Consider the following 109,871-nt stretch of genomic DNA (forward strand, 5'->3'; position numbering starts at 1 on the left):
CTATCGCCTAAGCGATGGAAGAGTAGGGCGCCGCCAGGCTTTACGATACGTGCTGCCTAAACTGTGATAAATAGAACCCATTCACAAAGTAAAAAGGCTCCACTTCCAAATGGAAGTGGGGCCTTTTTGCCGTTCGGCGCCGCCGGAGCTTTACCAGCGCACGTCAAACTCACCCAATGGCTTCCAGGTAATGCGATAGCCCTTCGGAACGTCCATCCAGCGCGAGCTTTCACCGGACTTGATCAATTCGGCGCCGCACCGCGGACAGCGCGAAAAGAAATAGCCGTTGTTCCATATGCCGCTGGGCGGGCGCGGATGGCCCAGGACCTGGCAGATCGGTCGCATATCGTGTCCCCCGACGAATCGCATGCAAGCGCTGGCGTTAAGCTTGGTTAAAATCCTGGCCATGCCAATTGAAAAACGAGCAATTGTCCAGCGCCGAGACAAGCTGTCGACAATCCGCTAGAGTGCCGAATTCGCCGGAAGGTTTCGGAGCATGGCCCATCCCCGCATCCTGTTCGTGTGCATGGGTAACATCTGTCGCTCCCCGCTTGCCGAGGCGGCATTTCGTCACGCGGCGGAAGAGGCCGGATTTGTCGTCTCGGTCGATTCGGCGGGAACCGGCGGGTGGCATGCCGGCGACCCGCCCGATCGGCGCGCCCAAGACGAGGCGTTGCGCCACGGCATCGATATTTCCGGCTATCGCGCGCGGCAGGTGGCACGGAAAGACTTCCGCGATTTCGATCTCGTTCTCGCGCTCGATGCCGACAATCTCGCCGACCTAAAGCGCATGGCGCCGGCGGACGGCACGGCCGAATTGGGCCTGTTGCTGGACTACGCGCCGGGGCGCGAGGGCGAAAGCGTTCTCGATCCTTATTACGGCAGCCGCGCGGGCTTCGCGCGGACCTGGGCCGATGTGGAGGCTGCGGCCGGAGGTCTCGTCGGACGCCTCCAGGCGAAAGCCTCTCAGTCCGGGAGCTGAACTCCGGCTGCGTGGGCGAAACGCTCCATCAGCCAGGTCGCGGCGGGGCCGGGCGGCGCATCCGCGCGGTAGAGGCCATCGAAGCTGTAGCGGGTGTCGGCCCGATCCGGCATGTCGAGCCTGACGAGCGTGCCGGCGATCAGATCAGCCTCGATCAGCGGGACTGGCATTCCGCCCCAGCCGATCCCCTCGCGCAGCAGTTGGTGCTTGGCGCCGAGATCGGCAAGCCGCCATGTGCGATCCGAAAGCACCGCGAAATCGCGACCGGCGGTCAGCGGCGAGCGGTCGGTGAGGACGAGCTGGATATGATCCCGCCCGGCGCCAGGGCGCAGCTTGCCCCTCGCCAGCGGGTGATCGGGCGCGGCCACCGGTACGATCTGCACGGTGCCGAGCCCGACACGCTCGATTCCCTCCAGCTCCTGAAACAGCGGCCCGCTCACCCCGATTGAGGCACGGCCATCAAGCACCAACGAAGCGATGCCGCCCAGCGCCTCGACATGGAGGCGCAGCGTCACCGTCGGGAATTCCTGCGCGAAAGCCTTGAGGACCGATCCCAGCCACGCACTCGGCCACATCACGTCGACCGCCACGCTGACCTCGGGCTCCAGCCCCTGCATCAGCCCCTTCACCTTGGCGCGCAGGCCGTCCATGCCGTGCGCGATCGCATGGGCCTCGGCGAGCACCGACTTGCCGGCCGGAGTCAGCACCGGCTTGCGCGTGCCCTCTCTGTTGAACAGCAGGATGCCGAGCTGTGCCTCCAGATTGGCGATGCCGTAGCTGATTACCGAAGTGGCGCGATTGAGCTTGCGCCCGGCCGCCGCGAAGCTGCCTGTCTCGACGACCGTCAGGAAGATGCGAAGCTGGTCGTAGGTCGGCGTGCCCGGGTTCGACATTTCAAATCCCTCGAACGTTTTGAAAGAGACTATCCGGATGCCGCACTAAGGGGAACAGCGCTAATCGATCGTTCATCACGAAGGAACCAGACAATGCTGATGGTCGATGTCGCAGCCCAGCCCCGCCTCACCACCGCCGAATGGCAGGCCGTCACCGTCGCGCTTCGCGATGTCGAGCGCTTCGCCTGCGCCGCGCCGACGAGTCAGCGAGAAGGCCGTCTTGCGCGATTGTTCCGTGCCGTGACCGGCATCGAGAAGCCGACCGCGCTCGCCGATCCGCGCCTCGATGCGATCCGTCGCTTCGTCTGCGCCAGTCGCCGCAACGTGGCGCGCGCGCGAGAAATTGCGGGAGAGCTGATCGCTTTCGGTTACAGCCGCGATCAGATCGAGGCGCTGCGGATGGTCGCGGTCTGATCCGTCAAGGAATGACATATCGGGATTGTCATGATATGACACTTTCATGGTCACCTCCGCCGATCGCAAGCTTTACCTAGGTCCTCGCCTGCGCGTCCTGAGGCGCGAGTTGGGGCTGAACCAGACGCAGATGGCCGAGGAGCTTGGCGTCTCGCCCTCCTACCTCAATCATCTCGAGCGCAACCAGCGGCCGCTGACCGCGCAGATGCTGCTGCGGCTGGCCAGCACCTACGATATCGACATGCGCGATTTCGTCGCGGGCGCGAACGAGGCCGCGGCGAGCGATCTGCACGAGATCTTCGCCGACGGGCTGGTGCGCGACATCGGCATCCCGCGGCATGAGATCATGGAGGTAGCCGAGAATTATCCCAGCGTCGCCGAGGCGGTGACTCGGCTGTATCGCGCGCTGACCGATCTCCGGCGGATGCCGGACCGGATGGAGCAACTCGGCGCCGCCCCCTCCACGATGGCGTCGCCGCTCGACTGGCTGCGCGAATATCTGGATGGCAAGCGCAACCATTTCGACGAGCTCGATCAGGCGGCGGAGGCTCTGTCCCGCGAACTGGGGCAGGGGCCGGAGGCGTTGCGCGAGGGCATGCTGAAGCGGCTCGACCAGCCCTATGGCGTCAGCGTGCGGGTGATGCCGGAGGACGTACTCTCAGGATCGCTGCGGCATTACGACTTTCATCGCCGACGCCTGATGCTCTCCGAGCGCCTGCCCGCCGAGAGCCGCCTGTTCGGCATCGCCTACCAGCTTGCGCTCCAGGCGTTGCAGAAGCCGATCGTCGCGGCGATCGAGCGCGCCGCGCCGCCCGACGAGGAAGCGGCGTCGCTCGCCAAGGTGGCCTTCGCCAATTATGCGGCGGCGGCGATGCTGATGCCCTATGCGCGCTTCCTCGAAGCGGCGACCGGCTCGCGCTACGATCTCGATTTGCTGGCGGCGCGGTTCGGCGTGTCGTTCGAGCAGGCGGCGCACCGGCTGACCACGCTGGGGCGGCAGGGCGATCGCGGTGTCCCCTTCTTCCTGCTCAAGATCGACGCGGCGGGGAACGTCTCCAAGCGCTTCTCGGGCGAGGCGATGCCGATCGCGCGTTTCGGCGGCGGTTGCCCGCGCTGGGGCATCCAGCGGGCGTTCCGCCTGCCCGGCGAGACGATCACCGCATCGGTCGAGGCGCCGGACGGGACGCGCTACGTCACCTTCGCCCGTGCCGTGCCGCGCACAGCCGCGCCCGGGCTGGTGACGATCGTGCTCGGCTGCGAGGCCAAGCATGCCGACGCGATCGCCTATGCCGATGGGCTGGGCGACGCGCCGATCCCGATCGGCCCGGCCTGCCATCTGTGCGAGCGGCCGGACTGCCACGAACGCGCCTTGCCGCCGGTGACCCGCGCGCTCGATCTCAATCAGTATCAGCGGCCGGCCGCGCCCTATCCGTTCCGGGCGACGTGATGGATTGCGATCTCCTCATCATCGGGGGCGGGGTGAACGGTTGCGGCATCGCGCGCGATGCGGCGGGGCGAGGGCTGAAGGTGCTGTTGGTCGAACAGGACGACCTTGCCGGCCATACCTCGTCCGCCTCCACCAAGCTGATCCACGGCGGACTGCGCTATCTCGAATATTACGAGTTCCGGCTGGTGCGCGAGGCGCTGATCGAGCGTGAGAAGCTGCTTCACATCGCGCCGCATATCATCTGGCCGCTGCGCTTCGTGATGCCGATGCCGCCGACCGGACGGCCCGGGTGGATGATCCGGCTGGGATTGTTCCTCTACGATCATCTCGGCGGGCGCGGATCGCTGCCAGGATCGCGGGGCGTGCCGTTGAACGGGCCGTTCGGTGCCGGGATCAAACCGGACATCGCCAGGGGTTTCGCCTATTCGGATTGCTGGGTGGAGGACTCGCGATTGGTCGTCCTCAACGCGCTCGATGCTCGGGAGCGGGGCGCCGACATCCGCACGCGGACGCGGTTCACGGGGGCTGCACGCGATGCCGAGGGATGGATCGCCACGATTGCGGGTGAAGACGGCGAGCGGACCGTGCGGGCGCGGGCGATCGTCAATGCGGCCGGCCCTTGGGTCGATCATGTCGTCGGCGCGGCGCGGGGCGCGCATCCGGAGCGCCCGCCCCGACTGGTCAAGGGCAGCCACATCATCGTGCCGCGTCTGTTCGACGGCGAGCATGCCTACATCCTTCAGAATCTGGACAAAAGGATCGCCTTCGCCATCCCCTACGAGCGGGATTTCACGTTGATCGGCACTACCGACGTGCCCTGGCATGACGATCCCGCTGCGCCCGCGATCAGCGTGGAGGAGACGGCCTATCTGTGCGCCAGCGTCAGCCGCTATTTCGCCAAGCCCGTGAATCCCGAAGACGTCGTCCATAGCTATTCCGGCGTGCGGCCACTGTTCGACGATGGCAGCACCAGCGCCTCGGCCGTTACGCGCGACTATGTGCTGAAGCTGGGCGAGGAGAATGGGCCGCAAATCCTCTCCGTGTTCGGCGGCAAGATCACGACCTATCGCCGGCTTGCCGAGCACGCGCTGGAGAAACTCGCCCCCTTTCTGCCGCCGATGGGGGAGCCGTGGACGGATCGGGAGCCTCTGCCGGGCGGAGACGTCGGCGATTTCGAGCTCCTCCTTAGCGAGATCCGGCGGCGCTGGCCGTTCCTCTCCGAAAGGACGTCGTGGCGCCTGGCGCGAGCCTACGGCTCGCGCGTCAACCGCGTGCTGCGCGATGCCACGAGCCTCGCCGAACTGGGCGAGGATCTGGGCGGCGGGCTGCACACCCGCGAGGTCGATTATCTGGTCACGCAAGAATGGGCGCGCACGGCCGACGACATTCTCTGGCGGCGTTCCAAGCTGCTGCTGCACGTGCCGCCTGGAACGAGGGAGCGGCTGGAAAGGTATCTCGCGCGATGACCCGCCATATCCTCGCGATCGATCAGGGCACCACCTCGACCCGCGCCATCGTCTTCGACGACCGCACGCGGGTGGCGGCGAGCGCGCAGGCCGAGTTCGCCCAGCATTATCCGCAGGCCGGCTGGGTCGAACATGATCCCGAGGATATCTGGCGCGACACACTGGCGACGATGAAGGGAGCGATCGGCAAGGCGGGCCTGCAACCGGCCGACATCGCCGCGATCGGCATCACCAACCAGCGCGAAACGGCGGTGCTGTGGGATCGCGCCACCGGCAGGCCGGTGCACAACGCTATCGTCTGGCAGGACCGGCGCGGCGCCCCGCTCTGCGCGCGATTGAAGGAGGAGGGCAAGGAGGCTCTGGTCCGCGCCAAGACCGGTCTGCTGCTCGATCCCTATTTCTCCGCCTCCAAGCTCGCCTGGCTGTTCGACGAGGTGGAGGGGCTGCGCGAACGCGCCGAGGCGGGCGAGCTCGCTTTCGGAACGATCGACTGCTTCCTGCTTTGGCGGCTGACGGGCGGCAAGGTCCACGCTACCGACGCGACCAACGCCTCGCGCACCCTGCTCTTCGATATCCACGCGCAGGATTGGGACGACGAGCTGCTGGCGCTGTTCGGCTTGCCCCGCGCGATCCTGCCCGACGTGCGCGACAATGCCGGGCTGTTCGGCGAGACCGATCCCGATTTGCTCGGCGTCGCAATCCCCATCGCCGGCATGGCGGGGGATCAGCAGGCGGCGGTGGTCGGGCAGGCCTGCTTCGAGGTCGGATCGGCCAAGTCGACGTACGGCACCGGTTGCTTCCTGTTGCTCAACACCGGCGCGGAGGCGATCACGTCCGATCATCGCCTGCTGACCACCGTCGCTTACCGGCTCGATGGCCGGCCGACCTACGCACTGGAAGGATCGATCTTCGTCGCTGGCGCGGCAGTGAAATGGCTGCGCGACGGGCTCGGCCTGATCACCCACGCCTCGCAGACCGACGACATGGCGACGCGCACCGGGGACAATGGCGGCGTCTATATGGTGCCGGCCTTCGTCGGCCTCGGCGCGCCGCACTGGGAGCCTGATGCGCGCGGCCTGATCACCGGGCTGACGCTCGGCACGACGGCGGCGCACATCGCGCGCGCGGCCCTGGAGGCGGTGGCCTACCAGACCCACGATCTCGCCGAGGCTATGGAGCAGGATGGTGCGGCCAAGCTCACCGCTTTGCGTGTCGACGGCGGCATGGCGGCGAACGACTGGCTCTGCCAGTTCCTCGCCGATCTGCTGGACCTGCCGGTCGAGCGGCCCGCCATGCTGGAGACGACGGCGCTGGGCGCAGCCTGCCTCGCCGGCATCGGCATCGGGCTGTGGGACGGGCCGGAGGCGGTGGCGGCGCTCGATCGCGCGCTCGATCGCTTCGAGCCGCACGAGGTCGCCGCCGACCGGCGTGCCTTGTTGGACGGGTGGCGGAAGGCGCTGAGGCAGGCGCTGACGGATTAGGCCGCGCGCAAGTGCGTGACGAAGGTGTCGGTGGCGCTCTGCAGCGTCTCGGCGTGGCGCAGCAGCGCGCCGGCGGCGCTCTTCACTTCGCCCGACAGGCGCTCGGCGGCGCTGGCGGTGGTCGAGACCTCGGCGATGCGGTGTGCCATGGCGTCCATGCCGGCGGCGGCCTCGTCGGCATTGTGCTCGATCACGGTCGCGGCCTCGCGCTGCTCGTCCACGGCGGCGCGGATCGCGGCGGCCGCCGAGATCAGCTCGCCGATTGCGTCGGTGACCTGCGCGAAGCTCTGCTCCGCTTCATGGGCGCCGGAGTGCATGCCGGTCACGAGGCCGGTAATCTCTCCGGTGGCATGCGCCGCCTGCCCTGCCAGCGCCTTCACCTCCTGTGCCACCACTGCGAAGCCGCGCCCCGCCTCGCCGGCGCGCGCCGCCTCGATCGTGGCGTTGAGCGAGAGCAGGTTGGTCTGCGCCGCGATGGTGGAGATCAGGTTGGCGAACTCGCCCACATTCTGCGTGCGGTCGGCCAGCTTGCGCACCGCGCGATCACCTTGGGTCGAGCGGAGGCGGGCGTGATCGGTCAGCTCCGCCTGCTGGGTGACGTTGATGGCGATGCTGCCGATCGAACGCGACAGCGTGCTGACGCCGCCTGCAACCGAACGCGCCGCGTCGGATGCCTGAAGCGCGGTGCCCGCAGCATCGGCCGCCTGCCGCCCGGTATCCTGCGCCAACGTGTTGAGCGAACGGGCGGATTCCTCGAGCGATGTCGCGGCGATACCGACGGCCGAAGCCACGGCGGCGACCGACCGCTCGAACTCGCCGGCCAGCCGGAGCAACTCTGCGCGGCGCATCTGGTTGACGGTGGCTTCCGCCTGCTCGCGCTGGTTGCGCTCCGCAGCGGCATCGCGCTGCGAGGTTTCGGCGGCGGCGAGCGCTTCCTCGGCGCGATGCTGGGCGGCTCTGGCGTCCTCGGCCAGGCGTTCGCTGTCGTGCCGTGCGAAGCCCTGCTTCAGGATCATGCCGCGCAGCTTGGTGGCGATATAGCCCAACACGCCGCACTGAAGCGCCACGGCGACCGCGTGGATCAGCACCCGGAAGATGTTGGTGCCCCCGCCGAACACCCAGCTCGATGCAACGGCGTCCAGCAGCAGGTGATGGATCGCGATCGCGGCGCCGGCGATCACCAGCGGGCGCCAGTCGCACAGGATCGTCAGCATCGCCAGCGACACGAAGAAATACATGTGCATGTCGAGCTGCCAGGCGGCGCCCCGCATAACGAAGACCAGCAACGCCGGCTGCACGGCCAGCATCACCGCGACGACATTGCGGGCGGCGATGTCGATGCGGCTGCGGATTGCGCACAGCGTCGGGATCAGGTTGACGGCGATGCCGACGCCGAGCGCCTCCCAGCCCGACGTCCCGAAGAACAGGGCCATGCCGAACAACGCGATGGTGCTGATCCAGCCCGCGCAGACCAGCAGGCGGATACCGGCGCGGCGCAGATCGTTGAGTTCTTCGATGATCATGCGGCTGCTCCCGAACGACAGCCTCCCGGCGGCACGGCCAGGATGAGCGTGGAGTGACGCAGCAGGCCAGCGAGATCGGAACGGCGGCCCTCGACCACCAGCGATCCGGGGAGGGGGCCGGCGGCGATCAGGCGGGTCTCGCCATGGAATGCAAGACGGGGCAACTGGGCGGAGGCCGTCGGAGTGAGTGGCACCAGCAGCATCTGTCCCTGCGCCGGTGGCGCCAGCAGAAGCCATCCGAGCGCCGATGCAGCAACAGCCGCCTGCAACCCGATCAGGCTGTTGGTATGGGGCCGGCGATTTGTATCCGAAACGGAGTCCATTCCGGTCGGTTATCGCCGGGATGGTTATGAACCGCTTAACCTCGATCGATTTCTTGGCCGAAAGTCTAGGGAATCCGGGATCCTAGCCGTGTCGCGCGGACATAGCTGAACCACAGTAGGCCCGCAAAAAGGATCGAGCCCACGATCATCGCGATCGGGTCAAAGCTGTCGCCGACGATCGCCAGCGGGGTCGGGTTGAGCGTGATCGAGATCGGCACGGCGAGCGCGACTCCGAACAGGCTCTCGCCGACGATCAAGCCCGACGCCATCAGCACGCCGATGCGCTGGGTGGCTGGCGAGGGGTTCTTCTTCTCCCACCAATGGCCGATGAACGCGCCGACGATCACCGGCAGCGTCGCCGACATCGGCAGGTAGATGCCGATGCCGACGCCGAGCGGCGGCAGGCGCAGCTTGCCCAATCGGCCCATCAGCCCGTCGAGCGCGATCAGCCCCAGCCCCAGCGCCGCGCCGATACCGATCAGGCTCCAATCGAGATCATGCGTCAGCACGCCTTTCGCCAGATCGGAGATCAGCACCGCCTGCGGCGCCGGCAGCGGCTTGGGGTGCGCGGCGCTGATCTCGCCGAAGCCATAGGCCTTGGCGAGCAGGTTGAGCACCAGCGGGATGGTGATCGATCCGGCGACCACGCCGACCATCAGCGCCACCTGCTGCTTCCACGGCGTCGCGCCGACGAGTTGGCCGGTCTTGAGGTCCTGGAGGTTGTCGTTGGCGATGGTGGCGGCGGAGAAGATGATCGCGGTTGCGAACAGCGCGAAGGCCACCATCTGCGCCGAGGCGCTGGCCGGCACGAACGGCTCCACCACCAGCGCGAGCAGGATCGCCGCGCCGAGGATGGCGAGGATGCCGACGCCGGAGAGCGGGCTGTTCGACGCGCCGATCAGTCCGGCCATGTAACCGCATACCGAGGCGACGATCACCGAGGCGATGTAGATGTAAAGTGTTCCGCCTATCGCCAGCGGCCAGCTCAGCGCCGCTAGTGGGCCGGTGCCGGTGAAGTGCAGCAGCAGCCCGGCGGTCGGCACCAGCAGCGCGCCGGTGATCGCGCCGACGATCGGCACCGGCATGTCGCGCTCCTCGATCGGCAGCGTCGTGCCGCCGCCCTTGCGCGCCTTGGACGAGGCGATCGCCTCCCGAAGCCCGCGTGCGATCGGCAGCACCAGCTGGCCGAGCGTCCACAGCGCGGCCACGCCGATCACCCCAGCACCGATGAAGCGGACCTCGTGCGCCCAGGTCGCCTCGGCGATCGCGGCCGGATCGGCGGCGTGATGCAACCAGACGAGGATCGGCGTCGCCGCGCCGAAGCCGACGAACAGGCCGAGCAGCATCGCCGCGCCCACCGAAAGCCCGACGAGGTGGCCCACACCCATCAGCGCGAAGGACAGGCCGTAATCGATCCCCGTCGCGGTCGGTCCGACGCGGAACCAGCCGGCGGCATCGGCGGCGGCGACGCGCATCGCCGTCAGCAGCGCGTAGAAGCCCGAGACGGCGCTGCCGGTCAGCAGCGCGATCAGGCCCGCCTTGCTCTCTTGCGCGCTGCCCTCTGCGCCGTCGTCGCTGCCCTCTGCGCCGTCGTCGCTGCCCTCTGCGCCGTCGTCGCTGCCGACCTTGAGCACCTCGGCGGCGGCGCAGCCCTCGGGGAAGGGCAGGTCCGACCCCGTCACCAGCGCGCGACGCAGCGGGATCGAGAACATCACGCCGAGCAGGCCGCCGGTCATGCAGATCAGCGCGCTCTGCCAGAAGGGGAAGTCCGCCCACCAGCCCACCATGATCAGGCCGGGCAGCACGAAAATGATCGAGGAGAGCGTGCCGGCGGCCGACGCCACCGTCTGCACGATGTTGTTCTGGAGGATGCCGGACTGTTTCAGCGCCTTGAGCGCCACCATCGAGATCACCGCCGCCGGGATCGAGGTGGAGAAGGTGAGGCCCACCTTGAGGCCGAGGAACACGTTGGCGGCGGTGAAGATCAGCGTCAGCGCCGATCCGAGCACCAGCGCACCGATAGTGAGCTCCTTTTCCTGTCCCGCCTGCGCCATGCTCGTCCTTCTTGTACAGGGCGCCCTTGTCGGCGAGCGGACCCGAACCGGCAATGGCTTTTTGCCGGTTGACCGCGCCCGGTCCTGCCTTCTTTATACGATCGAGCAACAAAGGGATCTGTCATGCGTCGTTTTGCCCGGATCGCGGCCGTTCTGGCCGCCTGCACCGCGCTCGTGCCCGCGTCGGCCGAGACGGTGGTCGTCACCGCCGCGCGGATGGTGGACGTGTTGAGCGGCAAGGAGGTCGATCGGCCGCAGGTGACGGTCACCGACGGGCGGATCACGGCGGTGGGCCATCAGGGCGATGCCGTGCCGCAGGGGGCAAAGACGATCGATCTCGGCAGTCGCACGCTGCTGCCCGGCCTGATCGACATGCATGTCCACCTCACCGCTGACCCGACGCTTTCGGGCTACAAGGCCTACGAATATACCGACAGCTTCTGGATGGTGGTCGGCGTCGTCAACGCGAGGAAGACGCTGGACGCGGGCTTCACCACGGTGCGCAACGTCGGCTCCGATCATTATGACGACGTCGCGCTGAAGGAAGGGATCGAGCACGGCTATATCCCCGGCCCGCGCATCGTGCCGGCCACCTACATCCTCGGCGCGACCGGCGGCCATGCCGACGCCACCGAATTCCCGCCGTCGATCGAGACGCCCAGCGACAACATCGCCAACTCGCCCGACGAATATCGCGCGCTGGTCCGCAAGGTGCACAAATATGGCGCCGAGGTGATCAAGGTGGCGATGACCGGCGGCGTGCTCTCCAAGGGCGACAGCGTCGGCGCACAGCAGCTGTCCTACGACGAGATCAAGGCGGTAGTGGACGAGGCGCACATGCTCGGCATGAAGGTCGCCGTCCACGCGCACGGGACGGACGGCATCAACACCGCGCTGCGCGCCGGCGTCGACACGATCGAGCATGCCAGCCTCGCCGACGAGGAGAGCTTCAGGCTGGCCAAGGAGCACGGCGCCTGGTTCGACATGGACATCTACAATGACGACTATATCCGCGCGGAAGGCGCCAAGAACGGCGTGTTCGCGGAAAGCATGGCCAAGGAGGCGATGATCGGCCTCAAGCAGCGCCAGACCTTCAGGGCGGCGCATGCGGCGGGCGTGAAGATGCTCTTCGGCACCGATGGCGGCGTCTATCCCAACGGCGACAACGCGAAGCAATTCGCCACGATGGTGCAATGGGGCATGACCCCGATCGAGGCGATCCAGGCGGCGACAAGAAGTGCTGCCGAGGCGCTGGACAAGACGCAGGATGTCGGTGCGATCGCGGTCGGCCGCTACGGCGACATGATCGCTGTGAATGGCGATCCACTGCAGGACGTCCGCCTGCTTGAGCATCCGAGCTTCGTGATGAAGGGCGGCGAGGTGGTGCGGGGGCAATAACCCCCGCGGGAACTGCTAGGCGATCACTTCGCCGGCCGACCAGCGCGCCTCGATTGGCTCCCCCAGATCCTCGGGCGACACCTGCGCGTCGCGGATCAGCGGATTGGGGCGGCGCTCCTCCGGGATGAGGAAATAGCGGTGGCGGGCCGACGCGCGGCCGATCGAGGCGCGCGAGGTCCACGCCACCAGCAGTGGCGAGGCGAGCAGGCCGGCGAAGATCGGGCTCATCCAGATCGCCGCCTGCCAGCCGAGGATCGCCGCGATCGCCATCGCCGTGCCGAGGACGAGATGCGGCTTGCTGGCGCGCGCGGCGTCCGACAGGGATATGCCGTCCGACACGCGGTTCTGCACCGCCCAGCCGCTCTTGCGGCCGCGCAGGATATCGATCACCGCGAGCGTCTGCGTCATCATCATCATCGGCGCGACCAGCGCGGAGAGCGGGATGTCCGCGAACACGCTCTTGGTCAGCGCCCGGCCGCCGCCGAAACCCTGCCGACGCACCGGGTCGGCGAGCATCCAGCCGAGCGCCATGAATTTCGGGCCGAACAACAGCACGATCGTCAATGCCAGCAGCCAGCCCGATGGCGCGATGATCTGAATCTCGCCCTCCGAATGCGCCGCGACGATCGCGCTGGCCCCGAGCAGCAGCAGCCACAGCGGCGAGGTGAGATAGGCCGATGCGCCCATCAGCAACTGCAGCCGGCTCACCCAATGGACTCCAGCGGTATCGAGCACGCGCAGATGCTGGAGGTTGCCCTGGCACCAGCGGCGATCGCGCTGGGCATGCTCCACGAAGGTCGGCGGATATTCCTCGTAGGTGCCGTCCTGCATCGCCACCATGTGACAACCCCAGCCGCGCCGGCGCAGCAGGGCCGCCTCGAACATGTCGTGGCTCATGATGTGGCCACCGAACGGCTCGGGGCCGGAGAGCTTGGGCAGGCCGCAGGCCTCGGCGAAGGCGGCGGTGCGGATGATCGCATTGTGGCCCCAGAAGCTCGCCTCCGCGCCCGACCACCAGAGCAGGCCCGCCGAGAAGACCGGGCCGTAGAGCCGTGCGCAGAATTGCTGCCAGCGCGCGAACAGGGTCTCGCCGCCGATCACCATCGGAATGGTCTGGAGCAGGCCGACCTGCGGGTGCCGGTCCATCGCGGCGGCGAGGCGCATGACGGCAGCGCCGGACATCAGCGAGTCCGCATCCAGCACCATCATGTAGTCGAAGCCGCCACCGTGGCGCCGCACCCAATCGGCGATGTTGCCGGGCTTGCGGGCCTCGTTGATCATGCGGCGGCGATACCAGACCGGCAGCGGCGAGAGCATGCGCAGGCGGCGGAAGGCCTTGTGCTCCAGCACCTCCCGCTCGGGCTTGGAGTCGGAGAGGATGAAGAATTCGAAGAGCTGCGTGCCACCCGCCGCCGCGATCGATCGCGACATCGCGCGCAGGCGGGCGAAGACCGGCTCCACCTCCTCGTTATGGATCGGCAGCAGGATGGCGGTGCGGCCCACCGGGCGTGCCGAGGGCGCGGCGGCCGGCGTCGGCACCGAGCGGCCCGAGACGAGCAGCAGGAAGCCCGCGAAGGCGTTGAGGAAGCCGAAGGCGATCCACGCGAACAGGGCGAAGAACAGCCCCATCAGGACGACGTCGATCGCCTGGATGCCGTCGCTGGAGAGACTGCGGGTAATCTCGCCCGCGCCAAACGTGCCGATGATCAGCGTACCGAGTACCAGCAGCAGCCGCCGTTCGGTCATGCCGGGCGGGGAGGTGCGCGGCGGGCGCATGGGAGCAGGTGCCTCGTCCAGCACCTGCGCCGGCATCATCGTCGGCGTCTCGGCGGGCATGTCTCCAAGCACGGTGGACGCGCCCCATGGGCTCGTTTCCGCCATGCCGCCTGCCTCGCTGCTCAAGTCCGTACCCTCGTACACCGGATGATGCGCCCCATGACCCCATAGTCGGCGCATTGCCGCCATGCGACAAGGCCTCCTGCGCCACAACACAAGGGCGCCGGGCTGGTTCCCTGTTGGGACCGGAAGGTCAGGCGCCGTCGACCTGCGCGAGGCACACTTCGGTGAGCGGCGCACCGCTGCGGCGCAGCGCGGCGCGGATGTTGACCGGTGCCTTGCCGGCGGGCGTCACGTCCATCATCAGCCGCCAGCGATCCTGCTGGCCGACCACGGGATAGGCGGCAATGGCGTTGGCCTTGCCGCCGGAGACGGTGACGTCGGGCGTCACGCCGCTGGAGCGGCCGAGGCCGGAGAGGCTTGGCCCCTCATAGTCGATCACCACCTTCACGGCGCCCGCCACCACCGGCTGGCCGGGGCGACCGGCGGCGCCCTTCCACCAGTCGACGACGAGGGCAGGGCCTTCCGGCAGCGGCTCGCCGGCGATCCAGTTCAGGCGATAAGAGAGATCGTAATGCATGCCGGCCTTAACGGGCGCGGCCGGGGTCCAGAAGGCGACGATATTGTCGTTGGTTTCGTCGGTGGTGACGAGTTGGACGAGCATCACCGATCCCTGGCCCCAATCGCCCTTGGGCTCGACCCACAGCGACGGGCGCTTCTCGTAGAAGACGCCATCATCCTGGTAGTGATCGTGGTTACGGTCGCGCTGCATCAGGCCGAAGCCCTTGGGCGCCTTGTCGGCGAAACTGTCGAAGGTCGGCGCCTTGGGGTTGTTGAGTGGGCGCCACAGCCGCTCGCCCGCGCCGTTGTGGATCAGCAGGCCGTCGGAATCGTGGACCTCCGGCCGCCAGTCGGTGGCGCGTCCACGCTCGGCCTGGTCGTACCAGAACATCGAGGTGAGGGGCGCGATGCCGAGATGATCGATATCCTTGCGGATGTGGAGCGAGGCCTCGATGTCCTGGATCACGCCGGCATCGGTCTTGCGGTTGGTGAAGCGGTAGGCGCCGGTGAGGCTCGGCCCCTCCATCAGGGCATCGACGAGCAGCGCGCCGTCGTCGCCGCGCCCGATCCAGAACTTAGTGAAGTCGGGAAATTCTTCCTGCCCGCCCGGGTTGATCGCGATGCCCCGCGCGGACAGGCCATATTGGTCGAGCGCGCCGGACGATCGGAAATAGGAAGCGCCGGCGAAGGCCAGCCAGTCGCTGGTGCCGGCGGCGTTCATCGCGCGGAAGCCCGAGAAGCCGGCGTTGGTGCCCATCGCGGCGAGCGGGCCGTCGGCGGGCATGTCGAACAGCGTAGGATCGTAGTGGAACGGCCGCGCCATATTGCCGTCGACCAGCCAGATCTCGACCGGCTGCGGCTGGAAATGGTTGATCGGGAAGAAGCGCACCCCGCCCGATCCGCCGCCTTTCATCTGCGTGGCCGTCGCTTTGTACTGGACGGAATTGAGCGCGTCATACGTGACGGCCGCCACCCCGGCGGGCGGCGGCGGCGGCGCCCTATACGGCTGGCGCGCCATCTGCGCGGCCAGCGCCTTGAGCTTGGGCCAGGAGAAAGGCTGGGCCTCGCCCTTGCCGGCAGCGGCCAGCAGGTGACCGGGGGGCAGTGCTGCGGCAGCGGCCATCGCGGCGAGGAGAGTGCGCCTGCTCGGCAAGATGGTGGGCGTCGTTGTCGTCATGGAACGACAAATACGGATGGGCACGAAAAGGTTGCAAGGGGCGTTCGCCCCTTACAGGTCACACCTTGTCGGCGTAGATCATCCGGCCCGGCCCGAGCGCGTTCAGCGTATCCTCGAGATCGGCGTTGGAAAGCGCGAAGCAGCCCTCCGATCGGCCGAGCTTGCCGTGCTGGGCGATCATGTCCGGGCTGACGTACCAGGCAGCGTGCACCACCACGGCGCGCTGCTCGACGTTCGAGTTGGTGGCGTCGAGGCCCATCAGCCGGCGCGAACGGCCGTGCTGGCCGACATAGATGTCGCCGGTCAGGTAGGCTCCCTGCGAGGAGCAGGCCGAATTGATTTCGTTCGAGAAGCGGGTGAGGTAGCCGATATGATCGGGGTCCGATCCGCGTCCGTGCGCGACCAGCAGGCTCCTGGAGCGGCCCGAGGCGAGATCGACGATGTGGAATCGCGGCTGCGAAGAGGAGAGGTCGAAATCGACCAGCGCCATCTTGTCGCGAAACTGGATCTGGCTGTCGTGGCGCTGAAGCGCGGCGAGCGCCCTGCGGAACAGGTCCGGCCGGATCGTCATCGGGCTGGCCGACATCGTGGTGGCGGTCGGCTTGGCGACGCCGGGCAGGCCCGCGTTGATCTGCGCGAGGGCCGGCCCCGCCACGATACCGGCCGCGACCATGGTGCCGGTCTTCAGAAGGTCACGGCGCGAAAACGCCCCCCGTGCAGAGTCCACTCAAATCACCCTAGCTATGAATGCCCAAGCTCAGATGCCCTTATATCAGAGGACAGCTGCCCGCTTCGCTAAGATATAGGTAGAGTTCCCTATGGTTGGGCACGTTCCGGCTCATCGACCGCACGATTCACCGTGACGGACTCGGCTTCCGCCTTCGGCAGGGGCGGTTTCGGCTTGGCCGGCGGGTGGTATTTCACCCCGTCGAGCGCGGCGATCATCCGCGCGTCGCGATCGTAGGGATCGCCATAGGTGACGACCTTGCTGTCCGCGTCGGGCGCGGCCGTGAAATAGACGATATAGACCGGCAGCGTGGCCTGCATCGGCAGCGACTTCATCGTGTAGGTTTCGAGCGCCGTGTCGATCGCGGCCGGATCGTAGAGCTCCGAGGCAAGCGAGGGGATGTTCTGCACGCGGATACAGCCGTGGCTGAGCGCGCGCATCGGCTGGGCGAAGCCGCTCTTGGCGGGTGTGTCGTGGAGATAGATCGCCCAGGCGTTGGGCATGTCGATCTTCATCCGGCCGAGCGCGTTCATCGGGCCGGGCTTCTGGCGGATGAACATCTTGCCGCCGATCTTCTGCCAGACATAACCCCTGGCCGGCGAATATTTCTTGCCCTCGCGCAGCACGGTGGGCGGCAGCGTCCACCACGGATTGACGATAATATGGCCGACATTGGCGGAAAGCTGCGGCGTCGGCGTCTTGGGCGCGCCGACCACCACGACATGCTCGGCTTTCACCTGTCCGCCGCGATAGAGCTGGAGCTTGTAGGTCGGGATATTCACCCAGATATAATCGTCGCCCAGTACGCGCGGCATCCACCGCCAGCGCTCCATCGAGGCGCGGATCGCATCGCGGCGGAGATGCTCGGTCGCAGGCGTGTCGGCATAGGCCTGGCGCAGCGCGGCATAGCGCGGGTCGGTCGGCAGCAGACCCTTGATATAATCCGTCAGCCGGCCGCCGTTGACGGCATTGGCGATATCGACGTCGAGCGTCACCAGCTGCGCGGGGCTGTGCTCTATATGCCAGTCGAACCGCGCCGGGTTCTTGATGCGGCCATCGATATAATCGTGGGCCAATGCCTTGGCGGCCGTATCGGCGGTCTGCTCGATCGCGGAGACGGCGCCCCCCTGCTTCAGGAAACCGGCCAGCACCCCGCGCTGATAGTCCTTCGGCCGAAGGCCTTCGTCCGCTGAGGCATCGACTGCGGCGAGCAGCTGGTGCAGCGTATCGGCGTTCCAGTGCGGCTGGGGCGGCGGCGGCGGAGCGGGTGGCGCCTCGGCGGCGGCCGGCGTCGCGCTGCCGCTCTGTCCGCGCACGAGCACCGTGCCGGCGACGACCAGCAGCAGCGCGGAGCAGGCCAGGAAGGCCCCGACGGGGGCACGTGGCGAATACATGCGGACCTCTGTCGGCGGTGCCCCCGCCACCGGCGCACGGCACCGATTCTCCGCGCCGCACCATTCTAGGCGGATCAGTGCCGATGTCGATGCGAGGCCTTGGCCGCAGTCTTTTTGGCCGACGATTTGCCTGATCTGTGTCCCGCGCGCGACGATTTCTTCTTTTCTTCGTGATGCCTGCGTGTGGGAGTGGCCGCTTTCATGCGCGCATGGGCGCGTGCCTTTGGGGCAGGAGCGGCCGGCCGCACGGCGGGCCCATCGTCGCCATCGTCCGATCCCTGCTCGGTCGCAGGCTCGACGCGCAATGCCGGGTGGTCGACGCCCGGCAGCACCGAGGCAACCGTTACCGCCTGACCCAGCCCACGCCGGTCCAGCACCGAGAAGCCGGCTTCCAGCAGCGCGGTGGAATCGCGATTGCGCGCGATCAGGCTCGGCTCGCCCATCACCACCGCGATCAGCCGGCGGTTGCCGCGCTGGGCCGAGGCGGCGACGGTGAAGCCGCTGTCCACGGTGTAGCCGGTCTTGATCCCGTCGACGCCGATCACCTTGCCGAGCAGGTGGTTGTGGTTGATCATCGTCGAGCGCATCCACACGAAATCGCGCTCGCCGAAATAGCTGTAGAAGCGCGGATGATCGTGCAGCAGAGCGAGGCTGAGGATGGCGAGGTCGCGCGCCGTCGTCACGTTGGCGGGATCGGTCAGGCCGCAGGCGTTGGCGAAGTGGGTGTTGCGCATCCCCAGCATCTGCGCCTTGGCGTTCATCATGGTGACGAAGTTCGCCTCGGTGCCGCCCAGCTTCTCGGCGAGCGCGACGGCGATGTCGTTGGCCGACTTCACCGCTACCACCGAGATGGCGTTGTCGACGCTGATGCTCTGCCCGACCGCGAGGCCGAGCCGCGACGGCTTCATCGAGGCAGCGTGACGGGAAACCGGCACCGGATCGGTGATCTTCAGCCGACCCGATTCCAGTGCATCGAACACCAGATAGAGCGTCATCATCTTGGTGAGCGAAGCGGGATGCCTGAGCTCGTCCGGCGCGTTGGCGTAGAGCACCTCGCGCGTGTTCGCATCCACCAGGAAGGCGGCGTAGCGGGGCGGCTCGGCGCTCGCGGCAGTGACGGTCAGGGCCGAGGCGACGGCAAGCCCCAGAGCCAGAAAGCGCCGGATCGATGGAATCAGCCTGATCACCGCGCGCTTGCCCATGCGCGGCGTGGAAGAAGAGTGTGCAAGCATCCCGCCCTGAACAATGAGGCAGAACGCCTCGTTGGGAATCATAGGCTTGCTCCGGACTCGCGCCAAGCTTTCGCAGACTCGCTCGGGCGCTCGGCCTCAACGGACTGGCGCAGCGTATGGTTCACCGGCCGTCGCTCGATTCGCACGCTTCCCGGATGGAACGGCCGCAAGCCGATGCATGCGTTAATCCGTGAATCGCGTAAATCCTTGGGTTTCGACGGGGCACATGACAGGGAGTTCATGTCTGTCACATACCCGTAACACGGGTTACCTAGAGGCGGTTCCAGCCGGAGGGGCAACACCGGCGTTGGAGACATGCATCATGTTCAAGACTTTCGTCGCGGCCGCCGGCGTGGCTGGCCTGCTCGCGTCTGCGTCCTACGCGGCCGACATTTCGGGTGCGGGCGCGACCTTCCCGGCGCCTGTCTACGCCAAGTGGGCCGAGACCTATAAGGCCTCGACCGGCACCGGCCTGAACTATCAGGCGATCGGTTCCGGCGGCGGCATCAAGCAGATCAAGGCGAAGACCGTCGATTTCGGCGCGTCCGACAAGCCGCTGAAGCCCGAGGATCTGGCGTCGGCCGGCCTCTACCAGTTCCCGACCGTGGTGGGCGGCGTCGTCCCCGTCGTGAACATCCCCGGCATCAACGCCGGCCAGATCAAGCTGACCGGCCCGCTGCTGGCGGCGATCTTCTACGGCCAGGTCAAGACCTGGGACGATCCGGTGATCGCCAAGGCGAACCCGGGCGTGAAGCTCCCCTCCATGCCGATCACCGTCGTGCACCGTTCGGACGGTTCGGGCACGTCGTTCCTGTTCACCTCCTACCTGTCGATGAAGAGCCCGGCTTGGGCCTCCAAGGTCGGCGCGTCGGACTCGGTGAACTGGCCGACCGGCCTCGGCGGCAAGGGCAATGACGGCGTCTCGGCGTTCGTGAAGCAGACCCCGGGCTCGATCGGCTACGTCGAGTATGCCTACGCCAAACAGAACAAGATGGCGTACGTGCTGGTGCAGAACAAGAACGGCAAGTATCCGGCGCCGACCGCCGAGGACTTCGCCGCCGCCGCCGCCGGCGCCAAGTGGGCGCAGGCGCCGGGCAACTACCTGCTCCTGCTCGATCAGCCGGGCGCGAACAGCTGGCCGATCACCGGCGCGACCTTCATCCTGGTCTACAAGAACCAGGACAACGCCGCCACCGGCCAGTCGGTCCTGAAGTTCTTCGACTGGGCCTACAAGAATGGTGACGGCGCCGCCGCGCAGCTGGATTACGTGCCGCTGCCGCTGCCGGTGAAGAACCTGATCCGCAAGCAGTGGTCGCAGAACGTGATGTCGGGCGGCAAGCCGGTCTATACGGGCAAGTAATCCACGACTGAGTGACGAAGGCGGGGGTACCCAAAAGGGTGCCCCCGCCGACGTGCGACAACTACCTCTGATAGGGCGCGGCATGAACGCCACCACCATGGACAGCGACACCGCGCCTCCGCGCGAGACGGCCCCCGGCCAGAGCGAGCTCAGCGAGACGATCTTCCGGTACCTTTGCTTCGGCGCGGCGACGCTGCTGCTGGCGGCGCTCGCCGGTGTGGTGATCAGCCTTGCCATCGGCGGCTGGCCCGCCTTCAGGCAGTTCGGCTTCGGCTTCTTCACCTCCTCCGCCTGGGATCCGGTGCAGGAGAATTATGGCGCTGCCGGCCCGATCGTCGGCACGATCGTCACTTCGGTGCTGGCGCTGATCATCGCGCTGCCGCTGGCGACCGGCGTTTCGGTGTTTCTCGTCGAATTCTGCCCGCGCAACATCGCCAAGCCGATCGCGGTGGCGGTGGAACTGCTCGCGGGCATTCCCTCGATCGTCTACGGCATGTGGGGCCTGTTCGTGCTGGCGCCGTGGTTCGCCATCCACGTCCAACTGCCGCTGATGACCGACAGCGCGAACCTTCCCGGCTGGCTCTCCGGGCTGGTCGCCGGCATTCCCAACGGCGCCAATATCTTCACCGCCTCGCTGATCCTCGCGATCATGATCCTGCCGTATATGTCGGCGGTGTTCCGCGAACTGCTGCTGACCATCCCGTCGCAGGTGCGCGAGGCAGCCTACGGCCTCGGATCGACCAATTTCGAGGTCGTCTCGAAGGTGATGATCCCCTACGTCCGCCGCGGCGCCGTCGGCGTCGTGATGCTCGGCCTCGGCCGCGCGCTCGGCGAGACGATGGCGGTCACCTTCATCATCGGCAACTCGCACGGCTTCCCGCACTCGCTGTTCGACAGCGGATCGACCATCGCGTCGACCATCGCCAACGAGTTCGCCGAGGCCACGTCGGACATGCACACCGCCGCGCTGCTTGCGCTCGGCATGGTGCTGTTCATCCTGACCTTCGCGGTGCTGGCGGTGGCCCGCCTGCTGCTCGCCAGCGAAAAGCATTGAGGAGGGACTGATGGACCGCGCTCTCCGCCGCAAGATCACCAACAGCGTCTTCATCGGCCTGTGCGGTGGCGCCACCCTGGTGGCACTCGCCTTCCTCGTCATGATCCTGTGGACCTTGCTGTCCAAGGGCGTCGGCGGGATCGACCTCAAGATCTTCACCATGACACAGCCGGCGCCCGGCTCGCCCGGCGGACTGCTCAACGGCATCATCGGCTCGATCATGATGTGCGGGCTCGGCATGATCATCGCGGTCGTGCTGGGCATTCTCGCCGGCACCTGGCTCGCCGAATATGGCGGCAAGACCACCTACGGGCAGATCGTCCGCTTTTTCAACGACGTGCTGCTGTCGGCGCCGTCGATCCTGGTCGGCCTGTTCGTGTACTGGCTGATGGTGGCGCACATCATCGGCCACTTCTCGGGCTATGCCGGCGCGGTGGCGCTGGCCCTGCTGGCGCTGCCGATCGTGACGCGCACCACCGAGGACATGCTGACGCTCCAGCCCAACACGCTGCGCGAGGCCGGCATGGCGCTGGGCGCGGGCCGCGGCTTCGTGATCCGATCGATCATCTGGAAGGCGGCGGGCGCGGGCCTGTTCACCGGCGGCCTGCTCGGCTTCGCCCGCATCTCGGGCGAGACGGCGCCGCTGCTCTTCACGTCGCTCGGCAACCAGTTCGTCAACCTGAACATGTCGAAGCCGATGGGCAGCCTGCCGGCCACCATTTTCCAGTTCGCGCTTTCGGCCTATGACGACTGGCAGCGCCTTGCTTGGGTGGGCGCCCTGCTGATCGCCGTCGCCGTGCTTGCCGTCAACATCATTGGGCGGATGATCGCCCGGGAGACTCACCGCCCATGAACGACGTGGCCACCCCCATCGTCAGCCGCGATCCGGAAGCGCCGATCATGGTCCGCCCCAATGGCGACCTGGTCTTGGAAGCGCGCCAGCTGGATTTCTTCTACGGCAAGAATCAGTCGCTCTACGGCGTCGACCTGCCGATCGAGCGCAACAAGATCACCGCGCTGATCGGCCCGTCGGGCTGCGGCAAGTCGACCCTGCTGCGCACGCTCAACAAGATCTACGATCTCTATCCGGGCCAGAACGCCACGGGGCGCATCCTGCTCGACGGCAAGGACCTGCTGACCGATCGCGCCTCGATGTCCCGCCTCAAGGAGCGCGACGGCGACGTGGCGCTGGAGCCGGCGAACCTCGACACCTCGGCGCTGCGCGCGCGCATCGGCATGGTGTTCCAGAAGCCGACGCCGTTCCCGATGTCGATCTACGACAACGTCGCCTTCGGTGTCCGCCTCTACTTCAAGAAGTCCAAGGCGGAGATGGACCAGATCGTCGAGCGCTCGCTGCGCCGCGCCGCGCTGTGGGAAGAGGTGAAGGACAAGCTCAACACTTCCGGCCTCGGCCTGTCGGGCGGCCAGCAGCAGCGCCTGTGCGTCGCGCGCGGCATCGCGGTGGAGCCCGAGGTGCTGCTGCTCGACGAGCCGGCCTCGGCGCTCGATCCGGTCTCGACCGCCAAGCTCGAAGAGACGCTGATGGAGCTGCGCGAAGATTTCTCGATCGTCATCGTCACGCACAACCTGCAGCAGGCGGCACGCATCTCGGACTATACCGGCTTCATGTTCCTCGGCCGGATGATCGAGTTCCGTCCGACCGCCGAGCTGTTCGAGCGCCCGCAGAGCACGCGTACGCGCGATTATGTGACCGGCCGCTTCGGCTGATCACGCGCCGCGCGGCTGTCGCTCGACGATCCGGCGCGGGGCGTTTGCGGCGCGATTAGACTCCCAGCGCCTGCTCCACCGCCTCGACATAGCTGGGGCCGACCTGCACGGCGGTGCCGTCGCCGAGGATCAGCGACATGGTACGTCCCTCGTGGCGGATTTCCGTCACGCGCGCGGGGCGGACGAAGGCGGAGCGGTGGACGCGGATCAGCGCGGTGCCCGCCAGCTTGTCCTCCAGCATGCTCATCGTCGCGCGCAGCATATAGCTGCGCAGCTCGGTATGGAGCAGTACATAGTCGCGCGCCGCCTCGATCCAGTCGATCGACTCGATCGGCACACGGCGCTGGCCGTGGCGCTCCGGCACCCAGAGTTCGGGATCGGACCGAGCCGCGCTTGCATGGCCGTCACGCAGCCCCTGCACCTCCGCCTCCAGCCGGTCGGCGCGGGCGGCGACGTCGTGGAGCAGGCGCCGCCGGCGCGCTCGCTCGGTGGCGACGCGCAGGCGATCGAAGCGCACGGGCTTCAGGATATAGTCGGCCGCCTCCAGATCGAAGGCGTCGGGCGCGTAATGTTCGTGCGCGGTGACGAAGATCAGCTCGGGGCGCGGATCGACGGCGATGTCGGAGGCGGTGCGCAGGCCGTTGCGGCCGGGCATCTGGATGTCGAGGATGACGAGATCGGGGCGCAACTCTTCGATCTGGCGGATCGCGCTGTCGCCGTCGCGCGCCTCGCCGACCACCTCGACATTCTCGATGTCGCCGAAGAAGACGCGCAGGCGATCGAGCGCCAGCTGCTCGTCGTCGACCAGCAGCACGCGCATCACACCATCTCCTTGCGCAGCGCTTCGAGCGGCAGGCGCATCGTGGCGACGAAGCCCTCCTCGTCGGCGCGGACGTGGAGCGAGGCGCGCGATCCGAACAGGGCGCCGAGCCGCTGATGGATGGTGGCGAGCGCCGGTTCGTTGGCGTCGATCGTCCGATCGGTCACGTGCGCGTCGTCGCTGACCTCCAGCCGCAGCCAGATTTCGTCCTCAATGCCCACGTCGGCCGTTACGGTGACGGGCTCCACCACCGGATCGACGCCGTCGCGGATCGCGATGTCGATCAGCGGCTGGAGCAGCAGCTTGGGCATCGGCACGTCGGCGGCGTCGGGCTGGCAGCGGACGTGCGGCACCAGCCGCTCGCCGAAGCGCGCGCTCTCGATCTCCAGATAATCCTCGACCAGCGACAATTCGCTGTCGACCGCGCCGAAGCGATGCGCGTCCTGCCCCAGCGAGGCGCGCAGGAAGGTGGAGAGGCGGCCGAGCAGATCGTCCGCTTCGTCGTTGCGACGGGTGACGACGAGGCCGGAGATTACGTTCAACGTGTTGAACAGGAAATGCGGGCTGAGCTTGGCGAGCAGCGCGTCGATCTCGGCCTGGCGGCTGGCGGCGACGAGGCTGGCGAGCTGGCGTTCCTGCCGGCGCGAGCGGCGTCGCGAATAGGAAAGCTGGAACAGGCCGAGGTTGATCGAGAAGACCGCGCCGTAGCGGAACGCGCGATCATAGCTGTGCGCGAGATCGTGCGGGACCGCCGACCAGGCGACGCTGGCATGGGTGATCACGAAATGGGTGTAGATGAGGTCGAACGCCAATTGGCAGATGACGACCAGTATCAGCTCGGCGATCATCAACGTGCCGCGCAGCAGGGGCGGCAGCCCCAGCGTCGCGCGGAACACCACGAAGACCGGCACGGCGAGCGCCATCGAGACGAGGATGGTGGCGGCGTCCAGCACCACGCTCACCGCGCCTTCGCCGCTGTGATTGTTGATGATGATCGGCAGGTAAACGACCAGGACGATCAGCCACAGCCCCACGATGGCGCGGATACCGTCACTCCAGCGCGCGTCATTGCGATCGTTCGCGACGGCCGGCGACAACGTGGCCGGCTCGATTCCATCCCAGTGTTTCAGATCACCCCCGGTACCAAAACGCATCGGGATATTTGAAGACGGAGTGCAGGCCGCGCGCAATGGGGCGATGACCAACCTGCGCTTTGGTGCGACGAAGATGTGGCTCGCTTGCAGAGGTGCCGCGATTCGCATATTTTGCGAACGGTTTTCAGGGATCGGTCGATGACCGCAGAGGGGCCCATTACCGCTACCGGCATCGGCCGGCAGCGACCGTCCGCATTGTGGACGGCGTTCCTTACCTTGTGCGCGATCGAGGGCATGGTCCTCCTCGTCTATTGCGGCTCCCAGATCATGCTCGGTCAGTTCCATGCCGGCACGCTGGTGACCACCGGCATCATCATGGTGCTTGGCGACACGCTGTGCGATCTGCCGCTGCTCGTCGCGCTGATCGCCAGCGACCGGCTGCAGCCGCGTCTGCGCTGGGCCCTGATGATCCTGGGCGTGCTGGTCGTCACGATCGCTCAATCCGTGTTCGATACGCAGGCCCGGACGTGGACGGGAGTCCGCAATCCGGCCGTCCAGCCGTTCGACAACGGCGTGATCCACGCTTTCCCGATCAACTTCTACGCCAATATGATGTGGGTGGCGCTGATCGCCGTGCAGCAGGCCTATTTCTCGCTCCGCGCCCGCACCGACGAGCTCGTCCTCGCCCGCGCCAGCGAGCGGGCGACGCAGCTCGCCTCGCTCCGCTTCCAGCTCAATCCGCACTTCCTGTTCAACGCGCTCAATGCGCTGTCCAGCCTTGTCGTGGTCGGTCGCGCCGCGCAGGCCGAGGAGATGATCGGCCGCCTCTCCGGCTTCCTGCGCGCCACTCTCGACGCGCGCGAGGGCGGGATGGTCCGGCTGGAGGACGAGATCGAGACGGTCGAGGCCTATCTCGACGTCGAGCGCGTCCGTTTCGACGACCGGCTGGAGACCAGCATCGTGCTGCCTGCCGAGCTCCGGGGCGCGCAGGTGCCGCCCTTCCTGATCCAGCCGCTGGTCGAGAATGCGATGAAGTATGGCGTCGCGCCGGCCCGCCGGATGGTGACGGTCGAGATCGTCGCCTCGCTCGTAGGGGGCGATGTGGTGATCGCTGTGCGCGACGACGGCGAGGGCGCCGGGGATGTTGCCGGTGGGGCCGGCGTCGGCCTCACCAACGTCCGCGAGCGGCTGACGCTGAGCTATGGCGCCTCCGCCGGGCTCGAGGCCGGGCCGCAGCCGCAAGGCGGATATTGCGCGCTGGTGCGCCTTCCGGCGATCGGCGTGGCGGACGCGGCCCATCGCGCGGCGGCGCTCGCGGCCTGATCAGCGCGGCGCAGGGGTGGGGCCCCGACGCAGGAAGCCGATCAGCGGCGAGCCGGCGACCGCCGTGGTGAGCGCGAAGGCGAAGCCGACCAGCCCATCCGAGAAATAGGCCGAGGCCAGGCGGAAGATCACCGCCTCCAGCGCGAAGGCCAGCGCGACCAGCGCCAGATAGCGGCGCTTCCAACGGGCCTTGCGGGGTGCACGCTCGGCCTCGACCAGCCGCCGGACCTCGGCGATCTGCAGCGGCAAGAAACCCGCGGCGACGAGCCGGGCCTGCTCGGCCGCGGGCAGGCGTTCGCCCCTGCGACGGAACAGCACGACGAAGCGGCGCAACGCCTCCAGCCGGGGATCGGCGAGGCGATTGGCGACCTCGAAGCCGAACAGGCGGCAGATCCAGCGGCGAAGCGGAGTTCGGCCTTCGAGGCTGGAAACCCGGTCATGGCGCGATGCCAGCAGCACGTCGCGCTCCACCCGCTGAAGCAGCGGCCGGGCGGCGATCGGAAGGCGCACGGCGAAGCGTGGGCTCCAGACCAGTTCGTGCGGGCGGGTATCGACGTAGGCCATGATCGGTTCCGGTTGCGGGCGGCGCGGAATGCGTGGCCCTGTTCACCGATCCCCTCTGCATCGCCGCCGCCGTCCTGTCGGGCGCTTCGCGATCAAGCCGCCATGGCGTTCGGCGATTCGGCGAACGGAGCAGACGGTACGACGAAGGCCGTGCTTCGCGTCCCGGTCGCGCGCGATGCCGGGTTCGTCGCGCAAAAAATGGCCACCCGACCCGTGAAGGTCGGATGGCCATTTCCCCCGGTGACGAAAGGATGAGGTCAGCGTGCGATCGGCGCCGCCGCGGCTGCGTTGGAGGGCAGGCCGCCGAGCTGGGTGACGAGCTTGGTATAGGCATCCAGATAGGCGAGCACGATGACCTGGCCGATCGCGGTATCCTGGTAGCCGCCGCCGCCCGCCGCCGCGAAGCCGCCCCACCAGCCGCCACCGCCGCCGGCGCCGAAGGACAGGTCGGACTTGCGGTAATAGCCCTCGGTCATTGCCTGCTCCTCGGTGGTGCGGGCGTTGACGAGGCTGAGCGTGACGTTGGCTTCCTTCTTGTTGACGCTGATGCCGCCCAGCACCGCGCCGAAGCCGTGGCCCATCAGGCCGCCGAGCGCGCCGCCGATATTGTTGCCGCCGCTATGGTTGTTGCTGGAGACGATGTCGGGTTGGAGGAAATAGTCGGCTGCCTTCACCTGGCCGCGGCCGAGGTTCGATCCGGCCTGCAACTCGCCCGAATCCGCCATGGCGCGTTCCATGTTGCGGCTCGCCATCGCCGCGCCGCGGTTCACCATGGTGAAGCAGCCGGACTGGTTGATGAAGACCTTGAGGATCGCCTCGGGGCTGCCGAGATTGAGCTCTCGCCACCACTGGTTGTCGGGCTCGACGATCGCGACCGTGCCGAGGCTGCGCGTGCAGCGCGGAATGTCCTGCGTGCCGCCGGCCTGCGCCTTGCGCGCCGAGGACGGATCGGCGGCGGCGGGCGAGGCGGTGATCAGGGCGGCGACGCTCGCCATGGCGGCGACGACGCGGATCGACTTGGACGGCATGACGGACGGACCCCTTGTTGGTGCCGCGCTCCCGGCCGCGGCGCTCGTCATGTCCCACGCACGGACCGTCCGAGCGCGCGTCCGTCGACGGAAGTGCAGCGCGCTGCGACGAAGACCCTGTGTCCTGAGGAACCTTGCGGCGCGCGCGGAGGACGGGCGGAGATTGCCGCTGTCCCGATGTGCGCGTAAGGTCCGGACAATACGGGATTTCCGGGGGATGAGGGAGGATATTCGATGGGCAAGGTGTTCAAGGCGCTGATCTGTGCCGGAGTGATGGCGATCGCAGGGGCGCCCGCGCACGCGGCCTCCGCCGGCCCCAGCGTGCTGGTGGTCGATTTCGACCAGCTGCTCACACGTTCCGCCGCCGCGCAGAGCGGCACCGCGCAGCTGCACGCCAAGTTCGACGCGCAGTCCGCCTCGGTGCAGACGTCCTATACATCCGCGGCGCAGGCCTATCGGACGCAGCTCAGCGCGGCGCGGGCGGCCAAGCCCGGCACGCCGCCCTCGCCAGCGCTCCAGCAGGCGGCGCAGCGGGTAGAACAGATCCAGCAGCAGGTGCAGGTGCTCAACCAGCAGCTCCAGCAGGCGGCCGCCTACGTCCGCCAGCAGATCGTCGAGCATGCGCGTCCGATCGCCGAGCAGATCCGCGCCGATCGCCGGGCCTCGGTGGTGATCGCCAAGGGATCGGTGCTGGCGAGCGATCCTGCTGCCGACGTGACCGGCACCGTCCTCCAGCAGCTCAACAGCAGCTTCCCGCAGCCAAGCATCACCCCGCCGCAGCAGCCGGCCCCGGCGAAGTAGGGCGCGCGCACCCGTTCATTCCCCGATCATGCGCGGGCGCCAAGGTGCGGCGCGCCTGGCTCCCGCGCGTCCGGACTCCCTGAACCGGCGGCTTGCTGCTAGGTCGGAGCCTGTCATGCGATCGTCATCGGAGTTTCGGGATTGATGGGCCAGGCGTCGGGCCGGCATTATGGGATGGACTGGCTGCGGATCGGCGCCTTCCAGCTGTTGATCCTCTATCATGTCGGCATGGCTTTCGTGCCGTGGGATTTCCAGGTGAAGGTGGCGAACCCGCCGATCGGCTGGGCGACCGCGCTGATGATGCTGACGAGCCCTTGGCGGCTGTCCCTCCTGTTCGCGGTCTCGGGCTATGCCAGCGCGGCTCTGTTCGCGCGCGAGAAGGGCGGCATCGGCGCCTTTCTGACCTCGCGGCTCGCGCGGCTCGGCATCCCCCTGCTGTTCGGCATGGCCGTGCTGGTGACGCCGCAGCCGTGGATCTGGCTGATCACCCATTACGGCTATCGTGACGACTTCGCGACCTTCCTCGTGCGCGACTATTACAGCTTCAGCGCGATCGACGGCGTCATCGTGCCGACCTGGATGCACCTGTGGTTCGTCGCCTATCTGATCGGCTATACCCTGCTGCTCTGCGCCGTGCTGGCACTGCCGGAGCGGATGCGCGCGCTGGGGCGGCGCGGGGCGGAGCTGCTGTTCGGCGGGCCTCTGCTGGTGCCGGCGGGCATCGCCTTCGTCTATTATGCGCGCGCGTCGTTCGAGGCCGGGTGGGAGGACAACCACCTGCTCATCACGGACTGGAGCGCGCACGCCCATTATCTGCCGATGTTCCTGTTCGGCTTCCTGTTGCGCGGCTCCGAGCCGATCCGCGCCGCGATCGCGCGCTGGTGGCCGCTGGCGGCCGTGCTGTCGGTGGCGGGCTATGCGGTGCTGGCGTGGTTCGAGCTACGCTACGGCTCGACGATCGCGCCGCAATCGCTGTGGGCGATGCACGGTTGGGCGCAGTCGGCCGAGGCGTGGGGCGCGATGATCGCGCTGATCGGCGTCGCCGATCGCTGGTGGAACGTCGATCACCGCTGGCGGCCGATGCTGGCAGAGGCGGTGTTTCCCTTCTACCTGATCCACCAGACGATCATCATCGTCGTCGGCTACTGGATGATGGGATCGGGGATCGCGCCGCTGCCCGCCTTCCTGTTGCTGGTCGCGGCGACCATCGGGGGCTGCTGGGCCTTCTACCTGGCCGGACGCGAGGTGCGCTGGCTGAGGCCGCTGATCGGATTGAAGGCCGGGCCGGCGAAGGGCGCGGTCCCGGCCGTCGTCGCCCCGGAGACCGTTCCTCCGGTCTGACGGGGCGACGGAACGGACGGATCAGACCCGGCCGAGCAGCACCAGGATGATCAGGATGATCAGGATCAGGCCGAGGCCGCCCGAGGGGCCGTAGCCCCAGCTGCGGCTATAGCCCCAGCTCGGCAGCGCGCCGAGCAGCATGAGGATCAGGATGATGATCAGGATCGTGCCGAGCATGATGTCCAACTCCCAATAACTTGTATCGGCGGGGAAACAGACGGGGTGACGATCCGGTTCCTGAACGCGATTTCGGGAAAGAGCTTGCCGATCGGCGCGACGGCTATCATCGAGGCGGCATGACCCGGCGCTTCCTCCCGCTTCTTGCCCTGTTCCTGCTCGCGGCCGCGCCGCCGAAACCGGTGCGCGTGGCGATCGATACGGACATCGGACCGGTCGTGGTGGAGGTCGACGCACGCCACGCGCCCGTCACGGCGGCGAACTTCCTCGCTTATGTCGATCAGCACCGCTTCGACCAGATGAGCTTCTACCGCGCCGCGCGCGCCGATGGCCGGCCGAAGGAAGGCTTCGTGCAGGGCGGTACCAACAACATGATGACCCGCGTGCTCAAGCCGATCCGGCACGAGCCGACGAGCCTCACCGGCCTGCACCATGTCGACGGCACGCTATCGATGGCGCGGGACGATCCGGGCACCGCGACCGGCGACTTCTTCATCGTGGTGGGCGACGGCCGCTATCTCGACGCGACGCGCAAGGACCCGGGCTATGCCGCCTTCGGGCATGTCGTCAGCGGGATGCCGCTGGTCCGCAGGATGCTGGCCGCGAAGACCTATCCGGGCGGCTGGTCCAAGGAGACGGCCGGGCAGCAGATGGTGAAGCCGGTCCGCATCATTTCGGCGCGGCGGCTGCCCTAGGCGGCTTCGTCCCGCAGCAGGCTGTGCACGCGCTCGGCGAGGTCGGCGGCGCGGAAGGGTTTGGCGAGGCGCGGGAGATCGGCCGCAATGCCCTCGTCGGCATAGCCCGAGACGAGCAGGATCTTCGCGTTGGGCACCCGGCCCCGGATGGTCTGCGCGAGTTCGGCGCCGGTGATGCCGGGCATCAGGTGATCTGTGACGACGATGTCGAAGATGGCGCCCTCGCCGATGAGGCGCAGCGCCTCCTCGCCCGATCGCGCGTGGATGATGCCGAAGCCCAGTTCCTCGAGCATATGCGCGGTGGTCGCGCGGACGAGATCCTGGTCGTCGACCAACAGGACGGTACCTGCCGCGGGCATTTCGGGCTCCTCCGCGATCCTGAGCTCGACGACCAGCGGGCGAGCCGACACGGGGAGCCACAGATCGACCTGCGTGCCGACGCCCGGCGCGCTCGTCAGCGCCATCGCGCCGCCCAGCTGGCTCATCAGGCCGTGCACCATCGACAGGCCGAGGCCGGTGCCCTCGCCGGTACGCTTGGTGGAATAGAAGGGCTCGACCGCGCGGGTGCGGGTCTCCTCGTCCATGCCGATGCCGGTGTCCGATACGGTGAGCCGCACGTAGCGGCCTTCCGCCAGATCCGCCGCATGACCCGCAGCGGCGTCTTCGGTCACTGCCGCGACGGTCAGACGCCCGCCATCGGGCATGGCGTCGCGCGCGTTCACCGCGAGGTTGAGCAGGGCCATCTCGATCTGGTTGCGGTCGGCGAAGGCGGGCGGCAGCGGCGTCGGCGCATCGATGGTGAGCGCGATGCGCGGCCCCAGTGTGGTGCCGATCAGCGGGCCGATCTCGACGAGCAGCGCCGAGACGTCGATCGGCTGGGGCGTCAGCGGCTGGCGGCGCGCGAAGGCGAGCAGACGCTGGACGAGCATCCGCGCCCGCTCGGCGGATTCGAGCGCGCCGCCGACCAGCCTCTTCTCGCGATCGGTGCCGAGGCCCTTGCGGTGGAGCATGTCGAGACTGCCCATGATGGGCGTCAGCAGATTGTTGAAATCATGCGCGACGCCGCCGGTCAGCTGGCCCATCGCCTCCAGCTTCTGCGACCGACACAATTGTTCCTGCGCCTGGACCAGTTCGGCGGTGCGATGTTCGACGCGCTGCTCCAGCGTGGTGGCCCAGCCGCGCAACTCGTCTTCCATCCGTTTGCGGGCGGTGATGTCCATCGACACCCCGATCAGCGAAAGCGGCGAGCCATCCGCCGCGAAGACGGGGCGGGCGCGGTTCGCGATCCACCGTGTCTCGCCGGCAGGTGTAAGGACTCGATGCTCGATATCGTAGTCCGTGCCTTCCGCCATGCTGCGAGATGCCGCCGCGTCCACCGCCGCATAATCCTCCGGGGGGATGGCGGCGACCAGCTCGTCGCGGCTCAGAGGCTCGGCCGGATCGCGGCCGATGCTGGCGCGGAATGCCTCGCTGGTGGTCAGTTCGCCCGTGCGGACGTCGTATGACCAGACGCCCATGCCGCCCGCCGCCAGCGCCAGCGCGCGCAGCCGGTCGCTCTCCTGCACCGATTCGAGCAGGCGGATGTTCTCGAGCGCGATCGCGGCGGACCGGGCCAGCGCCTCGAGCCGCTCGACAGTCTCCTGCGCATGGTCGCGCACATCCGACCAATAGGCGCCGATCGCGGCGACCGGGCGGGGGTTGCCCACCGGCACCATCACCAGACTGCGCACGAAGGTGGGCCGGTAGGCCGCCTGGGGGATACGCTCGTCCAGCCGGATATCGGGGATGGCGACCGTCTGGCGGTTCATCATCGCCCAGCCGGAGATGCAGTTGACCATCGGGAAGCGCTGGCCGGTCCACAGCGCGCCGACCGCATCCTCGGCAGCGTAATGGCAGAACTCGCCGTCGCGCAGCACCACCGCGATGCCGTCGGCCCCGGCGATGTCGCGGGCGGTGGCGCGCAGGATGTCGACGACCGCCTTCATCGAGCGCGCCGTCGCCAGCCGCTCGCCGGCCGCGATCAGCCGCGACCATGCCGCATGATGCGAAACCGGACCTTGCTCGACGCCGTCCATCAACAAGCTGCCTCGTGCGCTCCCCCTAGTTCGGGGGCGGTAGCATGGCAGATATTAGCAGACTCTTAGCCATTCGTCGCAAGGCCTGATCAACGGACGACGACATCTTTCTTCATCGGCGCCAGCTTCGCCAGGAAGCGGTTCTGCGCGAAGAAGGGCACGCCTTCCGCCGCCATCGCCTTCTGCAGGTTCACGACGAGGACGTTCATGTCCTTGATCTGGATGCCCAGATTCTTGTGGGCCTCCTTCATCGTGCGGCCCGAATAGGCGCAGCCGCCGTTCAGGATATAACAGAACTGCTCCTTGAGCGTGCGGCGCAGGCGGACGATGTCCTGCCCCTTGAAGATCTCGCCGATCACCGGGTCGGCGATGTCGCGATCGACGAAGCCGTCGACGATGCGCTGGACGCCGGCCTGCTCGTGGAAGGCGTGCCACATGCTTTGGCCCTGGAACCGCATGGCGCCGGCATTGGCATCGCTCTGTGCATAGGGATCGACCGGCTGCTCGCCGGGCGGGACGGGCATGGCGGAGGCGGCGAGGGCGAGGAGGACGGGAAGCATGGTCTGATCCTTCAGAAGCTGGTCTGGAGGGAGAGGAAGGCGCCGCGCTGGCCCTTCACGGTCGCGATCGAGCCGAGATCGACATAGGCAGCGGTGAGCGAGACGTTCTTGGTGACCGCATAGGCCGCGAAGGCATCCCACGCCGCATCCTCGCGCGCGAAGCCGAGATTGTCGGGCTTGGTGCGCGCTTCGCCGCCGACCGCGAGCTTGCGGGTGAGCAGCACGGCGGCCGAGCCCTCGAACTGGGCCGAATAACTGTCATGCCTGTCGCCGCCGAAGCCGAGCAGCCCGAACTGGTTGGCCTTGGTGGCGCGCACCGTGCCGTCCAGCACGAGGCTCTGGCCGAGCAGGATCTTGGTGGCGGATACGAAGAAGTCGGTGCCGCTGTCGTGCGCGCCGCCCACCGCATGGATGATCGTGCCGCGGTTCGCATGCTTGTACTGCGCGCCGACCGAGACCTGCGGGAGCCAGCTATCCTGATCGTAGACGGCATCGCCGAGCAGACGGAGCTTGGCACCGAGCACGTCCTGATCGAAGGTGAAGCCCTTGCCCAGGCCCAGCGCGGCGCCGACCTCGTGGGTGTCGAACACCTGGCGGGTGTAGCTCAGCTCCACCCGGTCCATGATGCCGATCGCGGCGCCGTAGCTGGTCAGGCTGTAGTCGGCGAGCGGAACATAGGTGACGTGCGCGCTGCCGCCGATGCCGTCCCTGGTCTCGTTGCCGCCGATCAGCGCCCAAGTCGCAAGGCCGCCGCCGGCCGCGCCCTCGACCGAGGAGACGCCGTCGGTCAGCACCAGCTTGCCGCCGGCCCGCATCTCCTGGCCCGCTTGCGCCGGAGTGGCGAGCGCCAGTCCGGCCAGCAGGGCTAGCAAGGGCAGGCGAGGCGGCATGCGGGTTTTCCTCCGAAACGGATCGTCCGGGCGGCTCATGCCCCACGCATGGTTACGGTGGCGTAAAGCGGCTTTGCCTTAAGAAACCCGCAACCCGTTGCCATTATTTGCGTAATTTATGTTGAGGACGATTGCGCTTCTGGGAGGCTTCCTGCTGGCCGGCACCGCGGCGGCGGGCACCGTCACCGTGCAGGTGAGGGGCGCGAACGGTGCGCCGATCGCCGATGCGGTGGTGATGGTGGTCAGTCCGCACGCACCCGCCGGGCCGATCCATTTTCCGTGGCCGAACGTGGTGAAGCAGCAGAATATCAGCTTCCAGCCGCATGTGCTGATCGCGCCCGTGGGCGCGGACGTGACATTTCCGAACATGGATAACGTCCGCCACCACGTTTACTCCTTCTCCAAGCCCAAGAAGTTCGAACTGAAGCTCTACGGGCACGAGGACAAGCGCACCGTCACCTTCGACAAGCCCGGCGTGGTGGCGATCGGCTGCAACATCCATGACCAGATGTCCGGCTTCATCGTGGTGGTCGACACGCCCTATGCGGCGAAGACCGACGCGAGCGGGCGGGCAGTGATCTCCAACGTGCCGGACGGGGCGGCGACGCTGAAGGTGTGGTCGCCGGCCATACGCGCGCCCGACAACCAGACTGCTCAGTCGCTGAACGTCGCGGGCAGCGTCTCGCAGGTGGTGACGACGCCGTGATCGCGCGCCTCGCCCGCGCGTTCGAAACCTTGCACCGGCTGCGCTTCGGTCACATCCGCACGCGCCTCGCAGTGCTCTACACCGGGCTGTTCGCGATCGCGATGCTGGCGGTGGGCATCGTCGGCCAGGTGATGATCGAGCGGCACGCGCAAAGCTCGGTGCGCGCCGAGCTGGTCACCTCGGGCAGCGTGTTCGATCGCATCCGGGCGCTGCGCGCCTCATCGCTGGCCGATTCCGCCGATGTGCTGGCGCGCGACTTCGGCTTTCGCGCTGCGGTGGCGAGCGGCGACCAGGCGACCATCCTCTCCGCGCTCGCCAACCTCCGTCAGCGCGTCGGCGTGCCCTATGCCTTCGTCGTGACGCAGGACGGCGATGTGATCGGTGGCGCCTCCGAAACGCTGCGCCGGACCGTCGGAACCATCCCCTACAAGCTTGCCGCGGGACGCCACGACGCCACCGTGACGAGCGGCCGGGCTGTCTATCGCGTGGTCGTCTCGCCGATCCTGGCGCCGACCGAGATCGGCTGGGTGGTGTTCGCCGTGCCGCTCGACGAAGGCGAGATGCAGGCGCTGGAAAAGCTCTCCGCCATCCCGCTCACTGCCACCATCCTGCGCCACGACGGGACGGGCTGGGTGCCGGCGACGGGCGGGCTTCGACTTCCCGCCGGTGCGGTCGATCGCTTCATGGGCGCCGATGGCTCGCACCAGGATCGGCCGGCGCTGATCCGCACGTCGGAGGGCAGCGCCATCGCGCTCGCCCGCCCGCTCGCCTCGACCTCGGACAGGCCCGAGGCGATGTTGCTGCTCACCTATCCGCTGGCCAAGGCGCTGGCACCCTATCGCTCGCTGCAGATCGGCATCGTGCTGTCCGGTCTGATCGGTCTGATCCTCGTGCTGTGGGGCAGCGACCGCCTCGCCGGCAGCATCGCGCGACCGATCGTCGCGCTCGACGATGCGGCGCGCGCGCTGGAGGAGGGGAGCCGCGCCGAGGTCACCGTCATCGGGCATGACGAGATCGGCCGCCTCGCCGTCAGCTTCAACCGCATGTCGGCGGGCATCGTCGAGCGCGAGAACCGCATCGCGCACCTCGCCTTCCACGACACTCTCACCGGGCTGCCCAACCGCGTGCTGTTCCGCCAGCAGCTCGACGCCGCGCTCGGCCGCGCCGTCCGGCTCGGCGAGCAGGTCGCGGTGCTGTGCCTCGATCTCGATGGCTTCAAGATCGTCAACGACAGTTTCGGCCATCCGACCGGAGATGCCTTGCTGCGCGTGGTCGGCGAGATCGTCTCGGCACGTGCCACCGACGGCATTGTCGCGCGCCTCTCAGGCGACGAGTTCGCCATCGTGCTGCCGCGCTTCGAGGGTGACAGGCCGCGCGCGCTCGCCCAGTCGATCATCGACGCGTTCCGTGAGCCGGTAATGGTAAGCGGTCACTCGATCCTCACCGGCTGCAGCATCGGCATCGCGGTGGCGCCCGGCGACGGCGACGATCCCAGCGGCCTGCTCAAGAATGCCGACCTCGCGCTCTACCGTGCCAAGCAGGATGGGCGTGGCGTGTTCCGCTTCTTCGAGCCTGGCCTCGATGCCGCCGCGCGCAGGCGGCGCCAGATCGAGCTCGATCTGCGCGAGGCGCTTCACAAGGGACAGTTCCGGCTCGACTATCAGCCGATCTTCGATCTGAAGGCCGATCGCATCTGCGGCTTCGAGGCGCTGATGCGATGGGATCATCCGACTCGTGGGCTGGTCTCGCCGGTCGAGTTCATTCCCGTCGCCGAGGAGAGCGGGCTGATCGTCGCGATGGGCGAATGGGCGCTGCACGAAGCCTGCCGCGAAGCGCAGCGCTGGCCCGAGGATATGCGCATCGCGGTCAACGTCTCGGCGATCCAGTTCCGCAACTCCGGTTTCGCCAATATCGTGGTGCAGGCGCTGTCGCGTTCCGGCCTCGATCCGCGACGGCTGGAGATCGAGATCACGGAGTCGGTCTTCCTCGAGGGCAGCGGCCCGACGCTCGACCTGCTGCATCGCCTGCGCGCGCTCGGCATCCGCATCGCGCTCGACGATTTCGGTACCGGCTACTCGTCGCTCAGCTACCTGCGCAGCTTCCCCTTCGACAAGATCAAGATCGACCGCAGCTTCGTGGCGCCGATCGCCGGCGACGCCTCGGCCGCGGCCATCGTGCGGGCGATCGTCGATCTCGCCGGCGCCTTTCACATGGAGACGACCGCTGAGGGCGTCGAGGACCCCGAGCAGCTCGCCGCACTGCGCAGCCAGGGGTGCAGCAGCATCCAGGGCTATCTGTTCAGCCGGCCGCTGACCGTCGAGGGCGTGCGGAAATTGCTGCAGGATCAAGGCATGAAGCGGACACCGGAGCTCGATCCGGTGCCCATCGAACGTGTGTTTGCGGAGCCCCCCAAGCCTCTTTCGGCGCCGCTCCAGGCGGCTGGACGTTGATAAATCCGCGCAATAAATCTGATAAATAACGGGCAAATCGGCACTTTTGTCTCGAAACCGTGACTCATTACCATCGTTGTCATAAGGCGGGCGGGCTTCCGTCCCGCTACATTATGCTCAGTTCTGTGGGGAATCGCGCATCCCGATGCCGATCCCCGCGTGGAGAGACGGTGCCGCGATGATGTGCGCCGCAACAGGAGCAGTGCATGGCGACCTTGATCAAGACTCCCGAAACCGAGACTGCGGCGCCGACCAGCCATCGCGCGCTGCTCGCCTGGGTGGAGGAAATCGCTGCTCTGACCAAGCCGGAGGCAATCCGCTGGTGCGACGGCTCCGATGCGGAGTGGACCGAGCTGACCGCCGAGATGGTGGCGGCCGGAACGCTCGTTCCGCTCGATCCGGCGAAGCGTCCCAACAGCTTCTACGCCCGCTCCGATCCGCGCGACGTCGCCCGCGTCGAGAGCCGCACCTTCATCTGCTCGGAAGATGAGGCGGACGCCGGCGCCACCAACAACTGGGCCGACCCAAAGGAGATGCGTGACACGCTCGATCCGCTGTTCGACGGCTGCATGAAGGGCCGCACCATGTACGTGGTGCCTTACTGCATGGGGCCGATCGGATCGGACAAGTCGGCGATCGGCGTCGAGCTGAGCGACAGCCCCTATGTCGTCGTGTCGATGAAGATCATGACGCGCATGGGCAAGGCCGCGCTCGACATGCTGGGCGACGACGGCTTCTTCGTGAAGTGCGTCCACACCGTCGGCATGCCGCTGATCGACGGCGCCAAGGACGTCGCCTGGCCGTGCAACGAGACCAAGTATATCGTCCATTATCCCGAGACGCGCGAGATCTGGTCCTACGGATCGGGCTATGGCGGCAATGCGCTGCTCGGCAAGAAATGCTTCGCGCTGCGCATCGCCAGCGTGATGGCGCGCGACAACGGCTGGCTCGCCGAGCACATGCTGATCCTCAAGCTCACCTCGCCCGAGCAGAAGGTCCATTACGTCGCCGCCGCCTTCCCCAGCGCCTGCGGCAAGACCAACATGGCGATGCTGGAGCCGACCATCCCCGGCTGGAAGGCCGAGACGATCGGCGACGACATCGCCTGGATGCGCTTCGGCAAGGACGGGCGGCTCTATGCGGTGAATCCGGAGGCCGGCTTCTTCGGCGTGGCGCCGGGCACTGGCGTCAAGACCAACAAGAACGCCATCGACACGCTGACCGGCAACTGCATCTTCACCAACACCGCGCTGACCGACGACGGCGACATCTGGTGGGAAGGCATGACCGATGCGCCCCCGGCCGTCGGCATGACCGATTGGCAGGGCAACCGCTGGGACCCGGCCTCGGGCAAGCCCGCCGCGCACCCCAATGCCCGCTTCACCGCGCCGGCCGATCAGTGCCCGTCGATTGCCGGCGAGTGGGAGGATCCGGCCGGCGTGCCGATATCGGCGATCCTGTTCGGCGGCCGCCGCGCTACGGCGGTGCCGCTCGTCACCGAGGCGTTCGACTGGCAGCACGGCGTCTATCTCGCCGCCAACATCGCGTCGGAAGGCACGGCGGCGGCCGAGAACAAGGTGGGCGAACTGCGCCGCGATCCCTTCGCGATGCTGCCCTTCTGCGGCTACAACATGGCGGATTACCTGCGCCATTGGCTGCGCATCGGCAAGGAAGCTGCGTCCGATCCGGCGCAGCTGCCCCGCATCTATCTGGTCAACTGGTTCCGCAAGGGCGCCGACGGCAAGTTCCTGTGGCCGGGCTTCGGCGACAACAGCCGCGTCCTCAAGTGGATCGTCGAGCGGATCGAGGGCACGGCCGAGGCGGTCGATACGCCGATCGGCCATGTGCCGACGCCGGGCTCGCTCGATCTCTCGGGCCTTGATCTGGCGCCGGAAAAGCTCGCCGAGCTGCTCCGCGTTGACGCCGAGATCTGGCGCGAGGAAGCCAGCCTCGCAGCGCGCGATCTCGCCAAGCTCGGCGATCGCGTGCCGGGCGCGATGAAGGACGAGCAGGCGGCGCTGGAAGGGCGGCTGGCCGCGGCTTGAGTTCGTAGCCTCCTCCCTATCTCTTAGTCCCCTCCCTTCCAGGGAGGGGAACTCTGGCTCTATCCTCAACCAAATCTCGCGCAACACGGTAAATACGCCCGAGAAAGCTCCATTTCCGACCATCGTCGATCTGTCATCGGAGCAGCGGGAGGCGCAGACCTCGTCGTCACCGCAACGATGAAGTGCTCGCTATGTCCCCAGTCCGCGTCTTCGTGATCGACGATTCCTCCGTCGTCCGCCACATCCTCTGCCGGGTCATCGAGCGGAGCTTCTCCTGCACGCTCGTCGGCTCGGCCAGCAGCGTGGAGAGCGCGCGCGGACAGATCGCCGTGACCCTGCCCGATGTGATCACGCTCGATCTCGTCATGCCGGGCTGCGACGGCCTCGGCTATCTGGACGAGACGCGCGAGCGGCGCCCCGCCATCGTGGTGGTCTCCGCCGCGACCCAGACCGGATCGCCCGAGACTCTGCGCGCGCTCGCCCACGGCGCCGATGCCTGCTTCGACAAAGGGCGGATCGTCAGCCATGCCGGCCTGTTCATCCGCACCCTGGCGGTCGCGGCGCGCAGCCATGTCGATCGCGTGCCAGTGCGACTGCGGGCGTGAAGAACTGCTCCCCCTTTCAGGGACGGGGGACTGCCGGCTCTAGCTGTTCACCGACAGCACCAGCTTTGGATCGGGAATATCGTCCGCCTCGTGGCCCGGGATCGGCAGCACGGCCGTGCCGATCGCGAAGAATTCGATGACGTGCGGGGACCAATTGTGGCTGCCCTCGTGCAGGTCCGCGCCGACGACGCCCTCGGCGCCCGCCTGGCTGGCCTCGGTCTGCATCCTCTCCATCGCGATCTCGCGCGCTTCGTAGAGGGCGAGGGAGAAGTTCGTCAGCTCGACATTCTGGCCGATGCTGGAGATCGCCGCCAGCGGCCCGCGCCGCGCCACATGATAGACGCAACTGCCCATCACCATCTCCAGCGGGCGATAGCCGGCCGCCAGCAGCGTCCAGAAATCCTGGCCGGTCAGCGCCGAGGTGAAGGGCTGGCCGTTCGGCCCCTTGAAGCCCGGATGCCCCTTGGCGTGCACCACGCCGGTGCCGATCGCCACGAACTCGAGGATCTTGTCGTCCCATTCGAGGCGTTTCACCGTCAGGCGCACGCCGACGATGCCGTCCGCGCCCATCTGCTGGGCCTCCTCGCGCATCCGCTCCATGGCGAGCGCGCGCGCCTCGTACATGGCGGTGGAGAGCACATCCAGCTCCATGTTCGATCCCCAGGAGGCGAACTGGAAGCCGAGATGATAGATGCACGAGCCCACGCACAGGCCGACCGGCTCGAACCCGGCCTTGCGCACCAGCAGGAACTCGTTGACCGAGAAATCCGAGGTGAAGATGCCGTCGGGATGGCCCTGGCTGCGCAGGCCGGCGAGGCGCTGCAGCGCGTGCTCGGGAATGGACTGGCCGTGCGCGTCGGTCATCAGATGCTGCCTTCCTCTTCGGATGTGTCGGTGTCGTAGACGGCGTGGCGCACCTCGCCGGTGCGCTTGAGCGGGGTCGCGCCGTCGCGCATGTCGATCACCGGATCGATGTCGTGCGGCACGTCGGCGCCGCGCGGCGTGTCGACCACGGTGCCGACGACGATGTGGCGGCCGAGATAGGCGGGCGGCTGCTTGTCGCCCTGCTCGCGCTTGAGGATCTGGCCGAAATGGGTGTGGGCGAGCACGCCGTTGCCCATCTGGCGGGCGTTGGCGCGCAGCGCGGCGTGCGCGTCGCGGCGGATGCCCTCCCAGAAACCGCCGAGCTCGGTGAGCGGCTGGTTGCCGGCGAAGACGCTGGTCTGCCACTGGGTCTGCCGGCCCTGCCAGCCATTGCCCCAGCCGCCGCCGTTGAAATTGTTGAGCCCCAGCCAGTCGTAGCGCGCGCCGACCGCGATGCCGACCGGCACGATCCCCATCTCCAGCAGCCGTACGAACTCCAGCGCGGGGACGGTGGCGACGATCGGCTCGGGGCTGGGGGGCAGGCGCTCGATGCGGATGGCGGTGCCGATCAGGGTGAAATCCATGCTCGGGCCGAAGCTGTGGCGCAGCGTGCGCATGCGGACGTCCACCACCGCATTGGCGCCGGCGGCCCGCGCCTCGCAGCGGATGCGGTTGAGCGCGTGGTGCCAGCCTTCCTCGTGCCCCTCGGTCCAGCTCCAGCCGTAATGGAACCAGCAGGTGCCCGACACGGTGGCGATGGGGCGGACGCCGTGGCTCTTGGCGAGCAGCAGCTCGGCGGGCGTCATCGTCGCGACCCAGGGCTGCTTGCCGATCGCGGCCTGCTGGAGCCGTTCGGCGACGAAGCCTGGCAGCGTCTGGTGCTGGAGCGCGGCTTCCCATTCGCGGGCGCGGCGCTCATGCTCCTCGGTGGAACGCGGCGTCACGGGGTTACGCGGGAACAACGCCATGGGTCTGGACTCCGGACCGGTCGCGTCATGCTAGCGGCCGCGCGGGCCGAAGCAAGCGCGGAGGCGTCGAGACGGGCGGGGCGATTTGAAAGGGGGACGTGCCCGCTTATTCCGTTCTGGATTTCTCCAGTCTGGAGAAAAACATGAACATCGCGACCGCACATGGCAGGGCCAACAGGCCGATCGGAAGAGATATATGGAGATAGTTCAGTATGTGCCCCAGCGTGAGCATGATCAGTGCCCATGAAAGAACCAGGCAGAACACGGATTTCAGGGCGATAGCCAACACGAGTTTTATGGTTTTCAAAGATGATCTCCGCTGCCACATCAAGACGTCTGCCCCATATCGCTGCGTCTGGTAAGATGAACAGCCAGAGACGGCAACGGGCGCTATTCCGAGCTGTGGCTATACCGGTTTCGGATTCGGGAGACGCAAGGGGGTGCGGCGAATTTCGGGCACACCTCACCCGTAGAATCAGGACAGGGGGAGGTTACGGCCGGCGCGTCCTTTGCCAATGGCACCCGGTTGCTGGACGGCTTGGGGTAAGCAAGTGCGGATCGTAACCTGAGCCGCGTCCAGACTTTTGGTTCGGGACCGGAAGCTCCTGCCCACGGTTGGCCTGGCAGGGTGTCACGACAGTCCCGGGGTTACTCTGTTTCAGCGAAGCTTCGGCTTTGAACCGGATGACTCCGCGCCGGCCGCCCGGGGCTGCGATGCGAGCATCGCGGACCCGGTTCCCGTCCTTCGCCCCCGTGCGCTTCGGGTTTGGCGAACGCCGCGGTTTATAACCCAAATGGTTCATAATGTCAAGCTTCTTCTCTCCCTGAAAGGGAGGAGGCTTCGGGCTAGAGCCCCACCAGCCTCGTGACATCCAGCCGCAGCGCCATCACCACGGCGTTGCGATAGGCGGGGTTCCAGCCCGGATGGACGATATACTGCACGTCGGGCTGGATCTCGACGCCGGTCGCCAGCCGCCAGCGCGCCGTCGCCTCGATCGCCGTCTCGGCGCGATCGGGGTGGGCGTTCTCGATGGGAATGCGATGCGCCGGATCGCCGAGCCGGGCATGGGCGAAGGCGATGCCGTAGGCCGCATGGGCTGTTGTCCAGGTCAGGCCGCCGCCGAGATAGATCTGGACCGGCTCGGTCACGTCGGTCGCACCACCGCCGCGCAGCCAGACGCGCAGCGCGCGTCCGTCCTGATGGCCGATCAGGCGCGCCTCGATCATGGCGTAGCCGCCGGCACTGGTGCCCGCCCCGTGGCCGTCGAGCCGGGGCTGGCTGCTGGTATAGCCCCAGCCGCCAGCCTGCACCGCGACGAGCGGGCCGATCTGGCGGTGCGCCTCGCCGATCACCAGCGCGCCGTCGGCGCCGAAGCTGTCCGGCCAGAAGCGATGCGGATGCGCGACATCGCCCGAGCGCGCATCGAACAGTCCGATCCGCGCCGTCCAGCCGGGCGGCTGGTAGGCGACGACCATGCCCGGCGCGGTGATCGGGAAGATGGAGGGCCCGTTCGGGCCGGATTGCGACAGGTCCGGCCCGATCCCGAACGAGCTGTTGAGGAACAGCGCGCCGACATATTGCTGATCGAACTCATTGTTCAGGTCGATCAGCCCGGCCTTGGCGCGGATTCTCGAGCCGAAGGGCATTTCCAGCCAGATCTCGTAAGGGCGGATGGCGTGCGGCGCATCGATATTGTCGACCACCTGATAGTCGCCCGAATGCACCGCCGAGAAACCGCCTCCGCGCAGCAGCATGATATCCGCCTGGGCATGGGCGCCGTCGATGCCGAACAGCCGGTCGCTGGTGGAATAAGCGACGTCGAGACGGCTGACCCATTTCGTGCCCGTATCGCGCCCGCCGGAGGCGTCGGTGCTGAGGTCGCCGATATAGTGGATGACGAGGGGTGGCGTCTCCGCCCGCGCGGCGGCCGGCGCGAACGTCAGAAGCGCCAGCGCGCACGCCGATCGCCATCCCGTCTTGAACCGTCCCCCGCGCATCCGGCCAGGTTAGCGAGAGAAAAAGGCAGTCCTGTGAAAACGGTGCCGGGTCAGGTTCCGAGACGGGGCACCTCCCACACGCCTCCCGGCGCCATCGTGCGGAACCGATCCGCTGCGAAACCCGCCGACCCGATTTCTTCCGCCAATATCGCGGCGGGTGCCTCGATCCCCTCTTCCGAAAGCTGGAAGGTGCCCCAGTGGATGCCCAGCGCCCGCTCCGCACCGATCGCGCGGAAGATCGCGACCGCCTCGTCCGGACCGACATGGCTGCCGCGCATCAGCTCGCGCGGCAGATAGGCGCCGATCGGGATGAGCGCGAGCCGATGCGGGCCGTTCGCCGCGACGCCCAGCGTCCAGCTGCCGTCGCCCCAGCCGGTGTCGCCCGCGAAGAAGAGGTTGCCGCCCGGCAGCGTGACGGTGAGGCCGCCCCACAAGGCGCGGTCGCGGTCCGCCCCCCAGCGCGATCCCCAGTGGTGGACGCGCTCGACGATCACCTCGATGCCGGGGCGGATCGCCACTCGCTCGCCCCAGTCCCTGGCGACAGCCTCGATTCCACGCGTGCGCAGGATCGTGTCGTTGCCGAGCGGGGTGACGATCAGCGGCCGGTCGCGCTTCCAGAGCCGCTCCAGCGTCGCGAGATCGAGATGGTCGTAGTGATTGTGGCTGAGCAGCACGACATCGATCTTGGGAAGATCGCCGAAGGCGACGCCGGCGTCTGCCACCCGCTTCGGGCCCATGAAGCCGAAGGGCGAGGCGCGCTCCGACCAGACGGGATCGGTCAGGATGTTGAGCCCCTGCGTCTGGACCAGCACCGTCGCGTGGCCGATCCAGGTCGCCCGCATATCCTGGCCCTCGACGCGCGACGGCGGCACCGCCTGCGCGACCGGCACGCGCTTCGGCCACGGCGCGCGGTCCATCCCGAAGGCGAAGCGCAGGAAGCGGAAGAAGGAGAAGCCGCGCCGATCGCCCGATGGCCGTTCGCCCGGATTGAAGAAGCGCTCCCCGTCGAAATGATCGGAGGCGGGGCCGCGATAATAGATGCGATCGAGGAAGCGCGGCGCCAAAGCCATCGCCAGCACCGCGAGCAGCACCAGCACGAGCAAGCCGGCGCCGAGGCGCCCGATCCATATCAGCATTCGACGGACGTGGGCATCGCTGCGCCGCCGTTCAAGGCAGTATCCGACAAGCACGCAAGTCATAATGACAAGTCTGCTTGACTATATCGCGACTCGATGGTAAAGCGTCCTTGTCATCAAGACATGGAGACTTGACCATGATCTGTTCCCCCGCCCAGAAGCGCTACAACAAGCGCGTGATCGGGCTGAGCCTGATCTATGCCGGCCTGCTGATCGGTGCCGTCTGGCTGTTCAAGCATCACGCCGTTTCCGGCCCGCTCGCCTGGATCGTCGCGATCCTGCCGGCGCTGCCGATCATCGGCATCTTCGCCGCGATCGGCGGCTATATCGTCGAAGAGAGCGACGAATATCTGCGCATGCTGCTGATCCGCCAGACGCTCTACGGCAGCGGTTTCTCGCTCAGCATCGCCACCGGCTGGGGCTTCCTCGAAAGTTTCGGGATGGTCCACCATGTCGAAACCTATTGGGTCTCGATCCTCTGGTTCGCCGGGCTCGGCATCGGCCAGTTGGTCAACCGCATCACCGAAGGGAGCTGGTCGTGAACAACCGCCTCAAGGTGCTGCGCGCCGAGCGCAACTGGAGCCAGGCCGATCTCGCCGAGCGGCTGGAGGTATCGCGCCAGAGCGTCAACGCGATCGAGACGGGGAAATACGATCCCTCGCTCCCGCTCGCCTTCCGCATCGCCGCGCTGTTCGAGCTGCCGATCGAGGCGATCTTCTCGGCCGATTGAGACCGCCCCAATTTTCAGGAGACCCATCATGCCTATCCCATTGATCGCCCGCATCGCCTGCCTTGTGATGGTGCCATACCTGCTCACCCACGGCGCCCCGGCCCACAAGGCCATCCCCGCCGAGCACCTCTCCTTCAGCATCTCGGCACACGGACTGGCTCTCGTTCTCGCTCGCGGCGAAATCGATGCTCAGACGGAATGATGTGTGAATTTTCGGTAAAATGGTCGGGCGGCGACGGCGACGTCAGCGTATTTCACCCGCGACCAGTGTCTCGGCGAGCATGGTGGAAATGGCGCTGCGATCGTCGCGCGCCATCCACATCCCGATCCGCACCAGGGCGATCCCAAAGCCGAGCATGCCAAGGGGAACGATGGTCATCCATGACGCGGACTGCCGGGCGATCGAGGTGCCAGCGAAGGCCAGCCCGAACAGCGTGACGCCGCCGAACCAGCAGGCCATGAAGACCTTAACGGGTTGAGCCACCCTGAAATGCCCGGCGATCAGAGATCCGGAGCCGTTCGGCTCGATCCGTCCGACATACCATGTTTGCCACGAATTCCGCCATGCGATGCGTCGGGGCGTGATCGTCACGCACAATCGCCTGATCGTCCCGGCGAAATCACCGCCGCCGAAAGGCTTCCACAGTGATACGACCCGCGCCCGAAGTCTGTCGGCGCATTCCTCGGGTGAGAGAGGCGACTGGAAACGCGCCTCTTCGCCCGACCACCAGCGCATCACGCCGTTTCCAGCAGGCCTTCCTTGCGGATCTTCTCGCGCCAGACCAGCGGGCCGGTGTTGTGGACGCTGGTGCCCTCGGCATCGACCGCGACCGTCACCGGCATGTCCTGCACGGAGAATTCGTAGATCGCCTCCATGCCGAGATCCTCGAAGCCGACGACCTTGCTCGCCTTGATCGCGCGCGAGACGAGATAGGCAGCACCACCGACCGCCATCAGGTACGCGGACTTGGCTTCCTTGATCGCCTCGATCGCCGCCGGGCCGCGCTCGGCCTTGCCGACCATCGCCAGCAGGCCCTGGTCCAGCATCATCCTGGTGAACTTGTCCATGCGGGTGGCGGTCGTCGGGCCGGCGGGGCCGACCACCTCGTCGCCGACCGGATCGACCGGGCCGACATAATAGATCACGCGACCCCGGAAATCGACGGGCAGTTCCTCGCCCTTGGCCAGCATGTCGGCGATGCGCTTGTGCGCGGCGTCGCGGCCGGTCAGCATCTTGCCGTTGAGCAGCAGCCGGTCGCCCGGCTTCCAGCTCGCCACCACCTCGGGCGTCAGCGTGTCGAGATCGACGCGGATCGACTCCTTCGACGGCGCCCATTCCACCTTGGGCCATTCATCGAGGTTCGGCGTCGGCAGATAGGCCGGACCGGAGCCGTCGAGATGGAAATGCGCGTGGCGGGTCGCCGCGCAATTGGGGATCATCGCCACCGGCTTGGAGGCCGCATGGGTCGGATAGTCCATGATCTTCACGTCGAGGATGGTGGCGAGGCCGCCCAGCCCCTGCGCGCCGACGCCGAGCGCATTGACCTTGTCGAAGATCTCGATGCGCAGTTCCTCGATTTTGTTCTGGGGGCCGCGCGCCTTCAGCTGCGCCATGTCGATATCGCCCATCAGCGATTCCTTGGCGAGCGTCATCGCCTTCTCGGCAGTGCCGCCGATGCCGATGCCGAGCATGCCCGGCGGGCACCAGCCGGCGCCCATCTGCGGGATCATCTCCAGCACCCAGTCAACGATCGAGTCCGACGGGTTCATCATCTTGAACTTGGACTTGTTCTCGGAGCCGCCGCCCTTGGCCGCCACCGCCACCTCGACATAGCGGCCGGGCACCATCTCGACGTTCAGGACACAGGGCGTGTTGTCCTTGGTGTTGACCCGCCCGAACGCCGGATCGCGCAGGATCGAGGCGCGCAGCCGGTTTTCCGGGTGGAGGTAGGCGCGGCGCACGCCCTCGTCGATCACGTCCTGCAGCGACTTGTCGATGTCGAGTTGGCACTGCATGCCCCACTTCACGAAGACGGTGACGATGCCGGTATCCTGGCAGATCGGGCGATGCCCCTCCGCGCACATCCGCGAATTGGTGAGGATCTGCGCGATCGCGTCCTTGGCGGCCGGCCCCTGCTCCGCCTCATAGGCCTCGCCCAGCGCGCGGATATAATCCATCGGGTGATAGTAGGAGATGTACTGCAGCGCGTCGGCGACGCTCTCGATCAGGTCGGCTTCGCGGATGATGGTCGTCATGGGATGTCCCGCCCGGTGAAGATTCGGACAAGGCCTTACGCGCGCGGGCGCGAGCCGCCAAGGAATTCGGTGGCGAACAGCAACGTGACAACGCTGCCGATCGCAGCCCCGGCGCCCATCGCGCCCCACCAGCCGGCGGCGTGGTAGGCGAGCGTCGCGATCGCCGATCCGGACGCGCCCAGCACGAACAGGATCGTCATGTAGACGGCGTTGACCCGGCCCCGGTCCTCACCGGGCAGCGAGAAGATCACGCGCTGGCCGAGCACCTGATTGAGCTGGGTCGCGCCGTCCAGGGTGAGCGCGAAAACGACGATCAAGGCCACCGAATGAAGCGCGCCCGATACGCCGGCCAGCAGGCAGGAGACGGTGATCGTCCCCAGCGCGATGGCGGTGCCGAGCTTGATATGGCCCTTGTCGCCCAGCCGCCCGGCGATCGGTGCGGTCAAAGCACCCGCCGCACCCGCCAGCGCGAAAAGCGCGATGCCGGTCTGTGAAAAGCCGAAGCGGTCCGCCAGCAGCAGCGGCGCGGAGGTCCAGAAGATGTTGAAGATCGCGAAGACAAGCCCCTGATACACCGCGCGACGCTGCAGCCGCCGTTCCGTGATCAGCAGATGGCCCATCGATCGGAGGATCTCGCCATAACCGTGCCCGCTGGCCGGCCGCCGTTCGGGCAGCGCGCGGGCGAGCCACAGGCCCAGCACCACCATCAGCGCCGCCGAGACGCCGAACACCGCGCGCCACCCGGCGACCTCGGCGATCAGGCTCGCCACCGGCCGCGCCAGCATGATCCCGGCGAGCAGGCCCGACATCACGTTGCCGATCGTGGCGCCCCGCGTCTCGTGCGGCGCGAGACTGGCGGCGAACGGCACCACCACCTGCACGCCCGACGCGGCGAAGCCCGTCACCACCGCCGCGATCAGGAACGTCCCGGCCGAAGGTGCTGCCGCCAGCGCCGCCAGCGACAGTGCGGTTCCGGCGATGGTCGCGAGGATCAGTCGCCGGTTCTCCAGCCGGTCGGCGAGCGGCACCACCGTCACCAGCCCGGCCGCATAGCCCAGCATGGTCAGCGTCACGATCGATCCGGCGATGCCCGGCCCAATGTGCAGCGCTGGCGCGATCAGTGCGATCAGGGGCTGTGCGTAATAGAGGTTCGCCACCATCACCCCGCACGCCACCGCGCAGGCGAAGGTGATGCCGGGGGTGAGGCCCTGGCCGCCGGTCGTCGGGGTCTCGGTCATGATGGCAGGCGCATCCATGCGCGTCCTTTCCGATTGCTGCGGCGCACATAGGACGATGGGTTGCGAATTGCGACCCTCCGAAACCTTGGCTCGCGGGCGCCGATCGACGCGAAAAGGCCAGCATCATCCGTGCCATGGCCGCATCCGCGCCCCAATTCGTTCACCGGAGCGACAGAAACCGTGCCCCTTGGGCCACAGTCGTGCCGGTCGGTCGCCCATGACCATTCGTTCATGGGAACGATCGCCTCGCTGGCGGCATGTACCCCCCGCAACGCCCCCCGGCGACGCATGTACGAGTAGCTTTTGTAGCTTTGCGGAGTTTATGTTTATGAAGACGATCCTGCTCGCGACGAGCGCTTTCCTTGTCGCGGCCGCCGCGCCCGCCTTCGCGCAGGACGCCACGCCGGCCCCGGCCGACACCACCGCGACAACGATGACCGCCCCGTCCGAAGGTGCGACCTTCACCGGCCCGCGCGCGGAAATCTTCGGCGGCTGGGATCGCGTCGGCGCCCGTCAGCGCTATGACGACGGCACCACGCGCGTGACCGACCACAGCCGCAAGACCGGCTGGACCGGCGGTGGCCTGCTCGGCTACGACATGCCGATCGGCGACAAGCTGACCGCCGGCGTGTTCGGCAGCTACGCCATCTCCACCGCGAAGACCTGCGGCGACAACGGCTTCGCCATCGCCTGCCTCAAATCCGGTCGCCAGATCGAGGGCGGCGCGCGCATCGGCTACAAGCTAGGCGGCAAGGCGCTGCTCTACGCCAAGGGCGCCTATGTGAACGGCCAGATCCGCGAGACCGCGGCCGACGACGCCGGCGACTATTTCCGCGGCCGTGCCGATCGCGACGGCTGGCGCGCGGGTGCGGGCGTGGAATATGCCGTCACCAACCACGCTTATGTGAAGGCGGAGTATGACTATACCCGCTTCAAGAGCTTCAACGCCGATGAGCTGGGCCTGACCGACACCAGCCTGCGTTATGATCGCAACCAGGTGCTGGCCGGCTTCGGCGTGCATTTCTGACGCTCATGACGGCCTAGGCCGGACTGGTCGTCGGCCGGAGCGCCCCGTCGGTGAGAACCGGCGGGGCGTTCTCGTTTCAGAAGGCCGTGCATACCCCGATGCGCCGCCCGCTGTCGCGGCCACGAAATATCAGGGCGAGCTTGCCGACCTGTCCGGTGCCGGTAAAGGTGAAGTCGTAACCCGTCGGCGTGTAGCTGCCGCCGCCCTCGACGTGCATGGCCTGCCCGCGCCCGTCGGAACAGTCGCCCGCGGCATCGATCTTCCCGTCTGCCATGGTGAAGCGCCGGAAGCGGCAGCTCTGCTCGGCCCCGGCGAGGAAGAGGCCCTGCGGGTTCTGCAGGTCGCGCGCGGTCAGGCAGGACTGGCGCGGCTGCGGTGTCGGCAGCGCCTTGCCCATGCGCGCCGCGAGGTCGGCCGATCCGTTCACGCTGTCGAGTGCGAAGACCACGGTTTCCTCCCACGCGCCCGGCGTGAGCGGCGGCGCGGGCGCGGCGGCGAGGAGGAGCGGCAAGGCGGCGGCGAGGCGGCGGGGGAGGGGCATCGCCCCTCGATAGCCGCTCGCGTCGCCCTTGTCGAAACGGCTCAGCCGGCGAAGTTGGCAACCGCCGGCGGCTAATCCGCACCCGCCGTGCATTCGCCGACGCGCTTGGCCGTCATCTTCGTGTGGGAACTGCTGCTCATCCCACCGGGCAGGCCGGTGACGCTGCTCGTGCTGTCCGAGCTGATCTCGGTGGCGGAGAAGGTGCCGCTGTTGGTCGCCTCGATCTTCATGCCGTTGGGCATCTGGCAATGCATCTTCGCGTCGATCTTGCCGCCGGCCATCGAGAAGCTGTCATAGGTGCAATTCTTCTTGAGGCCGTCCATGCCGCCCGAGAACATGCCTTCGGGGCGGTTGACCTGCTCGGGCGTGATGCAGGTCTTCATCGTCTGCGGCGGCAGCTTGGGCGGGGTGGGCATATCGGGCGGGCCGCCGGTGATTGTCTGGTCGACCATCTCCACCGTAACCTCCCACTCGCCGGGCTGGATCTTCGCCGACTGGGTCTTGGCGATCTCGTCGATCGAGGCGTTCTTCATCGAGACGCTGTCGCCCGACTTGCTGCAGGCGGCGAGCGCCATCAGCGCGACGATGGTGATCGGTGCAATGGACCGCATGAACTCTCCCTCGGACCCGGACCGGCAGAGCATAGTGGGAGAGGGTCGGCCCGCCACCCTTCGTTTCGATTATGCCGCGGATTGCGACGTTCGCGTTTCGTCCCCATATTCGCTCCCATGCCGATCGAGATTCGCACCAGCCTCGCCGAGCCCGAGGCCATGCCGATGTTCATGCCGCACCGCCCGGAGCGGCCGGCGAAGAGCGAAGGCGGCAAGCCGTTCAGGCTGGTCAGCGAATATGCGCCGTCCGGCGACCAGCCCGGCGCAATCGCGGAGCTGACGCAGGCCGCGCGAGACGGCGAGCGCACGCAGGTTCTGCTGGGCGTGACGGGTTCGGGCAAGACCTTCACCATGGCCAAGGTGGTGGAGGAATTGCAGCGCCCGGCGCTGGTGCTGGCGCCCAACAAGATCCTGGCCGCGCAGCTCTACGGCGAGTTCAAGCAGTTCTTTCCGGAGAATGCGGTCGAGTTCTTCGTCAGCTATTACGATTATTACCAGCCCGAGGCCTACGTTCCCCGGTCGGACACGTACATCGAGAAGGAAAGCTCGGTGAACGAGGCGATCGACCGGATGCGGCATTCCGCCACCCGGTCACTGCTGGAGCGCGACGACGTGCTGATCGTCGCTTCGGTTTCCTGCCTGTACGGCATCGGATCGGTCGAGACCTATTCGGCGATGACCTTCGCGCTCAAGAAGGGCGAGACGGTCGACCAGCGGGAATTGATCCGCAAGCTGGTGGCGCTGCAATACAAGCGCAACGACGCCGCCTTCCAGCGCGGTGCCTTCCGCGTGCGCGGCGACAATCTGGAGCTGTTCCCCTCGCATTACGAGGACACCGCCTGGCGCTTCAGCTTCTTCGGCGACGAGATCGAGGAGATCACCGAGTTCGATCCGCTCACCGGCAAGAAGGTGGCGAACCTCGATTATGTGAAGGTCTATGCCAACTCGCACTATGTGACGCCCGGGCCGACGCTCAAGCAGGCGAGCGAGGCGATCAAGCACGAGCTGGCCGAGCGGCTGAAGGAGCTGGTGGCGGAAGGGCGGCTGCTGGAGGCGCAGCGGCTGGAGCAGCGCACGCAGTTCGATCTGGAGATGATCGCGGCGACCGGCTCCTGCGCGGGCATCGAGAATTACAGCCGCTTCCTTACCGGCCGCCTGCCCGGCGAGCCGCCGCCGACCCTGTTCGAATATCTTCCCGAGAACGCGCTGCTGTTCGTCGACGAGAGCCACCAGACGGTGCCGCAGGTCGGCGGCATGGCGCGGGGCGACCACCGGCGGAAGATCACGCTGGCGGAATACGGCTTCCGCCTGCCATCGTGCATCGACAATCGCCCCTTGCGCTTCAACGAATGGGACGCGATGCGCCCGCAGACCATCGCCGTCTCTGCGACGCCCGGCACCTGGGAGATGGAGCAGTCCGGCGGCGTCTTCGCCGAGCAAGTGATCCGCCCGACCGGCCTGATCGATCCGCCGGTGGAGATCAGACCCGTAGAGCATCAGGTCGACGATCTGGTGCAGGAATGCCGCGAGGTGGCGGCGAAGGGCTATCGCACGCTGGTCACCACGCTCACCAAGCGCATGGCCGAGGACCTCACCGAATATCTCCACGAGGCGGGGCTCAAGGTCCGCTACATGCACTCCGACGTCGAGACGCTGGAGCGGATCGAGCTGATCCGCGACCTCCGGCTCGGCGTGTACGACATCCTCGTCGGCATCAACCTGCTGCGCGAGGGGCTCGACATTCCGGAATGCGGGCTGGTCGCGATCCTTGATGCCGACAAGGAGGGCTTCCTGCGCTCCGAAACCTCGCTGATCCAGACGATCGGCCGCGCCGCGCGCAACGTCGAGGGCCGGGTGATCCTCTATGCCGACCGCATCACCGGATCGATGGAGCGCGCCATGGCCGAGACCTCGCGCCGCCGCGAGAAGCAGGAGGCCTACAATCTGGAGCACGGCATCACGCCGGCGACGATCAAGCGCAACATCACCGACATCGTCGGCCATCTGGCGAGCCGCGATCAGGTGACGGTGGATACCGGGATCGAGGAGGTGCCGCACCTCGTCGGCCACAATCTGCGCGCCTATATCGAGGATCTGGAAAAGCAGATGCGCAAGGCCGCCGCCGACCTGGAGTTCGAGGAAGCCGGCCGCCTGCGCGACGAGATCCGCAAGCTGGAGCAGGACGAGCTCGGCATCGCCACCGAGCCCAGCCGCGCGCCGGTGCGCGGCGGATCGACGCTGGGCAAGCCGGGGACGCGGCAGGGGAAATACGGGCGGGTGCAGAAGAAGTTCGGCAGCAAGAATCGGTAACGGTTCGGGCTGAGCTTGTCGAAGCCCTGTCCTGCCTTTTGCACGGTGCAAACAAGGGCTGCACTTCGACAGGCTCAGTGCGAACGGGGGTGGATTGAGGCATCTCCCCTTGCCCCCGTCACCATCCCCCGCCATGCAGTGCCCATGACCATGCGGCGGACCATCCGAACGGCCCGGCAGGGCGCAGTCACCCTCCTGATGGTGGCGCTCGCCTCCTGCGTCGCGCCCGAGCAGAAGCCTGCGCCTGCGCCGCGCCCGGCCCCGCCTCCGCCGCCTGCGGCACTGCCCGCCGCGCCGCCGCAGCAGGACTGGCGCGACGTGCCGGTGACGCCGGGCGACTGGTCGTGGCGGGGGACGGCGGGGCAGAGCTCGATCGCGCAATATGGCACGCCCGGCCAGACCGCCGTCTTCGCGCTGCGCTGCGACCTTTCCACCCGCAACATCGTCTTCTCGCGCGGTGGCCTCGCGCCGACACCGAACGCGGCGATGAGCTTCACCACCTCCTACGGCAGCTTCGCCTATACCGGTGCGAACGGAGGTGGCCAGCCGCCCGCGATCGTCGCGCAGGCGAGCGCGCGCGACCCGCACATGGACCAGATCGCCTTCAGCCGCGGCCGCTTCCTGGTGGACGTGGCGGGTCAGCCGCGCCTCGTCCTGCCGGCCTGGCCCGAGGTCGCGCGGGTGATCCAGGATTGCCGGAGCTAGTTTGATCCGCTCACGCGGATGCCGCACCGGCCCGCTCCCCCACCCGGCCTCCCATCTAGGATACGCTGTTTGGGAGGCCGGGTGGGGGAGCGGGCCGGTGCGGGACCAGACAGAGGCACCATTGGCGGGCTGATGCGTTTGCTCTCCTGAAAGGAGAGCAACCATGGTTCGCAAGCTGGAAGACGGCGGCTTCATCGCCGATCGTGATCGCGAGGTGGCGCCAACCAACCGTATCCGTCCCGCCGATCCCAAGGGCGACGAGCGGCACGAGCTTAACAAGAAGGCGCTGTTCAGGAAGATGTGATCGCGCTGCCCCAGTTTTCCACAGGACTTATGTCCTGCAGGTGCGAACGGGGCTTGCATCGCGGATTCGTTTGAATCAGACTGCTTACACCATCAACATGGCGAAAGGAGGTGATCCGATGTCTCATGGTTCAGCAGAGAGGTCGGTTCTGTCCGTTCGGGAGATGCTCCGCTAAGCCTTCGGGCCTGTTAGCGGGGCTGGTCTCCCGGGCCGGACCCTCCGGCCGCTGACCATGCGAGACCACCGGGGCAAGCTCCGCCCCGGTGGTCTTTCTCTTTTTTGCGGTGCTCGAAGCGGTTACGCTATCGATCCTTCGGCGATTTGTTCGCCCACCACGCCAAACCAGCCGCCATCGACAATCCCATAATCCCAATCGACCATACAATCCGGTCGAGAAGTCTTTCCGAGCTTGCATGGCAATTGGGAGTTTCAGAGCCGCAGTCGCCTAAGGTCAGGGCCAAGACACAAAAACCGAAAATGATGAATGCGACCGCGCCGATCATGATGCATCCACATCCGGCGATGCGCCTGCGACCGGCGCGCCGCTCATGATCCTCGACGAAGCTCACCGTGTGACGCTCAATGGCCCCCCGCGTCCACAATCCCGCCCGCACCCGTCGCCTTGCCACTTGTCTTGTACACCGTCCCGCCCTTCATCACGAACTGCACGCGGGTCAGCTCGGTCACGTCCCTGAGCGGATCGCCCGTCACCGCGACGATGTCGGCGAAGCGGCCGGGCTGGACGGAGCCGATGTCCTTGCTGTCGCCGATCAGGTCGGCGGCGTTGCGGGTGGCGGCGAGGATCGCGTCCATCGGCGTCATGCCGGCCTGCACCATCAGCGCGAACTCGCCGGCATTCTCGCCGTGCGGCACCAGCCCCTGATCGGTGCCGAAGGCGATCTTCACGCCGGCGCGATAGGCGTTCCCGAGATTCTCGCGCAGGCGCGGCGCCACCGCCAGCGCCTTGGCTGCCGAGGATGGCGGCAGTTGCTCGGGATGGGCCTTCGCGATCTCGTACACCCGTTGCGCGATCAGTAGGGTGGGAACGAGGTAGGTGCCGTGCGCCTTGAACAGCGGATAGCTTTCCGGCCCGGCATAGCTGCCATGCTCAACGCTATCGACGCCGAGAGCGATGGCATGGTCGATCGCCTCGCGCCCGTGGATGTGGGCCGCCACCTTCAGTCCGAGCGCGTGCGCGGTGTCGACCACCGCCTTGATCTCGGCATCGCTCATCAGCTGGAGGTTGGGATCGTCGCCCACCGAGAGCACGCCGCCCGACGGCATGATCTTGATGAGGTCGACACCCTCGCGGCGATGCTGGCGGACGGCGCGGATGGCAGCGTCCGCGCCGTCGATGATCGCCTCGTTCCAGCCCGGATTCTCGAGCGCGGGGTCGAGGCCCGAATGGCTGTCGCTGTGGCCGCCGGTCGGCCCGAGCGGCGCGCCCGCCACCCACATGCGCGGGCCGGCGATGGTCCCGTCCGCGATCGCTTTCTTCATCGCGACGACCACGGCCGTGGTGGCGCCGACGTCGCGCACGCTGGTGAAGCCCGCCTCCAGCGTGGCGCGGGCATAAGCCGGCGTCTTGTAGATGCCGTCATAGTCCGTCTCGGTGACCATCTCGCGGATCGGATCGCCGCCGTCGAACTGGCCGGTGATGTGGACGTGGCAGTCGATCAGGCCGGGCAGCACCGTGGCGTTCGACAGGTCGATCACGCTCGCGCCCGCCGGCTGGGTGAAGCCCGGCGTCACCGAGACGATGCGGTCGTCGTGGACGAGGATGGTGACCTGCGATTTCGGCGCGCCGCCGGTGCCGTCGATCAGATGCCCCGCATGGATCGCGACGTCCGCCGCCTGCGCCGTCGTCGCCAGCGCACAGGCGAGCGCCAGGCCCGCCACCCCGTTCGATATCCGCATTGTCCATCCCCTGTTGATGCGGGGGAGACTAAGCAGAGGAGGCTTGGATCGGAACCGTTTTCTTCCGTTCGGGCTGAGCCTGTCGAAGCCTTGTCCTTCCTTCTTGCACGCTTGAAGAGGAGGGCAGCACTTCGACAAGCTCAGTGCGAACGATTTAGGTGCTTACTCCCGCTCCAGCAGCTCGTTGCGGATGCGGATCGCGCGGCTGGCGAGGCGGACCTCGTAGAGGAACGCGCCCAGCGCCGCGATCAGCAGCAGCATCGCGACGATGAACAGGCTCGCCACCGTCCGCCCGAAGCGGGTATCGAGCAGCCCTGCCACGAACAGCATCACCACCAGCAGGCACACCGCGATCGCGCTCGCCGTGGCCAGCGCGATCGCGGTGTTGATGATCCGCATCCGCCGGTCGAGCAGCCGCAACTCCGGCACCGAGAGCGAGCGGGGCAGGGTGGCGAACTGCTCCTCCAGCCAGCGCGCCCGGTCCACCACGCGGGCGAGCCGGGTCGCGAACAGGTTGATCAGCAGCCCCAGCGCAGAGAGCAGGAAGGCCGGCGCCACCGCCAGCGAGATGGCATGGCCGATCGTCTCGGGAGCGGTGGGCTGCAGGGCGTCAGTCCTTTTCGGGAAGGGGCACGTTGAACCCGTTCAACGTCATCGAGACGAGCGCGTAAAGCCCCACCAGATAGATCAGTTCGTTGGTGCCATGCTGGCCGAAGGTGGAGACCGCGAGCGCATAGACCGGCTGGGGCAGCACGCCGCCGTTCACCAGCGCGTAGGCAACGTCGTAGCCGATCCCCTCCTCGGCGGAGAGGCCAGCCGGGCGCGAGCCGGAGACGAGCGTCGCCAGCGTGGCGTCGTCCATCTCGTCCTTCTCGGCGACGGCGATGTGGGCGTAGATCTCGTAGGCCGCGTCGAAATGCGCGCCGGTCACCAGGATCGCGACCTGCCGCACCCGATCGGGCAGCGTCGCCTCCATGGTCATCGCCTTGGTGAGTTCCCAGATCGCGCCGCCGATGCGCGGTTCGTGGAGCCAAGGGTTCCACGGCCCCATCAGCGCCCCGGCCTCGGTGGTGCCCTCGGGCGCGATGGTGATGAAGGCGTTGAAGTCGGATCCGATGCCCTTCTTCATGTCGGCGTAGAGGGGCTTCTGCTCCTCGGTCAGGTCGGCGGGCGCGATGAGGGGGAGGCGCATGGGTACATCCTTCGCTTGAGGTTACTCCCGTCCTCTCCTTCGGACCTGCGCCCGCCATTCAGGCGGTACGCAATCTTTTCGACGGAATGCGCGGAAGAGCGCATTCCGAGGCGGCACCGGCCCGCTCCCCCACCCGGCCTCCCATCTAGGATACGCTGTTTGGGAGGCCGGGTGGGGGAGCGGGCCGGTGCGGTCTTCAACTCTCCAAAGTCGCTTCCAGCGTGATCTCGGCCTTGAGCAGCTTGGAGATCGGGCAGCCGGCCTTGGCCTCGGCCGCGATGCGATCGAACTCGCTCTGCGCGATGCCGGGGATGCGCGCGGTCAGCGTCAGCGCGGATTTGGTCACGGCGAAGCCGTCGCCATCCTTGTCGAGCGTCACCGCCGCCTTGGTGTCGAGCGTGCCGTCCTCGTGGCCCGCCTTCGCCAGCGCGAAGCTCAGCGCCATGGTGAAGCACGATGCGTGGGCGGCCGCCACCAGCTCTTCCGGATTGGTGCCCGCCTCGTTCTCGAAGCGGGTGTTGAAATCGTAGCGGGCGTCGGACAGCACGCCGGACTGCGTGGAGACGCGGCCCTTGCCGGCCTTGCCGAGGCCTTCGTAATGGGCGGAACCGGTGCGGATCATGGCTGTCTCCTGGTGTGTGGTCAGGCCCCAACGTGCGAGCGCCGGGAGGGTTCGATGCGCCCGTCCCGGCATCCGGTGCGTTGATCCTACAGCGACCCTAGCCACAGGAGAAGGCACCGCGATGACGGACGCCAAGCCCGCCCATCATGAGGGCGATCCCGACACCCACAAGGTCGAGCATGACGAGCACAGCGCCGGCAAGCCGCAGGCGAGCCCCAAGCTCAACGCCGTCGGCCTGCCCGAGCCGGAGACGGAGCAGCCGGTCGACCTGCCGCACCCCGATCGCCCCCATGGCGAGCGGCAGGACGGGCCGGGCGCCGGCCCGCGCCGGGCGGATCGCCACGATGCGGTGCCCGCCGGTTCCACGCATGCGACCCGCAAGGGCGCCGACCAGGGCAAGCCCGAGGAGCCCGACGCCGCGCATCGCGGCCAGCCGGCGCTGTTGCGCACCGGCGAGGCGAGCGGATCGGGCGCCAGCGCGGGCGGCACCCGCCACGGGGCGCCGGAGGAACCCGCCACCGACAGCGCCGGCGGGGCGGGGCGGGATCGAGCCTCCTGAAATCCTCCCCCGCCAAGGAGGAGGATCAGGGTGCTGGCGAATGCGCCTCGCGCAACCGCCATTGCTCCGTTTTCATTTGAAACGCTGCGTTGCAGCAATACATCCGGGCCATCAAGCCGACATCATGTCGGGCCCGGAGATCCATCATGCGTCACGCGCTTCTCGCCCTGATCGCCGCCGCCATCGCCACCCCCGCAGTCGCGGGTGACTTCGTGGCCGGCGGCGAGCATTACAGCTACACCGCCGCGCGCGACGCGCATGGCGACGTCGTGCTCAATGGCCAGGCTGGCCACGATCCCTTTGCGCTGCGCGTGCACGGCAACCACGTGTCGGGATCGATGGGCTATTCGGCCATCTCGTTCAAGGTGTCGGACGAGGCGCTCGCCCGCCTGAACGACGAGGTGCCCGGCGCCGCCCGGCAGGCCTCGGCCGCCCCGGCGACGCTCGCCGCCAACTGACCTGCCCCGCCCGGCCCGCCGAGGGTCGGGACGGAGCCTGTACCCGCGTAGCAGAGCCCCGTGACGGTCCGCCGTCGCGGGGCTTTTTCGCAGGTGCGGCATCGGATCAGCGCAGCTCGCGGGTGCGGACGCGGCCGAGCAGGAAGCGCTCCAGCACCGCGAGCTGCGCGCGGTTGTGCGCCTCGGCCGGAGTCGGCGGGCCATGGCGCGCCGCATTCGCCGCATCGCGCCGCGCGGCCCAGGCGGCATGCTCGGGATGGCCGTCGGTCGCCGCCTCGGTGCGGGTCTGGAAGCAGGGGCGTTCGGGCGTGGGGATGAAGGGAGGCATGGTCGGCCTTTCGGGCGAAGTTGACGAAGTTGACAGCGGCGGGGCCGCTCGGAAGACATATCTAGTCGACTAACACACCCGTCCGCGCGACTTGCCCGGCCTGCGCCGACCGTCGCCGGGGCGGTGCGCGGACGCGCCGTCGGCCTCCGCCTGCAAAGCCGCGAGCGCCTCGTCGAGCCGGGGCCGGTGGGCGTAGCTGTGCGCGCCGGCCCAGTGGCGCAGATCCGATTGCGGGGCGAAGCCGAACGGATCGCGCACGCGCAGCAGCGTCATCAGCAGATTGTCGTTGAAGCGCCGCCGGGTGCCGACCTGCTCGCCCTTCCAGAAGACCGGCTCCTCCACCCCCTCGATCGCGCGATCATAGGCGATGTCGCCCAGCAGGTTGATCGCGCAGGTCATCGCGACATCCCAGGCCTCCCGGAAGGCGTCGGCGTCGGCGCGGTTGCGCTGCGCGTAGAGCGCCTGCCGCGACAACCCGCACGCCTTCGCCGCGCGGGAGACGCTGGCGGTGGCGGCGAGAGTCTCGAAGAAGATGCGCTGGCGCTCGGGGGTGAGGCCGTCGTGGCGCGGCGCGGGGGAGGGGGTATCGGCGGAGTGGGCGACGGCAGGCGGCCGCTCCGCGTCCGTCACGCCCTCCGCCTGGGCGTCGTCGGCCGGGGTGGCCGCCGGAGCGCCCGGTGCCGGATCCCGGAGCGGCGCCCCCGGGCCGGGCCGCAGGCCTGCGGGCGGCTCCAGCCCCTCCTCGTCGATCTCCTGCGGAGAGTGGACAGCCGGGATGAAGCCCTGCGCGTCGCGCGGCAGCGCCTCGATCGGCCCGTGCGCGGGATGGGGGAGCTGCGTACCTCCCATCTCCGTCTCGCCGAGTTCGCCGAGCCGCGCGAGGGCTTCGGCGGGGACCAGCGGACGAGGCTCGGGCTGCACGAGACGGACGGGACGGCGACGGGGCATGAGTCGGCTCCTTTGTACAACGGAGCTAACCCATATGGCACTATTTTGGCGTGTAGGAAAAGGGTATTTGATCTGTTATGCCGCCCTCGGCGGTCTTGCCTCGATAGCCGCCTCAGCCGGAGCGAAACGAAAGATGGGCTGCTGTCCGCGGGGTTGGCGGTCATCCTGACACCCGAGAACCGCCATTGACCCCTTGTTCCGATTCTCTCTTTGTTCCAGGATAGGCCGTGGTTACGACTCATCTCATCCCGGCCGATGTTGCCGAGCTATACGAAGTGCATGAATGGCGTAACGCGACGGGAATTTTGTCGACCGCACATCCTGCTGAGTGGGACGAGATCATCGCAGCACTTCGCGAATTTCGTTTTCTACGGAGCGAGGTGTTGAAGGGCGGCGGTCGCAAAAGCGTGATCGCTTCGCGTTTTGATGGTTTTCTCACTGAGCGGGGCTGGGAGGAGCGAAAGTTCGCGACGAGTATCCGCGTTGATCGAGAAGAGCGGGATTCGCCGACCCACAAGGTCGATTGTTTCAAGGGGCGCGTCGGCCTTGAGATTGAGTGGAACAACAAGGATCCATTCTTCGATCGCGACCTCAACAATTTTCGCCTGCTATTCGATTTGCGTGTGATCGATGTCGGGGTGATCTTGACGCGATCCAGTCACCTTCAGACGATCTTCAAATCGTTGGGTAAGAAGGTTGCGGACAAATACGGCGCTTCGACGACGCACATGGACAAGCTTTTGCCACGCTTAGAGGGCGGGGGTGGTGGTGGCTGTCCGATCCTCGCTTTCGGGATCACGCGAAATCTCTATGTCGAAGATGAGGCGCCGATCGAGATGGCTATAGACGAGGGGGCAGACGATGACGCCGAGTGACGATTTTGCGCAGGCGACGCGCGGGCGGAAGTTTTCGACCATCCTCGCCGATCCGCCGTGGCGGTTCACCAACCGCACCGGCAAGATGGCGCCGGAGCATCGCCGCCTGTCGCGCTATGGCACGATGAGCCTCGATGAGATTTGCGCGTTGCCGGTGGAGGGCGTCGCGGCCGATCCGGCGCACCTCTATCTATGGGTGCCGAACGCGCTGCTGCCCGATGGCCTGCAGGTGATGAAGGCATGGGGGTTCGAATACAAATCGAACCTCGTCTGGCACAAGATACGCAAGGACGGCGGATCGGACGGGCGCGGCGTCGGCTTTTACTTCCGCAACGTGACCGAGCTATGCCTGTTCGGCGTGCGTGGCAAGAATGCACGCACGCTGGCACCTGGGCGCCGGCAGGTGAACCTACTCGGCACCCGCAAGCGTGAGCACAGCCGCAAGCCTGACGAGTTCTATGACATCATCGAAGCCTGCTCGCCTAAGTCGCGGCTAGAGATGTTTGCGCGCGGTACGCGCAAGGGCTGGGATACGTGGGGCAACCAGGCCGAGGAATATGAAATCGGCTGGGATACCTACGCCCATAACTCACGTCGGGATGGCGAGGTGGTTTGGGTTGAAGCGGCCGAGTAAGGTTGTAGTTGATAATACTTAGGTCCTGCCCCATGTTGGAAGTGGGAGGGGCGTATGATCGACTTTTCGATGGAAGTCTTGGCTGGGTTGACCGGAACGGGGATTATCGGGTCTACGAATTACCTCGGGAGAGGCCTGCTTTGGCCGCTGTTCAAAACCCGAGTTCAGGACAATCCCAATTATTCAGGTCGTTGGATTGCTAGCCTCCCTGGGGCGAGTGGAGAGTCATTTCGGCTCTATCTTGCAATAAACCACTACGCTCCATACGTTCGGGGTGGGATGGAAATCGAAAAAACTAAAGACGGAAAAATTACCAGCACATCGAAGCTAAAGATCACGGGTTACATATGTGATAATCACATTTCTATTGCTTGTAGAACCAAGATCAAAGACCGAAGATCTATTAGTACTTTGTTCTTAAGGATATGCGATCAAAGTGTTTCTCTTAATGGACAGTATTCTTTTAAGGCGTTGGATACGGGGGCTCTGGTTACCCGTGAGGTGAAGTTTGACCGAACGAAAGAGAGAACGGGATAAGCGACAAGTGCCATAATAATTGGAAGATCACTCCGCCGCCGCCTTCACCCGCTTAGCCGCCACCTTCCGCTTCCCCGCCGCCTTTACCGGCGCCGCGCTCACCACGCTCGCCCCCTCCAGCAGCGGCTTCAGATAACGCCCCGTATAGCTGCGCTCCACCTGCACCACCTCTTCCGGCGTGCCGGTGGCGACGATCTCGCCGCCCTTGTCGCCGCCTTCGGGGCCGAGGTCGATGATCCAGTCGGCGGTCTTGATGACCTCCAGATTGTGCTCGATCACCACCACCGTATTGCCCTGCTCGACCAGCGCGTGCAGCACCTCGAGCAGCTTGCGGACGTCCTCGAAATGCAGGCCGGTGGTCGGCTCGTCGAGGATGTAGAGCGTGTTGCCGGTGGCGCGCCGCGATAGCTCCTTGGCGAGCTTCACGCGCTGCGCCTCGCCGCCCGACAGCGTCGTCGCCTGCTGGCCGACCTTGACGTAGCCCAGCCCCACCTCGACCAGCATCGCCATCTTGTCGCGGATGCCGGGCACCGCCTTGAAGAATTCGACCGCATCCTCGCAGGTCATGTCCAGCACGTCGGCGATCGACTTGCCCTTGAACGTCACCTCCAGCGTCTCGCGGTTGTAGCGCTTGCCGTGGCACACGTCGCAGGTGACGTAGACGTCGGGCAGGAAGTGCATCTCGATCTTGATCAGGCCGTCGCCGCTGCACGCCTCGCAGCGGCCGCCCTTGACATTGAAGCTGAAGCGGCCGGGCTTGTAGCCGCGCGCCTGGCTTTCCGGCAGGCCGGCGAACCAGTCGCGGATCTGGGTGAAGGCGCCGGTGTAGGTCGCCGGGTTGGAGCGCGGGGTGCGGCCGATCGGCGACTGGTCGATGTCGATCACCTTGTCGAGATGCTGGAGGCCCTCGATCTTCTCGTGATGCCCGGCCTGGATGCGCGCGCCGTTGAGCGTGCGGCTGGCCGAGGCGAACAGGGTGTCGATCGTGAAGGTCGACTTGCCCGATCCCGAGACGCCGGTGATGCAGGTGAAGGTGCCGAGCGGGATCGAGGCGCTGACGTCCTTCAGGTTGTTGGCGCGCGCGCCCTTCACGGTGAGCTGCTTGCCCGATCCCTTGCGGCGCTGCGCGGGGAGGGGGACGGCGCGGCGGCCGGAGAGATAGTCGCCGGTCAGGCTCGTCTCGCAGGCGAGGATGTCGGCGAGGTCACCCTCGCACACCACCTGCCCGCCATGCACGCCCGCGCCCGGCCCCATGTCGACGACATGGTCGGCGGTGCGGATCGCATCCTCGTCATGCTCGACGACGATCACGGTGTTGCCGAGATCGCGCAGGCGCCGCAGCGTGACGAGCAGCCGGTCGTTGTCGCGCTGGTGGAGGCCGATCGACGGTTCGTCCAGCACGTAGAGCACGCCGGAGAGGCCGGACCCGATCTGGCTGGCGAGGCGGATGCGCTGGCTCTCGCCGCCCGATAGCGTGCCCGATGTGCGATCGAGGTTGAGATAGTCGAGGCCGACATTGTCGAGAAAGCCCAGCCGCTCGACGATCTCCTTGAGGATGCGCTCGGCGATCTGGTTCTGCTGCTCGTTGAGGTGCTGCGGCATCTCGCGGAAGAACTTCAGCGCGGGGCCGACGGCGCGGCGGGTGGACATGCTGATGTCCTCCCCGGCGATCTTCACCGCGCGCGCCTCGGGCTTCAGGCGGGCGCCCTCGCACACCTCGCAGGGGCGGGCCGACTGGTACTTGGCCAGCTCCTCGCGCATCCAGGCGCTCTCGGTCTGCAGCATGCGGCGCTCGAGATTGCCGATCACGCCCTCGAAGGCCTTCTTGACCTCGTAGCTCTTGCGCCCGTCCATGAAGCGCAAGGTGACGGCGCGGCCGCGCGTGCCGTGGAGGATGGTGTCGCGATCCTCCTCGGAGAGCTGGTTCCACGGCGTCGTCAGCTCGAAATCATATTCGCGCGCGAGGCTGGAGAGCACCTGCATGTAATAGGGGCTGGGCGGGTTGGACTTCGCCCACGGCACCACGGCGCCCTGCTTGATCGAGAGATTTTCGTTGGGGACGACCAGCTCCGGGTTGAAATAGAGCTTCTCGCCGAGCCCGTCGCAGGCCGGGCAGGCGCCCTGCGGCGCGTTGAACGAGAAGAGGCGCGGCTCGATCTCGGCGATGGTGAAGCCCGAGACGGGGCAGGCGAACTTTTCGGAGAAGGTGATGCGATCCGAGATGCCGTCCGGCAACTGAAGCGCCATAATTCCCCCCGTTCGCACTGAGCCTGTCGAAGTGCGTGCTTCAGGCGCATCGCCCGCGTCACGTCCTTCGACAGGCTCAGGACGAACGGTGTCCGGGGTTCCGAGCACGTCGACATAGGCCAGCCCCTCGGCCAGCTTGAGCGCGGTCTCGAAGCTCTGCGCGAGGCGCGTCTCGATCTCGGGGCGCACCACCAGGCGGTCCACCACGATGTCGATGTCGTGCTTGTATTTCTTGTCGAGGGCGGGGGCCTCCTCGATCTCGTAGATCGTGCCGTCGATGCGGACGCGCTGGAAGCCCTCCTTCTGCCACAGCGCCAGCTCCTTGCGATACTCGCCCTTGCGGCCGCGCACGACCGGGGCGAGCAGCAGGAAGCGCGTGCCCTCGGGCAGCGCCATGACGCGATCGACCATCTGGCTGACCGTCTGCGCGCTGATCGGCAGGCCGGTGGCGGGCGAATAGGGAATGCCGACGCGCGCCCACAGCAGGCGCATGTAATCGTAGATCTCGGTGACGGTGGCGACCGTCGAGCGCGGGTTGCGGCTGGTCGTCTTCTGCTCGATCGAGATGGCGGGCGAGAGGCCCTCGATATGATCGACGTCGGGCTTCTGCATCAGCTCGAGGAACTGGCGCGCATAGGCCGACAGCGATTCCACGTAGCGCCGCTGCCCCTCGGCATAGATGGTGTCGAAGGCGAGGCTAGACTTGCCCGATCCGGAGAGCCCGGTGATCACGATCAGCTTGTCGCGCGGGAGATCGACGTCGACCCCCTTCAGATTATGCTCGCGGGCGCCACGGACGGAGATATGGGTCAGCATCAGAGTGTTCTACATCCGTTCCGGAGGAGTCGCCAGCCCCGAAATGGGATCGGCATCGGCGGGGCCCAGGCCGAAAGGGATATGGGCAGGCATTCCGGAGAGTCCAAGAGGGCGCGTGTGATCGATCGTGTCAGCCGGTCCGCGCGTCGAAATCGGCGCGGTGGCCCTCGATCCGTTCGAGATGGGCGCCCGCCCATAAGCCGAGCGCGTGCACCGGCTCGGACAGCGAGCGGCCGAGATCGGTCAGCGCATATTCCACCTGCGGCGGCAGCGTCGGATAGACGGTGCGGTTCACCATGCCGTCGCGCTCCAGCGCGCGCAGCGTGCGCGTCAGCATCTGCTGGCTGATGCCGCCGATCGTGCGCTTGATGTCGTTGAAGCGGCGCGGACCCTCGCGCAGCACCATCACGATCATAACCGTCCACTTGTCGCCGACGAGCGAGAGCACGGAGCTCAGCTTGCGGCACTGGTCGCTGATCTGGTGCGGCGGGGGCGGGGCAGGCATATCCATGTGACCTGGTCCTAAAAATATGCGTTCTTGGCGCGTCCGATGCCGTCACATAACTGGCCCTGGTCAATTTTCCAGACCGGAGACCCTCTGTGAAGCTTCTGCATCTCGATTCCAGCATCCTCGGCGACAATTCGGCGAGCCGCACCATCTCCGCCGCGATCGTCGAGCGGCTGACAACGGCCGATCCGGCGATTGAGGTCGAATATCGCGATCTCGTCGCCGATCCGGTGGACCATCTGACGATCGGCAGCTTCATGGCGCTGGCCGAGGGCGAGGAGCTGAAGCAGTTCCTCGCCGCCGACATCGTCGTGATCGGTGCCGGCTTCTACAATTTCACCATCCCGAGCCAGCTCAAGGCATGGGTCGATCGCATCACCGTGAAGGGCCACACCTTCAGCTATGGCGAGAGCGGGCCGGTCGGCCTCGCGACCGGCAAGCGGGTGATCGTCGCGCTCGCTCGCGGCGGCATCTACAGCGCCGACAGCCCGCGCGCCGGCTTCGAGCATGCCGAGACGCTGCTGCGGAATGTGTTCGGTCTGACTGGCTGCGACGTCGAGTTCGTCGTCGCCGAGGGTATCGCGATGGGCGACGAGGCCCGCCGCGTGGCGATCGAGGGTGCCGTGGCGCAGGCGAAGCGGATTGCGCCGGCGGCGGTCGGCGTGGCGGCCTGATCGCTTTCGTTGCTGGAGGGCGTTCAGGCCGGGTGTGGGCGCCTGTTCCTTTTTTCTCGGCTCTGGATCAGCTTCCCACCTCTGTCGTTGCCGTAATGGAGAGATCTCCGCTTAGGGCAGAATCCCATTTTCCCTAGCCTCCCGCCATTCACGGCGGGGGTGTCGGGTGGGCAACAGGCTATATTACGGCGATAATCTGGATATTCTTCGCGAGCATGTCCGCGACGAGAGCGTCGATCTCGTCTATCTGGACCCGCCGTTCAATTCCAACACCGGTTACAATCTCTTGTTCGCCTCGGCGGCATCCAGCCGCGTGGAGGCCAGCATCGAGGCGTTCGATGATACCTGGACGTGGGGCGAAGCCTCCCGGAACGCATTGTTGGACATAGACGGCGGCACCAACCGGCAGCTGCAGGTGATGATGCGCGCGATGCACGACGCGCTCGGCGACAGCCCGCTGATGGCCTATCTGGCGATGATGGCGGTGCGGCTGGTCGAGCTGCATCGCGTGCTGAAGGAGACGGGATCGCTCTATCTCCACTGCGATCCGACCGCGAGCCATTATCTCAAGCTGGTGCTGGATGCGGTTTTCGGGGCCGATCGCTTCGTGAACGAGATTACGTGGAAGCGGTCCTATGCGCATAGCGACTCGAAACAGGGCGCAAGGCACTTCGGTCGGCAGACCGATATCATCTTCTTCTATTCGAAAACTGCCGATCGCACCTGGAATCCTTTGTTTACTTCCTACGATCAGAAATATCTGGATCGAGACTATCGTCGTATCGATCCCGATGGCCGACGGTTCAGGCTCGATAATATCCAGGGGCCGGGCGGGGCAGATAAAGGCAATCCCTTTTACGAGGTAATGGGAGTCTCGCGCCATTGGCGCTACTCAAAGTTGCGTATGCAGGAACTGATCGATGCGGGACGCATCATTCAGACAAGGCCGGGTTCGGTGCCTCAATATAAGCGTTATCTGGACGAGATGCCGGGAGTTCCGGTGCAGAATTTGTGGGATGATATCCCCGTCCTCAACAACCGCGACAAGGAACGCCTCGGCTACCCCACCCAGAAGCCGCGCGCGCTCCTCGAGCGCATCATCGCCGCCTCGTCCAATCCCGGCGACGTGGTGCTCGATCCCTTCTGCGGGTGCGGGACGGCGGTCGATGCCGCGCAGAAGCTCGGGCGGCGGTGGATCGGGATAGACGTCACCCACATCGCGATCGGGATGATCGAGAACCGGATGCGGGAGGGGTATCCCGGCATCCAGTTCGAAACCATCGGCGTGCCGCGCGATCTCGCCTCGGCCGAGCGGCTCGCCGCCGACGATCCGCACCAGTTCCAGCAATGGGTGAGCTGGCAGGTCGGTGGCTATCCGCGCGACAAGAAGGGCGGGGACAGGGGCATCGACGGCTGGTTCAACTATCTCTCGGGTGGCGGGAAGGTCGAGAGCGGCGTGATTTCCGTCAAGGCGGGCGACATCGTCAATCCGAACATGGTGCGCGATCTCGGGCGCGTGATGGAGCGCGACAAGTTCCGCTTCGGGTTGTTCGTCATGAAGTCGCTGCCGACCCGGGGGATGCGCGAGGAGGCCGCGTCGCATCCGACGATCGAGACCGAGTTCGGCCGCTTCCCGGCGCTCCAGATCGTCACCTTGGCCGAGCTGATGCACGGCCAGCGACCCAGGCTGCCGCCGCTGATCAGCCCTGTGAAGAGAGCGGCGCGGGTGGAGACGCGGACATCGCACCAGCCGGGATCGCAGGGGAACCTGCTCTAGCGCCCGCCAGCGCATCGAACAGCGCCAGATAGAGCTCCGCCTTGCCCTCCGCCGTGAAGCGCGCGGCGCCCTCCGCCAGCAATGCGGGATCAGGCGGGGCGTCGAGCGTCGCGATCATCGCGCGAGCCATCGCCGCCGGATCGCGGACCGGCACCAGCGGGCCGAGGCGGCCGTCCTGCAGCGTCTCGCGGGCACCGCCGGGGCAATCGGTCGCGACCACCGGGCAGCCGGCGGCGAGCGCCTCGATCGGCACCGCCTGCATCCCCTCCCAGAGCGACGAGGAGACCAGCAGATCGGCGTGCAGCAGCCGATCGGCGACATCGCGCACCTCGCCGGGCATCTCCACGTCGCGCGCGATGCCGAGCCGTGTGGCAAGCGCCCGCAGGCGCCGGCGCTCCGGACCTTCGCCGAGCAGGTGCAGGCGTGCCGGGCGATCGGCCCGCACCAGCGCGAAGGCACGCAGCAGGGTGGTGAAGTCCTTCTGCGCCGTCAGCCGGCCGACGCCGAGGACCAGCGGCATGTTCGCGCACGGGCCGCGCGGCGCGGCGCGGATGCGGTCGACCACCGGGTTGGGGATCGTCTCGATCCGTGCCGGGCGGCGGCCGAGCAGGCGGCGCAGCGCGTCGGCACCATCGTCCGACAGCGCGACGATCGCGTCGGCCTGCGCGTAGAGGCGCGCCGTGCGGCGCAGCTTGAACGGCTCGGCGAGGCGCTTCGGCAGGTTCCAGCGCGGCAGCTTGCGATACGGATGGCGGCTGGCGCGCAACACCAGCGGGACCGAGGTGTCGCGCGCCGCAGCCACGGCGGCGCGGTGCGTGTCGGTGACGCAGGACATCAGCACCGCCGGCCGCGCCTGCTCGCAATAAGCGGCGAGACCGCCCGCCTCGATCGGCGCCACCCGCACCGCCGGGGACAGTATGGCGCGCATCGGTCCATCGGCCTCGTAGCTCACCAACTCGACCGTGCGGCCCAGCTCGGCGAAGCGGTTGGCAAGGCTCGCGACGCGGCGCTGCGCCCCGCCGCCGCTCAGGATGTTGACGAGAAGCGCGATCGGCCGATCCGAGGCCGGAATCTCGTCGCCGCGCCACATCACCGTAACATCCTGCCTGCAATCCCGTGACGATCGGAAGGCACGAATGGCACGCTTTGATGACAGTGCGGCGAAGGGGGCGGGCGGCGAGGCCGCGACCGCCGGGCTGCGCCGCGTCGGCGTCAACGCCGGCTGGCTGCTCGGCGCGCGCGGCTTCCAGGCGGTGCTGTCGATCGCCTATCTCGCCATGGCGACGCGCACGCTCGGCCTCGCGGATTTCGGCCGCTTCACTTTGATCGTCGCGATCGGACAGGGGATTTCGGCGGTGGTCGGCTTCCAGACCTGGCAATTCGTGGTGCGCTACGGCACCCGCGCGCAGGTGGAGGGGGATGCGCCGGGCGTCGACCGGATCATCGCATTCGCCGCCTTGCTCGATCTGGCGGCAGCGCTGGTGGGGAGCCTGCTGGCGCTGTTCGCGATCTGGCTGCTCGGGCCGGCGCTCAAGGTGCCGCGCGATCTCTACGGCGCGGCGTTCGGCTTCTGCTTCGCCATCCTGATCGCGGTGCGGTCGACCCCGATCGGGGTGCTCAGGCTCGACCAGCGCTTCCGCGATGCGGCGCTGGCGGATTCGGTGTCGCCCGCCGTGCGCGCGGCGGGAGCGGCGCTGGCGGCGGTGCTGTTGCCGTCGGTGACAGGCTTCCTGCTGGCATGGGCGGTGGCCGAGCTGGCGACGGCGGCGGCTTACTGGTGGGCGGCGCTGCGCAAGCGGGGGCTGGCGCTCGCCCCGGCGGGCCTGAGACGGCTGGCGCGCGAGGAGCCGTCGCTGTGGCGCTTCGTGTTCCTCACCAACCTCTCCTCGACGCTGACGCTGACCGCCAAGCAATTCACCCTGATCGTGGTCGGCGCGTTCGGCGGGCCGGCGGCGGCGGGCATGTTCCGGGTCGCGGCGCAGCTCGCGCAGGCGATGGTGAAGGCGACCCAGACCTTCTCGCGCGCCGCTTATGCCGAGCTGGTGCTGGCGATCACGACCGGATCGGATCGTGCCCTGCTGGCGCGGCTGACCCTGATCGCGGGCGCGGTGGCGGTGGCGATGGTGGGGGTGGCGGCCTTGTTCGGCGAACCGCTGCTGCGGCTGATCGCGACGCGGCAATTCTCCGGCGCCTACTGGCCGATCGTGATCCTGGTGGGTGCGGCGGGGCTCGACCTGCTGGGCTTCGCCTTCGAGCCGGCGATGACCGCGCGGGGGCAGGCGGGCGCCGCCTTCCGCCTGCGCGTGGTGGCGACGGGGGTGCAGGCCGGGCTGCTCTTCCTGCTGCTGCCGCCCTTCGGGACGATCGGGGGCGCCTGGGCGACCTTCTGCGGCAGCCTTGTAGCGGTGCTGCTGACCGGCTGGGGCGTGCTCAGGCCCGCGCCGCCCGAGCCCGCGCGCCGGCCGCAGCCTTTGTGAGCATCGCATGATAGGCGCGCATCATCACCGGGGCGTCATAGGCCTGCGCGCGGTCTCCGGGCATTACGGGATCGTCGATCTGGCGGAGCAGGGCAGCGGCGAAGGCTTGCGGGTTCTCCGCGTCGGCGATCAGCCCGTAACGGCCGTCGTCCAGCACGTCGGCGGCGTCGCCGGCGGTGCGGCTGGCGACGATCGGCGTGCCCGCCGCCATCGCCTCAAGCAAGGCGATCGACGAGCCCTCCCAGCGCGAGGCGAGCGCGAAGACGCGCGCGGCGCGCAGCCACGGATAGACATTGTCGGTGGTGCCGGCGAACAGGACATGCCCCGCGATGCCGCGCGCCTCGGCACGGGCGATCAGGGCGGCGCGATAGTCGTCGGTGCCGGCGCCGAGCACCACCAGCCGCACGGCGTGCGTCTTCCGCACCACCGCGACCGCATCGATCAGCGCCTCGAAATTCTTCTGCGGCTGGAGGCGGCCGATCGAGAGGATCACCGGCTCCGGCCCGGCCATCGCTGCCGGCACCGTCCCGTCCGCCTGCGGAACGGTGACGAGATCGATCCCATTGGGGATCAGAACTGCCTTGCCGCTCGCGATGTGCGGCGCAAACACGCCGCTGCGCGCGAGGTTGGCGCCGACCACGATCGCGCCGCCCGATCCGCGCACCAGCAGCCCGCTCCAGAAACGGCGCCAGCGATTACGCCACGGCTGGCCTTCGCGCTCCATCGCGTTGCTGAACACGTACACGACGGGCACACCGAGCCCGCGCGTCGCCGCCCACAGGCTGAAATGGCCGAAATTGCCGCCGGAGAGGATCACGCCGGGGCGCAGCTCGCGCAGCGTCCGGCGCAGGGGCGGGACGGCGCCCAGACGGGGAACCTTGCCCTTCGGCCGCTCCGCCGCCGCCACGAAGCCGGCCGGCGCCACGTCCGCCGCGCCGAAGATGCCCGAGGCGTAGCCCGCCACCAGCATCGCCTCGTCGGTCTCCTCGAACGCCCGCGCCATCGCGATCATCGTGCGCACGACGCCGCTGGCGCGCATGTCCTGGACGTAGATGGCTATTCTCATGATCGCCTGTCGGAGGATGCGCGATGCTGTCCCTGACCGAGCTTTGGTATCGCGCGAAGAAACTCTATTCGATCTATCCCGGCATCGTCACGCCGGTCTCGGGTCGGTTCCTCGCCGATCATTATGACAGGCGCAAGCGCGGCCGGAGCCTGCCGCGCGCCGCGCTCGATGCGGCGGTGGGGGCGGCTTTCCTCGCCTGGGTGCCGCATCGGGCGCGCGCCGTGCAGCGCAGGTTCGGGCTGGATGATGCGTGGCAGGCGAAGGCGATCGCGATCGCCCGCGCGCGCTTTGCCGATCCCAACGATCTCGCGCTGTTCCGGATCGAGGATGCCTCGCAGCTCGATGCCTACATCCGCCGCTTCGAGGATGCCGGCCTCAACAAGCTGATCAACCCGAAGGGCTGGACGCCCGGCTGCGTGCTGGCCGACAAGATCCGCTTCTATGAGCGCTGCGCCGCGCATGGGTTGCGCCATCCGGCCGTCGTCGCGACGATCGAGCGCGGCCGGCTGCGGTTGCTCTCCCCGATTCCCCACGCCCCATTGCTGCTCAAGCCGGCGCGCGGCGAGGGCGGGCGCGGCGTCCGCTTCCTCGATCCTCCGCCCGAGGGTGCCGAGGGGTGGCTGCAGGAGGAATGCCGCGGCCTGCGCGGCGCCTGGCTGGTCCAGCACCGCATCGTGCCGCATCCGGCGCTGCGCGATATCGCGCTCGGTGCGCTGCCCACCGCGCGGATCACCACCATCGTCAACGAGCGCGACGCGCCCGAGGTGGCGAATGCGGTGCTGCGCATCCCCTCCGATCCCGCCGCGCAGGTCGACAACATGAAGGCGGGCGGGCTGCTCTGCCCGATCGATCTCGAGGACGGCACGCTCGGCCTCGCCTGCAAGGGCTATGGCGGCGGCGATTACCCGACGCATCCCGTCACCGGCGCAACCATCCCCGGCCGCGCGCTGCCCGATTGGGATGCCGCCAGGGCGCTCGCCATCGATGCGCACGCCCGCGCCTTCCCGGATTACGCGCTGATCGGCTGGGACGTCGGCTTCGCGCCCGACGGGCCGATCCTGATCGAGGGCAACGGCAAGCCCGGCGTGCTGATGCCGCAGCGCGCGGGGCGTCGGGGGCTGGGCGGCCAACGCTACGGCGAGTTAATCCGCGCGCAACTCGCCCGCAAGACTGACACGCAGCCGCCACAAAAGCTTCGCCGAATTTAATTAGACGTAGCCGCATGCAGGAACCCTCAGCACGCGGCGAAATAAATCTTGCAACGGCGATCGAGCCGCTGGCGGTGCCCGAGGCGGTGAAGGAGCGGATGCGGCTCCTCTACGTCGCCAAGCATGCCCGCTCCGGCGGCCGCGCCGACGCCGAGGACGGAACCCACGCGGTCTACCATGCCGAGATCCGCGAAGTGCTGGAGGATATCGGCTTCAACCTCCAGATCGCCGACGATTACCGTGTGCTGTTCGAGCGGCCCGACGTCGACTTCGTCTTCCCGCTGCTGAACCGGGCCGGCTTCCTCAATTCCGAGATGATGCTGCCCTTGCTCTGCAACCGGCTGGGCATCCCCTATCTCGGCGGATCGCCGATCATTCGCGGCACGTCGGACGACAAGCACCTCACCAAGCTGCTGGCGCGATCGCGCGGCATCCCGACCGCCGACTGGGCGGTCTATCGGCGCGGCAACGCCGCCGATCCGGCCCGCTGCCCCAAGGCCGAGCGCTACGTGATCAAGCCCAACGCCTCCTCGGCGAGCTGGGGCGTCCGCTCCGCCGACGACTGGGCCGGCGTGCGCGAGGCGGTCGAGGCGATCCATGCCGAGGGGCACGACGCGATCGTCGAGCCCTTCATCACCGGCCACGACATCGAGGTGTCGATCATCACGATGCACGGCCGTCCGCTGATCCTGCCGACGATGCTCGTCGAGCAGCACGATCCGATCGAGCTGCGCAGCTATACCGAGAAGCGCGATCTCGACGGCGGCGTGAAGACCTACGCGATCAAGCCCTTCCACGATGCCGCGAGGATTCGCGAGATCGAGGCCGCCGCGCTCAACCTGATGGAGGAATTCGCGCCCTTCGATTACGGTCGCTTCGAATGCCGGCTGGATGTCGCGACCGGGCGCTTCCAGTTCCTCGAGGTCAATCTCAACTGCAACCTGTGGTCGCGCAAGACGATCAGCATGGCGGCGCGGCTGGCCGGCTGGACGCACGAGCAATTGATCGAGACGATCCTGTGCGAGAGCCTGGCGCGGCACGGCCTGATCGATCGCTTCGCCCGGCGCGCGCCGAGCTATCGCCCCGCGCAGCACCAGCCGGTCGCGGCCGCACTCTGATGGCGGCGACCGCGATCGTCATGGCGGGGCGGCGCGAGGGCAGCGTCGATCCGCTCGCGGCGGCCGCCGGGCTGGAGGACAAGTGCGTGCTGCCGGTCGCGGGCAGGCCGATGATCGGCCACGTGCTGGCGACGCTGCGCGATACGCCGGAGATCGGGCGGATCGTCGTGTCGGTGAACGATCCCGCGGTGCTGGATACAGTGCCGGAAGCCCGCGCGCTGATTGCCGAAGGGCGGCTGGTCGTCTCCCCATCGCGCACCAACCTCGTCGACAGCCTGATGGCGGCGGTGGACGAGTCGGCTTTCCCGATCTTCATCACCACCGCCGACAACGTGCTGCTGACCCCAGAGGCGGTGAGCGAGTTCCTCGCCGGATCGGCCGGCGCCGACGTCGCGGTGGCGTTCGCGCGGCGGCAGTCGGTGCTGGATGTGCATCCCGACGGGCAGCGTCGCTTCTACCGCTTCTCGGACGACGGCTATTCCAACTGCAACAGCTACTGGATCGGCAGCACGAAGGCGCTCAAGACGGCCGAGGTGTTCCGCAGCGGCGGCCAGTTCGCCAAGCATCCGCTGCGCATCGTGCAGGCGTTCGGGATCGTGAACCTGATCCGCTTCCGCTACGGCATCGGCACGCTGGACGAGGCGTTCCGCCGCTTCTCGCGCCGTTTCAGGCTCACCATCCGTCCGGTGATCCTGAGCGACGGCGCCGTCGCGATCGACGTCGACAATGCCCGCACGCTCGGCGTCGCGGAGACGATCCTCGCCGCTCGGGCGGCCTCAGAGCAGGTCCGCGCGGATCTCGCGGACGCCGCGGCCTAGCCGCGCGCGCAGCAGTGTGCGCAAGGTCGCGCCGTCCTCGTAGCCGACCTCGGCGGCGATCGCGTCGAGGCTGAGATCGCCGGCGCGCACGAGGGATTGCGCGCGCTCCACCCGCAGATCCTGGAAGTATCCGAGCGGGGACCGGCCCAGCACCGCCTGGCACTTGCGCTGGAGCGAGCGCGGGCTGGTCGCCAGCGCGCCTGCCGCCTCCTGCAGCGAGAAGCCCCGCTGGAGGTGACCGCGCGCCCAGCGCTCGAACCGTGCGATCAGCGGATCGGCCTGCGCCAGATGGTTGGGGATGATGTAGGCGGCCTGCGAGGAGCGGATGTCGGCGAGCAGATAGCGCGAGACGAGCATCGCCAGCTCCGGGCTCGCCTGCCGGATCAGCCACAGAGCGAGATCGAGATGCCCCATCGCCGATCCGGCGGTAACGCCGATGTCGGACGGTACCAGCATGCGCGTCTCGTCGAGCATCACCTTCGGGTAACGCTGGCGGAACAGGGGCGCGAGCGACCAGGTGGAGGTCACCTCGCGCCCGTCGAGCAGGCCCGCTTCGGCGAGCACGAAGGTGCCGATGCAGGCCGCGGCGACGCGCGCGCCTCCGGCTTGCCACTCGCGCAACTGCATCACTGCATCGCGCACGTCGGGCCGGGCGAGGGCGGGGAGCAGGGTGTCGGGCGTCACCGTCTTGAGCGCGGGTACGATCACCCAGTCGGGCTTCAGCTCCGGCGTGACGGGCCGGACGGGGATCGACAGGCCCTGACCCGAACGGACCGTCCGCCGCATGCCCACCACCGTCACCTCGAAGAGGGTCGCGCCGCCGAGCAGAGCGGCCGACAGCGAATTGGCGGTGGAGAAGGCTTCCAGCGTCGCGGCGAAGCCGGTGTCGAACAATCCCCCGAGCGCGAGTACGACGATCTGCATTTGGCGTGAATGACCTTGAAGTTGTCATTTACGCCGATATCCGATCAGGTCGGGCATGGCTAGACCGATCGCGCCGGCCACCCCGCCGGCACCCCCACAAGGAGATTTCCCATGAAGGTGTTTGCCATCGGATCGATCGTGAAGCCGCTGTCGGAGGAGGAACGCGAGCGCGTGCTGGGCAAGGAGGTGCCCCACACGCTCCAGCTCTATCTCGACGGCGCGATCGACCAGTTCTGGTTCCGCGGCGACCGCCCCGGCCCGATCTTCCTGATGAACGCGGAGTCGGTGGAGGCGGCCAAAGCGGTCATCGACAAGATGCCGATCGTGGCGGAAGGCTTCGCCGAATACGATTACTACCCGGTCGGCCCGCTGGCCCCGCTGGGGAGGTTGATCCAGGGGTTGTGATGTGACGAACGGGCCGCCGGCGGGCGGCCCGTTTTCGCGCACCGTTCAAAGCGGCGGATAGACGACCCGCTTGTTGCCGTAGCGTTGTTGCAGGATGCGATCACGGCGTTCTCTCACGCTCTCCTCGGGATCAAATTCCTCGGGATAGGTGAAGGAAGCTGTGAATTTACCACCCGCTATCCAGTATTGCATCGCGGCCCAGCGCCGATCGGTCGGAGCAGCGTCCCAAAGGTCGAGAATGAGATCGTCCACCATATTGGTGCTTATGCGGAACAGCAGATGATCGCCGAGATCTTTAAAAATCGATGTGCTAACCATCGCAGGCGCTGCTTCTGCATATACGAACGTCCCATCCAAGGGATATTCCTTGTCATGAGCAAGCCCGTTGCCGATCTCATTGAGAAGTAACCCGATTTCATCATTTGCCATGACGCTTGCCCTTCGCGCTGTTTGAAAAACGCTGTCGGAAGAAATCTCCGTTGATAGAGTATGTGACGTTGATGGCACTAGGACGCTTCGATCCCCCACTATATTCGGGGACGATCTTAACATTAATCCGATCTCCCGCTCGGATGTCCTTCGCCCATTGGTTTTCGAGCGCCTTGTAGCCGCCGCGATTGAAGTTGGCGTCCTGCGCGAAATGGTTGAAGGCATCCGTCGGGCCGTTGAAGCGACGGGCAATGTAGTGGCCACCGTCATCCGTCGAGAGGCGGTCGTCACCGCCGGCACCAGCCTGAGCGCTTCGCGACCGCGTCTGATCGGGATTGAGCGTCAGCGTGCCGGTCACCTGTCGCGTCCGATCGGTCGCATCGAGTTGGTAGGTGTAGCCGTTGCTCTCGACACTATGCCATTGCGATGCATCCTGGCCTGACGGAGCGGTTGGACGAATTGCCTGAACGCCTGATCGAGCCGTCTGCAAAATCGTCGATATACCCGCCGCTGCGGCCACCGCGGAGGCGCCAACTCCGCCGCTTGAACCGCCACCGCCGCCCGTGAATCCACCGCCTTCCCACGAACCGCTTGCGCCGCCGCCTCCAAAAGAACCGCCGCCGCCACCCGTGAATCCACCACCCTCCCAAGATCCGCTGGCGCCGCCGCCCTTGAACGTGAACCGTCCGGTGGCGGGATCATGGTTGGGATTGAACTTGACCTCGACGGTGGCGGCCGACCGCGACCATGAGCCGGTGCGCAGATAGTCTCCGAATACCTCTCGCGGAATGCGGACATGCGCCAACGCCGAACCGGTCTGTCCCATGCTCACTCCTCTCGATGCCAGAGGCTATGTACCAGATTGGTTAGAACAAATCAAGAACGATATTGAGCAAGATCGACTGTGCGTCGAATGTCGCGGCGCGGTTTCATCGATCGAAAAGGATTGGCGCGCCCGGCAGGACTTGAACCTGCGACCATCCGCTTAGAAGGCGGATGCTCTATCCAGCTGAGCTACGGGCGCCCGCCGAGCCGCATAGCCCGGATTGCGCCGCCGCGAAACCGCGATACTGTGCCGCCTCATGACGGACACGCAACAGACGGCCCCATCGCCCAACCTCCGCGCGGTCGAGGCGGACGAGGTTGGGAAGGGCGGCTTCCGCTATTTCGATGTCATGATGACGGCGTTCGTCGCCATCCTGCTGCTCTCCAACGTGATCGGCGCGGACAAGGCGGCGACGCTCTTCGGGCTGAAGTTCGGCGCGGGCATCCTGTTCTTCCCGCTCTCCTATCTGCTCGGCGACATCCTGACCGAGGTGTACGGCTATTCGCGCGCGCGGCGCTGCGTGTGGGCGGGGTTCGCCGCCATGATCTTCCTCGCGGTGATGACCTTCGTGGTGGTGAAGCTGCCGCCGGCGCCGGGCTGGTCCAACCAGGCCGCCTACGAGCTGGTGTTCGGGCAGACCGGCCGGATCGTCTTCGCCAGCATCTGCGCCTTCTGGGCGGGCGAGTTCGTCAACGCCTTCGTGCTGGCGCGGATGAAGGTGTGGACCGGCGGCAGGCACCTGTGGACGCGCACCGTCAGCTCCACGGTGTTCGGGCAGGGGGTGGACAGCCTGATCTTCTACCCGCTCGCCTTCTGGGACGCGCCGGGCTTCACCCATGGCCTGGTGATCACGATCATGGTGACCAACTGGGCGATGAAGGTGGGCTGGGAGGTGCTGCTGACCCCGCTCACCTATCTGGTGGTCGGCTTCCTCAAGCGCGCCGAGGGGGTGGAGGTGTTCGACACCCGCACCAACTTCTCGCCGTTCGGGGGACGGGAATAAGGATCAGGCGACCGGCGGCGGCTGCTTGGCGTGCTTCGGCAAATCCGGGTTCATCGATGCCCAGTGCGGCGCCATGTCCGTCCAGATCGTCGCCTGCGGGCCCATCAGGTTCGGATCGTCGAGCGTGCCGGTGCGGATCACGCGCAGGTGGCCGGTCTCGGCGGCGGCGCTGGTCACATGGGTGCCGCAGTCCGGGCAGAAGCCGCGGGTCATGTGGTTGCCGCTGTCGGCGATGCGGTCGAACGTCTTGAGCGGGCCGGTGATGGTCACGGCATCGGCCGGCACGATCAGGTTCACCGTCGCCGATCCGCTGGCGAGATACTGGCACAGGCGGCACCAGCAGGTGCGGCTGCCGAGCGGCGGCTTCGAGATTGCGTAGCGGATCGCGCCGCACAGGCAGCCGCCGGTGATCGGCAGTTGCACCGCGTCGCTCACGACAAGGCGCCGACGAGGCCCTCGAAGATACGGCGGCCATCGGTGCGGCCGTGGGCGCTCTCGATCATGCGCTCGGGGTGGGGCATCATGCCGAGCACGTTGCCCGCATCGTTGACGATGCCGGCGATGCCACGCGCCGATCCGTTGACGTTGCCGGCATAGCGGAACGCCACGCGGCCCTCGCCCTCGAGCCGGTCGAGCGTGGCGTCGTCGGCGAAGTAATTGCCGTCATGATGGGCCACCGGGATCACGATCTCCTCGCCATCCTCGTAGCGGCTGGTGAACATGGTCTGCGAGGTGCCGACGGTCAGGCCCACGTCGCGGCAGACGAAGTTGAGGCCGGCGTTGCGCATCAGCGCGCCGGGCAGCAGGCCGGTCTCGGTCAGCACCTGGAAGCCGTTGCACACGCCCAGCACCGCGACGCCCTTGGAGGCCGCGTCCGCCACCGCGCGCATGATCGGCGATCGCGCCGCCATCGCGCCGGAGCGCAGGTAATCGCCATAGGAGAAGCCGCCCGGCACGCCGATGATGTCGAGACCTTCGGGCAGCGTCGTGTCGCCGTGCCAGACCATGGTCGTCTCGTGCCCGGTCAGTTCGCGGAAGGCGACGGCGAGATCTCGGTCGCAATTGGAGCCGGGGAAGACGATGACGGCGGCTTTCATGGCGCGGCGCTCCTGTGTCAGGCCTGCTCGATGCGGAAATTCTCGATCACCGTGTTGGCGAGCAGCTTGCGGCACATATCCTCGATGTCGGCGGTGGCGGTGCCGTCCGCAAGATCGAGCTCGACGATCTTGCCGACGCGCACGTCGTTGACGCCGCCGAAGCCGAGGCCGGTGAGCGCATGGTGCACCGCCTTGCCCTGCGGATCGAGCACGCCGGGCTTGAGGGTCACGACGACACGGGTTTTCATGGGCTCGCTCCGGGTGCGGTTTCGGCCCCTTTGGCGGAAGGGCTGCGGGAGAGCAACCCCGCAGCCCGCCTCCCCCCGGAGAAGTCGCGCCGCGCCTATTGGCGCATCGGCTTGTCGAGGCGAGCGAAGGGCGGGGCCTGCTCGTCCTCGCCGCTCCGATAGAGAAGCCAGTGGCCCGAAATCGCGTCTTTCACCATCGGCTTGCGGCAGCGCCTGCAGCTCGTTCGCCATTCGACGCCATCGTGCCAGGCCCGCCCCTGAACCCGGTTGTGGCCGAACGCCGCGCAGATGAGCCCCATGTCCGTTCCCCCCGTCCGAATCGATGCCTCCTCGATTCGGGCTGATTGTCGCGCGCAGGGGGACCGGCGGCATCATCCATATGGTGTATCGCCACCGCCTGCGAACCTCGTCAGCAGGTTCACCAGTTCGACCTGCCGCGAGGTTCCCGTCTTCCGATAGACGCTGGCGAGTTGCGTGCGGACCGTCGCGGTCGACAGCCGGTTTTCGGAGGCGATTTCGGCCGGCGTGGCGCCATCGATCATGCGCCGTGCCACCCGCGCTTCGGCAGGACTGAGGTCGAACAGGGCCTGCAGGAGATCGGAGGCGGGGACAGACCTGTTGCCGGCGCCCGATGCGAGCAGCATGAACGCACCGCCGTCGAACAGATCGCGAGCATCGCCGTGGATCGGCACGACGTGGAGCGCGCACGGGCCGGACGGCAGATCGGGCAGGGCGATCGAGCGACCGCGTCGATCCGGCGAGGCGATCGTCTCGGCAAGGAGCCTGTCCGTTGCGGGTGAGGTGAGATGCAGACGGTTTCGCCCATCGAGGAAGCCGTGGTCGAGCGTTGCCTCGAAGGTGGCATTGGCGGCCATCAGGCGGCCCCGGTGATCGAGCAGCGCGGCGGCGGCACCGATCGCCTGAAGCGCGGCCACGGTGGAACGGGCCTCCTGCAGCCGAAGCTGTGCGCTCAGCGTGGCCGCGCGCGCGAAATGCGGCCTCAGGCGATCGAGCTGCGGAACGGCCGCCCAGGCCGCATCTGCATCCGCAAAAGCCTCCAGCGAAATGAGGAGGCCGTCATCCCCGGCACCCTGGATGATCGTCGCCGCGCCGAAGGCGGTTCCAGTGGGCATCAGGAAATCGCGGTACAGCGGCAATGTGCGCATCTCCCATTCGCTGTGGAGATCGCGATCGGTAAGAAAGCCGGGATAAGGTGATCGCGCGACCAGACGGTCGATCCGCGAGTTCTCGTTCTGGAAACCGGCTGCCTCGAAGGCGCGCGTGATAGCCTCCACGCCGGGCGAGGCGATCGCGCGGCGGTTGCCGGGCGATATGGCGATCAGATTGCCGCCCTTTGCGCCCAGGTGACTCGCGACGTCATCCAATACATGCGGCCAGCGACCCGGCATCGCCGCAGCCTCGTAGATATATGCAAGCAAAGCATCCATGATGACCCCCGTTCCGGGGTTAACAAGGCGATAACTGCTTTTCCAAGTGCGAAAAATGCGATCCTGTTCGAATCATTGCTTCGACAGTCGTCCGCCGCTCAGCAGTTTTGCGGTCGATCCCGATGCTCGCAGCAGGGCTCGGCCCACCAGCACCGTCCCGCCCAGCGCCAGCAGCGGCTGGAGCAGCAGGAAGGGCGCGTAGCCCGGCGACCCCATCGGACCCGTCAGACGCCCGATCAATGGGCCGATCAGCCAGATCAGCACCAGGTGACAGCAGAAGAGCAGGAAGGCGTAGCGCTCGGCGACCATGATCCGCTTGCCCAATCGCGTCGGCACCAGCGCCAGTGCGCAACGCCACACCGCGAGCGCGGCGGCGAAGCGGAGCGGCTGGTCGATCGCGTTGGCGGCGACGACATGCGTCTGCAGCCATGTGTCGTCCTGCACCGCGAGCATCACCTTGGCGGGCAGCAGGAAGAGGTAAGGCAGCACGCAGCCGATCAGCGGCCAGCGCGCGATCCGCTCGGCGGTGGCGTGGCGGCGCGCCAGCATGCCCGACAGGAAGAACAGCAGGATCTGCGGGCGGAGCAGCACGTACAGGTTGAGGTTGCTGATCGACCACGCCGCCACCAGCAGCCACAATGCCCAAAGCCAGCGATCGGGTAGCCTTGTGAGCAGCGGCGCCGCGCACATGCACAGGAACAGATCGCGCAGGAAGCTGATCTGGACGTTGATCGGGTTGGGCTGGGTGACGCAGCCGATCCAGTCGAGCGCCTCGTGCCAGTTGGCCGGCACCGGGGCGGGGAGCGCGAAGGCGAGGGCGGACCCGCTCACCAGCGCCAGCGCGATGACATTCCACAGGATCATCGGCGCCAGCACGGTGCGCGCCTTTACCTTCACGAAGGCGCCGTAGCTGCGCTTGGCGGCGGAAGGCCCGGAGAGCCAGCCCGAGATCGCGCCCAGCAGCGGCACCGCGCTGCGCCCGACCAGCTCGATCAGCACCCAGCGCAATATGCCCTGCGGCGCATGGTCCAGCGTGGCGAGCTGCTCGGCGGTCAGCCCCGTCCAGGCATGGACATAGACGATCCCCAGGATGCACAGCACCCGCGCGATCTGGATCGCCTCGCGGGTGGGGACATCGTCGGGAGGGCTAGGCGGCAACCATCAACTCCGTTCGGGCCGGAAACCAACCCGTTCGTGCTGAGGAGCCGCTGAGCCTGTCGAAGCGGCGTCTCGAAGCACCTGCACAGGCCCTTCGAGACGGGCCTTCGCCTCCGCTACGCTCCGCTCAGTCCCTCCTCAGGGCGAACGGGGCGGAGGGGAATGCTTTACTGCCCCCGCTTCTTGCGGTGGCTCTCCATGTCGAGCACGGCATTCTCCGGCCCCTCGGGGAGCAGGCCGAGCCGGCGCGCGACCTCCTGATAGGCCTCGACCTCGCCGCCGAGATCGCGGCGGAAGCGATCCTTGTCGAGCTTCTCGTTGGTGGTCATGTCCCACAGGCGGCAACCGTCGGGCGAGATTTCGTCGGCGAGGATCACGCGGCTGAAGTCGTTTTCCCAGATCCGGCCGAACTCCAGCTTGAAATCGACCAGGCGGATGTTGATGCCGGCGAACAGGCCCGTGAGGAAGTCGTTCACCCGGATCGCCATGTCGGAGATGTCGTGCATCTCGTCCTGGCTGGCCCAGCCGAAGCAGGCGATATGCTCGTCGGTGACCATCGGGTCGCCCAGCGCATCGTCCTTGTAATAATATTCGATGATCGTGCGGGGGAGCTGCGTGCCCTCCTCGATGCCCAGGCGCTTCGCCAGCGATCCGGCGACGACGTTGCGCACCACCACCTCGATCGGCACGATCTCGACCTGGCGGATCAGCTGCTCGCGCATGTTGAGGCGGCGGATGAAGTGGGTCGGCACGCCGATATTGCCGAGCATCGTGAAGACATGCTCGGAAATGCGGTTGTTGAGCACGCCCTTGCCGTTGATCGTGCCCTTCTTCTGGGCGTTGAAGGCGGTGGCATCGTCCTTGAAATACTGGATGAGCGTGCCCGGCTCCGGACCCTCGTAGAGGATCTTCGCCTTGCCTTCGTAGATCTGCCGGCGGCGTGCCATTCGCGATTCCCGTACCAGAAAGACTTACGCCCCGGCGCGTGAAGGGAATCCGACACGACCGGGGCGTTGACGCCCTCTAACGGAATGGGCGCGCCTTTTCAATGACGCGCGCGGCCCCTCGCGATGGTCTCCCACGGCGCCTGATACTGGATGCGGTTGAGCGCGCGGAAGGCGTTGCCGATACCGCTGGCGGCGATGTCCACCCAGCGGCCGAACGCCTCGTGATGATCGGCCCACAGGCGGGCCGTGTCCTGATCGATCATAAGAACCTCCTCGGTCGGGCTCCTCCGTCCCGACGCCCTTCAAATGCACATTTCCGTTGCGCGCCGCCAACGAAAGGCTGGACGCAGTTGATAAGCGGTGCTTATGATCGGGGCCATGCGCCGCCTGCCGCCCCTCGCCGCCGTCCGGGTGTTCGAGGCGGCCGCGCGCCACGAGAATTTCACCGCCGCCGCCGCCGAGCTCGGCATGACGCAGGCGGCGGTCTCCTATCAGGTGAAGCTGCTCGAGGATCGCGTCGGCGTGGCCCTGTTCCGCCGCGAGAAGCGCCGCGTGGTGTTGACCGAAGCGGGGCGCCGCGCCGCAGCCCCCGTCAGCCGCGCCTTCGATGCGATCGACGGTGCCTTCGCGGAACTCCGCGCCGAGGACGAGGGGATGCTGACCATCTCCACCTCGCAGACCTTCGCCAACACATGGCTCGCCTGGAAGATCGGCGGCTTTCAGATGAATCACCCCGAGATGGCGGTGCGCCTCCTGGTGAGCGACACTCTGGTCGATTTCGCCACGGATGAGGTGGACGTCGCGATCCGCGCCGGGCGCGGGCAGTGGGAGGGGCTGACGGCCGACCTGCTGCTCGACATCGAGTTCACGCCGATGTGCAGCCCGTCTTTCCTCGCGCGGCATGGCGGGACGATCGCGGCGGCCGACATGCCCAACCTGACCATGATCTCCCCACAGGACCCGTGGTGGCCTTGGTGGCTGCGCGAAGCGGGCGTGAACGCTCCGGAGGGGCGGCTGCGCTCCGGTGTCCGCATGGATAGCCAGGCGAACGAGGGCGCCGCCGCGATGGCGGGGCAGGGGGTGGCGATGCTCACCCCCTTCTTCTGGCGCAACGACATCGTGGAGGGGCGGCTGGTGCGGCTGTCCGATCAGGTCTCGACGCGCGGCTACGCTTACTGGCTGGTGACGCCCGAGCACCGCCGCATGACGCCCAAGATCAAGCGCTTCCGCGAATGGCTGCTGGAGGAGGTGGGACGGGAATTGCGGGAGGGCGGCAAACCCTGACGGGGCGTCATTGCCAGCCGTCCGGCAGATCCGGCCCGGGATCGTCGAGCGAGCCGGTCGGAAGGCCGCGCTGCTTGCGGGAGTCCGCGATCCCGGCCGCATCCACATCCTGCAACTGTTTCAGCTGGTCGCGATAAGTGGCGCGCGCGCGGTCGACGGTGGCGAGCCAGTCGTGTTGCGTCATCGCTTCCGGGCGCCTCGCGTAGAGCGGAAACTTCGCCTCGTAGGAGACGGCGCGTGCGGCGATGCGTTTCCAGGCGGAGACATCGCTCGCCACCCAGGGGTTGATCGCCTGGCCGAGCTGGTCGTTCATCGCGGTGCGCAGCGCCGCCGCGCCCGATCCGCGCCCCTCGTCGTCGGCGAGCGCCCAGGCGGCCGATCGCTCCTGGAAGACGTAGAACCAGAAGGTCGCCTGCGTTCGCCGCCCGTCGGCCCATAGCGCTCCGACCAGCGGCGGGTAGCCGGTGAGCGGGTGCAGCGCATAGGGTGCGGCCAATGCCGCCTCGATCGCGCGCTCGCGCACGGCGCGGTCGTCGCTCCTGAGCTGCGCGACCAGCGTCTCCTCCCAAGAGGGCAAAACGGGCGCGGGTGGCGAGAGGGTGAGCATCGGCGGCGCGGTGACGACGATCGGCGGGGAGGGCGGCGCGGCCTTCGGCAGCACCGGGGCGGGCGGGGAGAGTGTCACGATGTTCGCGCTCGCGGTCTGGACGAGGAGCAGCAGCGCGAAGGTCATCGGAGCCTCTCAGCGGAACGCGGCCTTCCGCCTCGCACAGGACGGAAACATTGCCAAGCCGGGCATGGCGCGGCGCGGGATCGGTTGCTAGGTGCAACGATCATGTTGAAGCGCCTCTCAGCCCTGTTCGATCCCTTTCTACTCGCACTGATCGCCACCGTCACGGCTGCGAGCCTGTTGCCGGCGCGCGGCTGGGGCGCTACCGTCGCCGGATGGGCGGCGGACGGGGCTATCCTGCTGCTGTTCTTCCTGCACGGCGCCAAGCTGAGCCGGCAGGCGATCGTGGCGGGGGCGGCGAAGTGGAAGCTGCACCTCGTCGTGCTGGCGACGAGCTTCCTCTTCTATCCGCTGCTGGGGCTGGGTGCGCGGGAAGTGGCCTTGCATGTCGCGCCGGCGATGGCGGCGGGGCTGCTCTATCTCTCGCTGCTGCCGTCGACCGTGCAGAGCTCGATCGCCTTCGTCTCGATCGCGGGTGGCGACGTGCCGGCGGCGATCGGCGCGGCCTCGCTGTCCAGCATCGTCGGTATCGTGGCCACCCCGCTGCTGGCGCAGATCCTGATGGGGGCGGGGGGCACCAGCGGTGCGCAGGCGCTCGATTCGATCCTGAAGGTCGGCGGGCAGTTGCTCGTGCCGTTCGTCGCCGGGCATCTGGCGCGGCCGTGGATCGGCGGCTTCGTCGATCGCCACAAGACGCTGGTCGGCCGCGTCGATCGCGGGTCGATCCTGTTCCTCGTTTACACCGTCTTCTCCGCTGCCGTGGTGGAGGGGCTGTGGCATCGCACCGACGTGCACGATCTGGTCGCGGCGCTCGTCATCGGCCTCGTCATGCTGGCCATCGTGCTGGGCGTCACCCTGTGGCTGCCGCGCGCGATGGGCTGGGCCCGCGAGGACGAGATCGTCTGGCGCTTCTGCGGATCGAAGAAGAGCCTCGTCTCGGGCGTGCCGCTTGCCGCCGCGATCTTCCCGGCGGCGCAGGTGGGCATGCTGCTGCTGCCGGTGATGCTGTTCCACCAGGCGCAGCTGATGGTCTGTTCGGTGCTGGCGAAGAAATATGCCACACAGGCAAAACAGGGGTAGCAACGGGGGCGGCATGGATCTCGAGAAGCACAGCATAGGCTTCATTCCCGAGACCGAGCGCTACGGCCATCCGCGCCGGCTCTTCACCGTCTGGTTCGGCACCAACCTCTCGATCGTGTGCATGACGGTGGGGATGCTGGGCGTGTTCGCTGGCCTCTCCTTCGGCTGGGCGCTGCTGGCGCTGGTGATCGGCAATGCGATCGGCACGGTGTTCATGGCCGCGCATTCGGCGCAGGGGCCGCATCTCGGCGTGCCGCAGATGATCCAGAGCCGCGCGCAGTTCGGCGTGCTGGGCGCGGCTCTGCCGCTGTTGGCGGTGGTGGTGACGTACACGCTCTACAATGCCGCCAACGGCGCGGTGGTGGGGCCGGCGCTGGCCGCGACCTTCGGGCTCGGCTCGGTGGCCGCGCCGGTCATATTCGGCATCGCGACGGTGCTGGTGGCGTTCGTCGGCTACGAGCTGATCCACCGCATCGGCGCGGCGATGTCGGTGCTGAGCGGGCTCGCGCTGGCCGCCACGGCGCTGATCCTGTGGACGGGGACGGGCGGGGCGCCGGCACCGGTGGCGGTGCAGAGCGGCTTCGCGCCCGCCATATTCCTCGCGACGATCACGCAGGCGACCGCCTGGGGGCTCACCTACGGTCCTTATGTGGCGGATTATTCGCGCTATCTGCCGTCCAATGTCTCCACCGCTCGGACCTTCTGGGCGACGGCGCTTGGCTGCTTCCTGGGCTCGACGCTGACGATGGTGCTGGGGGCGTGGCTCGCCTCCTTCTTCGCCGCGATCGCGGGAGATCCCGGCGTCGGCATCCCGGCGCTGTTCGGGCCGCTGGCGCTGCCGGTGCGGCTGCTGCTGATCCTCGGCCTGCTGCTCGGCAACGTGATGACGCTCTACAGCGCCTACATGGCATCCGCCGGGGTGCTGAGCGGCTTCCATCGGCGCGAGACGATCGGGCTCGGCACCAAGCTCGCGCTGATGGCGGCGCTGATCGCGGTCGCCACCGTGATCGCCATCGCGACCGCCGGCAATTTCGAGCATGTCTTCGGCGATATGCTCTCGCTGATGGTCTATCTGCTGGTGCCGTGGAGCGCGATCAACCTCGCGGATTACTACTGGGTCCGCCGGGGGCGCTACGAAGTGCCGGCGCTGTTCGATCTGGACGGGCAATATGGCCGCTTCAACGCCGCGACACTGGCGATCTACGCGGCGACGATCCTGATCGAGCTGCCTTTCCTGCAGGTCGCCGCGTGGACGGGGCCGATGGCGCGGTGGATCGGCGCGGATATCGGCTGGCTGCCCGGGCTGGTGGTGCCGGGCCTGCTCTACACGCTGATCGAGCGGCGCCGACTGGCACGCCAATAGAAAAGGGCGGCGCGCAGCGTATCGCCGCGCGCACGCCCTTTCCGAAAGATTCGTCCTTACGCGGCCAGCTTGCGCAGCACGTACTGCAGGATGCCGCCGTTGAGGAAATATTCCAGCTCGTTGACGGTGTCGATCCGGCAGCGGGTCTCGAACGTCTCCTTGGAGCCGTCGGCGCGGGTGAGTTCCACCGTCACGCTCTGGCGCGGGCGCAGGTCCGCGACGCCGGTGATCGTGAAGGTCTCGCTGCCGTCGAGCTTCAGCGTCTTGCGGTCCACGCCGTCGGCGAACTGCAACGGCAGCACGCCCATGCCGACCAGGTTCGAACGGTGGATGCGCTCGAAGCTCTCGACGATCACGGCGCGCACGCCGAGCAGCGTGGTACCCTTCGCCGCCCAGTCGCGCGACGATCCGGTGCCGTATTCCTTGCCGCCGATCACGACGAGCGGGGTGCCGTCGGCCTTGTACTTCATCGCAGCGTCGTAGATCGCCTCGACGTCACCGGTCGGCACGTACCTGGTCACGCCGCCCTCGATGCCGGGCGTCATCTCGTTCTTGATGCGGATGTTGGCGAAGGTGCCGCGCATCATCACTTCATGGTTGCCCCGGCGCGAGCCGTAGCTGTTGAAGTCCGCCTTCGAGACCTGATGCTCGGAGAGGTAGCGGCCACCCGGGCTGTCCGCCTTGATCGAACCGGCCGGCGAGATGTGGTCGGTGGTGATCGAGTCGGCGAAGATCGCCAGCGGGCGCGCGTCGACGATATCGGTGACGGGCGCCGGCGTCATGCTCATGCCCTCGAAATAGGGCGGGTTGGCGACGTAGGTGCTGCTCGGGTTCCAGCTGTAGGTGTCCGAGCCCGTCACGTCGATCGCCTGCCATTTCTCGTCGCCGGTGAAGACGTGCGCGTAGCGGCTGGTGAACATGCCGCGATCGATATTGGCGTCGATCGCCGCGCGGACCTCGGCGTTGGTCGGCCAGATGTCCCTGAGATAGACGTCGGTGCCGTCGGTCGCCTGTCCGATCGGGGTGGTGGTGAAATCCTCGGTCACCGTGCCCTTGAGCGCATAGGCGACGACCAGCGGCGGCGAGGCGAGGAAGTTGGCGCGCACGTCCGGCGAGACGCGGCCCTCGAAGTTGCGGTTGCCCGAGATCACCGAGGCGGCGACGATGTCGTTACCGTTGATCGCCTTGCTGATCGGCTCGGCGAGCGGGCCGGAATTGCCGATGCAGGTGGTGCAGCCGTAGCCGACGAGGTTGAAACCGATCGCGTCGAGATCGGTCTGCAGGCCGGACTTCACGAGATAGTCGGTGACGACCTGCGAGCCCGGCGCCAGCGAGGTCTTGACCCAAGGCTTGGGCTTCAGGCCGAAGGCGTTGGCCTTCTTCGCCACCAGACCGGCGGCGACCAGCACCGACGGATTGGACGTGTTGGTGCAGCTGGTGATCGCGGCGATCACCACGTCGCCGTCGCCGATGTCGTGGCTCTTGCCCTCGACGGCGACGCGCTTGGCGCCGTCATGCTTGTAGGTCGCCGCAAGATCGGCGTTGAACACGTCGTCCACCTCTTCGAGCACCACCTTGTCCTGCGGGCGCTTGGGGCCGGCGAGCGACGGGGTGACGGTGCCGAGATCCAGCTCCAGCGTGTCCGTGAAGACCGGCTCGGCCGCCGGATCGAGCCACAGGCCCTGCGCCTTCGCATAAGCCTCGGTCAGCGCGATCTGGTCCTCGTCGCGGCCGGTGAGGCGCATGTAGTCGAGCGTCTTGTCGTCGATGCCGAAGAAGCCGCAGGTCGCGCCATATTCGGGCGCCATGTTGGCGAGCGTCGCGCGATCGGCGAGGCTGAGCGCGGCGAGGCCCGGGCCGAAATACTCCACGAACCGGCCGACCACGCCGCGCTTGCGCAGCATGTTGGTGCAGGTGAGCACGAGGTCGGTGGCGGTCACGCCCTCCTTGAGCTCGCCGGTGAACTTGAAGCCGACCACCTCGGGGATCAGCATCGAGACCGGCTGGCCGAGCATCGCGGCCTCGGCCTCGATGCCGCCGACGCCCCAACCCAGCACGCCGAGGCCGTTGACCATCGTGGTGTGGCTGTCGGTGCCGACGCAGGTGTCCGGGTAGGCGATCGTCTCGCCGGCATCGTCCTTCGAGGTCCACACCGCCTGCGCGATGTGCTCGAGATTGACCTGATGGCAGATGCCGGTGCCGGGCGGCACCACCTTGAAATTGTCGAGCGCCTTCGAGCCCCACTTGAGGAACTCGTAGCGCTCGCTGTTCCGCTGGTACTCCAGCTCGACGTTATCCTCGAACGCCTGGGGCGTGCCGAACTCGTCGACCATCACCGAGTGATCGATGACGAGGTGCACGGGCACCTGCGGGTTGATCTTCTGCGCATCGCCGCCGAGGCTGTTCATCGCGTCGCGCATCGCGGCGAGATCGACCACGCAGGGCACGCCGGTGAAATCCTGCATCAGCACGCGCGCCGGGCGATACTGGATCTCGCGCTCGCTGGTCTTGTCGGTCAGCCACTGGACCATCGCCTTGATGTCCTCGACGGTGACGGTGGTGCCGTCCTCGAAGCGCAGGAGATTCTCCAGCAGCACCTTCATCGAGAAAGGCAGCTTCGAGACGTCGCCGATCTGCGCAGCCGCCTTGGCGATCGAATAATAATGGATCGTCTTGCCGCCGACCTCGAGCGTGTCCCGGGTATTGAGGGTGTCCTGTCCGGTGGCGGTCATGGCGGGAGTTCCTTTGTGCAAGGGCGAAGAGTCGCGCGGGCCATAGCAAGGGGTTGCCTTATGGGGAAGGGACCGAAGGGATGGTGCGAATCGGTCGCAGGAACCTCGCCAAACCGTTCGCCCTGAGCTTGTCGAAGGGCTGTCCTTCTTCTTTGGGCGTCGAAAGAGGGAAAGACAGGGCTTCGACAGGCTCAGCCCGAACGGATTGAGGGCGAGGGCGGTTGGAAACCCCGCGCCAAGCCGCTATCAGCCGCGCCAATCCCTCCCATCACCGGACGAGACCATGACAGACACCCCCCCCGATCGCCTTTCCGTCAACCCGCGCTCGCCGCTCTATGATGCCGAGGTGCTCCAGCGCGACGTCGGCATCCGCTTCAACGGTGCCGAGAAGCACAATGTCGAGGAATATTGCGTGTCGGAGGGCTGGATCAAGGTCGCCGCCGGCCGCTCGCTCGATCGCAAGGGCAATCCGATGACGCTGAAGCTCAAGGGTATCGTCGAACCCTATTTCAAGCGTGCCGCGACCGAGGGCGAAGGTGCGCCGGAAGCCGAAGGCGACACGGAGGGCTGATGCCCTCCTTCGATTTTCAGCCGACGCTCCACGGCGACCTGCTCGATCTGAGGCCCGCGCGGCCGGACGATTTCGATGCTTTGTTCGCCGTGGCGTCGGATCGGGAGATCTGGGCCGTCCATCCGGCCCACGACCGCTGGCAGGAGCCGGTGTTCCGCACCTTCCTCGACGGCGCCTTCGCCGATGAAGGCGGCCTCATCGCGATCGAGCGAGCGAGCGGCGCGATCGTCGGCTTTTCGCGCTACTCGATGGAGCGCTGTGAATCTGGCGAGGTTGAAATCGGCTGGACCTTCCTCACGCGACGCCTGTGGGGCGGACGCGCCAATGCCGACATGAAGCGGCTGATGCTCGATCATGCCTTCCGCTTCGTCGATACCGTGATCTTCCGCGTCGGCGAGACCAACCTCCGCTCCCGCCGCGCGGTCGAGAAGATCGGCGGCCGCCTGATCGCAGGGCGAACCGAGACGGTGACGGTGGCGGGTGCGCCGACGACGCATGTCACCTATGCGATCCGTCGCGCCGATTGGCGGGATTGAAGCTCAGGCGCTGCCGTACAGGCTAGGCAACGATGTCTTGGCCGAATCGGCGTTCTTGCCACGCGGTCTCTGGCCCGCCTCAAAACACCCCGGCGTAGCGCTCGTTGCCCTCGAAGGCGAACTTGGTCGCCTGGCTCTGCTTCACCACCGCGATGATGCCGTCGACTACAGCGTAGCGGGTCTGGGGATCGGGCTTCAGGTGAAGCTCGGGCTTCGCCGCCTGGTTCTGCGAAAGGTCGATATACTGGCGCAGCGTCTTGAGGTCGGCGACGCCCTGACCATTCCAGAACATGTGGCCGGCGGCATCGGTCGAGATCAGATTCTTGTCTTGCCGCTCCAAAACAGAAGCGCCGCCCGACGGGAGGTCGAGCGGCACCTTGTGTGTCTGGATCGGGACGGTGAGGATGAACATGATCAGGAGAACCAGCATGACGTCGATGAGCGGCGTCGTGTTGATCTCCATCAGCGGTGCAGGCTCGACGGAACGAACAGTAATCGCCATGTCATCCTCCTCCTCATCCGGGCAAGCCCGGATCAGAAGGCGTTGGCGTAACGCTCGTTGCCCTCGAAGCCGAACTTGGTGACCTGGCTTTTCTTCACGACCGCCAGGACATTGTCGATCACATCATAGCGCGTGTACGGGTCCGGCAAAAGATGCAGCTCGGGCTCGTCCGCCATGTTCTTCGTCAGATCGAGATACTGGCGAAGCGTGATCATGCCCGCCTCGCCACCCGGAAGCGGCTGACCGTTCCAGAAGACGTTCCCGGCCGCGTCGGTCGAGATCGTGTTCTTGGTCGGCAGGATCGGGGGCGGGGGCAGGTTGTTGGGAACCGGCAGATCCAGCTTCACGGCATGGGTCTGCGGGGGAATGGTGATGATGAACATGATGAGCAGCACCAGCATGACGTCGATCAGCGGCGTCGTGTTGATGTCCATCATGGGCTCGCCTTCGGCGGTGCCTGCAGACATTGCCATCGCGAAATTACTCCAAAGTCTTGGTCAGCTGCCGGACGCTTGCGCTTACGACGGCGTCTCGGGCTGCGAGATGAAGCCGACCTTCAGGAAGCCCGCCTGCGAAAGCGTGGAGACCACGCCGCCGATGCACTTGTACGGCGTGCTCTGGTCGCCGCGGATATGCGCTTCGGGCAGTGTGTCCGGGGTCACGTTCTGGGGGCCGCCCTGCTTGGCGATCTCGTCCTTCAGCTTCTGGACGGAGCGGTCGAGCAGCTCCTTGGAGCTGACCTTCTCGATCCCCCAATAGACCTGGCAATTGCCCGCCGCATCGGCCTTGACCGAGAGGTTGACGTTCTCGGGCTTGGTGACCGTCGGCTCGTTGCGCACCGTCGGCAGCTTCAGCGGAACCGTCTGCAGCACGACCGGAACGGTGATCAGGAAGATGATGAGGAGCACCAGCATGACGTCGACGAGCGGCGTCGTGTTGATGTCCGAGATGGGGGCATCGTCGCCGCCTTCGCCGCCTACACTCATGGCCATCGGGATATGGTCCTATTCTAATCACATGCGGTGGAAACGGGCGGATGCCCGCTCCGGCCGCCGCTCCGCCCGAAGGCGGCAGGCGGCGGCCGTCACCGAAATCAGGCCTTGGTGGTCTGCACGCCCGAGGCGGTCGCGGCGACCTTCGGCTGCGCGGCCTTGGTCAGGCCGAAGGACGGGCGCACCGCGCCGCCCGACACCATGTAGCCATGGACGTCGTTGGCGAAGGCGACCAGGCCTTCCATGATCACCTTGTTGCGGCGGAGCAGCCAGTTGTAGGCGAGCACGGCCGGAACGGCGGTGACGAGGCCGAGCGCGGTCATGATCAGCGCCTCACCGACCGGGCCGGCGACCTTGTCGATCGAGGCCGAGCCCGAGGCGCCGATGGCGATCAGCGCACGGTAGATGCCGACCACGGTACCGAACAGACCGACGAACGGCGCGACCGAGCCGACCGTCGCGAGGAACGGCAGGCCGCCCGAGAGCTTGGCGCCGATCGAGGCGGTCGAACGCGCGATCGAGTTGTTGATCCACTCGTGCTGGTCGATCGGATCCTTCAGCTTGTCGTGCTGGTCCTCGGCGAGCAGGCCGTCGTCGACGATCTGGCGATAGGCCGAGTTCTTCTCGAGCTTGGTGGCGGCGTCGCGCAGGTTGGGCGCGGACCAGAAACCGGCGCGGACCTTCTTGGCCTGGCCGATGATCTTCTGCTGCTCCCACCACTTGGACAGCAGGATGAAGAGCGAGATGAACAGCGAGCCGACGAGCAGGATGAACACGGTCCAGCTGATCACGCCGCCCTGGTGGAGGGCGTTGAAGAGACCGTACTGCTCGGCTGCGGAAGCGGCGCCGGGGGCGGGGGTGGGGGTCGTCATGGTCGTCGGTTCCTTGAGATAAATGTGTCGGTTGAGAAGCCGGCACGGTGCCGGTTAAGCGGCGTCAGTCTTTAGGCACCTGCCAGGTAAACCGGCTCGAATAGGTGTCCTCGATCCCGTTTCCGCTGGCATCCTTGGCAGGCGCGAAGCGAGCACGCTTGATCAGCAGCCGGCATGCGGTCTGATCCAGATCGGCAAAGCCGCTGGAGGACGTCACCGAGCAATTCGTGACCCTGCCGTCGGGGCCGACGTTGAGCGTGAAAGCCACCGTGCCCTGTTCGTTGTTACGAATGGCAGCCGGCGGATAATCATCGCTCGACATCAGGTCGCCGAGGTTTCCACGCGGTTTTGCGTGGGCGGCAGCGCTCGGCTTCGGCGGCGGCGGCGGAATCGTGGGAACCACCGGAGCCGCGGGCGGCGGGATGTAGGGCGGCGGCTTGGGCACCGTCGGCACCGTCGGCGGCGCCTGGACCGGCACGATCGGCGGCGGCACGACCAGCGGCGGCGATTCGACCTTGGGCTGGTCCTTCGGCGGCGGCGGTGGCTTCTTGGGGGGGGGAGGGGGCGGAGATTTGATGTCGATCACGTTCAGCTTGGTGGCCACCTTTTTATAGGCGTCGTAGGCCAGACCATTGACGAACGCGTAGCCGACTGCGCCGAGAACGATCGCGGAGATAATCGCCGAAACCGTTTTCTGACCGCTTTGATTCTGGTCGACGTAAGCCATTAAAGAGAGCCACTCCGTGCTGGGGCGAATAGGCTGCGGCATGACAGCGGGGGACAGGAGCACGCGAAACATCGCGGGCCGCCTGACCCCCCTTGCCGTCACTTCATGCTATTCAGCGTTCGTTTTGATGTCCATCCCTTACATATACGATTGGGTAATGTTTGGCCCGCGAACAGGTTTCCGATTGCCGGAACGCTTGAATCGGCCTGCCCCGGAAGGCAGGGTCAGGGCGTCCCGGCGGACCGTCGGGATTGTCGGAACGAAGGACGAAAAGCCGATGAGAATTGCGATGAAAACGGTCTCCGCGCTCCTTCTTGGAGCGTTTTTCTTCGCAAGTGCAGCATCGGCTCAAGTCGTTACTGCGCCGGCCTCTGCGACGTCCATTGGTTACGCCGATCTCGCCGATCTCGCATTTGCGGGACAGGTCGCCGCGATCGTTACGGTACGCGACGCGGTGCGCCTCAAGGATGCCGATGCGGCGGGCGTCGCGCCCGGCTTCGTCCGCTTCTACGTGGAGGGCGACGTCAATGCGCTGATCGCCGGCAAGGGAGGCATCCCCGCAAGCATCTCATGGATCGCCGACGTGCCGATGACCTCCGCGAATCGCCCCCCCAAGCTCAAGAAGGCCAAGCTGATTCTCCTCGCCCGCCCGGTTGCGGGCAAGCCGGGCGTGCTGCAGCTGGTCTCCAAGAGCGCGCAACTGCCCTGGACGCCCGATACCGAGCAGCGGCTGCGCGCCATCCTGTCGGAGGCCAACGGGCCGTCCGCGCCGCCGGTGGTGACGGGGGTCGGCCACGCCTTCCACGTCGCCGGATCGATCCCCGGCGAGGGCGAGACGCAGATCTTCCTCAAGACCGCCGACAATCGCCCCGTCTCGCTCAACATCCAGCGCCATCCGGGGGAGGACCCGCGCTGGACGGTGTCGCTCGGCGAGATCGTCGACGATGCGGCGGCGGCGCCGCAGAAGGATACGCTGCTCTGGTATCGTCTCGCCTGCGCGCTGCCGGCCAGCCTGCCCGCCGATGCGCTCGCCGATCAGCAGCCCGACGACGCGCAGGCCGCGCAGGCCGATTACAAGCTGGTGCTGGACGGCCTCGGCCCCTGCGGGCGGACGGCGCCGGCGAACTAGGCCTCCGCGTCGCCGTCCAGGAACAGGAAGTCGCGCGGATAGTGGCGGAGGTGGGCGCCACCGTCGACGAACAGCGTCTGCCCGGTGATCGCGCGGGCGCGGGCGAGGAAGACCACCGCTTCGGCGATCTCGGCAGGGCCCGGTAGCAGGTGAAGCGGCATCTGTTCGGCCGCCGCGTTCATGCGGGCCTCGTCATAATCGGGGGTCGGCAGTGTCAGGCCCGGCGCCACCGCCGAGACGCGGACATGCGGCGCGAACTGGCGGGCGAGGATCGTCGTCGCCTCGGACAGCGCGAGCTTGGACAGCGTGTAGCTGAACTGGTCCGCATTGGGCGCGGCGATGCGCTGGTCGAGGATGTTGACGATTGCCGCCGGGCGCCCGGCCGGGGCTGTCGCCGCCAGCGCGCGGGCGAGCAGCACCGGTGCGGCGCAGTTCACCGCATAATGGTCGAGCAGGCCGCCCTGCGTCACGGTGTCCGGCGAATCATATTCGAAGCGCGCCGCGTTGTTGACGAGCAGCGCCGGCATCCGCCCGGCCGCCTGCTCCACCGCCGGCAGCAGCCCTTCGACCGCCGCCTCGTCGGCCAGATCGGCGGTGAGGTGGTGCCAGGCCGCGCCCATCGCGGCCAGCCGCTCGCGCAGCGCCGCCTCGGGTGCCGAGCTCGGGCTGCTGTGGATGGCGAGGTCGTACCCCGCCTCCCCCAAAGCGAGGCAGATCGCCGCGCCGAGCCGCCGGCACCCGCCGGTCACGAGCGCCAGGGGGCGGATCAAGCGCGGTTCCTCGCCATGCGGATGCCGATCTCCTCGCCATTCTCGCTGATCGCGAGCTTCACGATCGTCACCTCGACGCGCAGCACGCGGTCGTCCTCGGCGAAGAGCACGGCGCAGACGTGATCGGCCACCGCCTCGATCAGCGTGAAGTGCAGGCCTTCAGGCAGCGATTCGGTGACGGCGTGCTTGAGATCGAGATAGTTCTTCGATTCGGCGAGCGGCGTGTCGGGCGCGTATTTCCGCTCCGGCAGCTTCAGATCGACCGTCACTGACACGCGCAGCGGCTGCGGCAGGTGGGTTTCCTCCGAATAGATGCCGGTCAGCACCATCGCCTCAATGCCCGAGACCCGAAGCTGGAGGAGATCGTCCGTCATGCCGCCTTCATGTCCTTGCGCTAGGCGGCCCGCCTAGGCGGCGGAGGCGCGGGCCGCAAGGATTTCGCTTTTCGGACCGATTGGCCCTACAGCGCGCGCTCCCGAATCGGGCACACGGAGGACAGGCATAGGTGGACGGCATGGCGATACTCGATGCGGCGGGCGCGCACGGCGCGCATCTCGCCCCGATCGAAATGGCGGACCTTCCCGCGATCGAGCAACTGCTCGATACCGCGTTCGGCGCCGATCGCCAGCGACGTACCGCCTATCGCCTGCGCGAGGGCGTAGCCTTCGAACCGGCCGCCAGCTGCGTCGCCTATGACGAACATGGCGTGCTGGTCGGATCGCTGCAGAGCTGGCCGGCGGCGCTGGTGGCAACGGACGGCACCGCGACGCCGCTCTGGCTGGTCGGCCCGATCGCGGTCGATCCGGCACGGCGGGGCGAGGGGATCGCGCGCGCCATGCTCCGCCGCGCGCTGACCGCGATCGACGAGACCGGCATTCCGGCCGTGTTGATCGGCGATCCGGAATATTACGGCCCGTTCGGCTTCGCGGCGGACGCGACCGGCGGCTGGTCGCTGCCCGGCCCGTTCGAGCGCCATCGCCTGCTGGCCAGGCTGGACGATGGCGAAACGCTGCCCGTCGAGGGAATGCTGGGGCCGCGACGCTAAGGCTTCCAACGGGCGGCCAAATCGTCCTAGGGGGATCGGGATGCCGCTGACCAATCCTCCGCCGGACGCGATCGCCGGGCTGTCGCTCAGCGAGATCGCGCAGATGGCCGCCGACGGGCGGCTGCCGCCGGTCGAGAAATGGGATCCGGATCACTGCGGCGACAGCGGCATGCGCATCGCCGCCGACGGGCAATGGTGGCACGAGGGCTCGCCGATCGGCCGGGCCGCTTTGGTGCGCCTCTTCTCCACCGTGCTGCGGCGCGAGCCGGACGGCGGGCACGTGCTCGTCACCCCGGTCGAGAAACTGTCGATCGCGGTGGAGGACGCACCGTTCATCGCGGTGGAGATGGAGAGTGAGGGGGAAGGCGAAGCGCGCCGCCTCGCCTTCCGTACCAACGTGGGCGATCTCGTCATCGCCGGGCCGGATCGCCCGCTGACGATCGAGGATCGCGGCCATGGCGAGCATCCCTATCTGCGGGTGCGCGGCGGGCTCGACGCGCTGGTAGCGCGGCCGGTCTATTACGAGCTGGCCAACCTCGCGCTCGACGAGAAGCCCGGCCCGGATGGCCGTACCGGCCTGTGGAGCGACGGCGCCTTCTTCGCGCTGGAGCCCCAAAAGGAGGCCGGGCCCGCGTGAGCCTCGCCGAGACGATCCGCGCGAAGCTGGCGGCGACGGCGCATATTCCCGCGCTGTCGACCGGGATCGAGCCGGCTGCCGCGCCCGTGCCTGCCGCGGTGCTGGTCGCGATCACCGACCGGCCCGAGCCCGGCCTGATCCTGACCAAGCGCAACGAGGCGCTGCGCAAGCATCCCGGGCAGGTCGCCTTTGCCGGGGGGCGCGCCGATCCGGATGACACCGGTCCCGAGGATACAGCGCTGCGCGAGGCGTGCGAAGAGATCGCGATGCCGCGCGACCGCGTGGAGATCGTCGGCCGCGACAGCACCTTCCACACGCCCACCGGCTTCGCGATCGTGCCGGTGATCGGCATCGTGCCGGCCGATCTGCCGCTCACACCCCGCGAGTTCGAGGTGGCGGACATCTTCGAGGTACCTCTCTCGCACATGCTCGACACGGCGAACCACCTCCGCAAATGGGCGGAGTTCAACGGCGCACGACGCGAATATTTCGAGATACCGTGGGAAGGCGCGCACCGCATCTGGGGCGTGACCGCCGCGATGATCGTCAACCTCGCGCGCCGGCTGGCATGACGAGCGTCGCGGTTCCCCCGAGCGTCGCCGATGCCGAGGCTCTCGGCCGATTGATCGACGCGCTGGACGGCGGCGCGGACGGCGCGCGCTACATCGGCGGCTGGGTGCGGGACACCTTGCTCGGTCTCGATCCGCAGGACATCGACATCGCCACCCGCCATGCCCCACGGGAGGCGGAGCGGCGCGCGAAGGCGGCGGGGCTCAACACGTGGTCGTCCGCCTCGGGTATCGCGCACGGCACGATCGGCGTGGTGATCGGCGGCAAGACGGTGGAGGTGACGACGCTGCGCCGCGACGTCTCCACCGACGGTCGTCACGCGACGGTCGCCTTCACCGAGGATTGGCGCGAGGACGCCGCGCGGCGGGATTTCACGATCAACGCGCTTTCCGCCGATCCGCTGACCGGCGAGGTGCACGATTATTTCGGTGGCCTCGCCGATCTGACCGAGGGACGGGTGCGCTTCATCGGCGATCCGCTGATCCGCATCGCCGAGGATCATCTGCGCATCCTGCGCTTCTTCCGTTTCCATGCGCGGTTCGGGAAGGGGGTGCCCGATGCCGCCTCCTATGAAGCCTGCGTGGTGCGCGCGAAGGACCTGATGGCGCTCTCGCGCGAGCGGATCGCGGCGGAATTGCTCAAGCTGCTGGCGGTGGACGATCCCGTCGCGACGGTGGAGGCGATGCTGGCCGGCGGCCTGTTCGCGCCGGTGGTGCCGGAGATTACGGGCTCCGACCGCCTCGCCGCTTTGGTCGCCGCGGAGCACACGGCCGGGATCGCGCCCGACGGCCTGCGCCGTCTCGCCGCGCTGCTGCCCGAAGACGAAAGGATAGCCGAACAGGTCGGCGCGCGGCTCAAGCTTTCCAACGCCGATCGCAAGCGGCTGACGCTCGCCGCACGACCGGTCTTCGCGCCGCCGGAAGTGCTGGTCTATACGTTCGGCAATGCCAGCGCGACGGATATGGCCCTGCTGACGGGTCTGGCCGATCGGGCGAAGATCGCCTCCGCATGGCAAGCGCCGCGCTTCCCCCTTACCGGCGGCGATCTGATCGCGCTCGGCCTCGCTCCCGGCCCGATCGTCGCGGCGACGCTTCAGGCGGTCGAGAAGAAGTGGGTGAAGGAAGGCTTTCCCGATCGCGATCGGCTCGGCGCGATGGCGCGCGAGGCGGTGGTGGCGGCGCTCAGTCCCGGGTGACGCCGATCTCGATCAGGCTGCGGATCAGCCGCTCCTCGGAAAACGGCTTGAGCATGTGCGGGGTGCGCGCGAACTGCTTGGGCAGATCCTCGCGCTCCAGCCCGGTCAGGAACATGAAGGGGATGTTGGTAGTCTGCAGCGCCTCGGCGAGCGGATAGGATTCCTGGTCGCCCAGCCCGATATCCAGGATGGCGCCGTCGATCGCGGTGAGCTCGGTCAGCCGCTCCAGTGCCTCGACCATGTCGAGAAACGGCCCGACGATCCGCGCGCCCGCATTCTCCAGCACGTCGGCGACCGTCTCGGCGAGCAGGAAATTGTCCTCGACGATCAGGATGCGGCATCCGAGCAGCGGTTTGTCGGTGACCGGGCTGTGCACGGCAAGTCTCCGATCGGGAGCGAGGGTCGAACATGGCATAGGACGACCGATCGTAAGCGAGTTTGCGCCCTCCGGCAGTTCGCTATTGGTCTAATCGCCCGGGGATCGAGGCCGTGGAATAAGACGACAGGGTTTGCCAACCGAGCCGCGTGTAGAGCGCGCGGCCATCATCGGTCGCGACCAGCAGCTCGGGCGTTTCCGGGCATCGCTTCGCGTGGCCCAGCACGGCCATGAGCATGGTCCCCAGCCCCTTCCGGCGATGTTCGGGCATGGTCACGATCCGATCGTAAACGAAGGCGTCGTCGGTTTCCGCCGCATAGCCGCTCGCCGCGAGATCACCCGAAGCGGCCATGATCCTGACTTCCGTCACCGCTTCGCCGGACGTCGTCTCGATCCGGTAGTCCCCGAGGTCCGGCAGCGCGACCGGCGTGCCCGACGAGCGCATGAACCAGTTCTGCGCATGGAGTTGCCAGCCTTCGGGCAACGCGGCGAGCAGGGTGTCGCCGTCACCGCACAATTTGATCGGATGGCGCGGCGCGTCGATCGATCGGGCCAGCGCGGCGAGCCCGGTGCCGGCCCGCGAAAACAGCCAGCGGCGCACCTCCGCCTCGCTCTTGGTATCGACGCGGAAGCCGCCATGATCGGCAACGGGCGCCGGCAATCCGCGCGCGATCGAGCGGGCGGTCAGCCAGGCGAGAAGCAGCGAATCGTCGACCTGATCCTCGCCCATCCGCCCTGATCCATTGCACGATGGCGGGCACGATAACCGGTTCTGGACGAACGCGCAGCGTTCAGAGCTGCGACTGCCAATAATCCCTTGCGGCGTCCGCGGTCAGCGGCGCGGCGTAGAAATAGCCCTGGCCGTGGCTGCAGCCCAGCGCGGCCAGCGTCTGGCTCAGTTCGATCGTCTCGACACCCTCGGCGGTGGTCGTCTTGCCGAGCGCGTCGGCGAGGCTGAGCACGGCGCGCACGATCGCCACCTTGTCGCGATCCTGAAGCATGCCGGAGACGAAGCTGCGATCGATCTTGAGGCTGTCGATCGGCAGGCGGCGGAGGTAGCTGAGCGAGGAATAGCCGGTGCCGAAATCGTCCATCGCCACCTTCACGTCGAGCGCCTTCAGCGCCTGAAGCGCCTTGGTGGTGCGCTCCGGATCCTGCACGATCGCGCTCTCGGTGAGTTCGATGGTGAGGCGCGATCCGGCGATGCCGTGGGTGGCGAGCGCGGCGGCGATCACGCCCGGCACGTCGTCGCGCGCGAGTTGGATCGCCGAGACGTTGACGTTCATGGTGAGCGGCACGGCGCTGCCGGCCAGCGCATCCCACTTGGCGAGCGTCGCGAGCGCCGAATCGACCGCCCAGCGGCCGAGCGGCACGATCAGGCCGGCTTCTTCGGCCACCGGGATGAACTCGCCCGGATCGATCACGCCGCGCGTGGCATGGGTCCAGCGGGCGAGCGCCTCGAAACCGGTGAGCCGGTTGGCGGCGAGATCGACGATCGGCTGGTAGGCGAGCCTGAGATCGCCCTGATCGATCGCGCGGCGAAGCTCGGTTTCGAGATCGAGCTTGTAGCGCGCGCAGGCGGCCTCGCCCGGATGATGGATTTCCACGCGGCCGGTCGACTTGGCGCGCTTGAGCGAGAATTGGGCGTTGCGCACCAGCTCTTCGCCGCTGGTCTGCTCCTCGCCGACCAGCGCGACGCCGATCGCGCATTCGATGCCCACCTCGAAGCGGGCGAGGCGGAAGGGCGTGGACAGCACGGACTGGATGCGGCGGGCTGCGGCGGGCGCGTCGTCCGGTCCGTTGGCGAGGCGCAACAGGATACCGAATTCGTCGCCGCCGACGCGGGCCAGGATGTCGCCTGCGCGCAGTGTCGAGATCAGGCGGCGGGCGACGGTGATGATCACCTCGTCGCCGGCGACGCCGCCCAGGCTCTCGTTGATGCGGCTGAAGCGGGACAGGTCGATCAGCAGCACGGCATGGCGGGCGCCGTCGTTCGATGCCATCACCTCGTCCACGGCCTCGGCGAAGGCGGTGCGGTTGGGCAGGCCGGTCAGGCTGTCGTGGAGCAGCTCGGCGCGCAGCGAGCGGGTGCTCTCGATCTCGGTGGTGCGATCGACCAGGGTCAGCAGGCAGCGCCCGTTGCCGCCCGGCACCTGCGCGAGCGGAGAGATGCAGGCGTGGAAGTGGCGACCGGAGACCTGATCGCCATAGCGCCACTCGAAGCGCAGCTCATCGCCGGGGCGCGCGAAGAATTCCAGCAGGCGCCGCACGATCGTCGGGCTTTCGATGATCGGCATGGGCTGGCTGGCGGGGCGCGCGGCATCGAGCGAGTCGTAGCGGCGGTTGCTGGCGCCGACGACGAGGTCGCCATCCTGCTCGGTCAGCACCGCGGCGGCGATCGGCAGGGCGTCGATATAGCTCTGGCGGGCCGAATCGATCAGTGCCCAGGCCTCCGCGGACGCTGGCGCGCGGCCGTCAGGCACGGGATGCAACGAGGCGCGCGCCGCCCTCTCCACGGGCGGCGTTCCACTCTCTCGGCTCGCCTTTGCCATACGCATGACTGTCAGCGATAGACAAAGCGGGTTAATTCTTGCTTTCAGGGCCATCGCCGTTCGGCGCGGAGCCGAACCGGTTGTCGCGCGGGAAGCCGAGCGGCGCCATCCGTCCGCCGGCGCCGCGCGCGGTGCGCCAGGGGTTCAGGTCCGCCTCGGTACGGGTGCGGCCGCTCTCGCCGCCCATCGCCCAGCTGATCCCGGCCTCGAAGCGGATCGCCGTCGCGTCGGACAGGCCGCCGTCGCGATAGCGCTGGAGCTGGACACCCGAACCGCGCGCCATTTCGGGCAGCTCGCCGATCGGGAAGACCACCATCTTGCGGTTATCGCCCACCACCGCGACATAATCGGAGCCGGAAGCAACCGGGCGGAAAATCCGCATCTCGGCACCGGGGCGCAGGTTCATCACCTGCTTGCCCTTGCGCGTCTCGGCGACAACATCGCCGAGCTTCGCGAGGAAGCCGCGCCCGTCCGAGCTGGCCACCAGCACCTGCGCGTCGCCGCCCGATCGCGGCACGGGCAGCAAGGCGACCGGCGCGCCCTCGCCCTCCAGATCGACCATCAGCCGCACCGGCTCGCCGAAGCCACGCCCGCCGGGCAGCTTGTCCGCCGCCAGCGTGAAGACGCGGCCGTTCGCCGCCGCCAGCAACAAACGATCGGTGGTCTGGGCGTGGAAGGCGAACAGAGGCCCGTCGCCCTCCTTGAACTTCAGCGTATCGGCAGCGGCGAGATCGCGGTGGCCGGACATCGCCCGGATCCAGCCGCGCCGCGACAGGATCACGGTGATCGGCTCGCGTTCGATCATCGCCTCCAGCGGGATCTCGCGCGCCGGGCCGGACTCGGCGACCGTCGTCCGGCGCGCGCCGATCGCGGTTTCCGGCGCATAGCGCTCGCGCAGCTTGGCGAGATCCTTCTTGAGCCGGGTGCGCTGGCGCTGCGGGCTCTCGATCAGCGCGGCAAGGCCCTTGCGCTCCTCGTCGAGGTTCGACCGCTCCTTCTTGATTTCCATCTCTTCGAGGCGACGGAGAGAACGCAGCCGCATGTTGAGGATCGCCTCGACCTGCGTGTCGGTCAGGCCGAACTCGGCCATCATCACCGGCTTGGGCTCGTCCTCGGTGCGGATGATCTCGATCACGCGATCGAGGTTGAGATAGGCGATCAGGAAGCCGTCGAGCAGCTCCAGCCGGTTCTCGATCCTGGCGAGGCGGTGCCTGGAGCGGTTGACCAGCACCTCGATCTGGTGCGCGACATAGGCCGAGAGTGCCTGCGCGAGGCTCATCACGCGCGGCGTGCGCGTCGCATCCAGCACGTTGAGGTTGAGCGAGACGCGGATTTCGAGGTCGGTCAGCCGGTAGAGGCTGTCCTGCAGCGTGCCTACGTCCACCGTGCGGCTGCGCGGCTCCAGCACGATGCGAATCGCCTCGTCCGATTCGTCGCGGACGTCGGCGAGGATCGGCAGCTTCTTTTCGGTGATCAGCCCGGCGATCTGCTCGATCAGCTTGGCCTTGGGCACGCCGTAGGGGATTTCGGTGATGACCAGCTGCCAGGTGCCGCCCGCCAGCCGCTCGGGATCGGCGAAGCGCGCGCGGGTGCGGAAGGCGCCGCGCCCGGTCTCATAGGCCTCGCGGATCGCGGCCGGACCGTCGGCGACGATGCCGCCGGTCGGGAAATCCGGCCCCTGAACATACTGGAGCAGGTCGACGGTCGGCGCGTCGGGATGGTCGATCAGGTGGACGGCGGCGTCGATCAGCTCGGCGGCGTTGTGCGGCGGGATGGAGGTCGCCATGCCGACCGCGATGCCGGACGCGCCGTTGGCCAGCAGGTTGGGAAACAGGCCGGGAAAGACCTCCGGCTCCTCGTCCTCGTTATTGTAGGTAGGCCGGAAGCCGACGGTGCCCTCGTCGAGCCCCGTCATCAGCTCGACCGCCGTCGCGGTCAGGCGGGCTTCGGTATAGCGGTAGGCGGCGGCGTTATCGCCGTCGATATTGCCGAAATTGCCCTGCCCGTCGACCAAAGGGTATCGCAGCGAGAAGGTCTGGGCCAAGCGGACCATCGCGTCGTACACCGACTGATCGCCATGCGGGTGATATTTGCCGATCGTGTCGCCGACGACGCGCGCGCACTTCTTGTAGGCCGACGCCGGATCGAGCCGGAGCAGCCGCATCGCCCAGAGCAGCCGGCGATGCACCGGCTTCAACCCGTCGCGCACGTCCGGCAGCGAGCGCGCCGTGATCGTCGACAGCGCATAGACGAGGTAGCGCTGGGAAAGCGCTTCGTCGAAGGGGGAGTCGGTATAGGGCGAGGGATCGAGAGTGTCGGTCGAGGCCATGAACGGGGACTAGCAGGCGCGGGCACTGCCCGCAAAGCCGGTCTATGGGCGATCCCGCTCCGCGTCGCTTTTGTTCGACGTATCGAAGCGCGCCTCGCCGATCGCACCCGGATTATTGCGGATGAAGCGGATGAGAGCGGCACCGCCGCCGATCGTCACCACCAGCACGAAGCCCAGCAGCACCCAGTCGATCGCCTCCATCTGGAAGCCGTAGCTGCGCGCCAGCACCAGCACGGCGGCTGCCGCGACGATCGCGAAGGCACCGGTCACGAAGATCACGCCCACGCCGCCCATCGCGGCAGTGCGGCTCGGCGGCAGGCTGTGCGGTTCCTGGCTCATGCCGGCTGCTCCTCGGTGATCGCGTGGGCCAGCCATTCGGGCACGATCGGCCGTGCCTCGACCGCGCCCAGCTTGACAGGCTCGCCACCGCGAAGCTGCTCCACGCGGACCGGTGCCACCGCGAGCCCGAGATCGGGATACCAGATGCGCGCCGCCTCTTGCGGATCGGCCTCCAGCTCGCACACGACCAGCCGGCGGTTGACCTTCTGCCGCCAGTTCATCCGCGCGGTATTCTCCTGCCCGACATAGCAGCCCTTGGTGAAGCTCACGCCGTGGAGCTCGATCGCATTGGTCTCCAACCAGAGCGTCTTGTCGGTGCCGAGTTCGTCCACCCCCTCCGGCACGCCATGGCCGAGCCGCCACGCCCGCCATGCCAGATCGGCGGTGTCGACGCCCACTGGCGGCGCCAGCCAGCGGCAGCCGAGGCCGGGCAGGCGCGGATCGGCGAAGCTCGCCATGTCGCCGGCATCGACCGGGTCCGGCCGCCAGTGGACGGCCAGCGTATCGTCGCGCGCGATCGTGATCGGCCGGCGCAGGCGATACATGCTCAGCCGCTTCGCCAGCGCATCGGCCTGCGTCGCCTCGCAATCGACCAGCACGTCCGCGCCGTCGGGCCAGAGCAGGAAGTCCCACTGCGCCTTGCCCTGCGCGGTGAGCAGGCCGGCCCAGATCGGGTGCCCTTCCGCCAGCACGCCGGTGTCGTTGGTGACGAGGCCTTGCAGGAAGCCGGCGACATCCTCCCCCGACAGGCGGATCAGCGCGCGGGCGGCAAGGCGGGTGGCGGTGCTCATGCGCCAAGGGTGGGGCAGGGGCGTCCCGCTTTCAAGGCCGCACCCCTCCTAATCGGAAAGACTAGCGCGCTCGTGCGTAGAGCCGGTTAGCCGGAGGGACATGATGATCGAGGTGGTGCTGATGGCGACGAGTGTGGCGGCGATACCCGTGACCGACGCGGCGACCCGCTCCGCGATCCTGGACGCGGCGCGCGTGCCCGTGACGGCGGCGCTCAGGAAGCCGGTGAAGTTCGAGGTGAGCCACCTCAAGCGCTCGGGCGACTGGGCGTTCCTGCTCGCGACCATGGTAGAGCCGTCCGGCGCGCCGCTCGATTACGCCACGACGCCGATGGCGGCGCCCGCCGCGCAGGGCTATATGTCGCGCAGCTACATGGCGCTGCTTCGGCAACAGGCCGGCCGCTGGACGGTGGTCGACAAGGCGATCGGGCCGAGCGACGTGCCATGGGTGCTCTGGGCGAAGCGGCACGGCGCGCCGCTCGAAATCTTCCCCACTCAGTAGGAACCGTGCTCCTCGGTGGGATACCACCAGGCGAAGCGGTGGGAGAGGTCCGTCGTCGCAAAGACGATGTTGCCGCGATTGCGCTCGTATCCCATCGCCGGCTTGCCGTTGAGCGTGCCGGACCACCAGCCGGTCTGCGGCTTGCCGATGAAGATGGTGGGCTGTCCGGCGCCGGAAAAGATCATCCTGTGTGAACCGTCGGGCTGCACGGTGTCGGCATAGGCGCAGGGCTTCGCCGGCCCGTCGTCCCACGAGCAGCGCACCCGATCGGCAGCGGAAGCGGGGAGGGCGGCCAGCAGCGCGAGCGGGAGGGCGAGGAGCTTCATGGGGCCTCGAACGAGGATGATCCTGCTCACGTTCCCAATCTCCGCTCGGTGCGAATGGACATCGGTCGAGGAACGCTCAATGGTTCGCGTAAATGTCCGCCGCCCTGTTCCCGCGCGCCACCGATTGCCCCGCCGTGTCCGCCGGCCGCTCGTAGAGGCGGGTGACGATCTGCCCCGCCTCGCGCGCATCGTTGGTCTGCTTGAGCGCATTGCCCGCGCCCGCCTCGGTGGTGGTCAGCTCATGCTGCACGAAGCGGAGCTGCTCGGCGAAGGACGAGCCGTGAATGTCGTGGCCCGACCAGCGCTGGAACTCCGCCTGGCGCGGCCCTTCCCACTGGGCGATGCCGTAGCCCGGCCCGCCGCCATTTTGCGGGATGCTGCGCAAGCCGCTCTCGGCATCGAGATTGGCGACGATCCCGGCGGCCTGCGCCTTGGACCAGCCCTGGCCCTCGAAATATTGCATCGCCTGGTCGATCCGCTGCGATTCGCTGCCGTCACCGGAGGGAGCGGCGGTGCCGCCGGCGGGCTTGGGCGCCGCGCTGGCCGGCGCGCGCAGGATCAGGCCGCCATGGCTCTGGGCGTAGCTCAGCGAATTGGTGCTGACCTTCTGCGTGCCGTCGGCATTGATGTTGTTCGATCCGATCATCTGGCCCGGGCCGGCGACGATCTCGGTGTGCGAGATGCCGCCCCCCTGCATGATGACGACGTCGCCCGCCTTCGCCTCGGAGGCCGGCACCGCCGTCCAGCCGCGCGACTGCAGCGTCTCCTTCAACTGCTCGACCGAATCGGTGTGGAGGTTGGATGGCAGCTCGCCAGACTGGACCAGCACGGCCGACACGAAATTGGCGCAGCATTCGGTCGACGGGCAATTGGGGTCCATCGGCAGGTTGTCGTTGCCGTTGGTCTTCAGCGAGGAGGCGTTCTGGCCGAGATAGGAGCGGGCGATGTCCGCCACGCTGCCGTCACCCGCGCCCGGCGTGCCGCCGACGCTGCCGGTCGATCCCGACCCGCCCGGGATGGTGATGCGCTGGCCGGGATGGATGAGGTCGGGATTGGCGATCTGCGGGTTGGCCTGTTCCAGCGCGGAAAGCGAGACGCCGTGCGCCCTGGCGATGTTCCAGAGGCAATCGCCCGACCGGACGGTGTAGCTGCTGGTGTCGCTCCCGCTGCTGTTGACCGCCACGCTGCCCTGAACCGAGGATACCGACATGACTCCCTCCTCCGAAGCTGTTGGAGTGGAGCCTAGGCCCTGGGTTCGTGGAGGTCGCTAATCGGATCGCTTAGAGGGCGGTGCGCCGCCCGACATAATAGCGCATCTCGGCGCCGAACTGGCGGACCGCCGCGACCACGCCGGCATCGACGCCGGGCGTCTGCGAGACGGTCTCCAGCGCCGCGAACGAAGCGTCGCCGTACCGCTTGCTGGCGAACAGCGGCGTGGCGGCCTCGGGCACCATCTTCTCGGCGCCAGGCCAGGTCGAGAAGCAGGCGAGGCCGGTGACGAGGCGGCGCAGGTCGTCGGGCGCGATGGCCACTTTCTTCAACTCGCTCGCATGACGGAATTCATCGGGGAAGGTGCGATCGAACTCGGCGAGCATCGCATCCTGCCCGACCGCGCCGGCGGACTCATAGCTGCGGCAGGTGGTGTCGGCCGTGGCCTGCGGGGGCGGCGCGTCGAGCGGGCGCATCTGGCCGCCGATATAAGCGTAGCGGATCGCCGGGCCGCCGACCGCATCGGCGTTCATCGCGAC

At 67.4% G+C, this 109,871-nt stretch carries 114 protein-coding genes and 1 tRNA gene (1 of these 115 running past the window's edge); 48 read left to right on the top strand and 67 right to left on the bottom strand.

The window, feature by feature from the left end; all coding sequences use genetic code 11:
* Window positions 1-496 precede the first annotated feature (496 nt).
* Window positions 497-982: a low molecular weight protein-tyrosine-phosphatase gene (locus HZF05_RS08145; protein ID WP_160365601.1), complete on the top strand. Its 486-nt coding sequence runs from the start codon at window positions 497-499 to the stop codon at window positions 980-982.
* Here HZF05_RS08145 and HZF05_RS08150 read toward each other — a convergent pair.
* Window positions 967-1,875: a LysR family transcriptional regulator gene (locus HZF05_RS08150; protein ID WP_160365602.1), complete on the bottom strand. Its 909-nt coding sequence runs from the start codon at window positions 1,873-1,875 to the stop codon at window positions 967-969. The two genes, HZF05_RS08145 and HZF05_RS08150, sit on opposite strands and share 16 nt — an antisense overlap.
* Before the next feature lie 93 nt (window positions 1,876-1,968).
* Here HZF05_RS08150 and HZF05_RS08155 point away from each other — a divergent pair, with 93 nt between their 5' ends.
* The 4 genes from HZF05_RS08155 to glpK are packed head-to-tail and all read left to right on the top strand — an operon-like array spanning window position 1,969 to window position 6,683.
* Window positions 1,969-2,289 (top strand): hypothetical protein, encoded by a 321-nt coding sequence (locus HZF05_RS08155; RefSeq protein WP_160365603.1) that lies wholly within the window; start codon window positions 1,969-1,971, stop codon window positions 2,287-2,289.
* A 46-nt stretch (window positions 2,290-2,335) separates the two neighbouring features.
* On the top strand, window positions 2,336-3,736 hold the full coding sequence (locus tag HZF05_RS08160; RefSeq protein ID WP_160365604.1) for a helix-turn-helix domain-containing protein: 1,401 nt from the start codon (window positions 2,336-2,338) through the stop codon (window positions 3,734-3,736).
* A complete protein-coding gene (gene glpD / locus HZF05_RS08165; RefSeq protein WP_160365605.1) occupies window positions 3,736-5,202 on the top strand; it encodes a glycerol-3-phosphate dehydrogenase in 1,467 nt (488 codons plus the stop codon). Before HZF05_RS08160 ends, glpD begins: the two co-directional genes overlap by 1 nt.
* On the top strand, window positions 5,199-6,683 hold the full coding sequence (glpK, locus tag HZF05_RS08170) for a glycerol kinase GlpK (RefSeq protein ID WP_160365606.1): 1,485 nt from the start codon (window positions 5,199-5,201) through the stop codon (window positions 6,681-6,683). Before glpD ends, glpK begins: the two co-directional genes overlap by 4 nt.
* On the opposite strand, the gene HZF05_RS08175 is transcribed toward glpK, so the two are convergent.
* The 3 genes from HZF05_RS08175 to HZF05_RS08185 form a co-directional block, all read right to left on the bottom strand.
* Window positions 6,680-8,206, bottom strand: a complete 1,527-nt coding sequence (locus HZF05_RS08175) for a methyl-accepting chemotaxis protein (protein WP_160365607.1) — start codon at window positions 8,204-8,206, stop codon at window positions 6,680-6,682. The two genes, glpK and HZF05_RS08175, sit on opposite strands and share 4 nt — an antisense overlap.
* Window positions 8,203-8,529, bottom strand: coding sequence for a hypothetical protein (locus HZF05_RS21835; protein ID WP_246331807.1), 327 nt, complete (start codon window positions 8,527-8,529; stop codon window positions 8,203-8,205). The genes HZF05_RS08175 and HZF05_RS21835 overlap by 4 nt, the downstream gene beginning before the upstream one ends.
* Before the next feature lie 65 nt (window positions 8,530-8,594).
* Entirely contained in the window at window positions 8,595-10,583 is a 1,989-nt protein-coding gene (locus tag HZF05_RS08185) for an OPT family oligopeptide transporter (protein ID WP_160365608.1), read from the bottom strand.
* Window positions 10,584-10,706: 123 nt separating this feature from the next.
* On the opposite strand from HZF05_RS08185, the gene HZF05_RS08190 reads away from it, so the two are divergent.
* Window positions 10,707-11,981: a Xaa-Pro dipeptidase gene (locus HZF05_RS08190; RefSeq protein ID WP_160365609.1), complete on the top strand. Its 1,275-nt coding sequence runs from the start codon at window positions 10,707-10,709 to the stop codon at window positions 11,979-11,981.
* 15 nt (window positions 11,982-11,996) lie between these two features.
* Here HZF05_RS08190 and mdoH read toward each other — a convergent pair whose 3' ends face one another.
* The 5 genes from mdoH to HZF05_RS08215 form a co-directional block, all read right to left on the bottom strand.
* Window positions 11,997-13,883, bottom strand: coding sequence for a glucans biosynthesis glucosyltransferase MdoH (gene mdoH / locus HZF05_RS08195; protein WP_246331809.1), 1,887 nt, complete (start codon window positions 13,881-13,883; stop codon window positions 11,997-11,999).
* A gap of 127 nt (window positions 13,884-14,010) precedes the next feature.
* A complete protein-coding gene (locus HZF05_RS08200) occupies window positions 14,011-15,531 on the bottom strand; it encodes an OpgD/OpgG family glucan biosynthesis protein (RefSeq protein ID WP_246331811.1) in 1,521 nt (506 codons plus the stop codon).
* Window positions 15,532-15,613: 82 nt separating this feature from the next.
* Window positions 15,614-16,282: a murein L,D-transpeptidase catalytic domain family protein gene (locus HZF05_RS08205; protein ID WP_343046854.1), complete on the bottom strand. Its 669-nt coding sequence runs from the start codon at window positions 16,280-16,282 to the stop codon at window positions 15,614-15,616.
* 89 nt (window positions 16,283-16,371) lie between these two features.
* Complete coding sequence (locus HZF05_RS08210; protein ID WP_160365610.1) at window positions 16,372-17,676, bottom strand: L,D-transpeptidase family protein; 1,305 nt, start codon at window positions 17,674-17,676, stop codon at window positions 16,372-16,374.
* A gap of 74 nt (window positions 17,677-17,750) precedes the next feature.
* Window positions 17,751-18,950, bottom strand: a complete 1,200-nt coding sequence (locus HZF05_RS08215; RefSeq protein ID WP_246331813.1) for a D-alanyl-D-alanine carboxypeptidase family protein — start codon at window positions 18,948-18,950, stop codon at window positions 17,751-17,753.
* Between the two features lie 280 nt (window positions 18,951-19,230).
* Between HZF05_RS08215 and pstS the strand changes: the two genes are divergently transcribed.
* The 4 genes from pstS to HZF05_RS08235 all read left to right on the top strand — a co-directional run bounded on the left by pstS (window position 19,231) and on the right by HZF05_RS08235 (window position 23,050).
* Window positions 19,231-20,268, top strand: a complete 1,038-nt coding sequence (gene pstS, locus HZF05_RS08220; protein WP_160365611.1) for a phosphate ABC transporter substrate-binding protein PstS — start codon at window positions 19,231-19,233, stop codon at window positions 20,266-20,268.
* Window positions 20,269-20,350: 82 nt separating this feature from the next.
* Window positions 20,351-21,322: a phosphate ABC transporter permease subunit PstC gene (pstC, locus tag HZF05_RS08225; protein WP_246331815.1), complete on the top strand. Its 972-nt coding sequence runs from the start codon at window positions 20,351-20,353 to the stop codon at window positions 21,320-21,322.
* Window positions 21,323-21,332: 10 nt separating this feature from the next.
* On the top strand, window positions 21,333-22,175 hold the full coding sequence (gene pstA / locus HZF05_RS08230) for a phosphate ABC transporter permease PstA (protein WP_160365612.1): 843 nt from the start codon (window positions 21,333-21,335) through the stop codon (window positions 22,173-22,175).
* 47 nt (window positions 22,176-22,222) lie between these two features.
* Entirely contained in the window at window positions 22,223-23,050 is an 828-nt protein-coding gene (locus HZF05_RS08235) for a phosphate ABC transporter ATP-binding protein (RefSeq protein ID WP_160366123.1), read from the top strand.
* A gap of 55 nt (window positions 23,051-23,105) precedes the next feature.
* Here the strand turns inward: HZF05_RS08235 and HZF05_RS08240 are convergent, their stop codons facing one another.
* Together HZF05_RS08240 and HZF05_RS08245 are read right to left on the bottom strand one after the other, a co-directional pair.
* Window positions 23,106-23,870: a LytR/AlgR family response regulator transcription factor gene (locus HZF05_RS08240; RefSeq protein ID WP_160365613.1), complete on the bottom strand. Its 765-nt coding sequence runs from the start codon at window positions 23,868-23,870 to the stop codon at window positions 23,106-23,108.
* Entirely contained in the window at window positions 23,870-24,967 is a 1,098-nt protein-coding gene (locus tag HZF05_RS08245; protein WP_181638829.1) for a sensor histidine kinase, read from the bottom strand. The genes HZF05_RS08240 and HZF05_RS08245 overlap by 1 nt, the downstream gene beginning before the upstream one ends.
* Before the next feature lie 195 nt (window positions 24,968-25,162).
* Here HZF05_RS08245 and HZF05_RS08250 point away from each other — a divergent pair, with 195 nt between their 5' ends.
* Complete coding sequence (locus tag HZF05_RS08250) at window positions 25,163-26,287, top strand: sensor histidine kinase (protein ID WP_160365615.1); 1,125 nt, start codon at window positions 25,163-25,165, stop codon at window positions 26,285-26,287.
* Here the strand turns inward: HZF05_RS08250 and HZF05_RS08255 are convergent, their stop codons facing one another.
* Both HZF05_RS08255 and HZF05_RS08260 read right to left on the bottom strand, forming a co-directional pair.
* Window positions 26,288-26,851: a hypothetical protein gene (locus HZF05_RS08255; RefSeq protein WP_160365616.1), complete on the bottom strand. Its 564-nt coding sequence runs from the start codon at window positions 26,849-26,851 to the stop codon at window positions 26,288-26,290.
* Window positions 26,852-27,108: 257 nt separating this feature from the next.
* Window positions 27,109-27,846, bottom strand: a complete 738-nt coding sequence (locus HZF05_RS08260) for a CsgG/HfaB family protein (protein WP_160366124.1) — start codon at window positions 27,844-27,846, stop codon at window positions 27,109-27,111.
* 267 nt (window positions 27,847-28,113) lie between these two features.
* Here HZF05_RS08260 and HZF05_RS08265 point away from each other — a divergent pair, with 267 nt between their 5' ends.
* Complete coding sequence (locus tag HZF05_RS08265; RefSeq protein ID WP_160365617.1) at window positions 28,114-28,680, top strand: OmpH family outer membrane protein; 567 nt, start codon at window positions 28,114-28,116, stop codon at window positions 28,678-28,680.
* Between the two features lie 144 nt (window positions 28,681-28,824).
* Entirely contained in the window at window positions 28,825-30,021 is a 1,197-nt protein-coding gene (locus HZF05_RS08270; RefSeq protein ID WP_160365618.1) for an acyltransferase family protein, read from the top strand.
* 21 nt (window positions 30,022-30,042) lie between these two features.
* On the opposite strand, the gene HZF05_RS08275 is transcribed toward HZF05_RS08270, so the two are convergent.
* Window positions 30,043-30,198, bottom strand: coding sequence for a DUF3309 family protein (locus HZF05_RS08275; protein ID WP_110154517.1), 156 nt, complete (start codon window positions 30,196-30,198; stop codon window positions 30,043-30,045).
* Window positions 30,199-30,317: 119 nt separating this feature from the next.
* Between HZF05_RS08275 and HZF05_RS08280 the strand changes: the two genes are divergently transcribed.
* On the top strand, window positions 30,318-30,893 hold the full coding sequence (locus HZF05_RS08280) for a peptidylprolyl isomerase (protein WP_160365619.1): 576 nt from the start codon (window positions 30,318-30,320) through the stop codon (window positions 30,891-30,893).
* Here HZF05_RS08280 and HZF05_RS08285 read toward each other — a convergent pair.
* The 3 genes from HZF05_RS08285 to HZF05_RS08295 form a co-directional block, all read right to left on the bottom strand.
* Window positions 30,890-32,968 carry an ATP-binding protein gene (locus HZF05_RS08285; RefSeq protein ID WP_160365620.1) on the bottom strand — a complete coding sequence of 693 codons (2,079 nt, stop codon included), beginning with the start codon at window positions 32,966-32,968 and terminating at the stop codon, window positions 30,890-30,892. The two genes, HZF05_RS08280 and HZF05_RS08285, sit on opposite strands and share 4 nt — an antisense overlap.
* An 89-nt stretch (window positions 32,969-33,057) precedes the next feature.
* Window positions 33,058-33,528, bottom strand: coding sequence for a group I truncated hemoglobin (locus HZF05_RS08290; protein WP_160365621.1), 471 nt, complete (start codon window positions 33,526-33,528; stop codon window positions 33,058-33,060).
* Window positions 33,529-33,539: 11 nt separating this feature from the next.
* Entirely contained in the window at window positions 33,540-34,418 is an 879-nt protein-coding gene (locus HZF05_RS08295; RefSeq protein ID WP_160365622.1) for a DUF3034 family protein, read from the bottom strand.
* Between the two features lie 118 nt (window positions 34,419-34,536).
* Between HZF05_RS08295 and HZF05_RS08300 the strand changes: the two genes are divergently transcribed.
* From HZF05_RS08300 to HZF05_RS08315, 4 genes are all read left to right on the top strand, one after another.
* Window positions 34,537-35,124 carry a cupredoxin domain-containing protein gene (locus HZF05_RS08300; RefSeq protein WP_160365623.1) on the top strand — a complete coding sequence of 196 codons (588 nt, stop codon included), beginning with the start codon at window positions 34,537-34,539 and terminating at the stop codon, window positions 35,122-35,124.
* Window positions 35,121-37,574, top strand: coding sequence for a bifunctional diguanylate cyclase/phosphodiesterase (locus tag HZF05_RS08305; RefSeq protein ID WP_343046855.1), 2,454 nt, complete (start codon window positions 35,121-35,123; stop codon window positions 37,572-37,574). Before HZF05_RS08300 ends, HZF05_RS08305 begins: the two co-directional genes overlap by 4 nt.
* Before the next feature lie 206 nt (window positions 37,575-37,780).
* Window positions 37,781-39,619, top strand: a complete 1,839-nt coding sequence (locus HZF05_RS08310) for a phosphoenolpyruvate carboxykinase (GTP) (protein ID WP_160365624.1) — start codon at window positions 37,781-37,783, stop codon at window positions 39,617-39,619.
* A 191-nt stretch (window positions 39,620-39,810) separates the two neighbouring features.
* Entirely contained in the window at window positions 39,811-40,224 is a 414-nt protein-coding gene (locus tag HZF05_RS08315) for a response regulator (RefSeq protein WP_160365625.1), read from the top strand.
* Window positions 40,225-40,263: 39 nt separating this feature from the next.
* Here the strand turns inward: HZF05_RS08315 and HZF05_RS08320 are convergent, their stop codons facing one another.
* From HZF05_RS08320 to HZF05_RS08335, 4 genes are all read right to left on the bottom strand, one after another.
* Window positions 40,264-41,088: a heavy metal-binding domain-containing protein gene (locus HZF05_RS08320; protein ID WP_160365626.1), complete on the bottom strand. Its 825-nt coding sequence runs from the start codon at window positions 41,086-41,088 to the stop codon at window positions 40,264-40,266.
* Window positions 41,088-42,056, bottom strand: a complete 969-nt coding sequence (locus HZF05_RS08325; RefSeq protein ID WP_160365627.1) for a YbjQ family protein — start codon at window positions 42,054-42,056, stop codon at window positions 41,088-41,090. Before HZF05_RS08325 ends, HZF05_RS08320 begins: the two co-directional genes overlap by 1 nt.
* Before the next feature lie 846 nt (window positions 42,057-42,902).
* Entirely contained in the window at window positions 42,903-44,054 is a 1,152-nt protein-coding gene (locus HZF05_RS08330; RefSeq protein ID WP_160365628.1) for a carbohydrate porin, read from the bottom strand.
* 50 nt (window positions 44,055-44,104) lie between these two features.
* The gene (locus tag HZF05_RS08335) at window positions 44,105-45,190 is read right to left on the bottom strand and encodes an MBL fold metallo-hydrolase (RefSeq protein ID WP_160365629.1); all 1,086 of its coding nucleotides are present in this window, start codon (window positions 45,188-45,190) and stop codon (window positions 44,105-44,107) included.
* A 137-nt stretch (window positions 45,191-45,327) separates the two neighbouring features.
* On the opposite strand from HZF05_RS08335, the gene HZF05_RS08340 reads away from it, so the two are divergent.
* From HZF05_RS08340 to HZF05_RS08350, 3 genes are read left to right on the top strand one after another with little or no spacing between them, the layout of a single operon-like run.
* Window positions 45,328-45,732: a hypothetical protein gene (locus HZF05_RS08340; RefSeq protein ID WP_160365630.1), complete on the top strand. Its 405-nt coding sequence runs from the start codon at window positions 45,328-45,330 to the stop codon at window positions 45,730-45,732.
* Window positions 45,729-45,920: a helix-turn-helix domain-containing protein gene (locus tag HZF05_RS08345; protein ID WP_160365631.1), complete on the top strand. Its 192-nt coding sequence runs from the start codon at window positions 45,729-45,731 to the stop codon at window positions 45,918-45,920. The genes HZF05_RS08340 and HZF05_RS08345 overlap by 4 nt, the downstream gene beginning before the upstream one ends.
* A gap of 28 nt (window positions 45,921-45,948) precedes the next feature.
* Window positions 45,949-46,122, top strand: a complete 174-nt coding sequence (locus tag HZF05_RS08350; RefSeq protein ID WP_160365632.1) for a hypothetical protein — start codon at window positions 45,949-45,951, stop codon at window positions 46,120-46,122.
* A gap of 42 nt (window positions 46,123-46,164) precedes the next feature.
* Here HZF05_RS08350 and HZF05_RS08355 read toward each other — a convergent pair whose 3' ends face one another.
* From HZF05_RS08355 to HZF05_RS08365, 3 genes are all read right to left on the bottom strand, one after another.
* A complete protein-coding gene (locus tag HZF05_RS08355) occupies window positions 46,165-46,512 on the bottom strand; it encodes a hypothetical protein (protein WP_160365633.1) in 348 nt (115 codons plus the stop codon).
* Window positions 46,513-46,655: 143 nt separating this feature from the next.
* Window positions 46,656-48,176 carry a fumarate hydratase gene (locus tag HZF05_RS08360; protein ID WP_160365634.1) on the bottom strand — a complete coding sequence of 507 codons (1,521 nt, stop codon included), beginning with the start codon at window positions 48,174-48,176 and terminating at the stop codon, window positions 46,656-46,658.
* A gap of 35 nt (window positions 48,177-48,211) precedes the next feature.
* Window positions 48,212-49,414 carry an MFS transporter gene (locus HZF05_RS08365; RefSeq protein ID WP_160366126.1) on the bottom strand — a complete coding sequence of 401 codons (1,203 nt, stop codon included), beginning with the start codon at window positions 49,412-49,414 and terminating at the stop codon, window positions 48,212-48,214.
* Window positions 49,415-49,742: 328 nt separating this feature from the next.
* Between HZF05_RS08365 and HZF05_RS08370 the strand changes: the two genes are divergently transcribed.
* Window positions 49,743-50,441: an outer membrane protein gene (locus HZF05_RS08370; protein WP_160365635.1), complete on the top strand. Its 699-nt coding sequence runs from the start codon at window positions 49,743-49,745 to the stop codon at window positions 50,439-50,441.
* Window positions 50,442-50,517: 76 nt separating this feature from the next.
* Here the strand turns inward: HZF05_RS08370 and HZF05_RS08375 are convergent, their stop codons facing one another.
* Entirely contained in the window at window positions 50,518-50,982 is a 465-nt protein-coding gene (locus tag HZF05_RS08375) for a DUF3617 domain-containing protein (RefSeq protein ID WP_160365636.1), read from the bottom strand.
* 71 nt (window positions 50,983-51,053) lie between these two features.
* Entirely contained in the window at window positions 51,054-51,593 is a 540-nt protein-coding gene (locus HZF05_RS08380; RefSeq protein ID WP_220129774.1) for a DUF3617 domain-containing protein, read from the bottom strand.
* A gap of 117 nt (window positions 51,594-51,710) precedes the next feature.
* Here HZF05_RS08380 and uvrB point away from each other — a divergent pair, with 117 nt between their 5' ends.
* From uvrB to HZF05_RS08395, 3 genes are all read left to right on the top strand, one after another.
* Window positions 51,711-53,903, top strand: coding sequence for an excinuclease ABC subunit UvrB (uvrB, locus tag HZF05_RS08385; protein WP_160365637.1), 2,193 nt, complete (start codon window positions 51,711-51,713; stop codon window positions 53,901-53,903).
* A gap of 144 nt (window positions 53,904-54,047) precedes the next feature.
* The gene (locus tag HZF05_RS08390; protein ID WP_246331819.1) at window positions 54,048-54,608 is read left to right on the top strand and encodes a hypothetical protein; all 561 of its coding nucleotides are present in this window, start codon (window positions 54,048-54,050) and stop codon (window positions 54,606-54,608) included.
* Window positions 54,609-54,771: 163 nt separating this feature from the next.
* Window positions 54,772-54,912 carry a hypothetical protein gene (locus HZF05_RS08395; protein ID WP_160365638.1) on the top strand — a complete coding sequence of 47 codons (141 nt, stop codon included), beginning with the start codon at window positions 54,772-54,774 and terminating at the stop codon, window positions 54,910-54,912.
* Between the two features lie 302 nt (window positions 54,913-55,214).
* Here HZF05_RS08395 and HZF05_RS08400 read toward each other — a convergent pair whose 3' ends face one another.
* The 5 genes from HZF05_RS08400 to HZF05_RS08420 all read right to left on the bottom strand — a co-directional run bounded on the left by HZF05_RS08400 (window position 55,215) and on the right by HZF05_RS08420 (window position 58,643).
* Window positions 55,215-55,481 carry a hypothetical protein gene (locus HZF05_RS08400; RefSeq protein WP_160365639.1) on the bottom strand — a complete coding sequence of 89 codons (267 nt, stop codon included), beginning with the start codon at window positions 55,479-55,481 and terminating at the stop codon, window positions 55,215-55,217.
* Window positions 55,482-55,491: 10 nt separating this feature from the next.
* Window positions 55,492-56,829 (bottom strand): metal-dependent hydrolase family protein, encoded by a 1,338-nt coding sequence (locus HZF05_RS08405; RefSeq protein ID WP_160365640.1) that lies wholly within the window; start codon window positions 56,827-56,829, stop codon window positions 55,492-55,494.
* 162 nt (window positions 56,830-56,991) lie between these two features.
* Entirely contained in the window at window positions 56,992-57,387 is a 396-nt protein-coding gene (locus HZF05_RS08410; RefSeq protein WP_343046856.1) for a DUF2721 domain-containing protein, read from the bottom strand.
* A gap of 52 nt (window positions 57,388-57,439) precedes the next feature.
* Entirely contained in the window at window positions 57,440-58,021 is a 582-nt protein-coding gene (locus tag HZF05_RS08415; protein ID WP_160365641.1) for a carboxymuconolactone decarboxylase family protein, read from the bottom strand.
* 196 nt (window positions 58,022-58,217) lie between these two features.
* Window positions 58,218-58,643: an OsmC family protein gene (locus HZF05_RS08420; protein WP_160365642.1), complete on the bottom strand. Its 426-nt coding sequence runs from the start codon at window positions 58,641-58,643 to the stop codon at window positions 58,218-58,220.
* Window positions 58,644-58,764: 121 nt separating this feature from the next.
* Here HZF05_RS08420 and HZF05_RS08425 point away from each other — a divergent pair, with 121 nt between their 5' ends.
* Together HZF05_RS08425 and HZF05_RS08430 are read left to right on the top strand one after the other, a co-directional pair.
* Window positions 58,765-59,202: a hypothetical protein gene (locus HZF05_RS08425; RefSeq protein WP_160365643.1), complete on the top strand. Its 438-nt coding sequence runs from the start codon at window positions 58,765-58,767 to the stop codon at window positions 59,200-59,202.
* 146 nt (window positions 59,203-59,348) lie between these two features.
* Window positions 59,349-59,660, top strand: coding sequence for a hypothetical protein (locus tag HZF05_RS08430; protein ID WP_160365644.1), 312 nt, complete (start codon window positions 59,349-59,351; stop codon window positions 59,658-59,660).
* A 106-nt stretch (window positions 59,661-59,766) separates the two neighbouring features.
* Here the strand turns inward: HZF05_RS08430 and HZF05_RS08435 are convergent, their stop codons facing one another.
* Window positions 59,767-59,988 carry a hypothetical protein gene (locus tag HZF05_RS08435; RefSeq protein ID WP_160365645.1) on the bottom strand — a complete coding sequence of 74 codons (222 nt, stop codon included), beginning with the start codon at window positions 59,986-59,988 and terminating at the stop codon, window positions 59,767-59,769.
* Window positions 59,989-60,057: 69 nt separating this feature from the next.
* A complete protein-coding gene (locus HZF05_RS08440) occupies window positions 60,058-60,936 on the bottom strand; it encodes a hypothetical protein (RefSeq protein ID WP_160365646.1) in 879 nt (292 codons plus the stop codon).
* 227 nt (window positions 60,937-61,163) lie between these two features.
* Between HZF05_RS08440 and HZF05_RS08445 the strand changes: the two genes are divergently transcribed.
* Both HZF05_RS08445 and HZF05_RS08450 read left to right on the top strand, forming a co-directional pair.
* Window positions 61,164-61,811: a BglII/BstYI family type II restriction endonuclease gene (locus tag HZF05_RS08445; RefSeq protein WP_160365647.1), complete on the top strand. Its 648-nt coding sequence runs from the start codon at window positions 61,164-61,166 to the stop codon at window positions 61,809-61,811.
* Window positions 61,798-62,445, top strand: coding sequence for an MT-A70 family methyltransferase (locus tag HZF05_RS08450; protein WP_160365648.1), 648 nt, complete (start codon window positions 61,798-61,800; stop codon window positions 62,443-62,445). The genes HZF05_RS08445 and HZF05_RS08450 overlap by 14 nt, the downstream gene beginning before the upstream one ends.
* 564 nt (window positions 62,446-63,009) lie before the next feature.
* On the opposite strand, the gene uvrA is transcribed toward HZF05_RS08450, so the two are convergent.
* Entirely contained in the window at window positions 63,010-66,045 is a 3,036-nt protein-coding gene (uvrA, locus tag HZF05_RS08455) for an excinuclease ABC subunit UvrA (protein WP_246331821.1), read from the bottom strand.
* 130 nt (window positions 66,046-66,175) lie between these two features.
* Entirely contained in the window at window positions 66,176-66,556 is a 381-nt protein-coding gene (locus HZF05_RS08460; RefSeq protein WP_160365649.1) for a winged helix-turn-helix transcriptional regulator, read from the bottom strand.
* Window positions 66,557-66,645: 89 nt separating this feature from the next.
* On the opposite strand from HZF05_RS08460, the gene HZF05_RS08465 reads away from it, so the two are divergent.
* Complete coding sequence (locus HZF05_RS08465) at window positions 66,646-67,227, top strand: NAD(P)H-dependent oxidoreductase (RefSeq protein ID WP_160365650.1); 582 nt, start codon at window positions 66,646-66,648, stop codon at window positions 67,225-67,227.
* A gap of 166 nt (window positions 67,228-67,393) precedes the next feature.
* Entirely contained in the window at window positions 67,394-69,004 is a 1,611-nt protein-coding gene (locus HZF05_RS08470; protein ID WP_160365651.1) for a DNA methyltransferase, read from the top strand.
* Here the strand turns inward: HZF05_RS08470 and HZF05_RS08475 are convergent.
* Window positions 68,928-70,094, bottom strand: a complete 1,167-nt coding sequence (locus tag HZF05_RS08475; RefSeq protein ID WP_246331895.1) for a glycosyltransferase — start codon at window positions 70,092-70,094, stop codon at window positions 68,928-68,930. The two genes, HZF05_RS08470 and HZF05_RS08475, sit on opposite strands and share 77 nt — an antisense overlap.
* 46 nt (window positions 70,095-70,140) lie before the next feature.
* Here HZF05_RS08475 and HZF05_RS08480 point away from each other — a divergent pair, with 46 nt between their 5' ends.
* The gene (locus HZF05_RS08480; protein WP_160365653.1) at window positions 70,141-71,481 is read left to right on the top strand and encodes a lipopolysaccharide biosynthesis protein; all 1,341 of its coding nucleotides are present in this window, start codon (window positions 70,141-70,143) and stop codon (window positions 71,479-71,481) included.
* On the opposite strand, the gene HZF05_RS08485 is transcribed toward HZF05_RS08480, so the two are convergent.
* On the bottom strand, window positions 71,435-72,547 hold the full coding sequence (locus tag HZF05_RS08485) for a glycosyltransferase (RefSeq protein ID WP_160365654.1): 1,113 nt from the start codon (window positions 72,545-72,547) through the stop codon (window positions 71,435-71,437). The genes HZF05_RS08480 and HZF05_RS08485 overlap by 47 nt on opposite strands.
* A 23-nt stretch (window positions 72,548-72,570) precedes the next feature.
* Here HZF05_RS08485 and HZF05_RS08490 point away from each other — a divergent pair, with 23 nt between their 5' ends.
* Genes HZF05_RS08490 through HZF05_RS08500 form a run of 3 tightly spaced genes read left to right on the top strand, consistent with a single transcriptional unit; the run spans window position 72,571 to window position 75,691 of the window.
* Window positions 72,571-73,755, top strand: coding sequence for a sugar-transfer associated ATP-grasp domain-containing protein (locus tag HZF05_RS08490; RefSeq protein ID WP_160365655.1), 1,185 nt, complete (start codon window positions 72,571-72,573; stop codon window positions 73,753-73,755).
* A gap of 14 nt (window positions 73,756-73,769) precedes the next feature.
* Window positions 73,770-74,873 carry a D-alanine--D-alanine ligase family protein gene (locus HZF05_RS08495; RefSeq protein WP_160365656.1) on the top strand — a complete coding sequence of 368 codons (1,104 nt, stop codon included), beginning with the start codon at window positions 73,770-73,772 and terminating at the stop codon, window positions 74,871-74,873.
* On the top strand, window positions 74,873-75,691 hold the full coding sequence (locus HZF05_RS08500) for a nucleotidyltransferase family protein (RefSeq protein ID WP_160365657.1): 819 nt from the start codon (window positions 74,873-74,875) through the stop codon (window positions 75,689-75,691). Before HZF05_RS08495 ends, HZF05_RS08500 begins: the two co-directional genes overlap by 1 nt.
* Here HZF05_RS08500 and HZF05_RS08505 read toward each other — a convergent pair.
* Entirely contained in the window at window positions 75,650-76,615 is a 966-nt protein-coding gene (locus tag HZF05_RS08505) for a GlxA family transcriptional regulator (RefSeq protein ID WP_160365658.1), read from the bottom strand. The genes HZF05_RS08500 and HZF05_RS08505 overlap by 42 nt on opposite strands.
* A gap of 111 nt (window positions 76,616-76,726) precedes the next feature.
* On the opposite strand from HZF05_RS08505, the gene HZF05_RS08510 reads away from it, so the two are divergent.
* On the top strand, window positions 76,727-77,020 hold the full coding sequence (locus HZF05_RS08510; RefSeq protein WP_160365659.1) for a hypothetical protein: 294 nt from the start codon (window positions 76,727-76,729) through the stop codon (window positions 77,018-77,020).
* Window positions 77,021-77,065: 45 nt separating this feature from the next.
* Here HZF05_RS08510 and HZF05_RS08515 read toward each other — a convergent pair whose 3' ends face one another.
* From HZF05_RS08515 to HZF05_RS08525, 3 genes are all read right to left on the bottom strand, one after another.
* Complete coding sequence (locus HZF05_RS08515; RefSeq protein ID WP_160365660.1) at window positions 77,066-77,449, bottom strand: hypothetical protein; 384 nt, start codon at window positions 77,447-77,449, stop codon at window positions 77,066-77,068.
* Complete coding sequence (locus HZF05_RS21840) at window positions 77,439-78,275, bottom strand: DNA/RNA non-specific endonuclease (RefSeq protein WP_246331823.1); 837 nt, start codon at window positions 78,273-78,275, stop codon at window positions 77,439-77,441. Before HZF05_RS21840 ends, HZF05_RS08515 begins: the two co-directional genes overlap by 11 nt.
* Before the next feature lie 121 nt (window positions 78,276-78,396).
* Window positions 78,397-78,473, bottom strand: a tRNA-Arg gene (locus HZF05_RS08525).
* Between the two features lie 58 nt (window positions 78,474-78,531).
* Between HZF05_RS08525 and HZF05_RS08530 the strand changes: the two genes are divergently transcribed.
* Window positions 78,532-79,278, top strand: coding sequence for a queuosine precursor transporter (locus HZF05_RS08530; protein ID WP_160365661.1), 747 nt, complete (start codon window positions 78,532-78,534; stop codon window positions 79,276-79,278).
* A gap of 3 nt (window positions 79,279-79,281) precedes the next feature.
* On the opposite strand, the gene HZF05_RS08535 is transcribed toward HZF05_RS08530, so the two are convergent.
* The 8 genes from HZF05_RS08535 to HZF05_RS08570 all read right to left on the bottom strand — a co-directional run bounded on the left by HZF05_RS08535 (window position 79,282) and on the right by HZF05_RS08570 (window position 84,439).
* A complete protein-coding gene (locus tag HZF05_RS08535; RefSeq protein ID WP_343046857.1) occupies window positions 79,282-79,713 on the bottom strand; it encodes a GFA family protein in 432 nt (143 codons plus the stop codon).
* Entirely contained in the window at window positions 79,710-80,375 is a 666-nt protein-coding gene (gene purQ, locus HZF05_RS08540; RefSeq protein WP_160365662.1) for a phosphoribosylformylglycinamidine synthase subunit PurQ, read from the bottom strand. The genes HZF05_RS08535 and purQ overlap by 4 nt, the downstream gene beginning before the upstream one ends.
* A gap of 17 nt (window positions 80,376-80,392) precedes the next feature.
* A complete protein-coding gene (gene purS / locus HZF05_RS08545; protein WP_160365663.1) occupies window positions 80,393-80,623 on the bottom strand; it encodes a phosphoribosylformylglycinamidine synthase subunit PurS in 231 nt (76 codons plus the stop codon).
* Between the two features lie 95 nt (window positions 80,624-80,718).
* Window positions 80,719-80,922 (bottom strand): hypothetical protein, encoded by a 204-nt coding sequence (locus tag HZF05_RS08550; RefSeq protein ID WP_160365664.1) that lies wholly within the window; start codon window positions 80,920-80,922, stop codon window positions 80,719-80,721.
* A gap of 72 nt (window positions 80,923-80,994) precedes the next feature.
* On the bottom strand, window positions 80,995-82,071 hold the full coding sequence (locus HZF05_RS08555) for a helix-turn-helix transcriptional regulator (RefSeq protein WP_160365665.1): 1,077 nt from the start codon (window positions 82,069-82,071) through the stop codon (window positions 80,995-80,997).
* A 72-nt stretch (window positions 82,072-82,143) separates the two neighbouring features.
* Window positions 82,144-83,229 carry an acyltransferase family protein gene (locus HZF05_RS08560; RefSeq protein WP_160365666.1) on the bottom strand — a complete coding sequence of 362 codons (1,086 nt, stop codon included), beginning with the start codon at window positions 83,227-83,229 and terminating at the stop codon, window positions 82,144-82,146.
* Window positions 83,230-83,396: 167 nt separating this feature from the next.
* Window positions 83,397-84,176 (bottom strand): phosphoribosylaminoimidazolesuccinocarboxamide synthase, encoded by a 780-nt coding sequence (purC, locus tag HZF05_RS08565; protein ID WP_160365667.1) that lies wholly within the window; start codon window positions 84,174-84,176, stop codon window positions 83,397-83,399.
* A gap of 98 nt (window positions 84,177-84,274) precedes the next feature.
* Window positions 84,275-84,439, bottom strand: a complete 165-nt coding sequence (locus HZF05_RS08570) for a hypothetical protein (protein WP_160365668.1) — start codon at window positions 84,437-84,439, stop codon at window positions 84,275-84,277.
* Window positions 84,440-84,554: 115 nt separating this feature from the next.
* On the opposite strand from HZF05_RS08570, the gene gcvA reads away from it, so the two are divergent.
* On the top strand, window positions 84,555-85,460 hold the full coding sequence (gene gcvA, locus HZF05_RS08575) for a transcriptional regulator GcvA (RefSeq protein ID WP_160365669.1): 906 nt from the start codon (window positions 84,555-84,557) through the stop codon (window positions 85,458-85,460).
* Between the two features lie 7 nt (window positions 85,461-85,467).
* On the opposite strand, the gene HZF05_RS08580 is transcribed toward gcvA, so the two are convergent.
* Window positions 85,468-86,193: a hypothetical protein gene (locus tag HZF05_RS08580; RefSeq protein ID WP_160365670.1), complete on the bottom strand. Its 726-nt coding sequence runs from the start codon at window positions 86,191-86,193 to the stop codon at window positions 85,468-85,470.
* A 102-nt stretch (window positions 86,194-86,295) separates the two neighbouring features.
* Here HZF05_RS08580 and HZF05_RS08585 point away from each other — a divergent pair, with 102 nt between their 5' ends.
* Both HZF05_RS08585 and HZF05_RS08590 read left to right on the top strand, forming a co-directional pair.
* Entirely contained in the window at window positions 86,296-87,270 is a 975-nt protein-coding gene (locus HZF05_RS08585; RefSeq protein ID WP_160365671.1) for a bile acid:sodium symporter, read from the top strand.
* Between the two features lie 13 nt (window positions 87,271-87,283).
* The gene (locus HZF05_RS08590; RefSeq protein WP_160365672.1) at window positions 87,284-88,633 is read left to right on the top strand and encodes a purine-cytosine permease family protein; all 1,350 of its coding nucleotides are present in this window, start codon (window positions 87,284-87,286) and stop codon (window positions 88,631-88,633) included.
* Between the two features lie 56 nt (window positions 88,634-88,689).
* Here HZF05_RS08590 and acnA read toward each other — a convergent pair whose 3' ends face one another.
* On the bottom strand, window positions 88,690-91,365 hold the full coding sequence (acnA, locus tag HZF05_RS08595; RefSeq protein ID WP_160365673.1) for an aconitate hydratase AcnA: 2,676 nt from the start codon (window positions 91,363-91,365) through the stop codon (window positions 88,690-88,692).
* Window positions 91,366-91,648: 283 nt separating this feature from the next.
* Here acnA and HZF05_RS08600 point away from each other — a divergent pair, with 283 nt between their 5' ends.
* Window positions 91,649-91,936, top strand: a complete 288-nt coding sequence (locus HZF05_RS08600; protein WP_160365674.1) for a DUF3297 family protein — start codon at window positions 91,649-91,651, stop codon at window positions 91,934-91,936.
* Window positions 91,936-92,472, top strand: a complete 537-nt coding sequence (locus tag HZF05_RS08605) for a GNAT family N-acetyltransferase (protein ID WP_160365675.1) — start codon at window positions 91,936-91,938, stop codon at window positions 92,470-92,472. Before HZF05_RS08600 ends, HZF05_RS08605 begins: the two co-directional genes overlap by 1 nt.
* A gap of 79 nt (window positions 92,473-92,551) precedes the next feature.
* On the opposite strand, the gene HZF05_RS08610 is transcribed toward HZF05_RS08605, so the two are convergent.
* The 5 genes from HZF05_RS08610 to HZF05_RS08630 all read right to left on the bottom strand — a co-directional run bounded on the left by HZF05_RS08610 (window position 92,552) and on the right by HZF05_RS08630 (window position 95,565).
* Window positions 92,552-92,974: an ExbD/TolR family protein gene (locus HZF05_RS08610; RefSeq protein WP_160365676.1), complete on the bottom strand. Its 423-nt coding sequence runs from the start codon at window positions 92,972-92,974 to the stop codon at window positions 92,552-92,554.
* A 32-nt stretch (window positions 92,975-93,006) separates the two neighbouring features.
* On the bottom strand, window positions 93,007-93,447 hold the full coding sequence (locus tag HZF05_RS08615; protein WP_160365677.1) for an ExbD/TolR family protein: 441 nt from the start codon (window positions 93,445-93,447) through the stop codon (window positions 93,007-93,009).
* A 45-nt stretch (window positions 93,448-93,492) separates the two neighbouring features.
* Window positions 93,493-93,966: an ExbD/TolR family protein gene (locus HZF05_RS08620; protein WP_160365678.1), complete on the bottom strand. Its 474-nt coding sequence runs from the start codon at window positions 93,964-93,966 to the stop codon at window positions 93,493-93,495.
* A gap of 101 nt (window positions 93,967-94,067) precedes the next feature.
* Window positions 94,068-94,838, bottom strand: a complete 771-nt coding sequence (locus HZF05_RS08625) for a MotA/TolQ/ExbB proton channel family protein (protein ID WP_160365679.1) — start codon at window positions 94,836-94,838, stop codon at window positions 94,068-94,070.
* A gap of 64 nt (window positions 94,839-94,902) precedes the next feature.
* Entirely contained in the window at window positions 94,903-95,565 is a 663-nt protein-coding gene (locus HZF05_RS08630) for an energy transducer TonB (protein WP_160365680.1), read from the bottom strand.
* Between the two features lie 289 nt (window positions 95,566-95,854).
* Here HZF05_RS08630 and HZF05_RS08635 point away from each other — a divergent pair, with 289 nt between their 5' ends.
* Window positions 95,855-96,694 carry a hypothetical protein gene (locus tag HZF05_RS08635; protein WP_220129775.1) on the top strand — a complete coding sequence of 280 codons (840 nt, stop codon included), beginning with the start codon at window positions 95,855-95,857 and terminating at the stop codon, window positions 96,692-96,694.
* Here the strand turns inward: HZF05_RS08635 and HZF05_RS08640 are convergent.
* Entirely contained in the window at window positions 96,691-97,464 is a 774-nt protein-coding gene (locus tag HZF05_RS08640; protein WP_160365681.1) for an SDR family oxidoreductase, read from the bottom strand. The two genes, HZF05_RS08635 and HZF05_RS08640, sit on opposite strands and share 4 nt — an antisense overlap.
* Entirely contained in the window at window positions 97,461-97,838 is a 378-nt protein-coding gene (locus HZF05_RS08645; protein WP_160365682.1) for a dihydroneopterin aldolase, read from the bottom strand. Before HZF05_RS08645 ends, HZF05_RS08640 begins: the two co-directional genes overlap by 4 nt.
* Window positions 97,839-97,978: 140 nt before the next feature.
* On the opposite strand from HZF05_RS08645, the gene HZF05_RS08650 reads away from it, so the two are divergent.
* Genes HZF05_RS08650 through HZF05_RS08665 form a run of 4 tightly spaced genes read left to right on the top strand, consistent with a single transcriptional unit; the run spans window position 97,979 to window position 100,911 of the window.
* Entirely contained in the window at window positions 97,979-98,509 is a 531-nt protein-coding gene (locus HZF05_RS08650) for a GNAT family N-acetyltransferase (RefSeq protein WP_181638830.1), read from the top strand.
* A 40-nt stretch (window positions 98,510-98,549) separates the two neighbouring features.
* A complete protein-coding gene (locus HZF05_RS08655; protein ID WP_160365683.1) occupies window positions 98,550-99,146 on the top strand; it encodes a DUF1285 domain-containing protein in 597 nt (198 codons plus the stop codon).
* Window positions 99,143-99,718 carry a CoA pyrophosphatase gene (locus HZF05_RS08660; protein ID WP_160365684.1) on the top strand — a complete coding sequence of 192 codons (576 nt, stop codon included), beginning with the start codon at window positions 99,143-99,145 and terminating at the stop codon, window positions 99,716-99,718. Before HZF05_RS08655 ends, HZF05_RS08660 begins: the two co-directional genes overlap by 4 nt.
* Window positions 99,715-100,911 (top strand): CCA tRNA nucleotidyltransferase, encoded by a 1,197-nt coding sequence (locus tag HZF05_RS08665; RefSeq protein ID WP_160365685.1) that lies wholly within the window; start codon window positions 99,715-99,717, stop codon window positions 100,909-100,911. Before HZF05_RS08660 ends, HZF05_RS08665 begins: the two co-directional genes overlap by 4 nt.
* Here the strand turns inward: HZF05_RS08665 and HZF05_RS08670 are convergent.
* From HZF05_RS08670 to ygfZ, 6 genes are all read right to left on the bottom strand, one after another.
* Window positions 100,898-101,287, bottom strand: coding sequence for a response regulator (locus HZF05_RS08670; protein ID WP_160365686.1), 390 nt, complete (start codon window positions 101,285-101,287; stop codon window positions 100,898-100,900). The two genes, HZF05_RS08665 and HZF05_RS08670, sit on opposite strands and share 14 nt — an antisense overlap.
* An 82-nt stretch (window positions 101,288-101,369) precedes the next feature.
* Window positions 101,370-102,017 (bottom strand): GNAT family N-acetyltransferase, encoded by a 648-nt coding sequence (locus HZF05_RS08675; protein ID WP_160365687.1) that lies wholly within the window; start codon window positions 102,015-102,017, stop codon window positions 101,370-101,372.
* A 61-nt stretch (window positions 102,018-102,078) separates the two neighbouring features.
* Complete coding sequence (locus HZF05_RS08680; RefSeq protein WP_425505618.1) at window positions 102,079-103,845, bottom strand: putative bifunctional diguanylate cyclase/phosphodiesterase; 1,767 nt, start codon at window positions 103,843-103,845, stop codon at window positions 102,079-102,081.
* A 25-nt stretch (window positions 103,846-103,870) separates the two neighbouring features.
* Entirely contained in the window at window positions 103,871-106,168 is a 2,298-nt protein-coding gene (gene parC / locus HZF05_RS08685; protein WP_160365688.1) for a DNA topoisomerase IV subunit A, read from the bottom strand.
* A gap of 42 nt (window positions 106,169-106,210) precedes the next feature.
* Entirely contained in the window at window positions 106,211-106,507 is a 297-nt protein-coding gene (locus tag HZF05_RS08690) for a hypothetical protein (protein ID WP_160365689.1), read from the bottom strand.
* Complete coding sequence (gene ygfZ, locus HZF05_RS08695; RefSeq protein ID WP_160365690.1) at window positions 106,504-107,298, bottom strand: CAF17-like 4Fe-4S cluster assembly/insertion protein YgfZ; 795 nt, start codon at window positions 107,296-107,298, stop codon at window positions 106,504-106,506. Before ygfZ ends, HZF05_RS08690 begins: the two co-directional genes overlap by 4 nt.
* 100 nt (window positions 107,299-107,398) lie before the next feature.
* On the opposite strand from ygfZ, the gene HZF05_RS08700 reads away from it, so the two are divergent.
* Window positions 107,399-107,797: a hypothetical protein gene (locus tag HZF05_RS08700; protein ID WP_160365691.1), complete on the top strand. Its 399-nt coding sequence runs from the start codon at window positions 107,399-107,401 to the stop codon at window positions 107,795-107,797.
* Here HZF05_RS08700 and HZF05_RS08705 read toward each other — a convergent pair.
* The 3 genes from HZF05_RS08705 to HZF05_RS08715 form a co-directional block, all read right to left on the bottom strand.
* Window positions 107,791-108,123, bottom strand: a complete 333-nt coding sequence (locus HZF05_RS08705; protein WP_160365692.1) for a hypothetical protein — start codon at window positions 108,121-108,123, stop codon at window positions 107,791-107,793. The genes HZF05_RS08700 and HZF05_RS08705 overlap by 7 nt on opposite strands.
* Before the next feature lie 76 nt (window positions 108,124-108,199).
* Entirely contained in the window at window positions 108,200-109,333 is a 1,134-nt protein-coding gene (locus HZF05_RS08710) for a phage tail tip lysozyme (protein ID WP_160365693.1), read from the bottom strand.
* 70 nt (window positions 109,334-109,403) lie between these two features.
* Window positions 109,404-109,871: the 3' portion of a hypothetical protein gene (locus HZF05_RS08715; RefSeq protein ID WP_160365694.1), read on the bottom strand. Its footprint extends 369 nt past the window's final position; 468 of the gene's 837 nt are visible here — the last part of the coding sequence; the start codon falls outside the window, past its right edge; the stop codon is at window positions 109,404-109,406.

This window comes from Sphingomonas chungangi (assembly GCF_013778325.1).
GTDB lineage: Bacteria > Pseudomonadota > Alphaproteobacteria > Sphingomonadales > Sphingomonadaceae > Solisphingomonas > Solisphingomonas chungangi.

Bases quoted from the DNA above. Each gene is read 5' to 3' on its own strand.
- HZF05_RS08215 (WP_246331813.1), bottom strand. From the start codon at position 18,950: ATGATTCCCAACGAGGCGTTCTGCCTCATTGTTCAGGGCGGGATGCTT.
- HZF05_RS08495 (WP_160365656.1), top strand. From the start codon at position 73,770: ATGCAGGAACCCTCAGCACGCGGCGAAATAAATCTTGCAACGGCGATC.
- HZF05_RS08605 (WP_160365675.1), top strand. From the start codon at position 91,936: ATGCCCTCCTTCGATTTTCAGCCGACGCTCCACGGCGACCTGCTCGAT.
- HZF05_RS08330 (WP_160365628.1), bottom strand. From the start codon at position 44,054: ATGCGCGGGGGACGGTTCAAGACGGGATGGCGATCGGCGTGCGCGCTG.
- HZF05_RS08510 (WP_160365659.1), top strand. From the start codon at position 76,727: ATGAAGGTGTTTGCCATCGGATCGATCGTGAAGCCGCTGTCGGAGGAG.
- HZF05_RS08270 (WP_160365618.1), top strand. From the start codon at position 28,825: ATGGGCCAGGCGTCGGGCCGGCATTATGGGATGGACTGGCTGCGGATC.
- purC (WP_160365667.1), bottom strand. From the start codon at position 84,176: ATGGCACGCCGCCGGCAGATCTACGAAGGCAAGGCGAAGATCCTCTAC.
- HZF05_RS08380 (WP_220129774.1), bottom strand. From the start codon at position 51,593: ATGCGGTCCATTGCACCGATCACCATCGTCGCGCTGATGGCGCTCGCC.
- purS (WP_160365663.1), bottom strand. From the start codon at position 80,623: ATGAAAACCCGTGTCGTCGTGACCCTCAAGCCCGGCGTGCTCGATCCG.
- pstC (WP_246331815.1), top strand. From the start codon at position 20,351: ATGAACGCCACCACCATGGACAGCGACACCGCGCCTCCGCGCGAGACG.
- HZF05_RS08250 (WP_160365615.1), top strand. From the start codon at position 25,163: ATGACCGCAGAGGGGCCCATTACCGCTACCGGCATCGGCCGGCAGCGA.
- HZF05_RS08295 (WP_160365622.1), bottom strand. From the start codon at position 34,418: ATGCCGCCTCGCCTGCCCTTGCTAGCCCTGCTGGCCGGACTGGCGCTC.
- gcvA (WP_160365669.1), top strand. From the start codon at position 84,555: ATGCGCCGCCTGCCGCCCCTCGCCGCCGTCCGGGTGTTCGAGGCGGCC.
- HZF05_RS08440 (WP_160365646.1), bottom strand. From the start codon at position 60,936: ATGCCCCGTCGCCGTCCCGTCCGTCTCGTGCAGCCCGAGCCTCGTCCG.
- HZF05_RS08460 (WP_160365649.1), bottom strand. From the start codon at position 66,556: ATGGATATGCCTGCCCCGCCCCCGCCGCACCAGATCAGCGACCAGTGC.
- HZF05_RS08705 (WP_160365692.1), bottom strand. From the start codon at position 108,123: ATGAAGCTCCTCGCCCTCCCGCTCGCGCTGCTGGCCGCCCTCCCCGCT.
- HZF05_RS08570 (WP_160365668.1), bottom strand. From the start codon at position 84,439: ATGATCGATCAGGACACGGCCCGCCTGTGGGCCGATCATCACGAGGCG.
- HZF05_RS08625 (WP_160365679.1), bottom strand. From the start codon at position 94,838: ATGACGACCCCCACCCCCGCCCCCGGCGCCGCTTCCGCAGCCGAGCAG.
- HZF05_RS08255 (WP_160365616.1), bottom strand. From the start codon at position 26,851: ATGGCCTACGTCGATACCCGCCCGCACGAACTGGTCTGGAGCCCACGC.
- HZF05_RS08185 (WP_160365608.1), bottom strand. From the start codon at position 10,583: ATGGCGCAGGCGGGACAGGAAAAGGAGCTCACTATCGGTGCGCTGGTG.
- HZF05_RS08475 (WP_246331895.1), bottom strand. From the start codon at position 70,094: ATGTGGCGCGGCGACGAGATTCCGGCCTCGGATCGGCCGATCGCGCTT.
- HZF05_RS08585 (WP_160365671.1), top strand. From the start codon at position 86,296: ATGTTGAAGCGCCTCTCAGCCCTGTTCGATCCCTTTCTACTCGCACTG.
- HZF05_RS08665 (WP_160365685.1), top strand. From the start codon at position 99,715: ATGACGAGCGTCGCGGTTCCCCCGAGCGTCGCCGATGCCGAGGCTCTC.
- HZF05_RS08435 (WP_160365645.1), bottom strand. From the start codon at position 59,988: ATGCCTCCCTTCATCCCCACGCCCGAACGCCCCTGCTTCCAGACCCGC.
- HZF05_RS08335 (WP_160365629.1), bottom strand. From the start codon at position 45,190: ATGCTGATATGGATCGGGCGCCTCGGCGCCGGCTTGCTCGTGCTGGTG.
- pstS (WP_160365611.1), top strand. From the start codon at position 19,231: ATGTTCAAGACTTTCGTCGCGGCCGCCGGCGTGGCTGGCCTGCTCGCG.
- HZF05_RS08190 (WP_160365609.1), top strand. From the start codon at position 10,707: ATGCGTCGTTTTGCCCGGATCGCGGCCGTTCTGGCCGCCTGCACCGCG.
- HZF05_RS08350 (WP_160365632.1), top strand. From the start codon at position 45,949: ATGCCTATCCCATTGATCGCCCGCATCGCCTGCCTTGTGATGGTGCCA.
- uvrB (WP_160365637.1), top strand. From the start codon at position 51,711: ATGCCGATCGAGATTCGCACCAGCCTCGCCGAGCCCGAGGCCATGCCG.
- HZF05_RS08675 (WP_160365687.1), bottom strand. From the start codon at position 102,017: ATGGGCGAGGATCAGGTCGACGATTCGCTGCTTCTCGCCTGGCTGACC.
- HZF05_RS08175 (WP_160365607.1), bottom strand. From the start codon at position 8,206: ATGATCATCGAAGAACTCAACGATCTGCGCCGCGCCGGTATCCGCCTG.
- HZF05_RS08155 (WP_160365603.1), top strand. From the start codon at position 1,969: ATGCTGATGGTCGATGTCGCAGCCCAGCCCCGCCTCACCACCGCCGAA.
- HZF05_RS08505 (WP_160365658.1), bottom strand. From the start codon at position 76,615: ATGCAGATCGTCGTACTCGCGCTCGGGGGATTGTTCGACACCGGCTTC.
- HZF05_RS08515 (WP_160365660.1), bottom strand. From the start codon at position 77,449: ATGGCAAATGATGAAATCGGGTTACTTCTCAATGAGATCGGCAACGGG.
- HZF05_RS08260 (WP_160366124.1), bottom strand. From the start codon at position 27,846: ATGGCGAGCGTCGCCGCCCTGATCACCGCCTCGCCCGCCGCCGCCGAT.
- HZF05_RS08300 (WP_160365623.1), top strand. From the start codon at position 34,537: ATGTTGAGGACGATTGCGCTTCTGGGAGGCTTCCTGCTGGCCGGCACC.
- HZF05_RS08580 (WP_160365670.1), bottom strand. From the start codon at position 86,193: ATGACCTTCGCGCTGCTGCTCCTCGTCCAGACCGCGAGCGCGAACATC.
- HZF05_RS08160 (WP_160365604.1), top strand. From the start codon at position 2,336: ATGGTCACCTCCGCCGATCGCAAGCTTTACCTAGGTCCTCGCCTGCGC.
- HZF05_RS08450 (WP_160365648.1), top strand. From the start codon at position 61,798: ATGACGCCGAGTGACGATTTTGCGCAGGCGACGCGCGGGCGGAAGTTT.
- HZF05_RS08145 (WP_160365601.1), top strand. From the start codon at position 497: ATGGCCCATCCCCGCATCCTGTTCGTGTGCATGGGTAACATCTGTCGC.
- HZF05_RS08645 (WP_160365682.1), bottom strand. From the start codon at position 97,838: ATGACGGACGATCTCCTCCAGCTTCGGGTCTCGGGCATTGAGGCGATG.
- HZF05_RS08430 (WP_160365644.1), top strand. From the start codon at position 59,349: ATGCGTCACGCGCTTCTCGCCCTGATCGCCGCCGCCATCGCCACCCCC.
- HZF05_RS08425 (WP_160365643.1), top strand. From the start codon at position 58,765: ATGACGGACGCCAAGCCCGCCCATCATGAGGGCGATCCCGACACCCAC.
- HZF05_RS08280 (WP_160365619.1), top strand. From the start codon at position 30,318: ATGACCCGGCGCTTCCTCCCGCTTCTTGCCCTGTTCCTGCTCGCGGCC.
- HZF05_RS08700 (WP_160365691.1), top strand. From the start codon at position 107,399: ATGATGATCGAGGTGGTGCTGATGGCGACGAGTGTGGCGGCGATACCC.
- HZF05_RS08630 (WP_160365680.1), bottom strand. From the start codon at position 95,565: ATGGCTTACGTCGACCAGAATCAAAGCGGTCAGAAAACGGTTTCGGCG.
- HZF05_RS08490 (WP_160365655.1), top strand. From the start codon at position 72,571: ATGCTGTCCCTGACCGAGCTTTGGTATCGCGCGAAGAAACTCTATTCG.
- HZF05_RS08530 (WP_160365661.1), top strand. From the start codon at position 78,532: ATGACGGACACGCAACAGACGGCCCCATCGCCCAACCTCCGCGCGGTC.
- HZF05_RS08285 (WP_160365620.1), bottom strand. From the start codon at position 32,968: ATGGACGGCGTCGAGCAAGGTCCGGTTTCGCATCATGCGGCATGGTCG.
- HZF05_RS08610 (WP_160365676.1), bottom strand. From the start codon at position 92,974: ATGGCGATTACTGTTCGTTCCGTCGAGCCTGCACCGCTGATGGAGATC.
- pstA (WP_160365612.1), top strand. From the start codon at position 21,333: ATGGACCGCGCTCTCCGCCGCAAGATCACCAACAGCGTCTTCATCGGC.
- acnA (WP_160365673.1), bottom strand. From the start codon at position 91,365: ATGACCGCCACCGGACAGGACACCCTCAATACCCGGGACACGCTCGAG.
- purQ (WP_160365662.1), bottom strand. From the start codon at position 80,375: ATGAAAGCCGCCGTCATCGTCTTCCCCGGCTCCAATTGCGACCGAGAT.
- HZF05_RS08150 (WP_160365602.1), bottom strand. From the start codon at position 1,875: ATGTCGAACCCGGGCACGCCGACCTACGACCAGCTTCGCATCTTCCTG.
- HZF05_RS08480 (WP_160365653.1), top strand. From the start codon at position 70,141: ATGGCACGCTTTGATGACAGTGCGGCGAAGGGGGCGGGCGGCGAGGCC.
- HZF05_RS08620 (WP_160365678.1), bottom strand. From the start codon at position 93,966: ATGGCCATGAGTGTAGGCGGCGAAGGCGGCGACGATGCCCCCATCTCG.
- HZF05_RS08375 (WP_160365636.1), bottom strand. From the start codon at position 50,982: ATGCCCCTCCCCCGCCGCCTCGCCGCCGCCTTGCCGCTCCTCCTCGCC.
- HZF05_RS08710 (WP_160365693.1), bottom strand. From the start codon at position 109,333: ATGTCGGTATCCTCGGTTCAGGGCAGCGTGGCGGTCAACAGCAGCGGG.
- HZF05_RS08555 (WP_160365665.1), bottom strand. From the start codon at position 82,071: ATGGATGCTTTGCTTGCATATATCTACGAGGCTGCGGCGATGCCGGGT.
- HZF05_RS08340 (WP_160365630.1), top strand. From the start codon at position 45,328: ATGATCTGTTCCCCCGCCCAGAAGCGCTACAACAAGCGCGTGATCGGG.
- HZF05_RS08360 (WP_160365634.1), bottom strand. From the start codon at position 48,176: ATGACGACCATCATCCGCGAAGCCGACCTGATCGAGAGCGTCGCCGAC.
- HZF05_RS08210 (WP_160365610.1), bottom strand. From the start codon at position 17,676: ATGTATTCGCCACGTGCCCCCGTCGGGGCCTTCCTGGCCTGCTCCGCG.
- HZF05_RS08600 (WP_160365674.1), top strand. From the start codon at position 91,649: ATGACAGACACCCCCCCCGATCGCCTTTCCGTCAACCCGCGCTCGCCG.
- HZF05_RS08240 (WP_160365613.1), bottom strand. From the start codon at position 23,870: ATGCGCGTGCTGCTGGTCGACGACGAGCAGCTGGCGCTCGATCGCCTG.
- HZF05_RS08680 (WP_425505618.1), bottom strand. From the start codon at position 103,845: ATGCGTATGGCAAAGGCGAGCCGAGAGAGTGGAACGCCGCCCGTGGAG.
- HZF05_RS08485 (WP_160365654.1), bottom strand. From the start codon at position 72,547: ATGAGAATAGCCATCTACGTCCAGGACATGCGCGCCAGCGGCGTCGTG.
- HZF05_RS08635 (WP_220129775.1), top strand. From the start codon at position 95,855: ATGAAAACGGTCTCCGCGCTCCTTCTTGGAGCGTTTTTCTTCGCAAGT.
- HZF05_RS08655 (WP_160365683.1), top strand. From the start codon at position 98,550: ATGCCGCTGACCAATCCTCCGCCGGACGCGATCGCCGGGCTGTCGCTC.
- HZF05_RS08690 (WP_160365689.1), bottom strand. From the start codon at position 106,507: ATGAGCCAGGAACCGCACAGCCTGCCGCCGAGCCGCACTGCCGCGATG.
- HZF05_RS08275 (WP_110154517.1), bottom strand. From the start codon at position 30,198: ATGCTCGGCACGATCCTGATCATCATCCTGATCCTCATGCTGCTCGGC.
- parC (WP_160365688.1), bottom strand. From the start codon at position 106,168: ATGGCCTCGACCGACACTCTCGATCCCTCGCCCTATACCGACTCCCCC.
- uvrA (WP_246331821.1), bottom strand. From the start codon at position 66,045: ATGCTGACCCATATCTCCGTCCGTGGCGCCCGCGAGCATAATCTGAAG.
- HZF05_RS08420 (WP_160365642.1), bottom strand. From the start codon at position 58,643: ATGATCCGCACCGGTTCCGCCCATTACGAAGGCCTCGGCAAGGCCGGC.
- HZF05_RS08315 (WP_160365625.1), top strand. From the start codon at position 39,811: ATGTCCCCAGTCCGCGTCTTCGTGATCGACGATTCCTCCGTCGTCCGC.
- HZF05_RS21835 (WP_246331807.1), bottom strand. From the start codon at position 8,529: ATGGACTCCGTTTCGGATACAAATCGCCGGCCCCATACCAACAGCCTG.
- HZF05_RS08590 (WP_160365672.1), top strand. From the start codon at position 87,284: ATGGATCTCGAGAAGCACAGCATAGGCTTCATTCCCGAGACCGAGCGC.
- HZF05_RS08405 (WP_160365640.1), bottom strand. From the start codon at position 56,829: ATGCGGATATCGAACGGGGTGGCGGGCCTGGCGCTCGCCTGTGCGCTG.
- HZF05_RS08365 (WP_160366126.1), bottom strand. From the start codon at position 49,414: ATGACCGAGACCCCGACGACCGGCGGCCAGGGCCTCACCCCCGGCATC.
- HZF05_RS08500 (WP_160365657.1), top strand. From the start codon at position 74,873: ATGGCGGCGACCGCGATCGTCATGGCGGGGCGGCGCGAGGGCAGCGTC.
- HZF05_RS08310 (WP_160365624.1), top strand. From the start codon at position 37,781: ATGGCGACCTTGATCAAGACTCCCGAAACCGAGACTGCGGCGCCGACC.
- HZF05_RS21840 (WP_246331823.1), bottom strand. From the start codon at position 78,275: ATGGGACAGACCGGTTCGGCGTTGGCGCATGTCCGCATTCCGCGAGAG.
- glpD (WP_160365605.1), top strand. From the start codon at position 3,736: ATGGATTGCGATCTCCTCATCATCGGGGGCGGGGTGAACGGTTGCGGC.
- HZF05_RS08395 (WP_160365638.1), top strand. From the start codon at position 54,772: ATGGTTCGCAAGCTGGAAGACGGCGGCTTCATCGCCGATCGTGATCGC.
- HZF05_RS08415 (WP_160365641.1), bottom strand. From the start codon at position 58,021: ATGCGCCTCCCCCTCATCGCGCCCGCCGACCTGACCGAGGAGCAGAAG.
- HZF05_RS08370 (WP_160365635.1), top strand. From the start codon at position 49,743: ATGAAGACGATCCTGCTCGCGACGAGCGCTTTCCTTGTCGCGGCCGCC.
- HZF05_RS08265 (WP_160365617.1), top strand. From the start codon at position 28,114: ATGGGCAAGGTGTTCAAGGCGCTGATCTGTGCCGGAGTGATGGCGATC.
- HZF05_RS08290 (WP_160365621.1), bottom strand. From the start codon at position 33,528: ATGCTTCCCGTCCTCCTCGCCCTCGCCGCCTCCGCCATGCCCGTCCCG.
- HZF05_RS08320 (WP_160365626.1), bottom strand. From the start codon at position 41,088: ATGACCGACGCGCACGGCCAGTCCATTCCCGAGCACGCGCTGCAGCGC.
- glpK (WP_160365606.1), top strand. From the start codon at position 5,199: ATGACCCGCCATATCCTCGCGATCGATCAGGGCACCACCTCGACCCGC.
- HZF05_RS08235 (WP_160366123.1), top strand. From the start codon at position 22,223: ATGGTCCGCCCCAATGGCGACCTGGTCTTGGAAGCGCGCCAGCTGGAT.
- HZF05_RS08390 (WP_246331819.1), top strand. From the start codon at position 54,048: ATGACCATGCGGCGGACCATCCGAACGGCCCGGCAGGGCGCAGTCACC.
- HZF05_RS08615 (WP_160365677.1), bottom strand. From the start codon at position 93,447: ATGGCAATGTCTGCAGGCACCGCCGAAGGCGAGCCCATGATGGACATC.
- HZF05_RS08650 (WP_181638830.1), top strand. From the start codon at position 97,979: ATGGCGATACTCGATGCGGCGGGCGCGCACGGCGCGCATCTCGCCCCG.
- HZF05_RS08325 (WP_160365627.1), bottom strand. From the start codon at position 42,056: ATGGCGTTGTTCCCGCGTAACCCCGTGACGCCGCGTTCCACCGAGGAG.
- HZF05_RS08550 (WP_160365664.1), bottom strand. From the start codon at position 80,922: ATGGGGCTCATCTGCGCGGCGTTCGGCCACAACCGGGTTCAGGGGCGG.
- ygfZ (WP_160365690.1), bottom strand. From the start codon at position 107,298: ATGAGCACCGCCACCCGCCTTGCCGCCCGCGCGCTGATCCGCCTGTCG.